Source organism: Bradyrhizobium sp. USDA 336, assembly GCF_044908355.1.
Classification (GTDB): Bacteria; Pseudomonadota; Alphaproteobacteria; order Rhizobiales; family Xanthobacteraceae; genus Bradyrhizobium; species Bradyrhizobium yuanmingense.
This window is the reverse complement of record NZ_JBIYDC010000002.1, coordinates 2,471,398-2,586,740: the sequence shown is the minus strand read 5'-3', so window position 1 is coordinate 2,586,740 and position 115,343 is coordinate 2,471,398. Positions and strand designations below refer to the sequence as shown.

Here is a 115,343-nt window from a genome sequence, read left to right as displayed (position 1 = left end):
CGGCGCGATGACGGAGAGGCCGAAGAACGGTTCGGCGAAACCTGGCCCATAGGGGATCGCGCCATAGGACGGCTTGAAGCCGGCGACCCCGACATGCGCCGGCGGCCTGCGGCTGGAGCCGCCCGCATCGGTACCGATCGCGAGCGGCACCAGGCCGGCCGCAACCGCTGCGGCCGGGCCCCCGGATGAGCCGCCGGGCGTCAAAGCGGGATCGAGCGGATGCCGCGTCGGCCCATATAGCTGCGAGGTCGTCACGCCCTTGCAGGCGAACTCGGAGGTCGCGCCGATGCCGACGACGACGGCGCCGGCCTTGCGCAGCCGCTCGACCGCGACGGCATCGCGCGGCGCGATGAAATCAGCGAACAGGCGCGAGCCCTGCGTCACGCGCCAGCCGCCGACCCAGATGTTGTCCTTAGCGATCACGGGAACACCGGCGAGCGGCATGATCTCGCCCAGACGCAGGCGGTCATCGATCGCCGCCGCATCCGCCAGTGTGCGTGCAGGATCGATCGTGACGACCGCGTTCAAGGCCTTGGCGGCCTCGATGCGGCCGAGCGCGGCTTTCGCGGTCTCGACGGCATTGGTCCGCCGGGCGCTGACCTTGGCAGCGATCTCGCGCGCGCTATTTGTTCGCGTTATCATGGCCTCCCCACATCAATGCCAATGTGCCGCCAAGGGCAAGGCACGCCAGGGCGAAGAAGGCCATGCCGAGGCTGGCCACGCCATCGAGGATCGACACCAGCGCGGGCGCGGCAAGGAGACCGGCATAGGATGCGGTCAGCACCGCGCCGGTGGTCTCGCCGATCCGATCCTGCGGGGCGAGGCGGGCGATCTCGGCGACGAAGACGCCGTTCCAGCCCGACGCCGTCAGGCCGAATAATGCGGCGATGATGAATTGTCCGCTGCGGCCGAGCGAAGCGCCGTTCAGGCCGAGCAGCGCGGCGCAGAAGGCCATGCCGAGGCCGATGACGACGAGGACGGCGCGCGAGGCATCGAGCCGCATGGCGACATAGCCCCAGCCGAGACGGCCGACGAGGCCGCCGGCTTGCGCGCAGGCGAGCGCCATGCCGGCTTCGATATGGCTGAGGCCGAGCTCGCGCGTGCCGAGCGTGACGAAGACCGTGTTGAGCGACACCTGCATCGCGCTGAACGGCATCGAGGCCAGCGCCAGCATCGCGATCCGCCGGTCCGCGATCACCAGCGCCAGTCGCGCGCGGAGATCGAGCTTCGGCGGGGGGGCGACCTTGCCGGCATAGGCCGGCCGCAACCGTTCGAACAGCGCGATCGCCAGTAGCGCCAAGGCAGCAACGGCGGCATAGCACCAGACCGGCCCGAACGCGATGGCGATCGCGGGCAGGGCCAGCGAGCCGCAGACCGCGCCGATCTGGTTACCGGTCTGGCGCACCGAGAACACGAAGGCGCGCCGCTCGGCGGTCACGAGGCGCGCCAGCAGCGCCGCGCTCGCCGGCGTCTCCGGCCCCATGGCCAGGCCGATGCAGAGGCCCGCTGCCAGCAGCGCGGCGCTCGTTCCGAGCGAAGCCAGGGCCATGCCGACGACGATGGCCGCCGCGCACAGGCTCGCGATCCGCAGCGAGCCCAGGCGCGCGATGAAGCCGCCGCCCCAGAACGAGGCGGGGATGCCGACCGCGAACACCGCGGCGGAGAACATCGAGAGCTGCCAGACCTCGATATGGGCGCGCGGGGCGACCACGCCGGGCGCGAACAAGGCCAGCGCGACCAGGGCCTGAAGCCCGGTCATCGCGCCCAGGGCCGGCAACAAGGCCGGCAGCAGCGCGGGCGCTGGCCGAGCGGCCGTGTTTCCGTCTACCATGGCAACGTGCTCATGGGAGGAACATTGTGGCAGGCGGTATTTCCATTCACGCGGTCGATGTAGCGAGCGGGCGCCCGGCGCAGGGGCTGCGCGTCGAGATCTGGCGGATCGATCCGGATTCGCAGTGCATCGCCGACGGGCGGCTCGGCGCCAACGGCGTGCTCGATCATGCCGTCGCGCAAGGTGCCGGTGTGACGGAGGGCGCGTACGAGGTGCTGTTTCATCTCGGCGAATTCTTTGGCGAGCGCGACGGCTTCCTCACCGTGACGCCGTTCCGCTTTCGCATCAAGAACGTTGACGAGCATTTTCATTTGCCGCTGAAATTTACGCGCTGGGGCTATTCGTTGTTCCGCGGCGCCTGATCAGTTGGTCAGCCGCCGCGACAGGCCGGTGACGCGCTCCATGACCGCGACCAGCGCGACGGTGGCGATGATCAGCACGCCCGACAACGCGGCGATGGTGACATCCAGCTTGCCTTCGAGATCCTGCCACATCCGGATCGGCAGCATATCGGTGGCGGCATCGCGCAGGAACAGCGAGACCGGCACGTTGTCGAAGGAGGACATGAAGGCAATGAAGGCGCCCGCGATGATGCCCGGCCGGATCAGCGGCAGCACGATGCGGCGAAAGGTGTAAAGCCGGCTCGCGCCGAGCACGGCCGAGCTTTCGAGCAGGGTCGGCTCGAGCTGGGCCAGGGCTGCGATTGTATTGCGCACGACATAGGGCACGCAGACCACGGTGTGGCCGATCACCAGCGTCAGCGGCGACACCGGCAGGCCCACCAGCGAGAACAGCATCAGGGCGGCGAGGCCGAAGGCGAGCGCCGGCAGCACCAGCGGCGACATGAACAGCGAATCGAGCAGCCGCGCCGACAGCGTCCGTGACCGCGAGATCGCAAGCGCCGCGGCGACGCCGAGCACGACGGACAGGCCGGTCGCCCACATCGCCACGATCAGGCTGTTCTTGGCGGCGAAGTGCAACTGCCAGGCATTCCACAGCTCGACGTACCAGCGCAGCGAATAACCCGGCGGCGGGAATCGCAGCGAGAAGCCGCTGGTGAAGGAGACGATCAGCACCACGAGCGAGGGGGCAATGATGATGAGAAGCGCGATCACCGCGATCACGCCCATGACGAGCTCGAAGCTGATCGCCTCGAGCGTGCGCTTGCGGCCGCTCATCATGCGCCTCCATAGCCGCGCGACATGCGGCCGAGCGTGGTGAAGACCGAGACGACCGCGAGCACGGCGAGCAGGAAGATGATCGAGATCGCGGCCGCAAACGGCCAGTTCTGCAGCGTCGAAGCCTGCTGGTAGAGATACATCGGCATGAACAGCATCTGCCCGCCGCCGATCAGCGACTGGGTGATGAAGGCGGTGATCGCGGCGGCATAGGTCAGCGTGCAGCCGGCGATGACGCCCGGCAGCGAGAGCGGCAGCACGATCCGGAAGAAGGTGCGCCAGCTGCCGGCGCCGAGCGAGCAGGAGGCATCGTCGAGATTGGGATCGATGCGGCTGAGCGCGGTGATCAGCGGCAGCGTCATCAAGGGCATCTGCACCTGTGCCAGCGCGATCACCACGCCGAACTGGGTGTAGAGCAGCTTGAGCGGGGTGTCGATCAGGCCGAGCGATTGCAGCGTCGCGTTGATGATGCCCTGGCGCCCCAGGATGACGATCCAGGCGAAGGTGCGGACCACGACGCTGGTCAGAAGCGGCAGCAGCACGATCAGGATGATGACGGTCTGAAGCTTTGGCCCGACCCGCTGATACAGCCAGGCGATGGGAAAGCCGAGCACGAGGCAGACGGCGGTCACCTCGGCCCCCAGCAGCAGCGTCGAGCCGAGCACGCCGAGGCTGAAGGGATCGGTGAGGAAGTGCAGGTACTGGCCGAGCCCCCAATGGAGCCCGGCCGTGTCGTTGTGCAGCGAGAGCCAGAGCAATTGCAGCAGCGGCGCGACGAAGAAGGCCAGGAAGAACAGCGCCAGCGGCGCTGCCAATCCCATTCCGTAGGACGTCACGTCCCGTGCTGCCGGCGCTGCGCCCATGGCTTGAACCTCGAGGTTTTAGATCTTGATCTCGCGGTTGAAGCGTTCGATCCAGGCCGAGCGCTGCTCGTTGATCTTCTTCCAGTCCTGGAACACGAACTTCTTCTTCAGCTCGGCGGTGTCCTTGGCGAGCACACGTGCGATCTCGCCGCCCATCGTCACCTTGGAGTTGGTCGGCACAATCAGGTAGGGCGGATTCATCAGCGTGGTCTGCACCTCCGGCATCAAGGCCGCCTCGATCAGCTTGAAGGCGAGCTCGCGGTTCGGCGAGTTCTTGACGATGTGGATCGTGGTCTTGAAGGCGATGGCGCCTTCCTTCGGTGCCACGAACTCGACTGGCACGCCACGCGCTTTGAGGATCTGGATGGCGTTGAAATTGCCGGGCGAGATGTCGATCTGGCCCTGCTGGAACAGGGTCGCGAGCGCGCCGGGATTGGCGGCGACCGCGGCGAGGTTCGGCTTGAGCTCCTCCAGCGCCTTGAAGCCCGGATCGACGTTGGCCTCCGAGCCGCCGCGCATCTTGGCGATCTCGACCAGCCAGCCGGTGCCGAGCGTCGAGTTGAGGTTGGTGATGCCGACGCGGCCCTTGAACTCCGGCTTCCAGAGATCGGTCCACGATGTCGGCGGCGTCTTGACCGCTTCCGGATTGTAGGTGAGGCCGACGACCTGGAAGAACGGGGCGGGACCCGTCGGCTCCTGCGCCTCGGCAATCAGGTCCTTGTAATAGGCGCTCTTCTCGACCGGATAGGGCTCGACCAGATCCTGGCCGACGGCGACGAGGGCAGGACCCGGATCGTGCAGCATGACGTCGATCGGCGGATTTGCTTTCGCTGCGTTGACCTTGGCGATCTGGTCGACAGAGAGCATGGGATCGAGCACCATCGCGGCGTCCGCATTGGCTTTGCGGAACGCCGGCACCAGCACGGCCTTGTGCGCTTCCTCCCAGCTGCCGGTAAAGGTCGCAAACACCAGCGGACGCGCCTGGGCGTAGCTCAGGCCTGGAAACGCCTTCGTGGCCCCGAGCGTGAGCGCCGTGGTCAGCAGGCTTCTGCGGTTCATGATCATAACAAACTCCCCTCTGGACAAAGGCTGGATCTAAAGTGTTGCGGGAAAGGCGTTGGCGAGCGATGGGGCGAGCGGCGCGAGGCGCACCGCAGCTCCGTTCTCCAGGGCGCGCGTCTCGCCGATGCGCGCCTGAGAAACTTTGACGCCGGAGCCGTCGGCGGTGGTGACCTCGTGCACGACGGTGGCGCCCAGCGGCAGCGACATGCCGACGACGCCGGCAAAGCCGGTCTCGTCGCCGACGAATTGCAGGTGCTCGGGGCGGATGCAGACGGTGACGCGGCCGCCCTCGCTGAGCGCACCGCCTGCGGGACGCGCGATGATCTCCGCGCCGGCATCGAGGCGCACCTTCGCTGCCGTGCGGTCCGCCGAGACCACGACACCGGGCATGCGATTAGTGGAGCCGACGAAGGTGTTGACGAACAGCGTCTGGGGGCGGTCGTAAACGTCCGACGGCGAGCCGAACTGCTCGAGCTTGCCATGGCTCAGCACCGCGACACGATCGGCCATCGACAGCGCTTCTTCCTGGTCGTGCGTCACGATCAGCGTGGTGATGCCGGAGACGCGCTGCAGCCGCTTGACCTCGATCTGCATGTCCAGCCGCAGATTCTTGTCGAGCGCAGCGAAGGGCTCGTCGAGCAGCAGGATCGACGGCTTGATCGCGAGCGCGCGGGCAAGCGCAACGCGTTGCTGCTGGCCGCCAGAGAGCTGCCGCGGCAGCCGCTCGGCCATGGCAGGCAGCTGCACCAGCTCCAGCAGGCGCTGCGCTTCGCGCTGGCGCGTCGCCTTGTCGATGCCGCGGGCGGCGAGGCCGTAGGCGACGTTCTCGCTGATCGACAGGTGCGGGAACAGCGCGTAGTTCTGGAATACGATGCCGACGGCGCGCTTGTTCGGCGGCAGCGCATCGACGATGTCGTCGCCGATGATGATCCTCCCTTGCGTCTGCGCGATGAAGCCGGCGATGATGCGCAGCAGCGTTGTCTTGCCGCAGCCGGACGGGCCGAGCAGGGCGATGATCTCGCCGCCCTTGATGTCGAGATTGATGTTCTCGACCGCAAGCGCGCCACTCGGATACCGGTGGGTGACCGCGTCGACGACGAGCGATCGGCCGCTTGGCGCATCAACCATGGTGTTGCCTCCCGTTGCCCCAGAGGAGAAAGCAAGTCTTGTGCCCCGCACCTGTCGCTTTTCGGCGAGCGTTTTGGCATGGTGGTCCGATGACATCGGACCGATCGATATGCGAGTTCACCGCGACAGAGCTCGCGCGCGCCATTGCGAGGGGCGAAGTGTCCTCCCGCGAGGCCGTCGAAGCGCATCTTGCGCGGATTGCGAGCCTCGACAGCCAATTGGCGGCATTCGTGACTGTGGATACGGACGGCGCCCGCCGCGCCGCGCAGGTGTGCGATGCCGCCGCTGCGCCGATCGGCCCGCTGCACGGCGTGCCGATCGCGATCAAGGACCTCACCGACACTGCGGGACTGGCGACGACTTACGGATCGGTGCTGTTCCGCGATCACGTGCCGGCCGAGGATGATCTCGTCGTGGCGCGGCTGCGGCGCACCGGCGCGATCATTCTGGGCAAAACCAACACGCCGGAGTTCGGCTTCGGCGCGGTCTGCATCAACAGATTGCGCGGGCCGACACGCAATCCGTTCGATCCGGCGCTGACCTCCGGCGGATCGTCCGGCGGCTCTGCTGTCGCGGTCGCATCCGGCATGGTGCCGCTGGCGCAGGGCACCGATTTCGGTGGCTCGGTGCGCACGCCCGCCAGCTTCTGTGACGTCGCTTCGATCCGGCCGACACCCGGCCGCATCCCGTCGCCGCGCCGGCCGCTCGGCTGGGACATGCTGGCGACCCACGGCTTCCTCGCCCGCAATGTCGATGATCTCGAACTCGCGTTGTCGGTCTGCGCCGGAAGCGATGCGAATGATCCGCTCTCGCTCGGTAATGCCGATGATGACCGCCTCATCGCCGGCCATCCTCGGATTGCCGTCACGCCCGATTTCGGTGTGGCGCCCGTTGCGCGCGAGGCTCGTGCGCGTTTCGCTGCGGCGTGCGAGGCGTTCGCGCCTGTTGCCGATGTCGTGCCGTCCTCGCCCGACTGCGGCGGGGCGATCGAAGCCTTCCGCACGCTCCGTGCCGCGCACATCGCCAACGCTTACGGCGTGTTGCTGAGGACGCGGCGTGCGGAGCTGACGCCGACGGTGATCTGGAATATCGAAGCCGGCGCAAACCTGTCCGCGCAGGACTATCTCGACGCCGAGCGGCGCCGCACCGCACGCGATCTACCGCAGCTTTCGCGAGCTGTTTACCGCTGCCGATTTCCTGGTCGCGCCGGCCGCGTCCGTCTTGCCCTGGCCGAATGAAATCGCCGACTTCACGGCCATCGACGGGGCCGCGCTGGAGACGCCGATCGACTATCTCGCCGTGACCTTTATTGTGTCGCTCGTCGGCTTCCCGGTGCTGACTCTGCCGGTGCCGCGCGGGGAGAATGAGCTGCCCTTCGGCATCCAGATCATTGCGCCGCCCGGACGCGAATCCCGCTTGTTTGCCTTCGGCCGCGTGCTCGAGAACGAACTGGGTTTTTCGCATCGCCGGCCGCCTCTCTGATCAGCTGTCGCGATGCTCGAGCCGGGCGGCGAGCGCATCGGCAAGGCCGGTGGTCGGTTTAGCGGCGGGGCGGCGGAAGGTGCCCGCAATGGCCTTGCGCAAATGCAGCGCATGCAGCGCCTCGGCTTGCTTCACTGACGCTATGACCTGATCGACCACAGGGACGGGGATCCGGTCGGCAACGCGCTCGGCAAGGCCCGAGAGCGGGGCGCCGGCAAAGATCAGCACATCGGCCTCGTCCTCGACGATGGCGCGCCGGGCGAGCTCGACCAGCAGGTCTTCCTTCTCGGTGCCGACCTCGGAGATCGCCTGAAACGGCGTATCCAGCATGCGGATGCCGGCGCAGCGCTCCCACAGCCCGTGGGCGCGGACGCATTCCTCGTACCAGGGCCCCAGCGCTTGCGCGAAGGTGACGATGGCAAAGCGGCGTCCGGCCATGCACGCGGTCAGCATCGCGGCTTCCGCCATGCCGACCACGGGAATGTCGAAGGTCTCGCGCGCGGCGAACAGGCCGGGATCGCCGAAGGCCGCGATGATCGCGGCGTCGACGTGTGTGTGCTGCTCCGCAAGCATCTCCAGCGCGATGGCGCCGCCGATCTGCGCCTCGGTGCGCGTGGCGATATAGGGCACGCCGCGGGTCGCGGTGCAGGGGATCAGCTCGGTGCCTTCTGAGGCGGCGCGCCGCCCGACGCCCAGCATCAGCTGCGTGACCTCGGTGCTGGTGTTTGGGTTGAGCAGGAGCAGCTTCATGATCACGCCGCCGGCCGCTTGGCCTGAGAGGCGGCGAGGACTTCCAGCAGCGCCGTACCGGTGCGGGCGACGTGCGCCCTGAGCAGGCGTCCGGCCGCCTCGCCGTCGCGCGCTTCGAGCGCGGCCAGGATGTCGGCGTGCTCGTCGACCGAATTGCTCCAGCGCCTGTCGGCGCCGAGCGCGAGATAGCGCGCGCGCTCGGCGCGGAAGATCAGCGTCTCGTGCGCCTCGCGGAGCGGCGTGTTGCGGGCCATGCGGACGATGGCGTTGTGGATTTCGCCGTTGATCGCGAAATAATCGTCGAGCTTGCCACTGCGGTGATGACCCTCCATCCGGGTCTGCAGCGTGCGCAGGCGGACGAGATCGCGCTCGGTGGCGCGTTCCGCGGCGAGCTCGGCGGCGAGCCGCTCGATTCCGGCGAGCGCCTCGAACAATTCCGAGATGCCGTCGACCGCGATATCGGCAATGCGCGGGCTGCGGTTGGGACGGAGCTCGATCAACCCTTCCGCCGCGAGCACCTTCATCGCCTCGCGCAAGGGGGTGCGCGACACGCCGAGCTCCTTCGACAGCCTGGTCTCCTGAGTCTGCGAGCCCGGCGGCAGCTCGCCGCGAATGATCATCGTCCGCATCCGCGCGGCGGCGCGCTCATGCAGGCCCATCCGCTTGAGCTTGGACGACTTTCGCGCCGGGTTCGTTTCGGATTTTTGCTGCACGCGAGGCTTCCTGCTTGCAACTCATCCTAGCCACACCGAGCCGAACGCGATGCTCAAATAGGCGACGTATGTGGCGTAAAACAAATGCATATCGAACAAATTGTATGCAGTATGCAAAATGCGGGTTGCGCACGGCGCCGGGGATGCCGATGATCGTTTCGAGGGAGCGTTGATGCTCCCTGCGGCAACGGAGCGACTGTGATCGATGTCAGCCATGCGCAAGCGCCTCGGCATGATCACGCCGTCCTCCAACTCGGTGCTCGAGCCCGTCACCAGCGCCATGCTGGCGGGCACCCCCGGCGTCACCGCGCATTTCTCTCGCTTCCGCGTCACCCAGATCGCGCTCGATGCCGCCGCGCTGAGCCAGTTCGATGCCTCGGTGATGCTACCGGCGGCCGATCTGCTGGCCGATGCCAAGGTCGACGCGATCGCCTGGAATGGCACGTCCGCGAGCTGGCTCGGCATCGGCCGCGACCGCAGCCTGTGCGAGGCGATCGCGGCCCGCACGAATGGGCCGGCGACGACATCGACCCTGGCCTGCATCGATGCCGCCCGTGCGCTCGGCGCGAGGCGCATCGGCCTGGTCTCACCCTATACCGACGACGTGCAGCGGCGCATTGCCGACGTCTGGGCCGAGGAGGGGATCGCCCCGCATGCCGAGCGGCATCTCGGCTTGCGCGACAACTTTTCCTTCGGCAAGGTCGCGCCGGCGACGATCGCTGATATGATCCGCGCCGTAGCGGCGGAGGGTGCCGACGCGATCGTCATTCTCTGCACCAATCTCGATGGCGCAGCGGTTGCGGCCACGCTGGAGCGGGAGCTGGACATCGCCGTGCTTGATTCTGTCGCGGTCACATTGTGGCGGACCCTCGGCCTCGCCGGCGGCGATGTGACGGCCCTTGCCCGATGGGGGCGGATCTTCGAGACAATGCCAGAGATCAAGTGACGGAGACATCAGTGACGCAGCTCGACCTCGCCATCCGCGGCGGCACCATCGTGACGGCCAGCGACGAGTTTCGCGCCGATATCGGCATTCGCGACGGCCGCATCGTCAGCATCGCCGATAGCATCGCGGGCGCAGCGCGCGAGATCGATGCGACGGGCCTATTGGCGCTGCCGGGCGGCATCGACAGCCACGTCCACATCTCGCAGCCCTCGGGCCCCGACGTGGTGATGGCCGACGATTTTGCCTCGGCGACGCGCGCAGCCGCGGCCGGCGGCAACACCATGGTGCTGCCCTTCGCGCTGCAGGAGAAGGGCACCTCGCTGCGCAACTGTGTCGAGAACTATCGCAAGCTCGCCGAAGGTGAGTGCTACATCGACACCGCCTTCCATCTCATCATCTCCGATCCCACTGCCGTGGTGCTCGGGCAGGAGCTGCCGGCCCTGGTCAAGGACGGCTACACCTCGTTCAAGGTGTTCATGACCTATGACGACCTCGTGCTCAGCGACAAGCAGCTGCTCGAAGTGTTCGAGGTTGCGCGCCGCGAGGAGGCGCTGGTCATGGTCCATTGCGAGGGCTACGACGCCATCCGCTTTCTCACCAGCAAGTTGGAGCGCGAAGGTCATATCGCGCCGTATTATCACGGCACCTCACGGCCGCAGGCGGTCGAGCGCGAGGCGACGCACCGGGCCATCAGCCATGCCGAGGTGATCGGCGTTCCCATCATGATCGTGCACGTCTCCGGACGCGAGGCGATGGAGCAGGTACGCTGGGCCCAGCAGCGCGGTCTGCCCGTTCATGCCGAGACCTGCCCGCAATACATCACGCTGACGGCCGACGACATGAAGGGCCTCAACATGGACATCACCGGTGCGAAATACGTCTGCTCGCCGCCGCCACGCGATGTCGAGAGCCAGGAGGCGATCTGGGAAGGCATCACGTCGGGTGTGTTCCAGACCTTCTCGTCCGATCATTGCCCGTTCCGCTACGACGATCCCAAGGGCAAGCTGACGCCGAACGCCCGCACCTCGTTCCGCTGGGTGCCGAACGGCATCCCCGGCGTCGAAACGCGGCTGCCGATTCTGTTCTCCGAAGGCGTCTCGAAGGGCCGCATCACGTTGCAAAAATTCGTCGAGCTGACCGCGACCAATCACGCCCGCATCTACGGCCTCTACCCCCGCAAGGGCTCGATCGGTGTCGGCTTCGATGCCGATATCGTCCTCTGGGATCCCAAGTTGAAGAAGCCGATCCGGCAGGCCGATCTGCATCACGGCGCGGATTACACGCCCTGGGAAGGTTTCGAGGTCACGGGATGGCCGGTGACGACGATCGCCCGGGGACAGGTGGTCTGCAGCCAGGGCCGGATCGTCGGCGCCAAAGGCGCGGGCCAGGTGCTGAGCCGGGGCAAATCGAGCCTGATCTGATCCGGCTCGACACGCCGCCATCACGCTTCAAAGCGGAACGGCTTTGGTTGAATCGATGGAAGCGGCTCGTTCACCTCTCCCGCTTGCGGGAGAGGTCGCGCCGAAGGCGCGGGTGAGGGCTTTCTCCTCTTGGGGATTGTCCCATTGCGGAAGCACCCTCTCCCCAACCCTCTCCCGCAAGCGGGAGAGGGAGTGCACCTCCCTCGTTGCAGCGATCAAGACTAGTCTCATAGCGCTTCAGAAGGTCGCGGCCATTGCAGCGAGCCTTTGATGCGCCCGCTCGCGGGCGGCATCGATCGGCGCTTGCGGTCCCGTGGTTGGACCGATCAGCACGAAGCGGACATTGCTGATCCCGATGAAGCGCAGGATTTCCCGCAAGTAGGGCGTTGCCATATCGATGCGGCCGCGGTTCATGCCGGTGGCAAAATCGCTGCCGCTGGCGATGATGACCAGTGTCGGCCGATCCTGCAGCAGCGGGAGATATCCCTGCGATGGATCGAACCGAAAGGTGAGGCCGGGCTGGACGATGATGTCGAACCACTGCTTGAGCTTGTAGGGAAGGCCGAAGTTCCACATCGGGGTCGAGATCAGCACCCGGTCGGCGAGCGAGAAGCGCAGCGCCATTCGCTCGGCCTCGGCGAAGCTCTGACGTTGCGCCTCGGTGAAGGCTTGAGCCTTCATGCGCGCGTATTTAGCTTCGACGATGGGACCCGCAAACTCCGGCATCCGCTCGCGCCAGATGTCCACGACATCGACGTCCCAATCCGGCCGGGCGTGACGGAAGCCGTCGAGAAAGACCCGCGCGCCGGCCGTCGAGACGGACTCGGCGCGCGGCGAGCAGGACAGGTGCAGGAGCTTTGCCACAGCTCATCCCAGCGCTCTGATCACGGTATCGGCCCTGGTCACGACCGCGACGTTCTGCATCGCGAAGTTGATCGAGGCATTGTGCCAGTCGGCATTCATGGTCGAGCAGCAATCCTCGGGCACGATCATGAAATAACCCTTGTCGGCACCGGTCCGCGCCGTGTGCTCGATCGACATGTTGGTCCAGGCCCCCGTGTTGATGATCATGTCGCGGCCGGTCGCTTTCAGGATCGTCTCCAGCCGCGTGCCTTCCCAGGCGCTCATCCGCATCTTCTCGACGACGAAATCGCCGGGCCGGGGCTCGAGGCCTGAAACCGGGGCAGCGCCCCAGCTCCCGCGTACCATCGCCTTGCTGTCGACGAGACCTTCGAACAGCGGAGCGTTCAGCGTGACGCCAGGTGCGCCGGGCTCGACCACGAACCAGACATGGATGATGGTGACGCCGCGGGCGCGTGCGGTTTCCGCCAGGCGCCGCACATTCTCCACGACATGCTGTTGCTTGGCGTGACCGGGCGCGCCGGAATCGGCGAAGGCGCCGCCGTCCATGATGACGTCGTTCTGGAGATCCTGAATGATCATGGCGCAGCGTTGCGGATCGAGCCGCATCTCGCCCTCGGTCAGAATAGGCGCGGCTGGCGATGAGCTCGGGCTTGTTCCGCCGCCAGCGCGCCTGCCGCTCATATAGGGCTCATGCCGCGGGCCGACCTTGGTCGGGATCGCATACACCGAATGGGTCGAGGTGAGATAGAGCGTGCGGAAATCCGGCCCGCCCCAGGCGAGGTTGGCGACGAGCTCGGGCACGCGGACCTTGCCGAGCAGTTCGCCGCGCGGCGAATAGACCCAGACCCCGCCGGGGGCGGTGACCCAGACATTGCCGTGCTGATCGCACTTCATGCCGTCGGGCAGACCGGGTTCGAGCTCGGATTTGATGCCGCTCGCAAACACGCGCGCATTGGACAGCGAGCCGTCGTTGTTGACTTCGAATACACGGATCAGGGCTTGCACCGTGTCGTTGACATAAAGCAGCTTCTCGTCCGGCGAGAAGGACAGGCCGTTCGGCTGGTCGAACAAATTGCGCTCGGCCACGAGCTTCGGCTCGCCGCCCGGCACGACGCGGTAGACGCCCTGGAAGCCGAGCTGGCGCGGCCGCTCGACGCCGTAGACCGGCATGCGGCCGTACCAGGGATCGGAGAAATAGATCGCGCCGGATGAGTGCACGCAGACGTCGTTCGGGCTGTTGAGCTCCTGTCCGCCGAAATGCGAGGCCAGCACCTCGCGCCGTCCGTCCGGGCGTTCGCGGATCAGCGACGAGGTCGCGTGCTCGCAGACGATCAAATTGAGCTCGGCGTCATAGGTCATGCCGTTGCATTTGTTCGACGGGCGTTTGACCTCGACGACGCCGCGCCGCGCATCCCAGCGCCGCCGCACGTCGGCCGGCATGTCCGAGAACAGCAGATAATGGTCGACCGGATGCCAGATGGGCCCTTCCGTGAAGTCGAAGCCGGTGCCGATCTGTGCGACCGGCGCATAGGGGTCGATCAGGGTCTCGAACTCGCTTCGCAACGTCACATGCGTCATTGGACGATCCTCGACCTCAAGCCGGGAACCAGTTGCGCTGGGGGAGCGACTGCACGATCGGGCCCGGGACCTGATCATGCAGCCGCCCCACGACGTTGCCGCCTTCGATCTTGGCGGGCCGGTCGTGGACCGGGAGCAGGTAGCGCGAATTGCTGAGCAGCTTCTTGATCGCCGCCTTTTCTGCGCGCTTGGTGGTGCCATGGTTGCCGGTGGTGCGCGGCTCCCAATCGTGGATCTCATGGAAAGGCGTGACGATCTGGTCGTTGAAGTCGTAGATCACGTCGCCGCAGATGGTGGCGATGCCATCGGCGGTGTGGACGATGATGTTCATCGAGCCCTCGGTGTGCGCGTTGGCGGCATCGCAATAGACGCCGGGCATCAGCTCGATCGGCCCGGTGATCTCGAGGTCCAGGAAGCGCAGCGCGCTCTTGGTGTGCAGCCTGTCGATCAGGTGCTTGATGTCGGGGGCCGGATATTGCGGATGCATCAGGCCGGAGACGGAATATTCGAGTTCCTTGCGGTTGAGCACGACAGTCGTGTTCATCGGGAACAGATCGTCCTTGCCGGCATGGTCGATGTGCAAATGGGTGTGGCAGACGAAGCGGACGTCGCCCATGCGCACGCCGTGGCGCGCGAGCTGGTTCTCGATCATGTTCTCGTGGTACTGGAGCCCCCGCATGCCCAGCGTCTCCATGATCTGGTTGGAGCGATAGCCGGTGTCGACGACAACAGGATATTTGCCGCCGAGGATCAGGAAGCCGAGAGTGAGGACGCGGCGGGTGCGGCCGCAGTCGCGGCCGAGCACCAGGAAGCTCGATTCCAGCTCGATATCGCCGTAGTCCAGGATCTTGATCTCCAGCGCCATTCGTTTCCCTCCCGTCTCGTTTCTTGTCTGTCAAAGCCGATAGACGCGCGTCGCGGTCGTCCGGAAGATCGCATCCTGCTGCTCCGCACTGAACGGGGCGGCAGCCGCGCGAAAGGCTGCGACGAGCTCGCGATAACTGGTCCATAATTTCTCGATCGGAAAATTGGAGCCGAACAGGCAGCGCTCGGCGCCGAAGATCGCGACGGTATCAGTGAGCACGGCGGCGATATGCGCGGGATCGTTGCGATGGATGAAGGTGCCGAGCCCGGACAGTTTCGAGACGACGTTCGGACAACTCGCGAGCCGGGCCATCCCGGCGCGCCAGGCCGCCCGTCCAGCCGGCGAGAGATCCTCGAGCATGCCGGCATGCTGGAGGATGAAGGTCACGCCGGGACAGGATTCGGCCAGCTGCGCAGCATCCGGCATCTGCGGCGTGAACACCTGCAAATCGAAGCTCCAGCCGTAATCGGAAAGACGTGCGACGTTGCGACGGATCGTCGGGTCGGTGCAGAGATCCGGACGCGCTGCGAAGCGATAGAGCGGGTTCTCGTGCCAATGCAGCTGCATGCGCACCCCGCGCACCAGCGGATAGCGCTTGAGGCGGTCGAGCTGCGGGCGGACGTCGTCGGCCGCGAAATTGGCGTAGGCGACGATGGCGTGCGGCCAGCCGTGTTCGTCGGCCGTGCGCTGCACCCAGGCAGCCTCCTCCTCGAAATGCTCGGGCGCCCAATTGGTCTGCACATAGACGGAACGAATGACGCCGCTGTCCTTGAGATCGTCGAGATATTCCTGGATCGGATAATCGCGCCGGATTGGCTCGTACGGTCCGAAGATGCGGGACTGCATGGGGCCGGTCAGCCAGGGCAGGTCGGCCTGCCGCCAGATGTGATGATGGCCGTCGACAATATTGTTCACGCAGCTCTCCTTCCCAGTGCCAGGACGTGGGCGACGATCGATGCGCTCGACCCGCCGTCCACGAGATCGTCGACGAAGCGTTCGATCGCGACCAGCGCTTCTGTCTGCGGACGGAACGCGGGGCCTGTCGCGAGCGGCGTCAGCCAGCTCAGCCGCCACGCCCGCCGCGATAATTTCGCGACGGCGTCGCGAAGGGCGTCGGGCTCGCCGCGCTCGAGCCCGTCGGAGACGATGATCACAGCGGCGCCGCGGGCGTAGCCGCCGAACCTCGGGACCGCCAGAAACGCCTGCAGCGCGTCGCCGATCCGGGTGCCGCCGTCCCAGTCGCTGACCAGATGCGCCGCGGCGCTGAGCGCCTGCTCGCGCCGTTTCAGCCGCAGCGCGCGGGTGACACGGGTCAGCCGCGTGCCGAAGGTGAAGACCTCGACATTGGGCGCGGCCTGCACCAGCGCATGAGCAAGTTTCATATTCTCCTCGGTGCGGCTTTTCATCGAGCCGGAGACGTCGATCAGCAGCAGGACCTTCCGCGGGCGTCGCCGCCGCTTCATGTGACCGAGCCGCAGGATCTCGCCGTCGCTGCGGACAGAGTCGCGTAAAGTGCGGCGCAGGTCGGCGAAGGGGCCGCGGCGCGCCCGCATGCGGCGGTGGCCGCGCCGCCGCGGCAGGCGCCGCGGGGCCTCGCGTGCCAGCCGTCGGAGCGCATCGGTCGTGGAGAGCTGCGCGAAGCGGCGCTCGACCAGCGCCTCGGTGCGCGATGCAGTCAGGCCGGACTCGTTGGAATCGTCGGAGAGCAGGGGCTCCTCGTCGCCGCGACCTTCCTCCTGAAGGCGTACGGTCTCGTCGTCCTCGCCATTTTCGGCATGCTCGATCGCCTCGCTGCCGCGGAAATGCAAGTCGAACAGCCGATCGAAAGTGGCGCGACGTTCGGGCGGCGGGGCGAGGGTGGCGAGCGCAGATTGCCTGATGTCGTCGAGCTTGCGCGGTCCGAGCAGCGCGATCGCGGCGAGGAACGCAGTGGTCTGCTCCGGTGCAACGGCAAAGCCGTTGGCGCGCAGCAGCGCGACGAAGGAAACAAAGGTGCGGGCAGCGCGCGGGAGCTGTGGCTCGTTGCTCATGCGGTCGCCTCCGCGAGCATGGCGTCGAGCCGGGGCGCGATGAAGTGCAGGTCCTCTTCGTCCTTCAGCGCCACGCCGATCGAGCGCTTGAAGGCATCGGGCCAGCGTGCGCCGCCCTTGTTGAGGAGGGTCGCGGCCTCGGCCCAGTCGACGGCTTCGGCGATGCCGGGGGCCTTGCTCAGCGGTTCACGCCGCAATCTCTCGACGGCCGCGACGACGGCGCGGGCCGTGGTTTCGGCGACGATGGAGGCGCGCATCATGATGATGCGTGCCTCGCGCTCCGCCGTCGGATAATCGATCCAGTGATAGACGCAGCGGCGGCGCAAGGCCTCGTGCAGATCGCGGGTCCGGTTCGAGGTGAGCACGACGACCGGCCGCTCGGCCGCGCGGACCGTGCCACGCTCGGGAATCGAGATCTGGAAGTCGGAGAGGAATTCGAGCAGGAAGGCCTCGAACTCCTGGTCGGCGCGGTCGATTTCGTCGATCAGGAGCACGGTGGAATCAGGTGCGCGCAGCGCCGCCAGCATCGGCCGCTCGATCAGGAACGTCTCGCCATAGATGTCGATGCTCTCGTCGCCGGCCTGACGTATCGCCAGCATCTGACGCGGATAGTTCCACTCATAGAGCGCGGCAGAGGCGTCGATGCCCTCGTAGCATTGCAGGCGGATCAGGCGGCGGCCGAGCACCGCGGCGATAGCTTTGGCAGCCTCCGTCTTGCCGACGCCGGGTGCGCCTTCGAGCAGCAGTGGCTTACCGAGCGCGAGGCCGAGATAGGCGGCGGTCGCAAGGCCCTCGTCGGCGAGGTAATAGGCCGCGCGCAGCGCCTTCTCCAGCGCCTCCGGGCTGTCGATGCCGACGATGTTGCTGCGAACCGCCACGGCCGATCCTTTAGCGCCGCGCCTGCGGCCGCGCGCCGCCCTGCGCCTTGATCGCCCGCAGCACCTTTTCCGGCGTGATCGGCAGGTCGTCGATGCGAACGCCGACCGCGTTGAAGATCGCATTCGCCACTGCGGGCAGCACCGGGTTGGCGCACATTTCGCCAGGGCCTTTTCCCCCGAACGGACCGTCAGGGGCGGGACGCTCCAGCACGGCAATGTCGTGCGGGCAGATGTCGCCGGGACCGGGCATCAAATATTCGACGAAGTCGCGCGGCCCGTGGACGGGATCGGGATAGTATGGCTCAGGCGTCTCGTAGAGTGCATGGCTGACGCCCATCCAGGCGCCGCCGACCAGTTGCTGCTCGACCAGGCGCGGATTGAGCGCACGGCCGAGCTCGTAAGCCGAGTCCATCCGTACCATCGCGACCTCGCCGGTCTCGTCGTCCACCTCGACCTCGGCGACGAGGCAGGCATGGGCATAGCAGGTCGCGGGCGACATCTCGCCCGTTTCAGGGTCGACGTTGGAGAGCGGCACCAGGAAGATGCCGCGGCCCGAGATGGTCTTGCCCTGTTTGAACTGCGCGGCGATGGCGACGTCCTTGGTCGAGATCGAACGGTGCGGCGCGCCTTTGACGTGGATGTTGCCACGGCCGTCGGTCTCGAGATCGGCGGCGTTGACTTCGAGTTCCTCGGCCGCCGCCTCCATCATCACGCCGCGCGCCTCGCGGGCGGCGGCCATCACGGCGTTGCCGACGCGATGGGTGCCGCGCGAAGCGAACGAGCCCATGCAATGCGGGCCGGTGTCGGAGTCCGCCGTGTCGACATAGACGTCCTCGACGGGCACCCCCAGCGTCTCCGCGCAGATCTGCCGCGTCACCGACTTCATGCCCTGGCCGAGGTCGATCGACGACAGCGCCACGGTGAACTTGCCGCTCGGGTTGGAATGCACCAGCGCCTGGCTCGGATCGCCGCCGAGATTCATGCCGATGGGATAATTGATCGACGCCATGCCGCGTCCGCGATGCCGGGTCATCTAGCGCCTCCTGGTGCCGAAGACGGAGGAGAAACGGGTCGCGCCGTGCGAAGGTGCAGCCGGGCGGGGCGGGGGAGGAGGTGGCGCCGGCGGCGGTGGCTCGCGCGGCGGCTCCCGCGTCGCGGTCATCGGCGCGCGGTCATAACTCGTGCGCTGCTGCGCAGGCGCGGCCGGCCGCGCCCGGGAATCCGTCGGTGTTGGCGGGATCACGGCGCGGCTGCCGCCGCCGTCCTTGCGCGAGGAGGCTCGCCTGAACTCGTCGCGGATCGGCCATTTGGCCTTTTCCGCCGCAACCTGGACGCACTCGATCAGTGCCGTGTTCTTGGCCTCGCGCCGATGCGCCTTCATGTCGCCGTCGCGATAGGCGTTCAGAATCCGGAACTCCATCGGGTCCATGCCGACGAGGTTTGCGAGCTTGTCCATCTGGCATTCGATGGCGAAGTCCATCGCGGTGACGCCGAAGCCGCGCATCGCGGTCGCCGGCGTGCGGTTGGTGAAGACGCAATAGACATCGCCATAGACGTTCGGGATGGTGTAGGGGCCCGGCAGGTGCGCGGCGCATTTCACGGCGGCATAGCTCGACAGCCGCGTATAGGCGCCGCTGTCGAAATAGGCGCGGATCTTGCGCGCGACGATGCGGCCGTCGCGCATCACGCCGTCCTTGATGTAGATGCGTTCGGCGCCGCGCGGCGGGCCGTATTGCATCTCCTCCTCGCGGCCGAACACGTAGCGGACGGGGCGCCCTGTCAACATGGCGCCGAGGATCGCGAGCGGCTCGGTCAAGGTGTCGACCTTGCCGCCAAAGCCGCCGCCGACGGTGCCGCCGATGAAGTGGAAGGTGTTGGAGGGCACGTCGAGGATCTTGGCGCAGGTGTCGACCGAGAAGAACAGCGCCTGGGTCGAGGTGTAGACGACGTAGCGGCCGTTCGTGTCGGGCGCGGCGATGGCGCCGTTGGTTTCGGTCGGCGCGTGCTCGATCGGCGACATCTGGTAGCGCTGTTCGAGCACGTGGTCGGCGGTTGCGAGCGCGGCATCAGCGTCGCCGAAGCGCAGGCGCTGGTGGTCGTAGACGTCATGATAGATGAAGGCGTTCTTCGGATAGGTCTCGTTGACGACAGGCGCACCCGGCTTCAGCGCATCCTCGACGTCGAACACGGTCGGCAGCGGCTCGTAGTCGATCCTGACCTTTGCGATCGCCTCGAACGCCTCGCGCTCGCTGTCGGCGACGATAGCGAGGATCGGCTCGCCCTTGTAGCGGACCTTGTCAACCGCCAGCGACGGCTCGTCGTCCTTGCCGAAGTTGATCAGGCTGAGCAGCGTGCTGAGGTTGCGTGGCACGTCCGCGCCGCGGATGATCCGGCGCACGCCTGCCGAGCGCTCGGCCTCGGTGGTATCGATGCGGCGCAGCCTTGCATGGGCCTGGGTCGACCGAACGACCTTCAGGTGCAGCATGCCCTGCAGCTTGTGGTCGTTGAAATAGCTGGACGTGCCCGTGATGTGGCCGAGCATGTCCTGCCGCTGCGTGCCCTTGCCGATTTCCTTCAAATTATCATCACGCTCGTCGGCGAAGATGTCCTTGCGCAGTTCCAGCATGGTCTGACCTCAGGCGCTGGCCCGGCCGCCCGCGGCGGCGAGGATGGCATTGATGATGGGCTCGTAGCCGGTGCAGCGGCAGATGTTGCCGGAGATCGCCTCGATGACGTCGGCCCGGCTCGGGGTCGGATTGCGGTCGAGCAGCGCCTTTGCAGCCATCAGCATGCCCGGCGTGCAATAGCCGCACTGGGCGGCGAAATTGTCGGCAAAGGCGCGCTGCAGCGGATGCAGGTTCGGGCCTTGCTTCATGCCGTCGAGCGTCTCGACCGAGCGGCCCGCGACGGTCTCGGCGAGCGTCAGGCAGGAGAGGTGAAGCTCGCCATCGATCAGCACGCTGCATGTGCCGCAGCCACCCTGGCCGCAGCCGAATTTCGGCGTCATGTCGCCGATCAGCTCGCGCAGCGCGACGAGCAGATTGGTGCCGCCGTCGACGAAGATCGCGACGTCGCGGCCGTTGTGGCGAAACTGCAGGGGGATCTTTGTCATGGCGAGCTATTCCTGTCCCGACAGCAGGCGCCGCAAATGCACGCCGACGATCTCGCGGCGGTACCAGGCGCTGCCGAGCGCGTTGTCTGAGGGCGTTGTTCCTTCTGTAGCCGCCGAAGCAGCAGCTGCGATGGTCGCAGCATCCAACGAGCGGCCCTCCAGCGCGCGCTCGGCGGCGCGAGCGCGGATCTGGGTCGGCGCCATCGAGCCCAGCGCAATCCGCGCACCCGCGATCTGTCCGCCGCTGACCGGCAGATGCGCGGCAAGTGTAATCACCGAGCCGCCCTTCGGCTTGATGCGCGCGATCTTGCGATAACGAAACGCCTCGCTGCTTGCCGGCCGCGTGCAGGACACCGACAGCACCAAAGTTCCGGCCTGGCGCTCGCGCCCCTGCAGAAACTCCTCGATCGGAATATCGCGCGAGCCGAAGCCGCCTTGCACGGCGACAGTGGCATCCAGCGCCAGCAGCGCCACGGTGAAATCGCCGTAAGGGTTCGGCGCGAACAGATTGCCGCCAACCGTACCCATGTTGCGCACGGCGGGACCGCCGATCGAGCGGGCAGGGGCATGCAGGAAGGCGAGGTCGCGCTCGGCGAGCACGCGCGCGAAGGTGATTCCGGCGCCCAGCGTGATGCGTGGACCTGAGGCATCGATCCGGGTCAGCGCCTGGTCCTGCGCCCGGACGATCGTCGAGATCGAGACGTCGCCTTCGTTCAGCGCCCGCATCACCAGCGTGCCGCCGCCGAGATAGCGCGCGCTACGGTCCGACGACAGCGCGCCAGCCGCCTCGCTCGCATTCGTAAAGGTCTTTACCGTCACGGCCATGGCTTAGGCGGCCTCCTTCAGATGGCGGCGGATCGCTTCGAATCCGGCCTGATAGATGTCTTCGGCGACCATGTGGGTGATGCGGTCCTTGTCCTCCGGCTTCGTCGTGAACCGCGATTCCCAGTGCCAGAAGGTGCGGTCGCCGTCGGTGACCGGCAGCAAGCGGACATGGGCGACGTAATTGAACATCGGGACCGGCGTATCGAGCAGGCAATAGCTGAAGGTCTGCTCGAGGTCGGACAGCGCCAGCAATTGTTCTCGCAGCTCCGAGCCGTCCTTCAGCTTGAACCGCCTGACGCAGCCGATCTTGTCGGCGGATTGCGCGCGTTCGATCGCGGAGGTCGCAACCGCCGGATGCCAGCGGTCGTGCCCGTTGAAATCGCGCAGCACGTCCCACACCGCCTCGGTCGGTGCGTCCAGGATCGTGCTTTTGACGATATGCGGCACGGCTAGCCCTCTGTTGTTCTCTTCACCTCGCCCCGCTTGCGGGGAGAGGCATAGGCCGCCTGCGGCGGCCGTTTTGAAGGACGCCGAAGCAAGGCTTCGGCGCTGGCGAAGCGCCGGGTGAGGGGGAGTCTCCGCGAGTCCAACTGCCTCCGTCCCCGGAGAGGCTCCCCCTCACCCCAACCCTCTCCCCGCAAGCGGGGAGAGGGGGCGCAGTGTGCCTTGATCGAAACAGGTCGGATCACGTCAGCCTCCGAACACGCGTTTCAGGGCGTCGAAGCCGCCCTGAAACACGCCGCCGCCGATGTTGTTGACGAGCTCGGTCTCGCGTTCCCGCGCGCAGTCGAATTCGGCGGTCCATTCCATGAACGTCTGGTCGCCGTCGGTGACGGGCGTCAGGCGCAGGGTGGCGACGTAGTTCTCGACGCCCATCGGCGATTCCAGGATCGAGTAGGTGCAGAACATGTCGTAGTCGGAGAGGCCGAGCAGCTTCTCGCGGATGCGGTCGCCGTTGCGGAGGCGGAAATCCCTGACGCAGCCGATCTTGTCGGCGGGCTCGCCGCCCTCGATCCGGCTTTCGGCGATGGCCGGGTGCCAGTTCGGCAGGCCATTGAAATCGCGCACCCGCGCCCAGACGCGGTCGTTGCGGGCGTTGACGACGGTGGAGACGTAGACGCGGGCCATCGCTTAAGACCTCAGCTCTTCTTCCGCGGGCCGCGCTCGGAAGGCTCGCCACCCTCGCTCGCAGGCGGAGCGGCCGCCGGCTTGTCGCCGCCGCCACCACCTCCGCCGCTCTTGCGCGCGGCCTCCTTGATGCCCTGCATGTCGCGGGCCTCGCGGATCAGCCCCGGCATCTTGGCGAGGCTGCCGCCCTCGACGCCGATGTCGGACAGGATCGAGTCGATCAGCGGCGCCTGGACGCGATAGCGCAGCGCCGAGTCGATCACCTCGTCGGTGGCGCTGCGGCCGCCATTGCCGTTGCCGTGACCGTTGCCGTTGAGGCCGTCGACCTGGAGGATGCGGATGCCCTCGATCTTCTCCATCGGCTTGACGCTCTCGCGCACGATGCCCTCGATGCGGTCGAGCAGTTTTCTGCGGAACAGCGAGTAGCGCGCCTGGTCGGTCAGCACGTTCTCGGCCTCGTTCAGCATGCGCTGCGCCTCCGCCTCGACTGCGGCGCGCACACGCTCGGCCTCGGCGGCGATGCGGGTCTCCTCCGCCTGCTTCTCCGCCAGCAGGACCTCGACGGTCTTGCGCCGCTTGGCGATCTCGCTCTCGCGGGCGGTGATGACGCGTTCGGTGGCTTCGGTCGCCCGGATCCGCGCCTCCTCGGCGGCTGCGCGCGCGGCCGACTCCTCCAGCGATTTCTGATGGATGGCGATGGCCTTCTCCATCAGCACCGTCTCGACGTCCTTCTCGCGGTTGACCTCGAGCTTGCGCAGCTCGCGCTCGCGGCCGATGCGGGCCTCGTCGAGGCCGCGATCGGACGCGATGCGGGCGCGCTCGACTTCCTCACGGGAGGCGATCTCGGCTTCCTGCAGGGACTGCACGCGGGCGACCTCGAGCTGCTCGATGGCACGACGACGCTCGATGCGAGCGGCTTCCAGGGCTTGCTCGCGCGAGACGTCGGTGGTCTCGACCTCCTTGCGAGCGACGATCTCGGCCTGCCGGACCTGGCGGTCGGCGTCGATCCGCTCGGACTTTTTGGTCGACAGCGCGATGACGCGGTCCTCGTCCGCGATCTCGATCGCCTTCTTCTGCTCGATATTGAGCACCTCGCGCTTTTTGGAGGCATTGATGCGCTCGGCCTCGAGCGCCAGGTCGACCGTGATGCGCTGCCGCTCGATGGCGTCGCGCCGCTTCAGCTCGGCGGCATCCAGGATCCCGGTCCGCTCGATCTCCAGCGCGCGCGTTTCACGCTCGGCCTGGATGCGCTCGGCCGCAACCGCCTTCTCCTGGGCGATGCGGGCGGCCTCGATCGCCTCGCGCGAGGCGATGTCGGCTTCCTCGACGGCGCGGTTGCGGGCGATCTCCAGCGAGCGCACGCGCTCTTCCTGGGCGATGCGCGAAGCTTCCGTGGTCTCGCGCGCGGCGATGCCGGCGACGTCGAGCGCCTGGTTGCGCTCGATCTCCAGCTGCCGCGTGCTCTGCTCGGCGGCGATGCGCTCGGCAGCGAGCGTCCGCTCCCGCGCAATGCGGGCGGCCTCGACCGCGCGCTGGGCCTCGATTTCGGCCTCCTGGATGGTTCGCACCTGCTGGATCTCCAGTGCGCGGGTCCGCTCATCGGAGGAGATGCGTTCGACATTGACGATCAACGTCTGGGCGATGCGGGCCTTTTCGGTGGCCTCGCGTGCGGCAATCTCGGCCTCGTCGACCGCGCGCGTCCGCTCGATCTCGCGGCGGCGTGTCTCCTCTTCATTGGCGATGCGGGCATCGGTGACGACGCGGTCCTGCTGGATGCGGGCCTTTTCGATGGCCTCGCGGGCGGCGATCTCGGCTTCCTCGACCGTGCGCATCCGCTCGATCTCGCGCTGGCGCACTTCGCGTTCGGACGCGATGCGGGTGGTGTCGATCGAGCGCTGGTTGGCGATCCGGGTCTTCTCGATCTCCTCGCGCGCCAGCAGCTCCTTCTCCTCGATGGTGCGGGTCCGCTCGATCTCCTTCTGGCGGGTCTCGCGCTCGGAGGCGATGCGGGCCTCTGCAATCGCCTGCTCATTGGCGATGCGGGCGCGCTCGATGGCCTCGCGGGCGGAAATCTGCGCCTGCTCGGCCTCGGTCTCGCGCAGGGCCCGCTCGCGCGCGACTTCGGTGCGCTGAAGCGCACGGCGCATCTCGATGTCACGTTCCTGCTCGAGGCGCGCGGTCTCGCTCTCGCGCTCGATCTCCAGCGCCTGCCGTTCGGCCTCGAGGTTGCGGGAGCGGATCTTGATCATCGAATCCTGCTCGATGTCGTTGCGCAGCTTCCGCCTGGCCTCGATGTCCTCCATCAAGCGGGTCAGGCCTTCGGCGTCGAAACGGTTCGAAGGGTTGAAGAACTCGAGGTCTGTCTGGTCAAGATCGGTGATCGCGACCGATTCCAGCTCGAGGCCGTTCTGGGCGAGAGCTTCCGCCGCTTCGGTCTTGACCCGCGCGACGTAGTCGCCGCGACGCTCGTGCATTTCCTCCATGGTCATCTCGGAGGCGACCGAGCGGATCGCGGAGATGAACTTGCCGGCCAGCAGTGCGTGGAGCTGCCCGGGTTCCAGGGTGCGGCGGCCGAGTGTCGCCGCGGCAATCGAGACGGCCTCCCGAGTCGGCTGCACGCGGACGTAGAAGTCGGCCTCGATGTCGACGCGCATGCGGTCGCGGGTGATCACGGCATCCTGCTTCGAGCGCACGATGCCCATCGGCAAGACGTTCATGTTGACAGGCGTGTAGTCGTGGATGAACGGCAGCACGAAGGCGCCGCCATTGATCACCACGCGTTCGCCGAGGAAGCCGGTGCGGACGAACGAGGTCTCCTTGGAGGAGCGGTGGTAGAGCCAGTTCACGATATAGACGCCAACCACGATCACGATGATCGCGACGATCAGCCAGAGGATCAATTCACCGACCAGCATCCCTGACATCTTTCCCTCCCTCGAACCAATCAGGCGCTATCGCGCGCCGATCGCCTTGAATTGCCGCACTTGTTCCGTCAGCGCCCGCTCCACCGGCAGCCGCTCCATCGAGGACGCCCCGTAGAAGCCGTGGCAATGACGGGTATTCTTCATGATAAAGTCCGCGTCGGCGGGATCGGCGATCGGCCCGCCATGCGCCAGCACCAGGATGTCCGGATTGACGCTGAGCGCGGCGGTCGCCCAGGTGTCGATCTGCGCCGGGCAGTCCTTGAGCTTCGGCGCGGTCTGCGCACCGATCGTGCCGCCGGTCGTCAGGCCCATGTGGCAGACGATGATGTCGGCGCCGGCGATCGCCATCGCCGCGGCTTCCTTTTCGCTGAACACGTAGGGCGTCGTCAGCATGTCCTTGTCGTGCGCCTTGGCGATCATGTCGATCTCGAGCGCATAGGACATGCCGGTCTCTTCGAGATTGGCGCGGAAGGTGCCGTCGATCAGGCCGACGGTCGGAAAATTCTGGACACCGGCAAATCCGAGCGCCTTCAGCTGGTCGAGAAAGACGTCCATGTCGCGGAAGGGATCGGTGCCATTGACGCCCGCAAGCACCGGGGTCTGGCCGACCACGGGGAGCACCTCGTTCGCCATTTCCAGCACGATGGCGTTGGCATCGCCATACGCCATCAGGCCCGCCAGCGAACCGCGCCCGGCCATGCGGTAGCGGCCGGAATTGTAGATGACGATGAGGTCGACGCCGCCGGCTTCCTCACATTTGGCTGAGAGCCCGGTGCCGGCCCCGCCGCCGACGATCGGCTCGCCGCGCTTTGCCATGTCGCGAAACCTTTTCAGCAGCGCCGCGCGTTCAAACCTGGCCATCGGTCACCTCGCGAGTCTCCGCCGCACCCCGGTGCGCCCGAACAGGGTTCGGAACGCGCTGACGGTGGCGGCGGCGAAATCGGGATCGTTGATGTTCTTAGGGATGCGAATGAGCTGGCGGTTGCCGGTCTGCCGCACGGTGCGCTCCAGCGTGCGGAACAGCGCGGCATCGGCATCCGGATCCCAGAACGGCTGGCCTCGCGCGTCGAGCGCGGAGACGCCGCCCTCGGGCATGAAGAAACGCACCGGGCCGTCCATCTGGTTGAGCCGCTCGCCGATCCAGCGGCCCATCCGCTCGTTCTCTTCCACCGTCGTCCGCATCAACGTCACCTGTGGATTGTGGACGTGGAATTTGCGGCCGCGATAGCGCTCGGGAATTGTGTCGGGCGCGCCGAAATTGACCATGTCGAGTGCGCCGACCGAGCCGACATAGGGCAGGCGGCTGCGGATGATCGCGCCAAAGCGGTCTTCGGTCGCCGGGAACACGCCGCCCATCAAGAGGTCGCAGATCTCAGTCGTGGTGAGGTCGATCACGCCGGCGAGCTGGCCGGACTCCACGAGTTTCTCCATCGAGCGTCCGCCGACGCCGGTGGCATGAAAGACCAGGCATTCGAAATCGTCCCGCAGGTCGGCGGCGATCTTCTGCACGGCCGGCGTGGTGACGCCGAACATGGTGATGCCGACCGCGGGCAGGCCTGCCTCGCGCGCCGTTGCGGCACGCGCGTCGAGCCGCGCCTTGACCATGCCGGCGAGCGCATTGGCCCCGTTGGCGAGCACTGCGCGCGAGATCGAGTTCAGCCCCTGCACGTCGGTGACCGAGTACATCATCGTGATGTCGGCCGGGCCGACATAGGGCCCGACATCGCCTGATGCGACGGAGGAGATGATCAGCTTGGGCACCCCGACGGGTAGGGCGCGCATGCCCGGGGCGACCAGCGAGGCCGCGCCCGAGCCGCCCGCCGAGATCACGCCGGCGACATTGCCCTGGCGCCGCAGCCAATTCGCAAATGCATCCGCCATTGCTGTCACGGCGGCACCGCGGTCGGTGCCGAACACGGCGGAGCCGCCGCGGCCGTGGTTTAGGGCGATCTCCTGCGCGGAGACATCGCAGGATGAATGCTTGCCGCTGGTCGAGACGTCGACCAGCCGCGTCCGCAGGCCGCTTTCGGCGATGATGTCGCGGATGTAGCGCAGCTCCTGGCCCTTGGTATCGAGCGTGCCGACGACCAGCACCACTGGCGGGCCCGAAGCCTGCGTCGCCACCGGTTCGCGCTTGCGCCGCGCGGTCTCGTCGAGCTGCGCGACTTGCGTCGAGAGCGTCCGCGCGGCGGCCTCGATGCGGGCGATCGGCACCGGTTGCGACCATCGCGTCGGCAGCGTCGGGTTGGAGATGTAGATGCGGACCGGCCCGTCGCGCCGTGGGGCCGGCGCCGGTTTCGCCTCGGCACCCGGCTCGGCGACGTCGAGATCCGGTTCGAGCTCCGCATGAAGCCCGACGCCGAGCAGGCGCTGCTGGAGCTCGCGGTCCGCGGCAAGGCGCGCGGAGTCGATGATGCGGTTGATGCGGCCGTTGACCATGATCGCGACGTTGCGCGAGATCGCGGTGGCGACGCCGATGTTCTGCTCGATCACGAGCACGGACATGTCGCCGTCTTCGCCCAGCCGCAGCAGCATCTCCTCGACCTGCGCGACGATGACGGGCGCGAGGCCTTCGGTCGGCTCGTCCATGATGAGCAAATGCGGGTTGGTGAGCAGCGCGCGCGAGATCGCCAGCATCTGCTGCTCGCCGCCGGAGAGCTGGCCGCCGCCGTGGCCCTTGCGCTCGGCGAGGCGCGGGAATGTGTCGTAGATCCGCTCGACGGTCCAGGCGCCCGAACGCAGGCCGCCGGCGAGCTGCAGATGCTCGTCGACGCTGAGCGAGCGCCAGAGACGGCGTCCCTGCGGCACGTAGCCGACGCCGAGCCGGGCGATCTGGGCCGGCGGCCGCCGCGTGACATCCTCGCCGCGGACGCGAATCGAGCCGCCGCTCACGCCGACCAGTCCCATGATCGCCTTGCACAGCGTGGTCTTGCCCATGCCGTTGCGGCCGACGACGGAGAACACGCCGCTGTCCAATGTGAGATCAACGCCTTGCAGCGCATGCGAGTGGCCGTAGTAGACGTCGAGGCCGCGAACCTCGAGCGCCGGATTGCTGCGGCGGACCTCATTCATGGCCGCCCCCGAGATAGAGCTCCTGCACCTCGGGGTCGGACTGGATCTCCTCCGGCAGGCCTTCCTTGAAGACGCGGCCGTTGTGCATCATCGTAACGCTCTCGACGACGCGCAGCGCAACGTCCATGTCGTGCTCGATGATGATGTAGCCGATATGGGCCGGCAGGGAGGTCAGGATCTCGATCAGCTCGGCTCGCTCCGTGGGCGACAGGCCCGCGGCCGGCTCGTCGAACAGCACGAAGCGCGGGGCGCCCGCGAGCGCCAGCGCGATCTCGAGCTGGCGCTGCTGGCCGTGGGCGAGCTCGGCCACGCGCTGGTCCTTCACGGCGGAGAGATGCACGGCCTGCACCAGGTTGTCAGCCGCATGCATCAGCGCATCGTTCTGCCCCGGACGCAGGAACGAGAAGCGCCCGCGCGAGACGCCGCGGCAGGCGAGATAGACGTTGTCCTGCACAGTGAGGCCGGGGAACAGCGCCGAAATCTGGTAGGTGCGGCGCAGCCCGCGGCGGATGCGCTCATAGGGCGGGAAATGCGTCACGTCCTCGCCGAAGAAGCGGATGGTGCCGGAGGAGGGCGGGAAGTCGCCCGTGATGCAGTTGAACAGCGTGGTCTTGCCGGCACCGTTCGAGCCGAGCACGGCGCGCCGCTCGCCCGGCCGCACGGTGATGGTGACGTCGGTCAACGCGGCGAGCGCGCCGAACAGCCGCGTCACGCCGCGCAGCTCGAGCGCTGCGCCGGCACCGACGGCGGAGAGGCGTTGGGCGACGCTATCCATGGCCGCGCCCTCCACCGGAGCGGCTCGCCTCGCGCCGTTGATGCTGACGCCAGCGCTGCCACAGGCCGATGACGCCGTCCGAGGACCAGAACACGATGGCGAGGAAGCCGAGCCCGATCAGCAGGCGGAAGCGGTTGCCGTCGAGTCCGAGTCGGACCAGGAAGTCGAGCGCGAAGGTGCGCAGCAGCACGAAGATCAGCGCGCCGATGAAGGGCCCGATCGGGCGGGTGATGCCGCCGACGACGGCGATGATCAGCACGTCGATGCACGCGCCGACGCTGACCGAACCCGGCGAGATCTGGCGATAGTTCCAGACCTGGAGCACGCCGGCCAGCGCCGCGACGAAAGACGCGAAGGCATAGGCCGCGACGCGGTGCGCATTGACGTTGAAGCCGAGCGCCGCCATCCGCCGCGGATTGTCGCGCACACCCTGGAGCGCCAGGCCGAACGGCGCGCGCGAGAGGTATTCGACCGCGAAATAGCAGAGCGCGGCGACCGCGAGCACGATGTAATAGAAGGGAATGTCGGCGCGCCAGTTCACGCCCCAGAAGTGTGGCGTAGCCACCGTGTTGATGCCGGTATGACCGTTGAAGATCGCCCAGTTCTGGTTGGTGAAATAGTAGAAGGCCGCTCCGATCGCGAGCGTGATCATGATGGTGTAGATGCCTTCGGTGCGCACCGCGAGCGCTCCGCCGAGCGTGCCGAAGGCGGTCGCCAGCGCCAGCGCCATCGGCACCGCGAGCCACCACGGCCAGCCCAGGCTGATATTGGGGTTGCCGCTGACGCCGAACACCGCGACCATGTAGGCTGAGAAGCCCGCGATGGTGAGCTGCATCAGGCTGACCATGCCGCCATAGCCGGCAAGAAACATCAGGCTCAGCGCCACGGTGCCGAGGATCAGCGTGGTCGCGAAGATCTCGATCAGAAAAAAGCTGCTCGCGATCAGCGGCATGATCAGGAGAATGGCCGCGACGGCCCAGGCAGCGGGGTTGTTGATCTCCGGCCATGTCCGGGCGGGGGGCTGCGCCTTGGTGGCGCGGCCTAGGGCAACTGGGGCATCGTGGGCGAGCGACATCTCAGCGCCTCGCCAATAGGCCTTGCGGCCTGATCGCCAGCACCAGCACCATGATCAGGAAGGTCACGACGATGGCGTAGGTCGGGATGTAGACCGAGCCGAGCTGCTCGGCGAGGCCGATGATCAGCGCGCCGAGCGCGGCGCCCGGGATCGAGCCCATGCCGCCCACGATCACAACCACGAGGGACGCCAGCAGGAAACGGATGTCTTCGCCGGGCGACAATGACTGGAAGGTGCCGCCGACGACGCCGGCGATGCCGGCAAGCCCCGCGCCGAAGGCGAACACGCCGACGAAGACGAGCTGGATGCGCACGCCCGTCGCGGCGAGAATATCGCGGTCGTCCACGCCGGCGCGGATGATCATGCCGATCCGGGTGCGGTTGAGCGCGAGCCACATCGCGACGCCGATCACCACGGAGGCCACGAAGATCACGAGCCTGACGAGTGGATATCTGAGGTAGACCGGATCGCCCGAGGATTTGATCGCAGTCACCAGCGGCAGCTCGATGGGACCGATCAGCCATTTCGGGGTCTGGATCTGGTAGAAGTCGCCCCCGCAGGCCCACAGCATGAGATCGGCAAACACGATCGAGAGCCCGATCGTCACCATGGTTTGCCTGAGATCCTGGCCCTCCATCCGGCGGAACACGATCACCTGCAGCAGCACGCCGACGACAGCGGTCAGGATGAAGGCGACGACGAAGCCGAGGATCCAGGAGCCGGTCGATGAGCTGATGGCGTAGCCGATATAGCCGCCGAACAGATAGAGCGAGCCGTGCGCGAGGTTGACGTTGCGCATCAGGCCGAAGATCAGCGTGAAGCCGCTGGCGACCAGGAAGTAGAGGCCGCCAAGCGTGATGCCATTGAACACCGCGTTGAGGAAGACGCGCTTGCGGCCGATCGCCTCTTCCAGCCCCGGCGGCCAGACCGCGAAGATCAGCCAGAGCCCGACCGCAATCGCGATGATCGTAATCAGCGCCCAGGCCGGATGGCGTTCGACGAAGCGGCTCATGGCTTCACCTCGCCCCGCTTGCGGGGAGAGGTCGGCGCGTAGCGCCGGGCGAGGGAGACTCTCCGCGAGTCAAACTGCCGCCGCACTTGCGGAGACTCCTCCTCACCCAGACCCTCTCCCCGCAAGTGGGGCGAGGGGGCATGCAAGCCGTTGCCGGCTGCTGGCCCTGCCATGAGCGAACGTCCTCCCGTCACGCGCGATCCTCTTTTCCGGGATCGGGTTGCCGGCATCCTAGCCAAGCGGCGAGGGCGACGTTTGATCGTGAGTATCTTTTCGTGGCCTGCGCTCAGGCGCGCAAAACCTTGGCGGCGCGACGATAATCGGTCGGGGCCATCCCGACATTGGCGGCAAAAAAGCGCGTGAAACCGCTCTGCGAGGAGAAGCCGAGATCGAAGCCGATGTCGGCGATCGGTGTCTCGCTCGCCACCAGCGCTTCGAGCGCCTGTTCCATGATCAGCGTGTTGAGGTAGAGGTTTGGCGTGACGCCGGTCTGCACGCGGAACAGGCGGTAAAAATGCGGTCGCGACAGGCCGGATTCGCGCGCGATGGTGTCGAGCTCGATTTCAGCGCCGGGGCTCTCCGACATCATCTTGATGCACTTGCGGACGCGAAAATCGGTGACGCCGCCTGCGCGCGGATCGCGCGCGATCTCGGCCTGCTGCCAGCTTTCGTCGTAGCAGATGTCGATCAGTCGCCTCAGCTCGGAATCGAGACTGGAGAGCGATGGTGCGCCGCACACGAGCGCGGCGGTCCGCCTGATGTGCTTGTCGAGTGCTGGCGTGCGCTTGAACTGGGTGCGGCCGAAGCGCAACCGGTCGGAGCCGGAGGCATCCGGCGCAAACCATTCGGCGTTGACGTAGAGCACGAAGAAGATGGCGCCGCCGTCAAGATCGGTCGGCAGAAAGTTGTGCGGCTCCCAGGGATTGACGGCGACGACCGACGTCTCGGTGAGATCGTAATGCCCGTCGGAGACGTCGATGCATGCCGACATGCCGCCGACATGGAAGATCAGATGACCTTCGCGATGGGCGTGGATATTGAAAGGCCGGTTCAACTGATAAACCGTCGCCCGGCCGAAGCGGCCGTGGAAGACGGCGAGCGCACGGCTCATGCCTTCCCCTCCCGAGCATTCTTGTCTTTTCGGCCAGCCTTCAACAACACCGCCGAGATTGCAAGAGCGGAGAGCGACCGCGTCAGCGAGTCGCTCCCCGGTTGCGTCTGCCTGACGTGATGCGTCAGTATTTCTTACATTCCGGCACGGTGCGGCTCGGCAGCCCGATCTTGGAGAACACGGCCGGGTCGTAGCCGAGCGTCTGGTTCACGTTCGGGATCACCTTCACGACCTTGCTGAACAGCGCGCCCTTGCCGTCGTCGACGACTTCGGTGACGAAGTTGGTGCCGATCGCCTGGCGGTTGGAGTCGAGCTTGATCTTGCCGTTCGGTGCGTCGAGCTCGATCTTCGCCAGCGCTTCCTTGTACTTGGCCTGGTTGTTGGAGAGATCGCCGTTAACCTGACGCAGTGCGAGGATCAGCGCCATGGTCGAATTATAGTAGTTGGTGGCGAGCAGCGACGGGCTCGGGAAGCGCTTGTTGGGCGGGAAGGCGTCCTGATAGGCCTTCACGAACTTCTGCCAGCCCGGATCCTCCCAAGTGTCGGCCTGGCCGCTCGCCGCGATGGTTCCGATCAGCGCGTTCTTGGCGTTGCCCTTCGACGACAGGATGGTCTGGTCGATCATGATAGAACCGCCCATCAGATGCGCCTTGCCGCCGGCCTGCTGATACTGGTTGAGGAAGTTGACGGCGTCGGCGCCGCCAAGCCCGAGATAGATGGCGTCGACGTCGTCGGGCAGGGCAGCGATGACGGAGGCGAAGTCCTTCGTTCCCAGCGGCACCCATTGCCGGTTGGTGACCTGTCCGCCCATGCCGCAGAACTCGAGCACCAACCCGAACACCTGGGTATAGATGAAGGAATAGTCCTCGCCGACGGTCGCGATCTTGCGATACTTCTTCTCTTCATAGGCGTATTTGCCGAGGCCGATCTGCCACTGCGCGCCGTCCATGTTGTAGCGGAAGAAGTTCGGTGCCGGGTCGACATAGGTCGTTTCCTGCGCACCGGATGCGGCATTGATGAATGTCAGCCCGGGATGGCTCTTGGCAAAATTCTTGACCGCGATGCCTTCGTCGCCGGAGAGCGGCGACAGCAGGATCTGCACCTTGTCCTGCTCGATCAGCTTGCGCACGGCGCGCACGGCGGAGTCCGGCGTTGCATCGGTCGAAGCGACGATGAATTCGAGTTCCTTGTCGCCGACCTTCTTGCCGAGCACGTTGAGCGCGGTCTGGTGGCCGCGCATGCCGTCCTCGCCGAGCACCGTGTAGGTGCCCTCGAGCGTTGCGGTCACGCCCACCTTGATCTTTTCCTGGGCGATCGCCGCGCCCGAAAGAAACAGGCTGCTCAACGCGAGCAGTCCGATGCTGCATTTCGACATGTGCTCCTCCCTGTGTCATCGCTTGTTGCCGCGACGAACCGTATGGTGCCCGTGGCGCTCGAAGCCCGCGGCTTTGGAGGAAAGCTAGCCGAAGTCGGATGCGCTGCACCCATCGCAGCCTCGTTCGGCTTGACTGGCAGTCTCATTTTTGAATGTTGCGGCGCGAGTAATTTTCGCGGTGCAGCAGGGCGCCCGCGCTAGCTGTAATCTTCGCCGAGAAACTGGTTGATCGCATCGAACGCCTGCAGACGGTTCTTCTCCAGCAGAACCATGTGCGTGCCTTCGCCGATCTCGACCCATCGCCGGTATGGCGCATGCTTCAGCGAAAGGAACAGGTCCTGCGCCGAAGCGATGGGCACGTCCTGATCCCATTCCGCGTGGACCAGGAGCACGGGCACGCGAATGTCGCCGGCGTCGTAGAGCCTCTTGCCGGCGGCCCAGTATTCGCGGATGTCCAGGATCGGGCCGTTGACCGCACGCATGATGGGAGGCGCTTGCGCGCTGCCTGACGGGTCGGTCGCGAGCGAGATATTGGCCCAGCGCTCGAAGCCGCCCGCCGGGATCAAGCTCGATCGTGCCGCTTCCGGCGCAGCCGAGAGCCAGCGCGTCCTGAAGTCCAGCACCGGAACGTTGCGATAGCCGCCGAGGCGCCCGCCTGCATCGATCGGAGCCGGACCCTGCAGCACCCAAAGCGGCGCGACCAGCGCGAGCTTGACGACCTTGTCGTTGTTGCCTGCGGTGTAAGCGCCGGCCACCGAGCCGCCCCAGGACATGGCAACCAGATTGAGGCGCGCGATCCTGCGTTGCTTGAGGATGTACGCGACGGCGCTGGCGAGGTCACGCACGCCGGCCTCGGTGCGCACGAGCGGTTCGGACTGCTCCGGCGGCGCGTCCATCTCGGACGGGCGGGTCGATTGGCCATAGCCGCGCACGTCGAGCGCGAAGACGTCGTAGCCATGGCCGGCGAGATGATCCATGAACGAGAGGCCGTCGAGTGGCGTATCGAAAAGGCTTCCCGATGAATAGGTCGCGCCGTGCATCATCAGGATGGTTCGCTCGGCGGAGAAGGTCTCGAGCGCCACGGGGCGCTTGTTGCGCAGGTGAAGCGAAATTCCGGCCGTGTCGCTCGGGATCATGAGATCCTCGACCACGATCTCGGGCCTGTCGACGCGCGCGCTGGCGTGCTGGTTCATGATCGCTCTCCGTTCAGACGAGTTGCCAGGTGAAGCGTCCTCCGGTGCGGCTGACGCGGCCGACCGATGACTGTGCGAAATGGGTGGTGAAGATGGTCGCGCCCCGCTCGGCAGCATTCTCCAGCACGAAGGCGCGCGAGCGCAACGCGGCTTCCGGGAATTCGCAGAAGCAGGAATTGAGCGAAGGCTCATAGACCTGGAGCGGGTGGTGCATCACGTCTCCGGCGAACAGCGCCTCCTCGCCGCGCGAGACGAGGCGGATGGAGGCGTGATCGACGCTATGACCGGGTGTCGGAACGAACGAGATGCCTTCGAGTACCTCGCGTCCGTCCACCGCGATGAGCTTGGCAAGTCCGGCCTCGACCACCGGCCGGACGCTGTCGTCATAGACACGGTCGGCCGGCTTGCGCAGCGCCGGACCGAGGGACGGGGCAGGGCGGGCCGTTCCGGTCGGCTCTGTGCCCGTCGCGAGGCTCTCGCCATAGGCCTGCTCGATCGCAGAGAAGACGTAGGTCGCATTCGGGAAGGTCGGGACCCAGCGTCCGTCGACGAGGCGGGTGTTCCAGCCGACGTGATCGCCATGCACGTGGGTGAGCAGCACGTAATCGACCTGCTCCGGCGTGACACCCGCTGCGGCGAGCCGCGCCAGGAACGGCTCGTTGAGCCGGTGAAGCGGCGGAATCTCCGGTCGGTGCTTGTCGTTGCCGGTGGCCGTGTCGATCAGGATCGTGTGGTGCGGCGTCTTGACCAGCCAGCTGTGAATGCTTTGGATGAAGGTGCCTGTCGCAGCATCGAACGAGCCCGCCTCCAGGCGGTCGCGATGGCGCCCCAGCGCCTGCGGCTCGCCTTCCGGATAGAGCGCGTCGAACTTGAATGCGGCAAGCCGCAACTCGTCGATCCGCGTGATGGATGCTTCGCCGATCTGATAGGTCTTGGCCGCGTGAATCATCAAGATGTCCTCCACTGGACCGTGGCGTAGGGCTGGTTGCCCGGGCCGCGGTGACGGTGAGGTACGAAGCGAGCCAGGCCTTGGGGAGAGTCGCGGGCTCGATAGGTCCCATCGACATGGTCGATATCGGAAAGGAAGCTGGCCCAGCTTTTCACGCCGGCGTTTTGGCCCTAACCCTCGTATCGCGGCTCGTCGCGGTCGCGACATGCCCCAGACGGAGGTGCCACCGATGCAGGATGCGGAACACGGCCGGGGTCGGCCGGCCGATGATAACGATCTCGCCGAGATCGATCTTGGTCTGTTGCTGGCTCTGGAGGCTCTTCTGCGCGAGCGGAACGTGACGCGCGCGGCCTCCCGGCTCAATATCGGGCAGCCTGCGCTCTCGGCGCGGCTGAACCGGCTGCGGCAGATCTTTGCCGATCCGCTGTTCGTATCCGCCGCGAGCGGGCGCGGCGTCGTGCCGACGACGCGGGCGGTGGAGTTGCAGACGGCGCTTGCGGACGTGCTCGGCAAGCTTCGTCGCATGGTGGAGGGACCGGCCGTGTTCGACCCCGCCCGCAGCCAGCGCACCTTCGTCGTTGCCATCCACGAGAACCCGGCCGTGACGCTGGCGCCCGGCCTGGTCGCGCGCTTGACCGCGATGGCCGAGCGGGCGCGGCTCGCCCTTGTTCACCCCGCGCGCGATGTCGTGGATCAGCTCGAAAGGGGAGAGATCGACATCCTGGTGACGGGAGCCGACCGCGCACATGGCGAGCTGATGCAGCGACCGCTGTTCGAGGACGGCTTCCTGTCCGCACAGCGCAAGGGTCATCCGCGCGGCAACGGCCCGCTCGATCTCGACAGCTTTTGCGCGCTTGACCATCTGCTGATTTCCGCCGATGGCGGCGGTTTCTCGGGCCTGGTCGACGACGCGCTGGCGGTGCTCGGCCGCTCCCGGCGCGTTGCCGTCTCGATCCAGACCTATGCGCTGGCGCCGGTCATCCTTGCGCACAGCGACTGCATCTGCACCCTTCCGCGGCGCTTCCTGATCCGCTTCGCCCACGAGCTCGATCTCACGCCACCGCCGCTCGATCTGCCGCCCGCTCGCATCGTCGCGCTGTGGCATCCGCGCAATCAGGAGGACAAGGGCCACGCCTGGCTTCGCGAGTGCTTATACCAGGCGGCTGCTGCTTGATCGCGATGGGCCCTCACGTCGGGACGAGCGGGCGCTGCTCAGGCTGTAAGTTCTGATTTCTGAAATGAGGTCGGCCAGCTTGCATTCGTCGGGTCCGGTATGCCGCCTGCCGCCTTCCTGAGCTGCGTGCCGAAATAGGCAGGTGTCTCGAAGTATTGCCGGATCGGCATTATCGCCGGCTTTCGTCCCTGCCCCCGTGCTGGCGATTGACAGCGAATTATTACATGTCTAAAAATATGCAAATTCATATAATCCGTGAGATGCCTGAATGGACGTGCATCCGCTCAAGCTCAAGCTCAAGGTCAGGTCGTATGTCGCGGAGACGCCGTTCATACGGAGCCTTGTGTTTGGTGTGGAGGACGGCGTCGTGCCGCAATGGCAGGCAGGCGCGCATCTCCGCGTCGCGCTCCCGAATGGCGGAGACCGGCCGTACTCGCTGATGGCGTTGCCGGGACTTCCTGAAGATGCGCTGGCGCTTGGTGTCCTGCGCGAGGAGGCCTCGAGCGGCGGCTCGCAGTTCATGCACGCGCTCAAGGTCGGCGACGTCGTGAAGGCGAGCGCGCCGGTCAACAATTTTCGCCTGCACGAGGGAGCAGCGCCGGCGCTGCTGTTCGCCGGTGGCATCGGCATCACGCCCGTTCTGTCGATGGCGGCGGAGCTGGCGGCGCGGGGAAGCTCATATCGCCTGCACTATGCGGGGCGCACGCAAGGATTGCTGGCGTTCCTGCCGCAATTGCAGGAGATCTGCGCCGGAGGGCTGTCTGTCCACTACGACAGCGATGAATCCCGCCTCGACATTGCCGCGGCGCTCGGCGGTGCCGCAGCAAACGCCCACGTCTATGTCTGTGGCCCTTCGGGCATGATCGAGGCGGTGAAGGCGGCTGCGGCCGCCGCGGGTGTGTCAGCCGACCGCGTTCACTACGAGCTCTTCAAATCCGAGCAGCCGTCGTCGCCTGACCGGCCGTTCGAGGTCGAGATCAAGTCGACCGGGCAGGTCGTCGGCGTTGCGGCGGGGCAGACCATCATCGAGGCACTGGAGGCGGCCGGCTTCGACGTGCTCTACGATTGCCGGCGCGGCGATTGCGGCATCTGCCAGTGCGGCGTGATCGCGGGAGTCCCCGATCATCGCGACGTCATCCTCAGCGACGAGGAGAGAGCGTCCAACAAGGTCATGCAGATCTGCGTGTCACGTGCGAAGTCGGAACGTCTGGTGCTGGATCTCTAGGGGAGGCGAGGAACGCCATGAAAAGATACGGCGGGAATGCCCGCGCGATTGCGGCGCTGGTGCGCGAGGCCGAGGTGCATCGCGACGTCTATGTCGCCCCCGAGATCTTCGAGCTCGAGATGGAGCACCTGTTTCCCAACAGCTGGGTCTATGTCGGCCACGCGAGTCAACTTGCAAAACCCGGCGATTTCATCACGGCCAATATCGGCCGACAGCCGGTCATGGCCAGCCGCCATACCGACGGCTCCATCCATGTGTTCTACAATCGCTGCCCGCACAAAGGCGTGAAGATCGCGTCCGAACCCTGCGGCAACACCGGAAAGTTCTTCCGCTGCCCTTATCACGCCTGGTCTTTCAAGACTGACGGCTCCCTGCTCGCGATCCCGCTGAAGAAGGGCTACGAGGGCACCGGCTTCGGCGACACCCAGGCGAATGAAGGGTTGTCGAAGGTCAGGAACGTCGTCATTTACCGCGATTTCATCTTCGCTCGCTTGAGCGATGACGGCGTCTCCTTTGAGGATTATTTCGGCGAAAGTCTTTCGACCATTGACAACATGATCGACCGCTCGCCGGAGGGCAAGCTCGCGGTCCAGGCGACGCCGATCCGCTACATGCACACGTGCAATTGGAAGATGCTGGTCGAGAACCAGACCGACACTTGCCATCCGATGGTGGCGCATGAGAGCTCGGCCGGCACCGCGGTCAAGGTCTGGAAGCGCGAGCAGGGCGATTCCACGGAAACGCCGATGGCGGTGCAGCTCTACGGCCCCTTCATGAGCCCGTACGAGTTCTACGAGCAGAGCGGCATCCGGATCTGGCCGAACGGCCACGGCCACACCGGCGTCGCCAACTCCATCCATTCGAACTATTCGGATATCCCCGGCTATCTCGACCAGATGGTCGCGGCCTATGGCGAGCAGCGCGCGCATGAGATCCTTGGCGAAGTCAGGCACAACACCGTCTACTTCCCGAACATCATGGTGAAGGGCGCTGTCCAGATCCTGCGCAATTTCATCCCGATCGCGGTCGACAAGACGCTGGTCGAGAGCTGGGTCTATCGCCTGGTCGGCGCGCCCGACAAGCTCTACGAGCGCGCATTGATGTACAACCGCTTCATCAACGCGCCGACCTCGATCGTCGGCCACGACGACCTCGAGATGTACGAGCGGGCGCAGGAGGGACTGAAGTCCAACGGCAATCAATGGGTCAATCTGCGGCGGCTCTACGACGGCCACGAAGAGCAGGACGTCACGGCGGTGATCAACGGCACGTCCGAGCGGCAGATGCGGAACCAGTTTCACGCCTGGGCGAAATTCATCACCATGGGCATGGACGAGCGCATCGAGGCTGCGGAATGATCGGCGAGAAGACCATCACGGACTTCATCTATCGCGAGGCCGAGCTGCTCGACACGATGGAGTGGCAGGCCTGGCTCGATCTGTTTCACCCCGAAGGGCGTTACTGGATGCCGCTGGAATGGCAGCAGCAGGATCCGGTGCTGCAGCCGTCCCTGATGTACGAGGACCTGCTGCTCCTGAAGGTGCGGGTCGAGCGGCTCGCCGGCGAGCGCACCTTCAGCCAGAAGCCGAAGAGCCGTTGCCATCATCTGCTCCAGGCACCGCAGATCGTCGCGTGCGATCCTGCTGCCGGAATGTTCAAGGCACGGACTTCCTACATCTACACCGAGACGCGCGGCGATATGCTGGAACGCTATTCGGGATGGGCCTCGCACGAGCTCGTGCAGGTCGGCGATGCCCTGAAGATCAAGCTCAAGCGGGTCGATCTCGTCAATTTCGATGCGCCGTTCGGCAACATCCAGCTTTTCATGTGAGACTGCCTTGACCGCTGCGACCACTGTCCATGCCCGTTTTCAAGAGACCGCGCTCCGCCGTGGCGAGGCGGGCTTCCTCAACGTGCTGCCGGAGACCGCAGGCATCTACGGCATCGCGGCGGGCGAGATTTCCTACCGCGCGATGCTCGACCGGGTCGAGCGCCGGCGCGTAGCGTTTGCGAGCCGCGGCTACGGCGAAGGCCACCGGGTCGGGCTGCTGCTCCAGAACAGGCCTGTCTTCATCGAGCTGTGGTTCGCGCTCAATGCGCTCGGCGTCTCGGTGGTGCCGATCAATCCGGACCTCCGTCTCAGCGAGCTCGAATACATCATCGGGCATTCCGAGATGAATGCTGCGTTCGTCCTCACCGAACGGCGCGAGGAGGTGGAGCTGGCCGCGCGTCAGGCCGGCCGGCCGATCCCTGTCGTGGACGATCAGGACGACGTTCCCGCGCCCTTCGGCGGTGCGCGGCCCTTGACCGCGGCAAGCGAGAGAAGCGAATGCGCGCTGCTCTATACGTCGGGGACGACGGGCCAGCCCAAGGGCTGCGTCCTCACCAACACCTATTTCCTGCATTGCGGAAACTGGTATCGCGACGTCGGCGGGCTGATCGACCTCAAGCCAGACGGCGAGCGTATGATCACTCCGTTGCCGCTGTTCCACATGAACGCGATGGCGGTGTCGCTGATGGCGATGCTGTCGGTCGGCGGCTGCTTGACCATGCTCGATCGCTTCCACCCGCGCAGCTGGTGGGCCTCGGTGCGCGACAGCCGTGCCACCTGCCTGCATTATCTCGGCGTGATGCCCTCGATGCTGATGAGCGCGCCGCCGTCGGAGCTGGACCGCGCGCACAGCGTGCGCTTCGGCTTCGGCGCCGGCGTCGACAAGCTACTGCACGCCACGTTCGAGCAGCGCTTCGGCTTCCCGCTGCTGGAGGCCTGGGCGATGACCGAGACCGGCAGCGGCGGCGTCATCGCCGCCAATGTCGAGCCGCGCAAGATCGGCACCAGCTGTTTTGGTCGCCCGGCCCCCGAGATCGAGGTTCGGATCGTCGATGACGGCGGCAATGATGCCCCGCTCGATGTGCCCGGCGAGCTGTTGGTGCGGCGCGCCGGCGCTGATCCGCGCTACGGCTTCTTCCGCGAATATCTCAAGAACGAGGCTGCCACCATCGAGGCGTGGGCCGGCGGCTGGCTGCACACTGGCGATATCGTGTCGCGCGATGCGGACGGCGACCTGCACTTCGTCGATCGCAAGAAAAACGTGATCCGTCGCTCCGGCGAGAACATCGCCGCGGTCGAGGTCGAATCCGTTCTCAACCGCCATCCCGCGATCCGGCAGGCCGCGGTTGCGGCGACGCCGGATCAGGTGCGCGGCGACGAGGTTGCGGCGGTCATCATCGCTGAGAAGGCCGGCGCGGACCGCGCGCTCGCCGAAGAGATCGTGCGCTGGAGCCTTGAGCAGATGGCCTATTACAAGGCGCCGGGCTGGATCTGCTTCGCCGACAGCCTGCCGTTGACCGCGACCGAGAAGATCCAGCGCGGCGGGTTGAAGGATTTTGTCGGGAAGCTGATGCGCGAAGGCGCGTTCTTCGACCTGCGCGACCTCAAGAAGCGGCAAGTCTGATCAAGAAGGTCTGATCAAAGAAGGGTCTGATCATGAGCGAGATCCGCACCACCCTCATCACCGGCGGCAATTCGGGGATCGGCGAGGCCCTGGCGAAGAAGCTCGTCGCGCGCGGGCAGCGCGTGGTCTCGATCGGGCTGGAGCAGCCCGGCTGGACCCATGATCTGCTCGCGGCCTATCGCGCCGACCTCACCGATATCGAACAGACGCGTGCGATCGCGCAGGAGATCTGCCGCGATCACGCCGTCGACAGCCTGGTCCACAATGCCGGGGTCATCCTGCCGAACCTGCTGCCCGACGCCAAGCCGGAAGACATATTGATGCTCGCGCAGTTGCATCTGGGCGCGCCGATGCTCCTGACCCAGGCGGCGCTGGAAGGGATGCGTGCGCGCCGCTTCGGGCGCATCGTGTTCGTCTCTTCGCGCGCCGCGATGGGGGCAGTGACGCGCTCGGCCTATTCGGCCACCAAGGCCGGCGTGCACGGCATGGCAAGGACCTGGGCGCTGGAGCTTGCCGCGAGCGGCATCACCGTGAATGTCGTCGCGCCGGGGCCGATCCTGACCGATAATTTCTGGGGCATCATCCCGAAGGGCTCCGAGCAGCAGGAGCGGATGGCGCGCAACGTTCCGGTCGGGCGGCTCGGCTCGCGCGAGGATGTCGCACACGCAATCTCGTTCTTCCTCGACGAGCACTCCGATTTCGTCACCGGCCAGGTGCTCTATGTCTGCGGCGGCACCAGCCTCGTCGGCCTCGGGCCTTGACGCGCGCGCTCTAGATCTGGTTCTGGCGGATATTCTCGACCATCTTGGCCAGCACCCGTGCGCAGACCTCGATGTCGTCGGGCTCGATGCCCGCGACCAGCTTGTCGTAATTGTTCGCCATGATCGGCCAGATCTTGCGCAGCAGCGCTTCGCCCTCCGGCGTCAGGCCGACGACGCGGCGGCGCTGGTCCTCCTCGGCGATCTCGCGCTTGACGAGGCCCGACGACACCATGGACTCGACCATGCGGCTCGCCGTCGACTGCTCGGTCACCGCGAGAACGGCGACCTCGTTGACGGTAAGGGTCTTGTAGATGAACAGCACCGACAGCGTCCGGAACACGACGTTGTTGATGCCGTGCTCGCTCAAATCGCGGTTCTGATCCAGGTTCCAGCGATTGGCGAGCCGGTTGAACAGATACGGAATGTAGGTTTGCAGCTGGTCCCTCGTCCTCGGCGGACCCGACTTCCATCTGCTCTTGGATTCTCTGGCCATTATCTCTTGCGACTTTGCTTCTTGCTCTCGGTGTGAAGTTTCGAGGACAGCGATTTCAGCACGGACAACGCGGCGTCCAGCTCCCGGGCCGAGACGTTCTCGAGCCGTTTGGCGAGATGCTTCTTGTGGATTTCGGCCGCCTTCCGGAACAGCGCTTCGCCTTTCGGCGTCAGGCGCACGATGAAGGACCGCCGGTCCTCGCTCGACATCTCCCTGCTGATGAGGTCGTCGGCGAGAAGACGTTGTACCAGCCCCGAGACATTGCCGCCGGTCACCTTCAGATTTTGCGACAATTGCCCGAGCGCCAGGCCATCCTGGTAACGATCGAGCTGGGCCAGCACGTCGAATTTTGCCAGCGACAGGCCGAACTCCGAATTCAGCATCGAATTGAGCGAGGCGAACAGCTCACCGTGCAGCGACAGCAATTGGAGCCAGAGCCGGGTTTCGATCTGCCCAGGGACGGGAACAATGTTCTCCTTGAGTGCTGCCGGCATCGCATGACCATCGAGTACAGAATGTCTCGTCGAGTGAAGGGAATTACCGCGGGTCGTTCGCTCCGATTAACAACCTGAGAATCGTAGTCAAGCCGTCCGATCCTGACCTCCTGCGGGGCGAACGGCAATCCAAGCCTGTGTCCGGCGCCCGTGGAATCATGCGAAAGTCTTGATGGTCTGGATCACGCCGTCGAGCGCCGTTCCTGCGCTGTCCTTCAGCGCGGCCTCCCGCAGGCGGCGCGCCCAGTCGGCGGCATCCTCGCGGCGCTCCACCAGCTTGATCGCCGCGAGCGTCCTGTCGAATTTCGACAGCCCCCGGCTGTGAGTGTCTGAATAGCCTTTGACGAGGCGTCGGCATTGCAGGATCTCGACACCGAGCTGGTAATTGGTGCCGACAGCCTCGGTCGCGGCCTTGAGCCATGAATCCCGATGCGCCGTCTCGACGGCGTGACGCAGCGAGCGGCGGCGCAGGCCGCGCATCCCGCCGACGACATAGAGGGCCAGGAACCAGGGCAGCGAGTAGGTTCGCACCCGGCGTCCCCGGTTGACGCGGCGATCGAGCCAGCCGAGCAGGCGCGGTCGCGCGCCGAGCCAGCGGCCGAAGCCTGCCGGCAGCATGCCCATCACTTCCTCCATGCGGGGATGCATGAACTCGGTGGTCTGGAGCACCTGTCCGTTCGACATCTCGAGCTCGCTCTCGATGCGCGCGCGGCGGCCGGCGCGCGTCTTGAGGTCGGCGACGCGGATGACGTCGTCATAGGTCATGGCGTTGGCGAGGTACTTTGCCGCGGCTTCCGTGAAGGCATAGGCATGTGCCCCACCGCCGGCGTTTCGGTCGGCTGCGTGCAACCTCTTGAGGATGTCGAGATATTCGCCGCCATAGGCGATGTCCTGGAAGTCGATGACCTTCCGCAAGCCTGCACGAGCCATGCCGAGTGCAGGCTCGGACAACTCCTGATTCAATCTTGCGACAAGCTCACCGAGCTGCGGATCGGGCCTCGCCAAAGAGGGGGTATCGTCGGCTGGTTTGGTTGGCGCGGGCACCGCAACTTCGGTCGGGCCGGTCTTGACCCGCTCGAAGGCGGCCTCGAAAGTCTCGACGCTGGCCTTCGCACCTTTGCCGCCGGTGCGGATGACGTCGAGATAGCTTTCGCGGCTGAACGGCAGCACGCCTGCGCCTGCGAGCGCGCCGAACATCGCGGCCGAGATGACGCTGCCATGCGCGATCGCCAGCGCGTTCAGATCGAAGATGATCTCGGTCTTCGCCGCAATTCCGATGGCGCCGGTCACGGCGCCGCCGTCGGCGATGCCGTTGCCCGGTGCGATCTTCTCGCCGATCGCAAACGACCGGTGGTTGGACGCGATCAGCGTGGTGCGATCCGGCGTCACGAGGCCGCGCAGGATCGATCGCCCGGCCTCCATGAATTCCGCCGCCATCACCACGTCGACGTCGCCCGGGGTCGGCATCAGCGACAGGATCGGCTTGCGGCCGTCGAGCGGCGGCATCGCCTCGATATAGTAGATGGTGGCACCGGTGCGCTGGGCGACGCCGGGCACCGAGGTGGACTGCGCGACCCAGCCATGGTTCTCGGCGAGCTGAACGATCCAGTCGGTCAGGACGCCGCCGCCCTGACCGCCCATCGCGACAATCGCGATTGAGATCGGCCGCTCGGTCGCTTCGCCTGCGGCGGGGAGGGCCAGCCGGACCGTCTCGTCCCTCATGCCAGTGCCTCGAGCGCCGGCCGCCGGCGGTCGCGCCGACGCTGCAGCCAGCCGATCACGCTCATGGCGAGCTTGGATTTGAACATGTCCCAGCGAGTCGGATTATGGATGACGTCGGCTCGATAGAACGAGGGGCAGAGCACGGCGGCCTCGGCGACTTCGCCGCAATTGCCGCAGCCGACGCAGGAATTGTCGATCGCCGCGACCGGATCGTCGCGCAGGGGGTCGTCGAGCTGCTTCACCGACAGTGACGGGCAGCCGGAGAGGCGGATGCAGGCATGGTCGCCGGTGCAGACGTCTTCGTCGACGCCAAAGCGCTCCTTGACGATGCGCGTCCCGTCCTTGATCGCCTTGTTGATCTGCGGCTTCACGCGCCGCTGCTTGTTCAGCATGCATTCGGAGGACGCGACGATGACCTTCGGGCCTTCCTCTTTCGTCGTCAGCGCTTCCTTCAGCGTGTCGCGCATCTTGCCGACGTCGTAGGTGCGGTCGAGCTGGCGCACCCACTGGCCGCCGATGCCCTTCACCGCCTGCACGATGGAATTGTTGGTCTTGCGGCGCTTGTTGACCGCGCGTGACGACAGGATGTCCTGACCGCCCGTCGCCGAGGTGTAGTAATTGTCGACGATGACGAACACGCCGTCATGCTTGTTGAACACGGCATTGCCGATGCCGCTGGTCAGTCCGTTGTGCCAGAAGCCGCCGTCGCCCATCACCGCGATCGAGCGCTTGTCGGCCTTGACGTTGAAGGCCGAGGTCGAGGCCGGGCCGAGGCCGAAGCCCATCGTGGTCGCGCCGATGTTGAACGGCGGAAGGATCGAGAACAGATGGCAGCCGATGTCCGCGGAGACGTGGTGCTGGCCGAGCTCTTCCTCGACCAGCTTCATGGCGGCGAAGATCGGCCGTTCCGGGCAGCCGGTGCAAAGCCCGGGCGGGCGCGCCGGCACCACCTGCTTGAGCTTCTCGACCGCGGGGTGATTGAGCACGGGCGCTGCGTCCGGCGCCGGCGGCCGGTTGCCGAGCAGCCGCGGCTCGGTCTTCTCCAGGAATTCCCTGACGCCGCCGAGCAGCACCTGCGCGGTGTAGTCGCCGCCCATCGGCAGCACGTCCTTGCCGTGAACGCGCGCCTGGATGTCTTTGCGGCGCAAGACCGTATTGATCGCCTGCTCCAGATATTCCGGCTGGCCTTCCTCGACGATGAGCACGGCGTCCTTGTCGACGCAGAATTCCGCAACCTCGGCGTCGATCACGGGGTAGGTGACGTTCATGATGTAGAGCGGGATCTGCGTGTTGCCATAGGCATCCGACAGCCCGAGATATTGCAGCGCGCGGATGACGTTGTTGTACATGCCGCCCTGCATGATGATGCCGACCTTGCCGTGCTTCGGCCCCATCCACTCATTCAGCTTGTTGTCCTGAATGAATCCGATGGCAGCGGGCATCCGCGTCTTGATCTTCTCCTGCTCGTGCTCATAGGCCGCCGGCGGCAGCACGATGCGGTTGACGTCACGCTTGGGATTGTTGAGCGCGTCCCTGATGGTGTGCGCCGGCCTGACATTGTCCTTGCAGGCGAAGCTGCCGTGCATGTGGCAGGCGCGCACGCGCACCTCCAGCATGACCGGCGTGTTGGAGACCTCGGAGAGCTCGAAGCCCTTCTCGATCAGATTGACGATGCATTCATGCTCGGGGCGGGGATCGAGCAGCCACATCTGCGACTTCATCGCGAAGGCGTGGGTACGCTCCTGCATGATGGAGGAGCCTTCGCCATAGTCCTCGCCGACGATGATCATGGTGCCGCCGGTGACACCGCCCGAGGCGAGGTTGGCAAGAGCGTCGGAGGCGACGTTGGTACCGACGGTCGACTTCCACGCAACCGCGCCGCGCAAGGGATACATCACCGATGCGGACAGCATCGCCGCGGCGGCGGCTTCATTGGCCGAGCTCTGGAATACGACGCCGAGATCGTCGAGCACATCCTTGGCGTCGGCCAGCACGTCCATCAGATGCGAGATCGGCGAGCCCTGGTAGCCGCCGACATAGGCGACGCCCGATTGCAGCAGCGCCTTGGTGATGGCGAGGATGCCTTCGCCGCGGAACGTGTCGCCATCGCCGAGCCTGAGATCCTCGACCTCGCGAGCAAAAGACCGTTCAGCCATTGCACCCTCCAGAAATATGCGATAGCATACGTTTACATGTGAAGTAAGTCAACGCCGCGCCATGCTATCACGCTTGCGGATGCTCCCTCCGACAAGGCGGTGATGAGCCAGCGACAGGGTAGGGCTGATGCTGAAGCTGCCTCGCTTTAAAGCCGCCGCCGTCCAGGCTTCACCAGTCTATCTCAACGCGAGCGCGACCGCGGAGAAGGCGGCTTCACTGGTCCGTGAGGCCGCAGCCAATGGGGCGAAGCTCGTCGCGTTCCCCGAAGTGTTCGTTCCCGGCTATCCCTATTGGAACTGGATCACGGATCCCGTCACCGGCAGTGCATGGTTCGAGAAGCTCGCCAAGGCGTCGGTGCTGGTGCCGGGGCCGGAAGTCGACGTGGTCCGAAAGGCCGCGCGCGATACGGGATGCCACGTCGTGCTCGGCGTGAACGAGCGCAGCCCGATCTCGCTCGGCGCGATCTACAATACGCTGGTTTTCATCGGCCCTGACGGCGCCTTGCTCGGCAAGCATCGCAAGCTGGTGCCGACCTGGGCAGAGAAGCTGACCTGGACCGGCGGTGACGGGTCGAGCCTGCGCGTCTATGATACAGAGATCGGGCGTCTCGGAGGCCTGGCCTGCGGCGAGAACACCAACACGCTCGCGCGCTTTGCGCTGCTCGGGCAGGGCGAGCTCGTGCACGTCGCCAGCTACATCTCGCTTCCCGTCGCGCCCCCCGACTATGATATGGCGGAGGCGATCAAATTGCGCGCGATTGCCCACTCCTTCGAAGGCAAGATCTTTACGATCGTCTCCTGCTCGACCGTGTCGGAGGAGATCATCGCGGCGATGGAGGCCATCGTTCCCGACGCACGCGCACGTCTGCAACGGAAGTCGAGCGCATTCTCGGGTATCATCGGGCCGGACGGACGCGTGGTCGGCGATCCCTTGATCGACGACGAAGGCATCGTCTATGCCGACATCGACCTCGAGCGCTGCATCCAGCCGAAGCAGATGCACGACATCGTCGGGCACTATAACCGGTTCGACATTTTCGATCTGCGAGTCAACCGGCGTCCCCTGACGCCGCTGGGCCTCGCGGACAGCGAGGGCGATGCCGCGGAGCAGGGTTTTGTGCCGATCCCGCTGAGATCGGAATGATGATGAGATTGGGCCCGGCTGCCAACCGCAAAGAAGGTGCGCTCCCTCCCCCGCTTGCGGGGGAGGGTTGGGGAGAGGGTGTCTCCGCGTCGGGGTTGTCGAGGATTGCGGAGGATGTCCCTGCGCGGCGAGAGCCCTCACCCGCCGCGCTCTGCGAGCGCGTCGGCCTCTCCCGCAAGCGGGAGAGGCGAAGCACTCCCGCGGCCCGATCAACTCGACCCAGATTCATCATGCGCTAGGCGACGCCACGACACAGGACTTGGAGGATAGGATGCGCGAGAACGTGATCGGCCGGGCCAATGTCGAGGACACCCCGGAGCTCGAGGCCTATTACAAGGATCTCGAAAGGTACGAAGCCGGAGCGCTCTGGACCGTCGCCAACAAGATCGAGCCGTGGGCGCCGCAATCGGCCTCGGTTCCCGTGCTCTGGCGTTACAAGGATCTGCGCGAGCACGTGCTGCGCTCGGTCGAGCTGGTCTCGCCCGAGAAAGCCGGCCGGCGGGTGATCTATCTCAACAATCCCGGGCGGCGCGACGTGTCGGCCGCGGTCGGCTGGCTCTATTCCGGATTGCAGGTGATGCATCCCGGCGAGGTCGCCACGGCCCACGCCCACTCGGCCTCGGCGCTGCGCTTCATCATGGAGGGCGCGGGCGCCTACACCATCGTCGACGGTCACAAGATGACGCTGGGCGCGCGGGATTTCGTGCTGACGCCGAACGGCACCTGGCACGAGCATGGTGTCGAAGGCAACGGCTCGGTCTGCATCTGGCAGGACGGCTTGGACATCCCGCTCGTCAACGCGCTGGAAGCCAATTTCTTCGTCGTGCATCCCAAGATCCAGCAGGAGCCGTCCGGCTACCCCGTGGACGACATGACCCGGACCTGGGGCAATCCCGGCCTTCGGCCGGCGGACTCGCGCTGGTCGAAGGGCTATTCGCCGATGTTCAAATATGAGTGGGAGCCGACCTACGAATCCTTGCAGAAATATGCGGCCGCGACCGATGGCTCGCCCTATGACGGCATCCTCATGAACTACGTCAACCCGATCACCGGCGGGCACGTGATGCAGACGATCGGTGCCAGCATGCAGCTGCTGCGCCCCGGCGAGAAGACCAAGTCGCACCGGCACACCGGCAGCTTCATCTACCAGGTCGCCAAGGGGCGCGGCTATTCGATCATCGGCGGCAAGCGGCTCGAATGGGAAGAGCGCGACATCTTCTGCGTTCCCTCCTGGGCCTGGCACGAGCACGGCAATGCCTCGGCGAGCGAGGATGCCTGCCTGTTCTGCTTCAACGATCTGCCCGTCATCGAAGGCCTCGGGCTCTATCGGGAAGAGGCCTATGGCGACAATGGCGGTTACCAGTCGGTTGCCGCCTGACATGCTCTTGCAGAATTCAACCAGAACAGCCGGATAGAAGCTTTCATGCGTCTCGTCACCTACACCTTGGGCTCCAGCGGTGCCCGTCTTGGAGCCCTCGTCAATGGATTGGTCGTCGATGTTGAGCACCTTGGTGCGTCCAGCGGCGTGACATGGCCGAGTGAAATGCTGTCGTTCATCGACAACAGCGTGACGCTGCTGCCTGCGCTTAAGGAGGCACTGGCGGACGCCGATGGCCGCTTCCCGGCCGGCTCGGCGGTTGCGGTCGAAGACGTCAAGCTCCAGGCGCCGATCCCGCGGCCCCGGAAAAACATCTTCGGCATCGGGCTGAACTACCGGGCGCATGTGGCGGAATCGGCCAAGAGCCTGGATACGGACAAGGACCTGCCGAAGCAGCCGGTCGTCTTCTCCAAGCCGCCGACCTCGGTGATCGGCCCGGGCGCGGCGATCCAGCATAATGCGAAGATGACGCAGCAGCTCGACTGGGAGGTCGAGCTCGCCGTCATCATCGGCAAGACCGCAACGCGCATCGCGACCGACAAGGCGATGGACCACGTCTTCGGCTATTCGGTGATGATCGACATTTCCGCGCGCGACAATCGCCGCGCCGGACAGTGGATCTTCTCCAAGGGCATGGACACTTATGCGCCGTTCGGCCCCTGCATCGTGACAGCGGACGAGATTGCCGATCCACACGATCTGCGGCTGTGGCTGACCAAGAACGGTGTCATGAAGCAGGATTCCAACACCAAATACATGATCTTCGACATTCCGGTGCTGATATCGGACATTTCGTCGGGCATGACGCTCGAGCCGGGCGACATCATCGCCACGGGAACACCTGAAGGCGTCGGCGCCGGCATGAGCCCGCAGGAATGGCTTTGGCCGGGCGACGTGGTCGAGGCCGGCGTCGACGGCGTCGGTGTCATCCGCCACCCCGTCGTCGCGATCTGATGACGAATTTTTCGTTCGAGCGCGAGCTCAGGTTCGGAGACTGCGATCCCTCGGGGATCGCGTACTTCCCGTCTTATTTAAACATTCTCAACGGCGTCGTCGAAGATTTCTGGGCTGGAATCGGTTTTCCATGGCCGGAGCTGATCACGGTCCGGAAGATCGGAACGCCCACGGTGCACCTCAATTGCGATTTCTCCCGGCCGTCGATGTTCGGCGATCTCCTGACATTCAACCTGCGCATCATCAGGGTCGGTGGGTCATCTCTCCATCTCGCGCATGTCATCTCCGGCGCGAATGGCCCGCGCTGGCGCGCGCGCCAAGTCCTTGCTGCGACTTCGCTGGTCGATCATCATGCCATCCCATGGCCCGATGACATTCGCTTCGCACTGCTGGCGCATGTGAGTGTGGGCGAGGGGACCGAGGCAACGCGCGCATGATCTCGCTGTTCATGACATTTTCCGATTCCACAGGAGAACGGCGAGTTCGTCCTGACGAGGTCGGCACTGTGGCGGAGCTCGTCGGATCGATCCCCGACATGACCGAGGCCCTTTTGTTCACGCCGCTCGAACAGTCGGTCGACCATCCTTACAAGGCCGACGGCGCCGGCCCCGCCTTTGCGCTGCAACTCCGGTTTTCCGACCTGTTCGCCTGCGAGGCCGCGATGGACCGCGGCGGCGTCCTTGCCAGCCTCGCAACAGGGGCCGGGCTATCCGGCTTCACCGGACTCGATGTCACACACCAGGTGATGCTGACGCGCGCGTTTCCCGTCGATGTCGCGGAGCATCCGGCGGGAACGACGACCCCGTGCAGTTACCTCGTGCACTATCCCGGCCCGGCCGAGGATATGAACGCCTGGAACCTGCATTATCTGGAGCACCACCCGTCGATCATGCGGACCTTCCCGAACGTCCGCCAGATCGAGATCTACACCCGCATCGACTGGGTCGACCGGCTGCCGTCGCGGCGCGTCGAGCACATGCAACGCAACAAGCTGGTGTTCGACAGCCCGCAAGCCCTCGCGCACGCACTCGGCTCCGACGTGATCAAGCACATGCGTGCCGACTTCATGAAATTCCCGCCATTCGCAGGCGGCAACAAGCATTTTCCGATGCTGACCAGGGTGGTGGCGGCGAGGTCCTAGGCCGTGTACCCATAACCCGGCGGCGTGATGCGGTCAAAAGCAGCGTCTGCTTTGCTCCTATAGCGACCGAGTTCGTGCGGCGGCGCAGTATGTCGCGATGGGCCCAAAGCGCATAGCGCGGTCGGTGTTTGTTTTTTCGCGCGCTGGAATTGGAGGCATCGACCATTTGGGGCCGGATGCGCAGCCGACAAAATGGGCGAGGGCGTCGAACCGGGTTCGTCGGCTCGCGAATGGCATAAGAGGGCTGGCAACACGCGACAATTATAGTAGCGTTGTTGCAAGAAGAAGCGCACGGCGGCTGAAACCGGGCGCAACAATAGAACAGGGAGGATTTTCAATGCAGTTTCTCAAGGCTGCGGTTGCGGCCGGGCTTGTAGTTGCGGCCTTTACGGGCACCTCGCTTGCGCAGAACAAGCCGTCGGAGCTCAAAATCGGCATCACGACGTTCCTGTCGGGCCCTGCGTCAGTCTTTGGTGTGCCGGCGAAGGCCGCGGCGGAGATGATCGCGGAGGACCTCAACAAGAAGGGCGGCATCGGCGGCGTGCCGGTCAAGCTCTCCTTCATCGACGAAGGCGCGGGAGGCGAAGCGCTCGTCTCGAACTACCGACGCGTGGTGCAGGACGAAAAGGTCGATGCCACGTTTGCTTCGATCTCGTCGGGCAGCTGCACCCAGTTGGTGCCCGTCGCCGAAGACCTCAAAGTCATGAATTTCATGTGGGACTGCGGTGCGGCCTCCATCCTCGAAACCAAGAAGTACCGGTACAATTTCCGGACTCAGGCGAATGGCACGCCGGAAATGCTGGCCGTGCTCCTTTACCTGCTCAAGACCAAGCCCGACTTTAAGACCATCGCGGTGGTCAATCAGGATTATGCATGGGGTCGGGAGAGCTGGGAGATCTTTTCGACCGCGCTCAAGGCGATGAAGCCGGACGTGCAAGTCGTCGCGGAGCTCTTCCCGAAGTTCGGCGCACCGGACTACTCCACTGAAGTCTCCCGTCTGTTGGCGCTGCGGCCGGATGTGGTTCTGACCACGTCTTGGGGCGGAGATCTCGACACGCTGGTCCGCCAGGCCGGTCAACGCGGCCTGTTGCAGCAGTCGACCTTCGTGCTCGGGATCGGCGAATCATCGATCCAGCGGCTGGGCAAGGACTTGCCCGAAGGCCTGATCGTCGGCGCGCGCGGAGACCACTGGTTCCTGCATCCCGAGAAGAAGAACGACGCGGCCTTCAAGGCGTTCAATGAAGCCTTCAAGGCGAAGACCGGTGCATGGCCGATCTATCCGGTCTATCACATGGCGCAGGCATTCAAGGCTCTGCAGACCGCCTACGACAAGGCGATCAAGTCCAACGGCGGCAACTGGCCCACGCGCGAACAGGTCGTCGACGCGACGGCGGGTATTGAGTTCGCCACCGGCTTCGGCCGTCCGATTACGCTGCGGCCCGAGGACAACCAGGGTCTCGAAGCTCAGCTGGTCGGCGTCACCAAGTCCGTTCCGGGGTACGACTTCAAGCTGCTCGACAACATGATGATCTTCGATCCGAAGATGATCACCAACCCGGCGGGCGTACGGTCGGTTGAGTGGCTCAAGACGCTCAAGCCGGACTTCGTCAAGATGGACGTGCCGACCTTCAAAGCTCAGTAACGGCACGCTCGACTTTTGATTCCCGTCCTCCGAGCCGCGTCCCGGAGGACGGACCTTTTTTCGAAGGCCATCATGAACTCGACACTTGCTATCTTGGCGATCCTCGATGGGATCAGCTACGCCGCACTGGTGTTCTTGGTCTCTGTCGGGCTCAGCCTGATTTTCGGCGTGCTGCGCGTGGTCAACGTCGCGCACGGTTCGCTGTACGCGTTCGGCGCCTACCTGGCTGCGACGTTCAGCCTTGCAATCGCCCCGATCTCGCCTTGGCTCACCTATCCCGCGCTGCTGGCCGCCTCCATCGTGATCGGCGTCGTGTGCGGCGGTTTCATCGAACGGTTTCTGCTGCGACCGCTCTCTGGACAGGAGGACGTCCTCCAGCTTCTGATCACTTTCGCCGCCTTCATGATCATGGACAACCTGCAGCGTCTGATCTGGGGCGTGCAGCCCATCTTCGCCGCGGAGCCGTTGAGACTACTTCCCAACATCGCCGTGTTCGGCGTCAGCTACACGTCATACCAGGTCATTCTGCTGCCCGGCGTCGCATTGGCGACGCTGTTCGGGCTCCGCTACTTCCTGCGCAGGACCCTGTCGGGAGCGGTGATCCTTGCGGTCACGGAGGACCGCGAAGCTTCGACGGCCATTGGGATTGACGCAAAACGCGTATATTTCGTCACTTTCGTCATCGGAGCGAGTCTGGCCGCGTTGGGAGGAGCGCTGGCCTCGCCGACCACCTCGCTGGTCCCCGGTATGGGCGCCGATATGATCGTGCTTTCCTTTGCCGTCGCTGCGACCGCTGGTCTCGGCCAGATCGAGGGCACCGCGCTCACCGCGCTGATGATCGGCCTGACCCGTGCCTTCGTGATCTATCTCCAGCCGGAATTCGAAGTTCTCGTTCCCTATCTGCTGATGGTGCTGGTGCTTCTGGTGCGTCCGTTCGGCCTGTTCGGCGCCGTGCAGGTAAGGAAAATATGATGAGCGGTCGCATCAAGCCGGTCACCACGATCGCGACTATCTTCTTTCTGGCCAGCGCCGTCGCGCCCCTTTTTGTAGCGAGCTGGGCAACCTTGTTCGCGTTGATCCTAGCGAAGGGCATCGTCGTTCTCGGTATCATTCTTCTGCTGCAGGCGGGACAGGTGTCGTTCGGACATGCAATGTTCTTCGCTACCGGGGCATATACCGCGGCGTTCTGGGGCAAGTACGTCGGTGGCGGCGACATCGTGCTCTTCATCGCGCTGGGCGGCATAACCTCCGCCGTCTTCGGCCTCATCGTCGGGCTCTTCGTCGTGCGCTACCGGGAGATCTTTTTTGGAATGCTGAATCTGGCGTTTTCGATGGTGCTGTGGTCGCTGCTGGAGAAGATGTTTCATTACACCAACGGCGCCGACGGCATCCGGGTCCCTCGTCCGGCCCTGTTGGGGCTGTCGTTTACGCCCGAAACCTTCCAGTACGTCATTCTTTACGTGAGCCTCTTGATCGCGGTCGTCGCCTTCTACGGCGTGCAACGCTATCTCGATAGCCCGCTCGGACACATGCTGCGTGCCGTCAAATCGAACGAGACCCGGCTCGAGTATCTCGGGACGTCCGCACGGCGCGTGCTTCTGATAGGTTACGTAATCTCGGCTTTTCTCGGCGGCATCGGCGGCACGCTGGTGGCGATCATCCAGCAGATCGCCACGCCCGAGTTCGGGTTCTGGACGAAGTCGGGCGAGTTCGTCTTTATCGCGATCCTCGGCGGCAGCGCCCACGCCTTCGGAGCGTTCGCCGGCGCGGCGATGTTCGAGTGCGTGCGCTTCTATGCGGCGGCCCACCTGGCCGACACCTGGCAGCTGATCCTCGGCGCGGTCTTGATCGTCATCATTCTCTATGCGCCTAACGGACTGATAGGTCTCAGGCAGCGCTACGGCCAGGCGAAGCAAGGAGGACATTGATGGCCAACGTCCTCCTTTCCGCGAAGGGCATCAAGATCCGGTTCGGTGGTGTCGTCGCCGCCGACGGTATCGATCTGGATGTGCTCCAAGGCGAGAACCTCGCGATCATCGGACCGAATGGCGCGGGAAAGACCACTTTCCTCAACATCTCGACGGGTTATCTGCGGCCGCAGGCCGGAACCATCACCTTCCTTGGCCAGGAAATCACCGCGCAGCTCCCGCGCACGATCACCAAGCTTGGCATCGCGCGGGCCTTTCAGATACCGCAGCTCTTTCTTGATCAGACTGTGATGGAGAACATGCTGATCGCCGCGGCCTCGCGGCTGGGAAGCCCTTCCGGCTTCACGGCTCTTTCCGCCTTGCCTGAGCTGCCTGAAATGGAGCGCCTTCTGGATCTCGTCGGCGTCAAGTCGTACGCGTCTCGCAAGGCAAGGGAGCTTCCCGAGGGACAACGCAAGCTGGTCGACATCGCTCTGGCGCTCGCGCTAAAGCCCAGACTGCTGCTGATGGACGAGCCCACCTCGGGCGTTGCCTCCGCAGAGAAGCTGGAGATCATGGACATCCTGACGTCCGCGCTCGCCAAGGAGAAGGTGACCTCGGTCTTCGTCGAGCACGACATGGACATGGTGGAGCGCTATGCCCACCGAGTCGCGGTGTGGAACGTCGGGAAGATCCAAAAGGTCGGCACGCCCGCGGAGGTTCTGGCCGATCCCAAGGTCCGCGAACAGGTGATCGGCATATGACGGCGATGCTGGACTTCGAGAACGTCAACGTCGCGATCGCCGATGCGCCGGTGCTGCGCAACGTCAGCTTCTCGCTGCCGCCGGGCGCGACCGCCGCGCTCATCGGGCGAAACGGCGCCGGCAAGACCACGACGGTACGGACCATCATGGGCTTCACGAAGGCGAGCGGCATCGTGCGCCTGGGCGGTCAGGACCTGGGGCATGTTCCTCCGCATCGCCGGCCCTTCTTAGGCATCGGCTACGCCCCCGAGGACCGTCGTCTCTTCTCGGCTTTTACGGTGGAAGAAAACATTCTTCTGCCCGGTCGCGTCGCTAAACTTAGCGCGGACGAGGCGCGCCGGCGGCTGGAGCGAACCTACTCCGTCCTGCCGGAACTCAAGGAACTGGCGAGTCGCCCGGCGGGATCCGTCTCGGGCGGCCAAGGCAAGATGGTCGCCCTCGGGCGCGCCCTGATGCTAGGCACCCGCCTCGTCATTCTGGACGAGCCGTTCCAGGGACTCGCCCCTGTGCTGGCGCAGAGGTACGCCGAAGCGCTGCGTCGGCTTCGTTCGCAGGACCGGGACATTACCCTGCTGATCACCGAGTCGAACCCAAAGCTGCTCGAGACCTTCGCCGACGTGACGCTGACGATCGAGCGCGGCGAAATCGAAAGCCGGGTCCTTGCGTAGCGCTCGCCCGGTTCGGCGCGCGAAACAGACGGTCAAGCCAAGCTCCACGAGCTGCTCAACTCGCACCAACTGGAATTGGGGCGATGATGGCATTATGCCCCTGTTTTGCCCGACGGAACAACGTGTTTTCGTAAAATCCGCAAGGCTCGCCGCCAAGTCATTGAAATCGCTGTCACCGGCTACTGTGCATGGGGTTGTTTTCGGCGTTTTGTGTTTTCAGCGAGCGGGGCCTGATCCAGGCCGGCGCTAGTGTCCGCCGAGATAGGCCGTGATCAGCCGGGGATCGTGGATGAGATCCTTGGCGGGGCCCGACTGCACGATCTCGCCGGTCTCGAGCACATAGCCGTAATCGGCCGTCTCCAGCGCGGCGCGGGCGTTCTGCTCGACCAGCAAGATCGAGACGCCGAGATCGCGCAGCGAGGCGATGGTGCGGAAGATCTCGCGCACGATCAGCGGTGCGAGGCCGAGGCTCGGCTCGTCGAGCATGAGCAGCTTCGGCTTGGCCATCAGCGCGCGCCCGAGCGCCAACATCTGGCGCTCGCCGCCGGAGAGGGTGCCAGCGGCCTGACGCTGCCGCTCCTTCAGGCGCGGAAAGCGATCATAGACCTCGTCCAGCGTCTTCTGGACGCCCGAGCGGTCGCGCAGGCTGTAGGAGCCGAGCAGGAGATTGTCGGCGACCGACATGTCGGAGAACAGCTCGCGCTTCTCCGGCACGAGGCACAGCCGGCGCTCGACGCGGTCCTCGACGGACATCCTGCCGATGTCGTTGCCTTGAAAGACGAGGCGGCCGCGGGAGGCGAGCAATCCGATAGCGGCCATCAGCAGCGTGGTCTTGCCGGCGCCGTTCGGGCCGATCACGGTGACGATCTGGCCTTCCTCGACCGACAGCGAGACGTTGCGGACCGCTTCGACATTGTCGTAGCAGACGGTCACATCCGTCATGGAAAACATCTCGCTCACGCGACGCCTCCGAGATAGGCCTCTTGAACCCGTTCGTCGCTCCGGATCGCGGCAGGCGCGCCCTCGCAGAGCTTGGAGCCGAAGTCGAGCACGACGATGCGGTCGACCAGCGACATCACGAACTCCATGTCATGTTCGACGATCAGGATGGTCAGATGATCCGACCGCAGCGAGCGGAGCAGCTCCGCAAGCCTGAGCTTCTCCTGGCGACGCAGGCCCGCGGCGGGCTCGTCCAGCACCAGCAGCGCCGGGTCTGCGGCGAGCGCGCGCGCGATCTCCAGGATGCGCTGGTTGCCGAGCGGCAGATTGCCCGCGAGCTCGAACGGCTTGTCGCCGAGCCCGACGCGCTCGAGCTGCTTCAAGGCCTCGTGCCGGGTGCTGGCTTCCTCGCGCTGGTTGAGGCGGAGGGCGCCGGCGAACAGGCCCGTGCTGGTGCGCGCGTAGGTGCCGAGCATGACGTTCTCGAGCAGGCTCATGCGCGGCCGCAGCTTCACATGCTGGAAGGTCCTGGCGATTCCGTCCCTCGCGATGCGGGATTGTGGATCGCGCGTGATGTCGCGTCCGGCAAAGACGATCTCGCCCTTGTTGACCCTGAGCGCGCCCGTCAGGCAGTTGAACATCGTGCTCTTGCCGGCGCCGTTTGGGCCGATGACGGCGAGGATCTCGCCGGAGCGGACTTCGAAGCTGACATTGTTGACCGCGACGAGACCGCCGAACCGCCGTTCGGCGCCGTCGACCTTCAGAAGCAGTTCGCCCGGTTTCGGCTGGGGACGGCGGGGCAGTGGCGGGGCGGCTGGCGGCCGTTCGCGCTTGATCTTCGGCAAGTAGCGCGCGACGAACGGCACGATGCCCTGCCGCGCCCATTGCAGGAACAGGATGAACAGCGCGGAGAAGGCGACGATCTCGAGCTGGCCGGACGCGCCCTTGGCGATCAGCGGCAGATAGTCCTGCACGCTGTTCTTGAGCAGGGTGACGATAGCGGCGCCCACGACGCCGCCGAGCAAGCTGCCGGCGCCGCCGACCATCGACATCATCAGATATTCGATGCCCATGCCGGCCTCGAACGGGCCCGGGCTGATGAAGCGGCTCATATGGGCGTAGAGCCAGCCGGAGAGCGAGGCGAGGAAGGCCGCGATCACGAAGGTCACGAGCTTGATCCGGAACGCGTTGATGCCGAGGCTTTCGACCAGGATATTGCCGCCGCGCAGCGCGCGCATGGCACGGCCGACCCGGGAGTCCAGGAGATTGTAGCCGAGGAAAAGCACCACGACGACGATGCCCCAGATCAGGAAATAGATTTGGGCGCTCGAGACGAGCGCGAACGATCCGATACTGATCGGCGGGATCGACGAGATGCCGTTGAAGCGCCCGAGTCCCTCGACATTGCCGAACAGGAAGCCGATGGCGAGCCCCCAGGCGACGGTCGAGAGCGACAGGAAATGGCCCTGGAGCCGCAAGGTGACGACGCCGAGGACGGTCGCGACACCGCAGGTCAGCGCCACCCCGAACACGAGGCCGAGCCACGGCGAATATCCGTTCAGAGCAGAGACCCAGGCCGTGGCATAGGCCGCGACGCCGACGAAGGCGGCCTGTCCGAAGGACACGATGCCGCCGACGCCGGTGAGCAAGGCAAGGCCGATCGCGACCAGCGAATAGATGCCGATATAGTTCATCAGCGTGATGCTGAAGGGGTTGAGGACGAATGGCGCGAGCGCGAGGCACGCTACCGCCGCCACCGCCGCGAGCTGAACGTGAAGGCGCGTCATTCCTCGATCTCCTCCTCGGAATGCAGCGAGGCGAGGGATCGCCAGATCAGGATGGGGATCAGAAGCGAGAACACGATGACATCCTTCAGCGCGCTGCTCTCGAAGGATGCGAAGCTTTCGAGGATACCGACGCCGACCGCGCCGATGGCCGCGCCGGGATAGCTGGTCATGCCGCCGACGATGGCGCCGACGAAGGCCTTGAGGCCGAGCAGGAAGCCGGAATCGTAGAATATGGTGTTGACGGGCGCGATCAGGATTCCGGAGACGCCGGCCATCAGCGAGCCCAGGAGATAGGCGATGGTGCCGGCGCGGGCGGGACGTATGCCCATCAGGCGGGAGCCGGTCCGGTTCACGGCCGTGGCGCGGAGCGATTTACCGACCAGCGTGAAGTCGAAGAAGAGATAGAGCAGGCCAGAGAAGACGAGGGCTGCGATCACGATCAGCATGGTCTGGCCCGAGATCAGCACGCCCGCAAGCTCGGTCGACAATGACGTCAGCGGCTCGGTCCTGACACCCTCGGGACCGAAGAAGAGCAGCCCAAGGCCGACCAGCGCGAAGTGCAGGGCGACGGAGACGGTCAGGAGCAGCAGCACCGTTCCGTCCGCAATGGGACGGAAGACGATCCGGTCCAGCAGCGGGGAGATGGGGGTGATCAGCATCAAGGCCAGCACGAGCCTGATGGCGAGCGGCGGATCGGCGCGCATGGTCAGCCAGGCGAGACCAACAACGGCCAGCGGCAATGCGAGATAGAAGAAGAGAGCGCGCGGAAGCAGCTGACGCTCGCCATTGCGCAGCAGCGAGACGATTTCGATCAGGGTTGCGAGGCACGCAAGGATGACGACCAGCGCGCCCGTGCCCGGAAAGCGCTTAGCGTCGAGCGCCGCCAGCGTCAGCGCAGTGAAGGCTGCGATGTCGCCAAAGGGAATGAAGATGACCCGTGTCACCGTGAAGATGAGGACGGTCCCGATCGCCACCAGCGCGTAGACTGCGCCGGTGGCGATCCCGTCGATCGCAAGAATGGCTGCGATGTCGCTCGTCATTGAGAACGCCGTCCCCCTTGTTCTGGTGGCCTGCCCTGTCCGACTACGGCGCGTATTTCCAGGCGCCGCCCGTCAGGCGCACCACGACCAGCGCGCGCTCATCGACGCCGGTCACGGCGCCGGGCTTGAAGTTGTAGATGGCGTGCACGCCGGGCAGCTCCTTGGTGCTGAGGATCGCGTCCCGCAGGGCGGCGCGGAATTCCGCCGTGCCGGGTTTGGCCGTCTTGAGCGCGCGCTCCGCTGCATTGGCGAAGATCAGCCAGGCGTCGAACGAGTACGCGGAGAAGCCATCGGTGGTGGGGATGTTATGGACCTTTTGGTAGACGCTGCGGAAATCCAACGCGATCTTCTTGGCGAAGTGTTCGTCGGGCAGCTGCTCGGCCACGATGACCGGGCCGGCGGAGACCTGGATGCCTTCGGCCGCCTTGCCGCCGACGTTCACGAAGTCCGGATTGACGAGCGCCACCGTGCCGTAGGTGTTTCCCTTGAAGCCGCGCTCCGCGAGGCTGAGGAGCGGCAGCGCACCTTGGGTCCCCGAGCCACCATCCAGGACGGCGTCCGGCCGCGCCGCAAGCACTTTGAGGATCTGCGCGGTGACCGAAGTGTCGGTGCGCGCATAGCGCTCGTTGGTCTGGATCTTGACGTCGCCGGCGGCCTCCGCCGCCTTGGCGCCGTTGTAGACGAGGTCCCCCCAGGCGTCGGAGAAGCCGATATAGCCGATGTTCTTCATGCCATCGCGCTTCATGCGATCGGCGATGATCTTGACGAGGAGGGATGCAGGCTGCGGCACCGACACCACCCACTGCTCGGGTGTTTCCGGCAGTTTGCCGATCGGCGAAACCGCGATCATCGGCACTTTCAATTCGCTCGCCACTGCCGCCATGGCGATGGTCGAGGGCGCCGTCGCCGTGCCGATCAGGAGGTCGACCTTCTCTTCTTCCACCAGCTTGCGGGCGTTGCGGGTCGCGGCCGACGGGTCGGAGCCGTCGTCGAGCTGGATCAGGCGGATGGTCTCGCCGTTAACGGTCTTCTTGTATTCATAGGCCGCGTTGATGCCGCGCCCGTAGGGGATGCCGATCGACGAGCCGTTGCCGCTGAGCGAGGTGACGAAGCCGATGGTGATATCGGCCCGCGCGGCGGGGGCTGTGACGATGCCGGCAGCAAGTGCAAGTAAACTCAGAGCCTTGCGCATATGCGTTCTCCTCCGTTGATGCTGGATAGGAATGCTTCGATGCTGCCGCGCGGGGTCACCGAACGACGAACCGACCGATTGAAAACATTGCTGCGGCGCCAAATACCGGGCGCGACCGAAGAGAGTGTGCTGGCCCGGCGCTCAGCAGCCATGATGTTGCGTGCCGCGCGAACGATAGGCCCACCGGCACATGCAAGCGGGCCTTTTCCGGGGCGATGAAAGGTCGTCGATGCCGCCGCGATGCGCGACCGGCGATGCTGCTGCTAAGGCCGGCTGTTCGAGCACGGCGACTGTCCACACGATCGAGTCTCTCAAAATCGGTGCCCTGCAACATCATTGTCATGGCCACCGGTCCTTCACCGGCGAGAAATTACTTAAAGCCTAAAGTAACTCCGGTGGCGCCGTCAACACGTGTCACGGGGCTGTCAGAAAAAAATGTTGTTGCATACAATTTCGTCAGTGTGCGGCGCTTCTGCGCTATTCGATCGATCGAAAACGCCGTGCTCGCCTTGACCCCGACGGCACTGGTCGCCGTCGCGGCCGCGCGCATTTGACGCGTGAATTAGTTTATGATTGAAATATATTCATCGGCAGCCGACGACTGATCCTCCGATCACCGCTTGAGGAGAAGGACGATGCGCATCTTCTGGCAGAGCTTTGTTGATGCGAGCGTGAATGCGCCCTACATGGCGCGGCTGTCGGAATACCTGAACGACATCGCTGCGCCAGGCACGACGGTCCACGTCCAGGGCATCAGTCCGCCGGACCGCGAGTTCGGACGGCTCGCGGAATTGCGCTGTGCAGTCCAGGCAATCGACAACGGCATCGCAGCGGAGGAGGGTGGTTTCGACGCCTTCGTCATGGGGCATTTTCAGGATCCCGGACTCTACGAGCTGCGCTCGGCGCTCGACATTCCCGTGATCGGGGCTGGCGAGGCGACGTTGCTGGCGGCCTCTCAACTCGGGCGGCGGCTAGGTCTTGTGACGCTCGATCCCGTATTCGAGGTCTTGCACTATGAGCAGGCTGAGCGTTACGGCCTCGGCGATCGCGTCGTCCATGTGACCGGCCTTGGCTGCAGGCCGGATGATTTCGCCGATGCGTTCGCCGGAAACGCTGCCGCGCAAGCCCGCATGATCAAGGACTTCGTCGCCTGCGCTCTCCCGCTGGTGGAACGCGGCGCGGATGTCGTGATCCCGGCCGGCGTGTTGCCAGGCCTCTTGATCGGGCGAGAGCATGGCCTGAAGGTCGGCCACGCTCCGGTGGTCAACTGCGCGGCCGTGGCGCTCAAGAGTGCCGAGATGTGGGTACAACTCCGCAAGCTCAATGGCACCGAGCCCAGCCGCGGACCGAGCTTCAGGCGGGCCAGCGCTCAGGCCCGCGATGACTTCCGCGCGCTACTTGCCCGTAACAGTCGCTAGTCGTCGAAACACCGTTTCTGGAGAACAAATCATGATGACCCCCGAAAAGATCCTGTACGAGACCGAGGTGACGGCGACCGGAGGTCGGGATGGCAAGGCGGCCAGCGCTGACGGTCTGCTCTCGGTGTCCCTGTCCTTGCCGAAATCGATGGGTGGTCCCGGTGGCGAAGGCACCAATCCCGAGCAGCTCTTTGCGGCCGGCTATGCCGCTTGCTTTCTCGGCGCGGTCAAGCTCGTCGCGCGCACGCGGAAGGTGGTGCCCTCTGCCGAGCCGTCCGTGACTGCGAAGGTTGCGATGGGGCCGGTGCCCGTCGGATATGCGCTCGCTGTCGAGCTGAAGGTCAACCTGCCCGGTGTCGAGAAGGCCATGGCCGAAGAGGTCGTTGCCGGTGCGCATGAGCGTTGCCCCTATTCGAACGCAACCCGCGGCAACATTGACGTGAAACTGACGGTGGTCTGAGGCGGATGAACGAGGGCGGTCGGTGACCAACACCTTGCGCGCACCATATGACGGCGTGGTGATCGCGGCTCCCGTCACGATTCCCTATGTGCGCTACTCCATCGAGAGCGCGCAGTGGTGGATCGGGCGGGCGCTGAGCGCACTCGTTGCGCAGGCCGGCATCAAGGCCTCCGATATCGACGGCCTGTGCGTCTCCAGTTTCACCATGGGCACGGACAGTGGCGTCGGGTTGACGCAGCATTTCGGGCTCTGCGTCCGGTGGTTGGACACGATCCCGCTCGGCGGCGCCAGCGCCATCGCGGCGCTCCGCAAGGCCGCGCGCGCGGTTCAGGCGCGCGATGCCGACGTCGTGGCGTGCGTCGCTGGCGACACCAATCACGTCGATTCGTTCAGGCTGACGCTGGAGAATTTCTCGCGGTTCAATCAGGACGCCGTCTATCCTTACGGCGCGGGCGGCGCCAATGCCAGCTTTGCGCTGATTGCGCGCAACTATATGCGAATGTTCGGCGTCGCGCGCGAGGACGTCGGCAAGATCGCTGTCGCCCAGCGCGCCAATGCCCTGCGCAACCCGCATGCGCTCATGAAGGCGCCGCTCACGCTCGAGCGATACCTGGCGGCCCGGCCGATCTCCGATCCGATCCACCTGTTTGATTGCGTGATGCCCTGTGCGGGCGCGGAAGCTTTCCTCGTCATGCGCGATGAGACGGCTTCATCGCTGAAGCTGCCCGCCGCGCGACTCCTTTCGACGATCGAGCGGCACAATGCCTTTGCCGACGATCCGATGCAGGTGCGCGGCGGCTGGGCGATGGACGTCGGCGAGCTCTATGCAATGGCCGGCGTGAAGCCTGACGATCTCGATGTCGTGCAGACCTATGACGACTATCCCGTCATCACGATGATGCAGTTCGAGGATCTCGGCTTCTGCGGGAAGGGCGAGGGCGCTGAGTTCGTGCGGCAACACGATCTCACCATCGACGGCGACTTCCCGCACAATACCTCGGGCGGACAGCTCTCGGTCGGGCAGGCCGGCGCCGCCGGCGCCTATCTCGGTCTCGTTGAAGGGCTGCGGCAGGTTCTGGGCAGTGCCGGTCCCACGCAGGTCAGGAATGCGAGCCTCGCTCTGGCCTCCGGGTTCGGTATGATCAACTATGATCGTGGTCTCGCCTCGGGCGCCGCGATCCTTGCTGGACCTTCGCGATGACAGAGCCGATCAAGCCGCCCCGGCGGAAGAACCCGCTGCTGCGGACGCGGCTACCGGCCTCGCCCCCGCGACCGCGCAGCAGGATGTCGCACGGGTTCACGCGCGCGGCCGCCGAAGGCCGCTTTATGCTGCAGCGCTGCGAGGCTTGCGGCGCCTTTGCCTATCCGGCGCGCGAAGCCTGCCCATCTTGTCTTTCGGCCGGCCTCGCTTTCGTCGATGCGCCGCGGCGAGGTGTACTGCTTGCCGAGACAACGGCACGGGTGCCGAGCGACGTCTATTTCCGCGAACGGGCGCCGTGGCGGATCGGCCTCGTCAAGATGGATTGCGGTCCGACGATCGTCGCACATCTTCATGCCGACTGCGCAGAGGGTGCGGCTGTCAGGATGTCGTTGCAACTCGACAAGAGCGGCCAGGCGGTGGCCTTTGCCCACCCCGAAGCGGAGACTCCCCACATGGCGGACGACAAGCAGTGGCGGGAGATGACGGCCGATCCGAAATTTCGTCGCGCGCTCGTCACCAACGGCCGCAGCGTCATCGGTCAGGAAGCCGTCGCCGCCTTGACGGCGGCGGGCGCCAAGACGGTGTTCGTCGGCGTTGCCGAACCATGGCGGCCGTTCGCCGGCGAGGAGCGGCTGCGCGGTCAGGACAGGATCGAAATCGTGACTCTCGATGCGGCTGACGAAAAATCGGCTACCGATCTTGCGGCCGACATCGGCGGCAAGGTCGATATTCTCGTCAACACGACGGAATATGTCCGGCCGGGCGGCCTGCTCGACCGCAGGGGCACGAGCATCGCACGGGACGAGATCGATCAGGCCTATCTCGGCTTCATCAATCTGGCTCAAGCCTTTGGCCCCGCCATGCGGATGCGCGGTGCCGACGGTATCAACAGCAGTGCCGCATGGGTCAATATTCTCTCGGTCTATGCACTGGCGAACTGGCCCGCCTTCGGCGCCTACTCGGCTTCGCAAGCGGCGTGCCTGTCGTTGTCGCATTGCTTGCGCGCGGAGCTGCGGCCCGGCGGCGTCCGGGTGATGAACCTGTTCACCGGCCCTGTCGACACCGAATGGTTCCAGACCGTGCCGCCGCCGAAGGTCGCGCCGCGCGTGATCGCGCAGGCGATCGTGTCGGGCCTCAAGAACGGGCTCGAAGAGATGTATGTCGGAGATGTCGCCGAGGAGATCCGGCAACGTCTCGCGGCCAATCCGAAAGCGCTCGAGCGCGAGCTCGACCGATAAGAAGCGGGATTTCAACCGAGCTGGAGGACGTGACGATGCAAAGCAATCTCCTGGAGCTGGCGAGTGCGATTTCTTCCGGCGCGGTGCGCGTCGTCGATCTGACCTTCACACTCAGTCCGGACTTTCCGGTCATCGTCCTCCCGCCGGAGTTCGGTCAGGCCGCGCCTGTCCGCATCCAGGAGATATCGCGATACGATGGTCGCGGGCCGGCCTGGTACTGGAACAACGTTACGTTCGGCGAACACACCGGCACGCATTTCGACGCGCCGATTCACTGGTTCACCGGCAAGAACCTGCCGAACAATGCCGTCGACACGATGCCGGCCAAGGACATGATCGCACCGGCCTGTGTCATCGACTGCTCGGCGCAGGCGGCGCAGGATCCCGATTTCCTGCTGACCGTCCCGATTGTCGAAGCCTGGGAAGCCAGGCACGGCCGGATCCCCGAGCGAAATTGGGTCTTGCTCAGGACCGACTGGTCGAAGAAAGGCTGGCGCGATTACTCCAATCTCGGGGACGACGGCGCGCATACGCCGGGCCCGAACCCGGCGGTGATGAAGTGGCTGGTGGAGGAGCGCGGTGTCATCGGTTTCGGCACCGAAACCATCGGCACGGATGCGGGGCAGGCCGGGCACTTCGAGCCGCCTTATCCCGCGCATCACTTTCTGCACGGCGCGGGCCGCTACGGCCTGCAATGCCTGTGTAACCTGGATCAGCTTCCGGCCACCGGCGCCGTCATCGTGGCCTCGCCACTGAAGATCCAGAACGGTTCCGGCAGCCCGCTTCGAGTCATCGCTCTGGCGTCGTCGACCTGAGCCCAATCCATGGCGCTCGCCAATCAGACCAAGAAATTCTCACGTAAGACAGGTGCCATGAACTTGATCAAGAGCCTGGTGGCTTTCACTGCATTGCTGCTTGCCGTTCCGCAATTCGCGCAGGCCGAGATCCTCGTCGGATTCGTCACCGGCCTCAGCGGGCCGGTATCATCGATTGGTATTCCCAACGCGAAGGGGATCGCGGCAGGTCAGGTCTATATCGGCGAAATCGGCGGCGAGAAGCTGCGGGTCATCCAGCTCGACGACGGCTCCGATCCGACCGCGTCGGCACGCAATGCGCGCAAGCTGGTGGAACAGGAGAAGGTCGATATCCTGATCGGCACGTCCGGCGCTCCCCAGACGCTCGCGATGGCGACCGCGGCCATCGAGATGAAGATTCCGATGATCGCGGTGTCGCCGATCGCACCGGTGCCGTCAGGCGACGGCGGTCCCTGGGTCGTGCAGACGCCGCAGCCGACGCCGCTTCTGGTGCGAGGAATCGTCGACCACATGAAGGCCAAGGGCCTGATGACCGTCGCCTTCATCGGTTTCTCCGACGCGTTCGGCGATCTCATGTACAATTCGCTCGAGCAGAGTGCGAAGGCCGCTGGCATCAAGGTCGTCGCCAACGAACGCTATGCCCGGTCGGACTCCTCGGTGACGGCTCAGGTGCTGCGCGCACTCGCCGCGCGTCCCGACGCCATCATGCTCGGCGGCACCGGCACGCCAGGCGCGCTGCCGGTCATCGCTCTGTCCGAGCGTGGATATAAGGGACCGCTCTATGGCAATCACGGGCTGATCAGCGCCGATTTCCTTCGTCTGGCCGGCAAAGCCGCCAACGGCATCATGTGCCCGACCGGACCTGTGACCGCGGCGGAGCAGCTTGCGGCCAGCAATCCGATAAAGAAGGTCGCCCTGGATTTCCGCGCGGCCTTCGAAAAGGCCAACGGCGAGGCGCCGACGGATTCATTCTCGTCCTATTCCTTCGACGGCTGGCTGATCTTCGCCGACGCCGCCAAGCGTGCGCTGGAAACCGGTGCCAAACCAGGCTCACCTGAGTTCCGTACCGCGATTCGCCAGGCGCTGTTCACCACCAAAGAGGTGGTCGGGACGCAGGGCGTCTACACCTACACGCCGGCGGACCGGCATGGGGTCGACGATCGCTCGCGCATCATGGTTCAGATCGAGGACGGCAAGTACAAGCTGTTGCCTTGAGGTGCGAGCATGGTCGCAATGGAGAAAGATGCGCTGGCGAACATCAGCGAGGTGGTCGGCGGTGAGGACGTGACGCCTGCCTGGGCGCGCGCGATGGCGTCGTTTCCGCCGTCTGAGCGCATCCTCTCGACGATGCTCACGCGGCAGGCGGAGCGTTACGGCGACCGCCTTCTGCTCGTGGCCGGGGAGACGCGTTGGACCTTTGCGCAGGCTGCGGCGATTGCGGCTGCGTCGGCCCAGACGCTGGTCGATGCCGGGATCAAGCCGGGCGACCGGGTCGCGCTGATGTGCTCGAACCGTCCGGAGTTCTTGCAGGTCTATCTCGGCTGTGCGTGGCTGGGGGCGATCGCCGTCCCGATCAATACCGCGTTGCGCGGCTTCCAGCTGTCACACATTTTCCGCAACTCGCAACCCGCGCTTCTCGTCGTCGAGGCTCAGTTCGCCAGCGCGGTCGATAGTGTCGAGGCGGATGTCGAGCTGCCGCCTCGGACCTGGATCATCGGAGCTGGCGCCGACGCGGTCGGTGCCAGGATTTCCGCGGTCCCGCTGCCGCCTCTTGGCGCCGCAGCCCCGGCGGGCGCCGTCCGTCCCGGTGACACCGTTGCGATCCTCTATACGTCGGGCACCACGGGGCCTGCGAAGGGTGTGTGCTGTCCGCAGGCGCAGCTGTTCTGGTGGGGCATCTATTCGGCGCGCGCGCTCGGAATCCGCGAGGGCGATGTGCTGTTCACGACGCTGCCGCTGTTCCACACCAACGCGCTGAATGCGTTCTATCAGGCGCTGCTGAACGGATGCACGTACGTGCTCGAGTCGAAGTTCTCTGCTTCCGGCTTTTGGGCTGCCGCGCGACACCACAATGCGACGGTCGGCTATCTGCTCGGTGCGATGGCGTCGATGCTCCTGGCGCAGCCGAAGAGCGCAGACGAGTCAATGCATCGTCTTCGTGTCGCGCTTGGCGGCGGCGTGCCGCCGCAAATCCACGGCCCGTTCCGCGAGCGCTTCGGCGTACCGCTGGTCGACGGCTACGGGTCGACCGAGACGAATTTTGTGTTCGCCGGCACGATCCCGTCGGATCGGGCGGGGACTATGGGGTACCTGGCCGATGGCATCGAGGCGCGGATCGTCGACGAGAATGATTCCGCGCTGCCTGATGGAGAGGCCGGCGAGCTCGTGCTTCGCGCGAGAGAACCCTTTGCGTTCGCGTCCGGCTATTTCGGCATGCCGGAGAAGACCGTGGAGGCCTGGCGAAATCTCTGGTTCCACTCCGGCGATCGGGTCGTTCGCGATTCCGACGGGCATTATCGCTTCGTCGATCGCATGAAGGATTCCATCCGCAGGCGTGGCGAGAACGTGTCCTCGTGGGAGGTCGAGCAGGCCATCCAGGCGCATCCCGCGGTCGCTGCCTGCGCGATCTACCCGCTGCCATCGGAGTTGGGTGAGGATGAAGTTGCTGCTGCGATTCTGCTGGAACCGGGCCACTTGCTACAGCCCGTCGACATCGTCAGGCATTGCGAAGGGCGGATCGCCTATTTCGCTATTCCGCGTTATGTGCGAATCCTCAGTCAGATGCCGCTGACGGAGAACGGCAAGATCAAGAAGGGCGTGCTGCGCGATGCCGGCGTCACGACGGATACATGGGATCGCGAAGCGGCCGGAGTGAAGATACGACGCTGACGTTGTATTCGCTCAAGGTTTTTGCAGGGCGTCCCTGACGGCGGCCTTGAGTTCGTCGAGCTCGCCGATCAATCCATCGAACCGGTCTGCCGGGAAATCCGCCAGCAGCTCGGCAAGCCATGCGCCGTGGCTCTTGGCCATTCGCCTGAAGATCTTGCGGCCTTCGACCGTCATACAGACGATCTGCACGCGCCGGTCGAGGTTCGACGCCGTGCGGGTGATGTATCCATCTGCGACCAGGCGGTCGACGATTGGCGTGAGGTTCCCGGCCGAGACCATCAGGCGCTTGGGCAGCTCTCCCAGCACAAGTCCGCTTGGTTCGCGGTCGAGCTGGGCGAGAACGTCGAAGCGGGGCATCGTGAAGTCGAACTCTTCGCGAAACCGGCGCCGCAACTCGCCTTCGATGAGGGACGTGCAGGCGAGCAGTCGGAGCCAAAGGCGTGTCTGAGCCCTGTACTCGGCCTCCTGATCCGTCTCATTCCTGGCCGAAACAGGCGTGGACTCCTTCGCGAGTGCCAATCGAATCTCCCGGGCTTCGTGGCTCATGAAAGCTGGCGCAGCTCTCGTGGACGTCGGCAAGATAGTTCGTGCCAAAAGTAAATTCAAGGCTGCCTCCGAAGGATCCGGAATCGGCGCCGCCGTGCATCCGATCTACACTAAATTTCATGATCGGTGCTGCGGTGAGGGGCTTGCCTCCAACGTCTTTGCAGAACCGTCTTGACAATGCACGCATCGAGGAAATATTTTATACTTAAAATAATTGGGTGAGAGCTCGGCGCAACGCGCGAAAGCGAGGGATCATGCGCATAGTCTGTATCGGCGGCGGGCCGGCCGGCCTCTATCTGGGCCTCCTGATGAAGCGTCGACATCCGGAGCATGTCATCACGGTCGTCGAGCGCAACAAGCCCTACGATACGTTTGGCTGGGGGGTGGTGTTCTCCGATGCCATGATGTCTGCGATGCGCCTTGCCGACCCCGAGAGCGCGGCCGAGATCGAGAACGCCTTCAATCATTGGGACGACATCGAGCTCGTCTTCAAGGGGACGCGCCAGCGTACGACCGGCCACGGCTTCATCGGCATTGGTCGCAAGCATCTGCTCAACATTCTCCAGAGGCGCTGCGAGGCTCTGGGTGTCGAGCTCGCCTTCGAGCGCGAGGTGGAGTCCGATCTCGAATTTCCCGACGCCGACCTGATCGTCGCCTGCGACGGGGTCAACTCCAGGATTCGTGCCCGCTATGCCGAACAGTTCCAGCCGGATATGGTGATCCGGCCGAACCGCTACATCTGGCTCGGCACCAAGAAGGCGTTCGACGCCTTCACGTTCGATTTCCAGAGGACCGAGCACGGCTGGTTCCAGGCACATATCTACAAGTTCGATGCGGAGACCTCGACCTTCATCGTCGAGACCACGGAAGAAGCCTACAATGCTCACGGGCTGGGCGAGCTCGATCAGCAGGAGTCGATCGACTTCTGCGAGAAGATCTTTGCGGAGACGCTCGACGGTGCGAAGCTTTTGACCAACGCCCGCCATCTGCGCGGCTCGGCCTGGCTCAATTTCAGCCGCCTGATCTGCGGCAAATGGAACGTGTTCAACGGCCGCTCCCACGTCGTGCTGATGGGCGACGCCGCGCACACCGCGCATTTCGCCATCGGGTCGGGCACCAAGCTCGCGCTCGACGACGCCATCGAGCTCGCCAACCAGTTCGATCGCCATGGTCACGGACGCGAGGGCATCCCGACCGTGCTGGAGGCCTACGAGGAAGTGCGTCGCGTCGACGTGGCGCGCATCCAGAACGCCGCGCGCAATGCCATGGAATGGTTCGAAGTAGTCGGCCGGCGCTATGCTGATACGCTCGAACCGCCGCAATTCTTTTATTCGATGCTGACGCGTTCGCAGCGCATCAGCCATGAAAACCTGCGCCTGCGCGACCGTGCCTGGTTGGAAGGATTCGAGCGATGGTTTGCCGCGCGCTCGGGCATCGTCGTCAAGGACGGCGAACGGGTACCGCCGCCGATGCTGACGCCGCACCGCGTGCGCGGCCTCACGCTGGCGAACCGCATCATGGTTTCACCGATGGCGATGTATTCGGCGAAGGACGGGCTCATCAACGACTTCCACATCGCCCACCTCGGAGCGCGCGCCATGGGCGGCGCCGCGTTGATCTTTGCCGAGATGACCTGCGTCTCGCCGGATGCCAGGATCACGCCGGGCTGTCTCGGGCTCTGGAATGATGAGCAAGCGGCACAATGGCGCCGGCTGGTCGATTTGATCCATAGCGTCGGACACGCCAAGGTCGGCATCCAGCTCGGCCATGCCGGGCGGAAGGGATCGACCCGGCTCGCCTGGGAGGGGATTGACCAGCCGCTGGCTTCGGGCAATTGGCCGCTGATCTCGGCTTCCGCGCTGCCCTATCTGCCGCACAGCCAGTTGCCGCGGGAGATGAACCGCAGCGACATGGACCGCGTCCGCGACAATTTCGTCGCCGCAACGCACCGTGCTGCCGACGCCAAGGTCGATTGGCTCGAGCTTCATTGCGCCCATGGCTATTTGCTGTCGAGCTTCCTCTCGCCGCTGACCAACCGGCGGACCGACGAATATGGCGGCAGCCACGAAGCTCGTGCGCGCTTTCCGCTGGAGGTGTTCAGGGCGATGCGCGCGGCATGGCCATCCGATCGGCCGATGTCGGTGCGGCTGTCCTGCCATGACTGGACCGAAGGCGGCAACACGCCGGCGGACGCCGCGATCTTCGCTGCGATGTTCAAGGAGGCGGGAGCAGACGTGATCGATTGCTCCTCGGGACAGGTCTGGAAGGAGGAACGGCCGATCTACGGCCGCCTGTTCCAGACGCCATTCGCCGATCTGATCCGCAACGAAGTCGGCATCGAGACGATTGCAGTCGGTGCGATCTCCGAGGCCGATCACGCCAACTCGATTCTCGCGGCTGGCCGCGCGGATCTCTGCGCGATTGCGCGGCCGCATCTCGCCGACCCGGCCTGGACGCTGCACGAAGCCGCGCGCATCGGCATCACAGCGGTCAACTGGCCGAAGCAGTATCTGTCCGCCAAGGGACAATACGAAGCCAATCTGGCGCGTGCTGCTGCCGTGGCCGCGCAGTGAGCGAAGGAGGGGATCGGATGAACTCCGTGGTAAAGATGATCCGGCGCGAATGGCTGGACTGGCCGTTCTTCGAGTCCCCCCATCTTGCGATCGGCGAGGCGCTCGATCGCTTCGTGCAGTCGGGAGCCCTTCACAAGATCGATCACAATGATGTGGATGGTGCCTGTCGCAAGCTTGTGCGTGCGATGGGCGAGGCGGGGTTGCTCGATTGCGCGGTCGCGGCGCCCGATGGCGATGCGACGTCGATCGATTCCCGCTCGATCTGCCTGTCGCGCGAGTCGCTGGCCTATGCCGATGGCCTCGCGGATTTTGCTTTCGCCATGCAGGGGCTTGGCTCCGGAGCGATTGCTCTGGGTGGCTCGGCGGAGCTGCGCAAGGCCGTGCTGCCGAAGGTGCGTTCCGGCGAATGGCTCGCGGCCTTCGCGCTCTCCGAGAAGGAGGCGGGGTCGGACGTCGCGGCGATGTCATGCACGGCGCGGGCCGACGGCAACAACTACGTCATCGACGGCGAGAAGACCTGGATCTCGAACGGCGGTATTGCCGACGTCTATACGCTGTTCGCTCGAACGGGCGAGGCGCCGGGCGCCCGCGGCATTTCGGCCTTCGTCGTCTTTCCGGATGATCCCGGTTTCAGCATTGCCGAGCGCATCGACGTCATCGCGCCGCACCCGCTGGCGACGTTGCGCTTCACCAATTGCCGGATTCCCGCGAGCCGTAGGCTCGGCGCGCCCGGGGGTGGGTTCAAGCTCGCGATGCAGACGCTGGATATTTTCCGCGCATCGGTCGCCGCCGCAGCCCTCGGCTTTGCCCGTCGCGCGCTCGACGAGGCATTGTCGCATGCCCGCAGCCGAAACATGTTCGGTGCGACGCTGGGGGATCTTCAACTGACCCAGGCCGCGCTCGGCGACATGGCGACCGACACCGACGCGGCGGCGCTGCTGACCTACCGCGCGGCCTGGCGCCGCGATGTCCAGAAGCTTCCGACGACGCGCGAAGCCGCCATGGCGAAGCTGACCGCCACCGAGACCGCGCAGCGCGTCATCGACCGTGCCGTCCAGATGTTCGGCGGCCGCGGCGTGCGCAAGGGAGAGGTCGTCGAAGGTCTCTACCGCGAAATCCGCGCGCTGCGCATCTACGAGGGCGCGACCGAGGTCCAGAAATTGATTGTCGCCCGCGAGCTGTTGAAGCCGCGCTGAGAGGATTGAGAACTACGCATGAGCACGATCAGCAAGCCGGAAGCCCCCGTTGCGCGTGGTCTGCAACTGCTTCAGCCCAGCGGCTGGCCGCAGCCGAAGGGGTATGCGAACGGTGTCATGGCTGAAGGACGACTCATCGTGACGGGTGGTGTGGTCGGTTGGGACGCCGCCGGGCGATTTGCCGACGGACTCGTTGCGCAGGTCCGCCAGACGCTCGAAAACATCGTCGCGATCCTGGCAGAGGGCGGCGCGCGGCCGGACCATCTCGTGCGCCTGACCTGGTACGTCGTGGATATGGACGAATATGTGTCGAACCTGAAGGCGCTCGGCAAAGTCTATCGCGAGGTCATTGGCGCCCATTACCCCAGCATGGCGCTGGTGCAGATCGTGCGTCTCGTCGAGCCATCCTCGCGTGTCGAGATCGAGGCGACGGCCGTCGTCCCGCGCTGACGAAGGCGTCGGCCGCAGGCCCGAGGCGAGACCGCGACGATGGAAAGCTCTCCACGGCGCCCGTGATGGATTGGAGCGAGAGCTCGATATTTTCAACGCTAAGGGGCGGCGTGTGCACGATGTGTGCACCGGGAGATGCACAAAAATCTATCGACTGCAAATCTGAGCAGACGGTCTGAGGCGTGATACTGAGCTCGGCTTCCGCGCGATCGAATTGACGAGAGCAGTGCAGCGACTACAACAGGCGTTTCGCCGCCGGTCATGAGTGAGAAAGAAGCCCAATGTTCCTGACCGAGAACGATCCGAATGAATTGGTGGCATGGCGACGCCATCTTCACGCCGTGCCGGAACTGTCGGGACAAGAGGCAAAAACCGCGGAAGCCGTGCGGGCCCGTCTTCAGGCGGCGGGTGCCGACAGGATCGTTTCGGGCCTCGGTGGTCACGGCGTGCTTGGAATCTACGATGGACGTGAGTCTGGCCCGACGATTATGCTTCGGGCCGAACTGGATGCACTGCCGATTCAGGAAAAATCAGAACTCAAGCATCGATCACCGGTAGCAGGAAGTGCCCATCTCTGCGGTCATGATGGTCATATGGCAATTCTGGCGGCCGTAGCGCAAAATCTGAGCCAGCAACGTCCAAGCCGAGGTCGCGTAGCGCTCCTGTTTCAGCCGGCCGAGGAGGACGGGTCCGGTGCGGCCGCCGTTCTGGCTGATGCGAAGTTTGAGCAGGTGCGGCCCGACTTTGTCTTCGCGCTGCATAACCTTCCCGGGCTCGGTCTTGGACAGGTCTCCCTTGCCGAGGGCTTGGTGAATTGCGCCTCGCAAGGAATGCAGATCAGATTATCAGGACGAACCACGCACGCGTCGAATCCGGAGCTCGGTATCTCCCCGAAAGACGCACTCGCCAGGCTCCTGCTGGAGATTCCCGCACTTGGGCACGGTACGGAGCTGGACGACGACTTCTCAATGCTGACGGTCACCCATGCAAGACTTGGGGAGCCTGCGTTCGGTATCGCGCCGGGCTTCGGCGAGTTGTGGGCGACACTGAGAACATGCACCGACGTGATGATGGAACGGCTCCGCCTGGAGGCGGAAGACTTGGTTCGACGCGTGACGGCCGGTGAGGGGCTGAGCACGGAAATCGCTTATCGCGACGTCTTCAATCATTGCGCAAACCACGTCGATGCTGTTGCCCATCTTAGAAATGCGCTGGACGCAGAGGGGGTGCGACATTCGGCGGAGGGCCTCCCACTGCGCGGCTCCGAGGACTTCGGACGTTTTGGCTTCCGTTCGAGGTCGGCGATGTTCTTCCTGGGAGCCGGCAAAGAGCATCCCGGGTTGCATGAGTCGAACTACGACTTTCCGGATCAGTTGATAGAAATTGGTGCAAGAATATTCATTCGCACCATACGCAACCTACTTGGCTAAATCGAGAATTCCGGACGGAATGACAGCGGATCGCCTGCGTGTCACACGTTGGATCGGCGATTAGAACGATTTGAAACTAGAAGCATTCGAAAATTTGCAGTGAAGTTCGAAACAGGAAATCGCTTCTCCGATCACGACGGTTTTTGTCGTGCAACCTTAGATAATTTCTAGGTCTCAATTTCTTCTCGCAGCACAGTCGTATGTTAGGAAGCGACGGGGACGTGCTTGCAAGTGGAATTGGGGCGCAGGAATGACGCGTGAACTCTCGGCCAGGAAAATCGTGCGTACACTATCGTTGGGCGCGGTGAGTTATCTCGCGCTGTCGATGGAATCTTCGGGTGACCTTCAGCGTGCGGTTGCGCAATCCAATCTGCCGCCCGTGACCGTGGATGCCCCCAAGCCGAGAGTTCGTCAGCCGGTCCAGAGATCACAGCCGACGCGCGCCTCGCGTGGACAGCGATCCGTCGCCGCGGCGGCTCCGCGCCAGGCTGCACCCGTTCCCTATGTGGTGCCTTCGACCGGTACGGTCGGCACGGTGCCGCCCGCTTACGCAGGCGGCCAAGTCGCAACCGGCGGAAGCCTCGGTCTGCTCGGCAATCGCGGTGTGATGAACACGCCATTCAACCAGACGAGCTATACGGCGGAGTTGATACAGAACCAGCAAGCGCGCACAGTAGGGGACGTTCTGTTCAACGATCCCTCGGTCCGAACGAAGACGCCCGCTGGCAACGGCATTGATGGTGTGTACATCCGGGGCTTTTGGCACGACAGTGGCGACTATTCGATGAATGGTCTCTACGGAATGGCACCGTTCTACTCAACGTCCGCCAATTTCCTTGAACGTGTTGAGGTTCTGAAGGGGCCGAGCGTGCTTCTCGGAGGGATGCCGCCCGCAGGGGCCAATGGTGGCAGCATCAATCTGGTAACGAAGCGAGCTCCCGACTTCGACATCACTCAGCTCACCGCATTGTATATCTCAAAGTCTCAATTCGGACTGCAAACCGATATTAGCCGACGATACGGCGAGCATAAGGAATGGGGAGTCCGCTTCAACGGCATGGGACGGGGTGGATCGACAGCGTATGACCGACAAACCGACCAGTTTGGAAACGCGGTGCTCAATCTGGACTACCGCGGCGAGCGTGTCCGCTTTTCCACCGATCTGGGCTATCAGGCCGAGAATCTCAAGCCGCCCTTGCGATTTCTAACGTTCACCACCAGCCCTCCCTTTGCGACCACAATTCCGGTGCCCGCACTTCCAAAGCCCGGAGCGAACTACATGCCGGACTGGGCAACTTGGAAGCCGCGAGATTCCTTCGCACTGACCCGGGGCGAAGTCGACCTAACGGAGTCCGTGACTGTCTATGGTGCGGTCGGATATCACAAGAGCGAGATTGACTACATTTACCCTTCGCCACGTATCACGAACGCAAACGGTAACTGGTCGGCCGTTCCTTTCAGTGGAAGTGATGTCTATGACAACTATACGGGCGAGGCGGGGCTGCGCGCCTCGGTCGATACCGGCCCCATCAATCATCTGTTGACGGTCAACTACTCTGCTTTCGAGCGGGACTACAGCTCGTTCGGCAGGGCCGGTACTGCTATCAGTTCAAACCTGTACAATCCGCTCCCGATTCCTTTTCCAAACTTTGTTACTGTCGCCCAAAATCTGCAGACGCAGACGAAGCTTACCAGCGTCGGTATCGCTGACACGATGTCGATGCTCGACAACAGGCTGCAGCTCGTAATCGGCGCAAGGCGGCAGACAGCAGCTGTAGACAGCTTGAACCTGCTGACCTCAGCCAAGTCGAGTGTCGAGGTGCCGACTTGGAGCCCCGGCTATGCGGTCATTGTCAAGCCGGTGGAGAACATCTCCCTCTACGCAAATTACATCGAAGGTCTAAAGGCGCCGGAAGTTGTTGTCGGAGCCCAGGTGTATTCGAACGTGGGCGACATTGTTCCTCCCGCTCAAACCAAGCAGAAGGAAGTCGGCCTGAAGGTTGATATGGGTCGGATCGGCTTCACGGCGAGCGCATTTGACATCACCAGTCCGAACATCATCTCCGTCGCGGTGCCGGGGCAGGCGCTCCCTGCGAGGCGACTTTCCGGCGAGCAGCGCAACCGCGGCATCGAGCTGATGACCTTCGGAGAAGTGACGCCGACGTTCCGAGTGCTCGGTGGCTTGAGCTTCATCGACGGTGAGGTCGTCAGACAGGCAGTGTCCGCGGGAACGATCATTTTCAACTACAATGGAAAGGTTCCGGTGGGCGTGTCAGCGTTTAACGTCAACATGGGTGCCGAGTGGGATACCCCATTCTTGCCTGGGCTGACTATGACCGGCCGTGTAATCTATACCAGCGAGAGCTACGCCAACGATGCTAACACCCAGGAGCTTCCTGCGTGGACGCGGGTCGACCTTGGCGCGCGCTACACCTTCCTGTCGCCTTGGAACGGCAAGCCGATAGTCATTCGCGCAAGCGTTGAGAACGTGTTCAACGAGGCGTATTGGAACTCCTATCGCACCGTGAGTAGCGCTGTGTCACTCGGTGCCCCGCGCACCTACCTCCTATCGACGACGTTCAATTTTTGAAAGCTAGTCCTTAGTGCTCTGCTGCGTGCCGCCGCGGATCTCGTCCGCGGCGGTTTTTCGTTGGGTCAATGACTAACAAGTTGCACGTCTTGGGTTTGATGACAGCACAACTAAGCGCCGCACGCGACAAGATGTGAGATCAAGCAGTGTCGAGAAAGTTCCTCCTTGCGCGGTTAGAATTGCAGCAATCTGCGGCGCCTCCTGAAATCCCAATGTTTTCCCGCGTGTTGGCGCGCAAGCGCGGAGGTTGCATTGTGTTCGTGTGTCGCCAGTTTTGAGGTCTTAAAAAAAGACGCGTCGATATTGCTTTGACCCTCGTCTCCTTCTGACCTAGTCAAACGTCTCTGCTTTCGCTTTCCGAAAAGGGGATCGCGCCATGATGGTGTTCGACAGAGACGACGTCACCTTCACCGTCGTCGTCAATCACGAAGAGCAATACTCCATCTGGCCGACGTTCAAGGAGATTCCGGCCGGCTGGAAGGCAGTGGGCAAGTCGGGCAGCAAGAAGGAATGTCTCGACCACATCGAGCAGGTGTGGACCGACATGCGCCCGCTCAGCTTGCGCAAGTTCATGGACGGCGCGTCGCCTCAGCAGACGACGTAGTCAGCGAAGTCTGGTCGTCCGATGCGGCTTCTTTGTCTGCCTTATTCCGGCGGCAGTGCCATGTTCTATGCGCGGTGGCGCAGGCTGCTGCCGTCGTGGATCGACGTTCGGCCGGTCGAATGGCCCGGGCGTGGTGCGCGCATGGACGAGCCGCTGGCGGCCGATCCAGGCGTGCTGGCGGCGCAGCTGGCTGGTGAACTCGCGGCACAGCTCGACGGGCCCTACGCGTTGTTCGGGCACAGCCTCGGCGCCGTGATCGCGTTCGAGCTCGCACATAGCCTGCTCGATCGCGGAGCACCTGCGCCGGCCATTCTCTTCGCCTCGGGTGCGGAAGCGCCGGCGGTTCGGGACGGCAGCAAGTGGCGCCATCCCCTGAGCGACGAAGCGCTGATGCAGGAGTTGCGTAATCTTCAGGGCACGCCCGACGAGGCGCTGTCGAATGCCGAGCTAATGCGATCCGCGTTGCCGGTGCTGCGCGCTGACTTTTTGATGTGCGGGGCCTATGCCTACCGGGCGCGGCGTCCATTGCCGTGCCCGGTGCACGTCTTTGGCGGAGCGTACGACGAGACCAGCCGCGAAGCACTCGAGGCTTGGCGGCAGGAGACCTCGGCGGCATTCACGCTCGATATTCTGCCCGGGCATCACTTCTTCATTCACACAGAGCAGGCCGAGCTGATCGACCGGATCGGCTGGGCGCTGGCCCGGCAATCGGGGCGATCGATTGCTTCGCATCGGAGCGAGGATCATGAGCGCGTTCTCCGTCCAGCCACTCATTGACGGCAAGACTCTTCCCATGCTGCTTAGGGCAGGTGAGGCCGGGCAGCCGCTCGGCGAAGCCCTTCCCGTGCTGCGTGCGACGATCGACCGGTACCTGACCGACAGCGGCGGCATCGTGTTTCGCGATTTCTCGCTCGGTGGTCCCGATGCGTTTCGAGCCTTCGCGGCCGGTTTCGGTCATCGGCTGCTGACCTACGAGTTCGGGTCGACGCCGCGTTCGCAGGTGACCTCGGGTGTCTACACGTCCACGGAGTATCCGCCGCACCAGCATATCCCGCTGCATAACGAGCAGGCCTATACCCGCGATTGGCCGATGAAGATCTGGTTCTACTGCATGCAGCCGGCGCTGGAAGGCGGCGAGACGCCGATCGCCGACAGCCGCGCCATCTATCGCGACATGCCGCCGGCCATTCGCGAGCGGTTCGCCGAGAAGGGCGTGATGTATGTGCGGAACTACGGCAACGGGCTCGACGTCGACTGGCAGCAGGTGTTCGGCACCGACTCCAGATCGGAGGTGGAGGCTTACTGCGCTCGCCAAGACATCGAATGCGAGTGGAAGGAAGACGGCGAGCTCCGCACGCGCCAGATCTGTCAGGGCACGGCGCAGCACCCGATCACCGGTGACTGGGTCTGGTTCAACCAGGCGCATTTGTTCCACGTCTCCAATCTCGAGCCGGAGGTGCGCGAGAGTCTGCTCGACGTGGTCGAGGACGAAGCCGATCTGCCGCGCAACGTGTTCTACGGCGACGGTTCGACGATCGAGGATGAGACGCTGTCAACGGTCCGGACCGTTCTCGAGAAGCACAAGATCAGCTTTCCCTGGCAGGCCGGCGACGTCGTGATGCTCGACAACATGCTGACCGCGCACGCGCGGGCCCCGTTCAAGGGGCCGCGCAAGGTGATCGTCGCTATGGCCGAAGCTCATCGGCAAGGGTGATCGGCGGCAGGTCTCATTCGGCGGCGGGTATTTCCGGCACGCGGCCGGACAGGAATTCGAGAACATGGACAGATCCAACCTCGTCGAACGCTTGCGCGAGCACGCTGCCTTGCGACCGGAGCAGGTGGCGTTGCGGTTCCTCGAAGGCGACGACGTCGCCGGCGAGCTGACGTTCGCTGCGCTCGACGCTCGGATCAGGGCACTTGCGGCGTGGTTTCAGCAGGTGGGCGGGGCGGGCGAACGGGCGGTGATTCTGCTTCCGAGCGGAATCAACTATGCCGTCGCATTCTATGCCTGCCTGTATTCGGGCGTGATCGCCGTGCCGGCGTATCCGCCGGAGGGCGGCCCCGAGCGCTATGCAGGACGACTCAACGGTATCCTGCAGGATGCCGCGCCTCGCTTCATCCTGGTGGAGGAGGGCCTGCGCGGTCTCATCGAGGCGGCACTGCCCAAGCTCGCCGACGTGCAGATCATTGCGGTGGACACGATCTCGCTCGACCTCGCGGCGGACTGGAGCGAGACGAGGCCCGCGGCCGATGCGATCGCGTTCCTCCAGTACACATCCGGCTCGACCTCGCAGCCGAAGGGCGTTTGCGTCTCTCATGGAAATCTGGCGGCCAACGAGCGCGCCATTGAAGCGGCCGCTGGCGGAACGCTGGACGATGTCTTCGTGAGCTGGCTGCCGCTCTATCACGACATGGGACTGATCGGCGGGCTCCTGAATCCGTTGTTCACGGGCTTTACCGGCGTCCTGATGTCGCCGCGGAATTTCCTCGAGGGGCCACGACGTTGGCTCGAGGCCATCGACCGCCACGGCGGCACGATGAGCGGGGGTCCCGACTTCGCGTACTCGCTCTGCGCCGACCGCATTTCGGATGAGACCATCAGTCGGCTGGATCTAAGCCGGTGGAAGTTTGCGTTCTCGGGCTCGGAGTTTGTCCGCCGGACGACCCTCGAGAAGTTCGGCAATCGGTTTGCGCGGGCCGGGTTCGATCGACGGGCGTTGACGGCTTGCTATGGCCTTGCGGAGGCGACGCTGCTGGTCACGGCCGGCGACATTAACGCCGAGACCGTCAGCTATACGCTCGACACCGCGGAACTCGCTGCCGGCCGCATCGCGAGCGCCAGCGAAGGCACGGACCTCGTGGCATGCGGTCGAACTGCCGCTGGTCACGCCGTGCGCATCATGCGTATCGACGGCTCCGCCGAGGCCGAGGCGAATGAGGTCGGCGAGATCTGGGCCGCGGGTCCCAGCGTCGCGCATGGATATTGGAACAATGCCCAGGCCACACATCAAGCCTTCGTGGAGCGAGATGGCGCGCGTTGGCTTCGGACCGGAGACATCGGTTTCATTCGCGACGGTGCGCTCGTGGTGGCCGGTCGTCTCAAGGACCTGCTGATCGTTCGCGGGCAGAACGTCTATCCGACGGACGTGGAGCAGGCGGTCGAAGCCGAGGTCGAATCCGTCCGCAGCGGACGGGTTGCCGCCTTTCCCGTCGAGGTCGATGGGCGTGAGGCCATCGGAGTAGCGGCGGAGTTCAGCCGCGCCGTGCTCAAGCGCAGCAACCCGGAAGCGCTCGCACATGCGATCGGCGAAGCCGTCCTCCGGCAGGCTCAGGAATATCCGGCGGTGATCGTTCTGCTGAACCCGCAAGCGATGCCGCTGACCACGAGCGGCAAGCTGCAGCGGTCGGCCTGCGCAACGCGTCTCGCCGACAACACGCTCGACAGCTTCGCGGTGTTCGAGAGAGGGCGTCGCCGCGGCACTGCATCCCTGGCGGTGCCGGCGACTGATACCGAGCGCGCCGTCGCCTCGATCTGGTGCGACGCACTTGGCGTCGCGGCGGTGCATCGCGAGGACGATTTCTTTGTGCTGGGCGGAAACTCGATCGCGGCTGGCCAAGTCGCCGCGGCGATCCGCGACCGTCTAGACGTGGAAGTAGAGCTGCGCACCTTCTTCGACGCGCCGGCGCTTGCGGCCTTCGCTGGCCGGATCGATGTTTTGGCGGGCACCGGGGCTGGCCGGGCGCTCCCGCCGATCCCATGGGCCGTCGCGGCCGATCGCGCGATGCTGTCGCACGCGCAGGAGCGGCTCTGGTTCCTCTGGAACATGGACCCTGCTGGGACAGCCTATACCGTTGCGAGCACAATCGGTCTGAAGGGACGGCTCGATCATGCCGTACTATCGCGCGCTCTCGGCGAGATCGTCCGTCGTCACGAGATTTTGCGGACCACATTCATCGCCAGGGACGGTCGCGGAACGCAGCTGATCCACGATGTCATGAGCATCGGCGTCCGGCACGAGGATCTCCGCTCCTATTCTGTGCGGGAGCGCTCCGAGCGCGCGGAGACGATCAGGCGATCCGAGCTCGGGAAGCCGTTCGACCTCGTGAACGGGCCATTGTTGCGCGCCGTGCTGCTTCAATTCGCGGACGATGCGTATGAATTGCTGCTGCTGGCCCATCACATCATCGTCGATGGCAGGTCGCTTGATGTGTTGCTCGAAGAGCTGGCCGCTCTCTATCGAGCCGGTACTGGTCAAGGCGCAGGCGTGCCGCCGGTTCCGTCAATTCAATATGCTGATTTCGCAGCCTGGCAGCGAAGCTGGCTTGCGGGCGGCGAGGGCGATCGGCAGCTCGCCTATTGGCGCGCCAAGCTCGGCGATGCTCACCCGGTGCTGGCGCTGCCGCATGATCGGCGGCGCCCGACGATCCAGAGCCATGCCGGCGATACGATCGGTCTGGCCATCGACGCCGTGCTTGCGTCCCGGCTCCGGGAGATCGCCGGCAAGCAGCGCGTCAGCGTCTTCATGCTACTGCTCGGCGCATATTACGCGCTGCTCCATCGCTACACCGGGCAGAGTGATTTGCGTGTCGGCGTGCCGGTCGCCGGGCGCCGGCATACGCAGCTCGAACGACTGATCGGATGTTTCGTCAACACGCTGGTGCTGCGGGCCGAGATGACCGCCGAAGCGAGCTTCACGAGCCTGTTGCGTCAGGTCAGGGAGTCGGTGGTCGAGGCGCTGGCGCACCAGGATCTTCCGTTCGAAATGCTGGTCGACGGCCTCAAGCCCGAACGCAGCGGTGGGCAAAATCCCCTGTTCCAGGCGAAGTTCAACTACATGACGGCGCCGGGCGGTTTCTCCGGTGTAGAGGGGCTCGCTGCCGACATCGACATTGTCGATCTCGCTGGTTCGCATTTCGATCTCGCCCTCGACGTCATCGATGGCGTCGGCATGAAGGTCACGTTCAACTACGCCACCGATCTGTTCGATCGTCCGACTATCGCGCGATTGGCGACGCAATTCAGTTCGATGCTGCGCCAGATTGCCGACAATGCCGAGCGGCGGATATCGGACTTCGTCATCGACGACGGACACCGGCAGACCGTGCCTCGTGAGGCTGCGGCGTTCGGCTTTGCCGATGTGATGAGCCTTCATCGCGCGGCGACCGCGGATCGACAGACCGCCATCGCCATTCGATGCGGCCGGGAGCAATTGACCTTTGCGGCGCTCGAGCAGCGGTCAAACGGTATCGCGCACGCCCTCATCGCCAAGGGCGTGGCACGCGAGACACCGGTTGCGCTGTGGATCGAGCGCTCTCCGGCCTTTGTCGTCGCCTTGCTCGGTGTGCTGAAGGCGGGCGGCTCTTATGTCCCGCTCGATCCGAAATGGCCGTTGGAGCGCGTCCGCCGTATCCTGACCGACGGCGGCATCGACATCATGCTTGCGGCGGGCGACAAATTGGCGGATGCGCGCGAGCTGGGCTGCCTGGTGCTCGACGCGGAGGCGGAAGCGGCGCGCGCCGAGGTGTCGAGCCTGCCGCTCGACACGACCATTCATCCAACGCAGACCGCTTACGTCATCTATACCTCCGGATCGACCGGCGCGCCTAAGGGCGTCAGCGTCTCGCACGGGGCCTTGGCCAATTACGTGCAAGCTCTGTTGCAGCGCCTGAAGCCGCGGCCGTCGGCGAGCATGGCGATGGTTTCGACGGTGGCGGCCGACCTCGGCCACACTGTCCTGTTCGGTGCGCTCGCATCCGGCGGCACGTTGCATCTGCTGTCACCGGAGGCCGTGTTCGATGCGGATGCGTTTGCGCAAGCGATGCGCGAGGGCGAGGTCGACATTCTCAAGATCGTGCCGAGCCATCTGCGAGGGCTGCTTCAGGCCTCGCGCTCGGCCGATCTGCTCCCCCGCGACGCGCTCGTATTGGGCGGCGAGGCGTGCGATGGCGCGCTGCTGGACGACGTCCGGCGCTTGCGGCCGGAGTGCCGGATCCTGAATCATTACGGGCCCACGGAAACGACCGTCGGTGCGGTGACGCATGAGTGCGCGGCAGGCCGCGGGGACGGTAAGGTTCCGATCGGTCTGCCTCTTGCCAATCTGCGCGTCCATGTCCTCGATGACGCCTTGAACGAGGTGCCGATCGGTGTCGTTGGCGAGCTCTATGTCGGCGGCGCCGGCCTGGCGCGGGGCTATCGCGGCGCGGCGGGCCTGACCGCGGAACGCTTCGTGCCGGATCCGTTCGGCGCCGCGGGCGAGCGCCTCTACCGAACCGGGGATCGTGTCCGCTGCGACCGGGAGGGCCGGCTGATATTCCTGGGTCGTTCTGATGACCAGATCAAGTTGCGCGGCTATCGCATCGAGCTGGGCGAGGTCGCGCGCGTCATTAAGGCGCTGCAGGGAATCGGTGACGCGGTGGTCGTTTCACGCGCCATCGGTGCAAGTGAGCGCCAGGAGCTGATCGCCTATTGCGTGCCCGGGAGCGGCGTCGGTCCGCAGGCCGATACGATCAAGCAACAGCTGGCCGCAATCGTGCCGGACTATATGGTTCCGTCACACATCGTCATGTTGGCGCGACTACCGCTGACGCCCAATGGAAAGATTGATCGTCGCGCCTTGCCCGAACCGGCCGAACAGGGGGCGCCGGCCGGCTATGTCGCGCCTGCGGGGGATATTGAAGTTGCGATCGCGGCGGTCTGGTGCGAGGTGCTCGTTCGCGAGCGCGTCGGCCGCAATGACAATTTCTTCGAACTCGGCGGCGATTCGATTCTGAGCCTGCAGATCATCGCCCGCTTGCGCAAGCGCGGCATCCGGCTCACTCCGAAGCAGATCTTCAGCCAGCAGACGGTTGCCGGGTTGGCGATGGTTGCCGTGATATCGGCGGGGACGACCAAGAAGGAGAGACCGGCGGCGAAGGCGTCAGTCGGCGACACCGCATCTGGCATGCCCCGTCTGATGCCGATTCAGACGCGCTTCTTCGCCGAGGACATTGCCAACCGGGATCACTGGAACCAGGCGGTTCTGCTGCTGCCCCGGATGCAGGTCGATTGGGAGACGCTGCGGCGCGCGCTTGCGGCCATCCTGGACCATCACGATGCGTTGCGTTTGCGGTTCAAGCAGGTGGATGGCGCCTGGCGGGCGGAGGAGGGTCCGGCACCGGGGTCATCCGAACTGTTATGGATTCACGCGGGCGTCGGCGGCGCGACAGAGGTCACGGCGCTCGCCGGTGCCGCGCAGGAAAGCCTCTCACTGTCTTCCGGACCGCTGCTGCGCGCGGTCGGCATGGACCTGACGGACGGTAGCCAACGCTTGCTGCTTGCGATTCATCATCTCGTCGTCGATGGCGTGTCCTGGCGTATCCTGCTGGAAGACCTGGCGTTGGCCTATGACCAGCTGCAGCGTGGCAGTCCCGTCGCGCTGCCGCCGAAGAGCGACTCCTTTGCCTCGTGGAGCGAGCGGCTGCATGCTTATGCGGGAACGGCGGAGATCGCGGCCGAATTGCCGTATTGGCTGGATCGTGGTGCCGGAGCGCGCCTGCCATGCAACGACGACCATGGCGATGTCGATCGCGTCGGTGATGGCGGCGAGGTGTCCTTGGTGTTGGATGCCGACCTGACGTCACAGCTGCTCGAACAGGCGCCGGCTGCCTATCGGACCCAGGTCAACGATCTCCTGCTCGCCGGTCTCGTGCGTGCGGTGTCACGCTGGAGCCAGCACGACGAGATCACCGTGGAGCTCGAAGGCCACGGCCGCGAGGAGATCTTCCCGGATGCAGATGTGTCCCGCACCGTCGGCTGGTTCACGACGGCCTTTCCGGTCCGGCTGAAAGATGCAGGCGACGAGGCGTCGCTGATCAAGGCGGTGAAGGAGACGCTTCGCGCGATTCCGAACCGCGGGATCGGCTATGGCGTGCTGCGCCATCTCGGCTCCGAGCAGCAGCGCCATGCTCTGGCGCAATTGGCGGAGCCGCAGATCGTCTTCAACTATCTAGGCCGCTTCGACGCCAACATAGGGATAAACCAACACTTCTCCTTCGCAGCGGAGAGTGCTGGTCCCTCGCGTAGCGCCACGGCACCCATGCGCGGCTGGCTGAACATCACTGGCCTCGTGCGTGAAGGCCGATTGGAATTATCTCTCGGATACGGACGCAAGCGCTACCGGCACGCGACGGTCGAGCGGCTCGCCGCACATTACAAAGACGCACTGCGCGAACTGATCGCCCATTGCTGCAATGGAGCGTTCGGCCTCACGCCATCGGATGTCCCGCTGTCTGGGCTCGGTCAAGCCGACCTCGATCAGTTGGCTGCGAACTTGGATCTTCGCGGCATTGAGGACATCTATCCGCTCTCGCCGATGCAGCAGGGCATGCTGTTTCATGCGTTGCGCGATGGTGCCAACGATGCCTATGTGAATCAGGTCGGGCTCGAGCTGTTCAGCGTCGATGCCGGCAAGCTGAAGGCCGCGTGGCAGATGGTCAGCGACCGGCATGCGGCCCTGCGGACGGGGTTTGTCTGGCAGAACCTGTCGGGCGCAGCGCAGCAGATGGTGCATCGTCATGTGACGGTGCCGTTCGTCGAGGAGGATTGGCGCGGCAGCGCGCCTGCGGATCTGCAAGCCGCGCTGGCGGAGATATCCCGGAGTGAGCGCGAGATGGGCTTCGATGTTTCGCAGCCGCCGCTTCAGCGTATCCGTCTGATCCGTCTCGGCGACGACAGGCACTGGCTGATCTGGACCCATCATCACATCTTCGTCGATGGTTGGAGCTCGGCCCGGCTGGTGGCGGAGGTGTTGCAGCAGGTGAGCGGCCGCCCGCTGCCGGCCGTGCAGGGCGGCTATCGCGACTACATTGCATGGTTGCAGGATCGCGATCGCGAAAGCGCCGAGCGGTTCTGGCGGGAGGCTTTGGCAGGGCTCGAGGTGCCCACATTGCTCGCAAACACATTGGCGCCCCCCAAGACATCCCTGGCCGAAGGCCATGCCAGCGTCGGGCTTGCGGTGGACGCAGCGCTGACCGAGCGGCTGAAGTCCTTTGCAAAGCGCGAACGGGTGACGCTCAATACGCTCATCCAGGGCGCGTGGGCACAGCTGCTGCGGCGTCATTCAGGGCAGTCGGCGGTCTCTTTCGGCGTGACGATCTCGGGTCGTCCGGCCGAATTGCCCGGCGCGGAGGAGATGGTGGGCCTCTTCATCAACACGCTTCCCATCGTCGACGCGACCAGCCCACAAACTATCGTGGGCGATTGGCTGCGCCAGTTGCAGGAAAAGAATTTGTCGCTGCGTGAGCATGGCTGGACGCCGCTCTACGACATTCAGCGCCTCGCCGGCCGTGCCGGGCAGCCGCTGTTCGACAGTATCCTGGTGTTCGAAAACTATCCGATCGACGAGCGGGTGCTGCGAGACGGGGAAGGTGGTCCGCGGCTGGGACGTGTGGCGCATGTGACGCCGACGAACTATGCGCTGGCGGTGGCGGTGTTCGCTGCAGGTGATCGGCTGAACATTGAATTCAACTATGACCGGAGCCGGTACGACGAAGCAGCGATCCTGCGCCTTCGCGACATTCTCCACGGCCTGCTGGAACGGATCGCGGCGAATGCGGAACGTGCGCTCGGTGCTCTCTCTGCGGCAGTCGAGCAGGACGCGCGACGAGCTCTCGAATGGAGTGGCGCAGCGCGGCTGACCTCCGCATCATCCTGCGCCGACGTCGTGATGCATATCGAAGCGCAGGCCGCGCAGGCGCGGTCTGCCATTGCCATCGTCTGCGGCGACCAGCGCATCTCCTATGGCGAGTTGAACGCGCGTGCGAACGCGCTCGCACGACGCCTTCGCCTCTGGAATGTCGGTCCGGATCGGCTGGTCGGCATTGCCTTGAGCCGAAGCCTGGACATGATCATCGCGCTGCTCGCAGTTTTGAAGGCCGGCGGCGCCTATCTGCCGCTCGATCCGGATTATCCGGCCGAGCGGCTTGCCTACATGCTGCGTGACGGCGGCGCGGCGCTGGTCCTGACGCAAGGCGCGCTGCTCGAGTCGCTTGCACCGGTGTTGCGCGAAGCCGGGGTCGAGGCGCTCTGCATCGAGGAACCATCGCCGTGCGCCGGCGAGGACGGCGGGAACCTCGACATCGAAATCCATCCGGACAGCCTGGCCTATGTCATCTACACGTCCGGGTCGACCGGCGCGCCGAAAGGCGTGGCGGTCGCGCGCGGACCGCTGGCGATGCATTGCGAAGCCATCGGCCGGCTGTACCGCATGACCTCGCGTGACCGCGAGTTCCAGACGGCATCGATCAATTTCGACATCGCCCACGAGCGATGGCTGGTGCCGCTGATGACGGGCGGTTCGCTCGTCCTGCCTTCGAAGCCCGGTCTTCTGATTGACGATCTCGTCAGCGAGATGACCCGCAATGCGGTGACCTCGATCTTCCTGCCGCCGGCCTATGCGGATCAATTGAGCGCGGCATTGCGGCAGGGCGGGCGCAGGCTGGCGATCAGGGCCTGTATCGTCGGCGGCGAAGCCTGGTCCGATACTGGGGTCAGGGCATTTCGCGAGGCCGTCGATATCGATCTTCTGGTCAATGCCTACGGCCCGACAGAGACGGTGATCGCACCGACGGCATGGATCGTCGACGCCGCGTTGACACCTCACCAGCCCGCACCGATCGGGCGGCCCGTCGGTGCGAGGTCGGCGCACATTCTCGATCCCGACCTCAATATCGTTCCCATCGGTGTCACCGGCGAGCTCTTCATCGGTGGTGTTGGCCAGGCCCGCGGCTATCTGAACCGGGCTGCACTGACCGCGGAGCGGTTCGTCCCCGATCCGTTCAGCGACGATGGCACGCGCCTCTATCGCACCGGCGATCTCGCGCGCTGGCGCGACGACGGCGTGATTGAGTATGTCGGCCGCGCCGACCAGCAGGTGAAGATCCGCGGCTTTCGCATCGAGCTCGGAGAGATCGAGGCGCGTCTGCTCGAGCAGCGTAGCGTGCGTGCGGCGGCCGTTGTGGCAGGCGAAGGCCGGACCGGGCGCCAGTTGTTCGCCTATGCGAGTGGCGGGCCGTCGCTCGACGGCCGCGCCTTGCGCGATGCACTGTCCGCCGTTCTGCCTGACTACATGGTGCCGTCGTCGGTGACGGTGCTGGAGCAGTTGCCGCTCACCCCCAACGGGAAGATCGATCGGCGTGCACTGCCGGCGCCGGGCGAGGATGCTTTGGCGGGTCGCACCTACGAGGCACCCGAGGACGAGATCGAGCTGGCGCTGGCTGGGATCTGGGCGGAGCTGCTCGACGTCGATCAGGTCGGACGCAACGATCACTTCTTCGAGCTCGGCGGACATTCCTTGCTCGCCGTGCGGGTGCTGAGCCGGGTGTCGCAGGAGATTGGCGTCTCGATCGCGGTCTCGGATCTGTTCGCTCATCCCGATCTTGCGTCATTTGCCCGGGTCGTGTCGATCAGGCTGATCGAGCAAGAATTCGATGCCGAAGAGCTCCAGGAACTGGTGGGAACGGAGCAGTGAGCATGGCTGACACGGCAAAGCCGAGCCTACGCGATCTGGATCCCCAGCAGATGAGAAAGCTCGTCGCGCTGGCCAGGAATCGCGGCCGGAGTGACGCTGGCGCTATTCCGGTGGTGGCGCGGAGCGGATCGTTGGAAATGTCCTTTGCGCAGCAGCGGCTCTGGCTGCTGGCGCAGCTCGATGGTACGAATTCCAGCTATCACATTCGCGGAGCATTGCGGCTTACGGGCGAGCTCGATCTCGAAGCCTTGCGTTGCAGCATCGACCGTGTGTTCGCGCGCCACGAAGCCCTGCGCAGCGTCTTTCGCGTAGTGGACGAACGGCCGCGCGTGGTGCTGCTGCCCAGGGATGCGCGTGTGCCGCTGCTCGAACATGATCTGAGTAGCCGGGACGATCGCGAGCAGGAGCTGGCGCGCCTCTGCCGCGAGGAGGCCGCGACGCCGTTTGATCTCGCCGCAGGACCGTTGGTCCGCGGTCGCCTGATCCGGATGGCGGAGGGAGAGCATCTCTTCTTGCTTACCCAGCATCACATCGTCTCCGATGGCTGGTCGATCGGCGTGCTCATGCGCGAGCTCGGCGCTCTCTACCGGGCATTCGCCGCCGGCAAGGACGATCCTCTGCCGCCATTGGCAATTCAGTATCCAGACTATGCCGCCTGGCAGCGACAATGGCTGTCGGGCGAACGCTTGCAGCGGCAGTTCGACTATTGGCGAGAAGCGCTCGCGGATGCTCCTGCAATGCTCGAATTGCCGACAGACCGGCCGCGTCCGCCAATCAGGTCGATCGCCGGCGCGTCCCTGCCGATCGAAATCGATACGGAGCTCGCATCCGGCATCAAGCGACTGAGCCAGTCGAATGGTGCCAGCGTTTTCATGACGCTGCTGGCGGCCTGGGCAGCGGTGCTGTCGAGACTCTCCGGGCAGACGGAGGTCGTGATCGGGACGCCGACGGCGAACCGAAACAGGCCGGAGATCGAGGGCCTGATCGGATTCTTCGTCAACATGCTGGCTCTCCGCGTCGATCTCGCGGCCGAGCCGAGCGTCGCCGAGCTACTCCGCCGTGTGCGCGCGGCGGCGCTCGCGGCGCAGGATCATCAGGATCTGCCGTTCGAGCAGGTCGTCGAGATCGTTCAACCGCTGCGACGGTTGGAGCAGACGCCGGTCTTTCAGGTCGTGTTCGCCTGGCAAGGCAGCGACATGGGACCCCTCGAGTTGCCTGGCCTGAAGGCCGAGGTCGCTGATATTCCGCTGCAACAGGTCAAGTTCGATCTCGAGCTCAACCTCGGCGAGATGGACGGGCGCATTGTCGGCTCCCTGAATTATGCGACGTCGCTGTTCGACGAAGCGACGATCACGCGCTATCGGGGCTATCTGTTGACCGTGCTGCGGGCCATGATCTCCGATGCGAATCAGGTGGTCGACCGGATCGATATCATTGGTGTCGATGAGCGCAGGCGCGTTCTCGACGCGTGGAACGAGACGGCCACGCCGTTTCCCTCCGAAAGCTGCATTCACGATCTATTTGCGGAGCAGGTGAGAAGGGCGCCGGACGCCATTGCGCTGGCATACGAGGACGTTCGTCTGAGCTATAGCGAGCTCGATGCGCGAGCGAACAGGCTTGCGCGGCACTTGATCACCTTGGGAGTGGTGCCGGATCAGCCCGTTGCGATCTGCCTGCCGCGGGGCATCGCAATGGTGGTGAGCCTGCTGGCCGTGCTGAAGGCGGGCGGCGCCTATCTGCCGCTCGATCCCGCTTATCCTGCGGAGCGGCTACGTCGGATTGTCGATGATGCGAGGCCGCGCCTGTTGATCGCAGACGGCACAGGACGCGCGATCATTCCGGATGGGACTTGCGAGATCGTCGATCCCGATGCAGGCGCGGGGCAGGCGGCGTCGGATCCGGGTGCTCTCCTCAAAGGACTGACTGCGCGAAGCCTTGCCTACATCATCTACACGTCCGGCTCGACTGGCCGGCCGAAGGGGGTGATGGTCGAGCACCGCGGCCTGGTGAATCTGGCGTTGGCGCAGCGGGCGTTGTTCAACGTCAATTCGAGCAGTCGCGTCGTGCAGTTTGCCTCGCTCAGCTTCGATGCCAGCATCTGGGAAATCGTCATGGCGCTGTGCTCGGGCGCCGCGCTGTTTCTGACCGGCACGCGCGAGCATCAGGACACCGCGGCATTGTTCGGCTATCTCGCGGACAACGCGATCACGCATGCGACGTTGCCGCCGGCGATGCTGCACGGGCGGACCGATCTCGAACGGCTCGCCTCGTTGCGGGTTCTCGTTCTTGCCGGTGAATTGCCCAACGCCGAGCTGGCCAAGGGATTGCCTCCTGGTATTGCCGTCTTCAACGGTTATGGGCCGACGGAGGCAACGGTTTGCGCCACGAGCTGGTTGCGGCATCAGGGTTTTGACGGCGGCGCCACCCCGATCGGTCGACCGCTGCCGAATGCGCGAATCTATCTCCTGGACCGGTTCGGTGCGCCCGTTCCGCTCGGTGCCGTCGGCGAAATCTACATCGGCGGAGTCGGAGTCGCGCGCGGTTATCTCGATCGCGCCGATCTGACGGCAGAGCGCTTCGTGCGCGATCCCTTCTGCGGCGGTGCGGATGCGCGCATGTATCGCACCGGCGATCTCGGCCGCTATCTCCCGGACGGCAATATTGCGTTTCTCGGCCGCAACGACCACCAGGTCAAGATCCGTGGCTTTCGCATCGAGCTCGGCGAGATCGAGTTTCGGCTCAACGAGCATGCCGACGTTGCCGATTCAATCGTACTGGTGCAGCGGGATCACGGTGGTGACGCGCGGCTTGTCGCCTATGTCGCCGTACGTCGCCGCAATGGCGCGGGGCTCGATGCCAATGAATTGGTCAGCGCGTTGCGCGATCATCTGCGTGCCTGTCTGCCGGACTACATGGTGCCGTCGGCGTTCGTGAGTCTCGATGCACTCCCGCTCACGCCGAATGGCAAGGTCGACCGCAAGGCGCTGCCGGCGCCGGAGAACGATGCATATGCGCGACGCCGTTTCGAGCCGCCGCGAGGCGAGGTCGAACAGGTCGTCGCAAATATCTGGGCCGAGCTCTTGGGCATCGATCGGATCGGACGCAGTGACCACTTCTTCGAGCTCGGCGGCCACTCGCTGCTCGCAGTGCGCATGCTGGAGCGATTGCAGCGGCATGCGCTGAGGGCGGATGCGCGCATGCTGTTCGCGAAGCCGGTGCTGGCGGACTTTGCCGCCAGCCTCGATGGCGGCGTAGAAGCCGACGTTCCGGTTAATCGGATCACCCGGCAGACGACGGCGATCACACCGGATTTGTTGCCGCTGATCGCGCTAACGCAATCCGATATCGACAGCATTGTGGCCGGCGTTTCCGGCGGCGTCGCCAACATCCAGGACGTCTACGGCCTGTCGCCGCTTCAGGATGGCATCCTCTTCCATCACCTGCTGGCGAAGGAGGGCGATCCCTATCTGCTGATTGGCCGGATGGCCTTTGCCGACCGCGACCTGCTCGATCGCTATCTCGATGCGGTCCGGCAGGTGATCGCCCGTCACGACATTCTGCGAACGTCCCTCGTGTGGAACGGACTGTCCACGCCGGCTCAGGTGGTTTGGCGGCAGGCGCCCTTGGCCGTCAGCGAGGTCGTGCTGGACGGCGAAGGTCCGGCGGATGAGCAGCTGGCCCGCCGTTTCGATCCGCGATTCCATCGGATCGATCTCGGACAGCCGCCGCTGCTGCGCTTTGCACTCGCCGCCGATCCAGAAGGCGGGCGCTGGCTGCTCCTGGTTCTGTTGCATCACCTCATCGGCGACCATTCCACGCTTGAGGTGATGCACGACGAGGTCGTGAAGATCCTGTCCGGGCGAAGTCACGAATTGCCGCCGCCCTATCCGTTCCGGAATCTGGTGGCACAGGCGCGCGAATCGGCGGCGACCGCGGAGCATGAGCGCTTCTTCCGCGGCATGCTCGCCGACATCGACGAGCCGACCACGCCGTTTGGGCTGGACCGGGTGCACGGCGACGGTGCCGGCGTGGCCGAAGCTCGGCTGATGCTGCCCGAGAGCTTGAATGCAAGGCTTCGTTTGCAGGCGCGGCGGCTGGGCGTCAGCCTCGCCAGCCTTTGCCACCTCGCTTGGGGACAGGTGGTGGCGCGAACCAGTGGGTGCGAGCATGTGGTGTTCGGGACTGTTTTGTTCGGTCGCATGCAGGCCGGCGCGGGCGGCGATCGCACCATGGGCCTGTTCATCAACACCTTGCCGCTGCGGCTCGATTTCGACGACACCGCGGTCGAGGACAGCGTTCGTGATGCGCATCGTCGGCTGACCGAGCTGATGGCACACGAGCACGCCTCGCTGGCGCTCGCGCAGCGATGCAGCGGCGTCGCGGCACCCGCGCCTCTGTTCAGCGCGATCCTGAACTATCGGCACAATGCAACGCCGGCGGATCTGGCTGCCAACAGGGAGCACTCCGGGATCGAATGGCTCGGTGGCGAGGAGCGCACCAATTATCCCCTGATGCTGGCCGTCGAGGATTATGGTCAAGCGCTTGGTCTGACCGCTCAGATCGTCGATCCGTTCTCGGCTGATCGCATCTGCGCCCTGATGCAGCAAGCGCTGGACCAGCTGGCCGATGCGCTGGAGCATGCGCCGCGTGCGCCGGTCCGCCAGCTCGACATTGTGCCTCGCGAGGAGCGTCAGCTTTTGCTGGAGGTGTGGAATCGGGCGCAGGCGCATGATCCGCAAGTCCGATCATTCGTCACGCAGTTCGAGGCACAGGTCCGGAAGTCGCCGCAGGCGATCGCGCTGGCGTTCGGCGAGGCGGAGCTGAGCTATGCAACGCTGAATGCACGTGCCAACCGGCTGGCGCGGCGATTGCGAGATCACGGCGTCGGGACCGACGTCGTGGTCGGGCTGGCGCTCGACCGCGGCGTCGAGATGCTGGTCGCGCTGCTGGCGGTGCTGAAGGCCGGCGGGGCCTATTTGCCGCTCGATCCGGATTACCCGCCGGAGCGGCTGGCGCACATGCTGCGCGACAGCGGCGCGGCGCTGGTGCTGACGCAAGAGAGATTGCACGATCAGTTCGCAGCCATACTGGCGGAGACCGGCGCGGAGGCCTGGCTCGTTGATGGACAGGACGGCGAGGGCGGCGATGCAGGCAATCTCGATGTCGCCGTTCACGGCGAGAGCCTCGCCTATATGATCTACACTTCGGGCTCGACCGGTCTGCCCAAGGGCGTGATGGTTCGCCACGACGCCGTGACCAATTTCCTGGCGACCATGGCGGAGCAGCCCGGCATGACGGCCGGCGACCGGGTGCTGGGGCTGACCTCGCTGTCCTTCGACATCGCGGTGCTGGAGCTGTGGCTGCCGCTGACGATCGGCGCCTGCGTCGTGCTGGCGGATCGCGCGGCCGCGCATGATCCTGCCAAGCTCAAGGCGATCGTGCAGCGGCATGGCGTGTCCCTGATCCAGGCCACGCCGTCGACCTGGCGGATGCTGCTCGATCATGACGGTCCTGCGCTGCCGGCGAGCTGCCGGGTGCTGTGCGGCGGCGAGGCGCTGCCGCCGGATCTGGCGCGGCGGCTGGTGGCCCAGGCCGGCGAGGTCTGGAACCTGTACGGCCCGACCGAGACCACGGTGTGGTCGGCGCGCCATCGGCTCGATGCGATGGACGATCGTCCGCTGCTGGGCCGCCCGATCGGCAACACCACGCTTTACGTTCTCGACGGTGACCTCAACCTCGCGCCGGTCGGCGTCGCCGGCGAGCTCTATATCGGTGGGAGCGGGCTCGCGCGGGGCTATTGGCAGCGCGGCGGCCTGACGGCGGAGCGCTTCATCCCCGATCCCTTCGGTCCGCCGGGGGCGCGACTGTACCGCACCGGCGACGTGGCGCGGTGGCGATCCGAAGGCGTGCTCGATTACGTCGGCCGTGCCGATTACCAGGTGAAGATCCGCGGCTTCCGCATTGAGCTCGGCGAGATCGAGGCGCGGCTACAGGCGCAGGATGGTGTCCGCGCGGCTGTCGTCGTGGCGCGCGAGGCCGGCGCCGGCCGCCAGCTGGTCGGCTATGTCAGTGGCGAAGCGCTGGATGGCGCGGTGCTCAAAACGGTGCTGTCCTCGGTGCTGCCGGACTACATGGTTCCGGCACGGATCGTGGTGCTGGAGCGTCTGCCGCTGACGCCGAACGGCAAGATCGACCGCAAGGCCTTGCCGGCGCCGGATCAGCTTGTGGCGTCCGCCCAGCATGTGGCGCCGCGCACACCGGCGGAGGTCGCATTGGCCGCGATCTGGGCCGATCTGCTGCGCCAGCCCAACATCGGCGTCACCGACAACTTCCTCGAGCTCGGTGGTGATTCCTTGATTGCGGTCCAGCTCGTTAGCCGCATCAAGCGCGATCTCGGCCACGACCTGCCGCTCAATCGTCTGTTTGAATTGACGACCGTTGAAACCATGGCTGCTGCGCTGGGCCTGGAGAGCGAGACCGACAAGCGAAGCGACGACATCGTAGCGATGCTCGACCTGTTGAAGGAAGTCGAACTGTCCCATGAGTGACACGGCAACCACGCAAAAGCAGCAGCTGCGCGACATTTCACGGCGCTTGATGCGTCTCGATTCCGGCAAGCAGCACGCGTTCCTGTCGCAGCTCGCGGCGAAGGGCGTCAACCTCGCCATGCTGCCGATCGTGCGCCAGGAGCGAAAGCGGGCGCCGCTGTCCTTTGCGCAAGCGCGCCTCTGGTTCCTGTGGCGGATGGATCCGTCCAGCGCGGCCTACAACATATCGGCGACGGTGCGCGTGCGCGGCCAGCTGCAACCACGCGCATTGCAACAGGCGTTCGATATGCTCGTCGCCCGCCACAGCACGCTTCGCACTGTGTTTCGGCAGGAAGGGGAGCAGGCCGAACAAATCGTCCACGATCCGCAGCCGGCCGTATTGCGGCACGTGATCCTCGCTGGCGACGACCGCGAACGGCAGGCGCGTTCGTTGGCACGGCAGGAGGCCTCGCTGCCGTTCGATCTCGAGGCGGGCCCGCTCATGCGTGCGGCGCTGCTGACGCTGGACGAGAGCGACCATATCCTCGTCGTCAGCCTGCACCATATCGTGGCCGACGGCTGGTCGATGGGCGTGCTGGTTGACGAGTTCTGGAAACTGTACGCGGCATTCGCTTGCGGTGAAGAACCGGCCCTGCCGGAGCCGGAGATTGACTATGCCGACTACGCCGAATGGCAGCGGCTCTGGATGAGTGCGGTCGATGGCGAACGGCAGGTCGGCTACTGGACTAGGCGTCTCGCCAATCCGGCCGTGCTCCAGCTGCCGATCGACCGGCCGCGCCCGGCGGTTCCGGACCTGGCGGGATCGGCACATCGCATCCCGCTCGAACCGGCGCTAGCCAATGGCTTGCGCGCGCTCGCGCGGCGGCATCGCACGACCCTGTTCGCCGTCCTGCTGGCGAGCTTCAAGCTGCTGCTCTATCGCTACACCGGGCAGTCCGACATCAACATCGGCGTGCCCGTCGCCAACAGGCATCGCGGCGAAGCGCGCGGCGTGATCGGTCTGTTCGTCAATACCCAGGTGCTTCGCACGCAGATCGACGGCCGCGCGGCGATCGCGGACTTCATTGCGGCGGTTCATGCGGCCACTGTCGAGGCACAGGAAAACCAGGACCTTCCGTTCGAACGTCTGCTCGAAATCCTTCAGCCCACGCGCAGCCTGAGTCAGAATCCACTGTTCCAGGTCCTCTACAATCACCAGCGCCGTCGGGCGTCGGCTAGTCCATCGGATCGGACCGGTCTCCAGATCGAGACGATCGATACGGAGGTCGATGCCGTCAAGTTCGACCTCGCGCTCGATACCGAGGAGGGGCTGTCAGGCGAGATCCGTGCCATCTTCACCTATGCAACGGCGCTGTTCGAGACGGCGACGATCGAGCGCCTCGCCGCGCATTGGACCACCCTCCTGAAGGCCATGGTTGCCGACGACGCGCAAGGGATCGCCGATGTGGCGTTGCTGTCCGAACAGGAATTGGGGCTGTTGCGGCAATGGAATTGCGCCGACGACGAAACGGCAAGCTCATCGTTCACACCGGTGCATCGGACGGTTGCACGGCTGGCCGCCGAAACGCCCGACGCGCCGGCGCTGGTCTTCGGTGACGATGAAATCAGCTATGCCGAGCTCAACCGCCGCGCCAATCGGCTCGCGCACCACCTGATCCGCCTCGGTGTCGGGCGCGACGATCTTGTCGGCGTCTCGGCACGGCGTTCGCCAGGCCTCATTACGGCGCTGCTCGCCATCTTGAAGACGGGTGCAGCCTATCTGCCGCTCGATCCCGAGCATCCGGTCAGACGACAGGTCGGCACCCTGCGCGATGCCGGCGCGCGTGTCGTGCTGGTCGACGCAGATAGTTCGGCGTTGACGCCGCCGCCAGCTGGCGTCGTGGTCGTTCCGCTCGGTGCGATCAATCTCGCCACGGAGAGCGAAAGCGATCCCGAGATCGCGGTGGTGCCAACCAGCCTTGCCTATGTGATCTATACCTCCGGCTCCACCGGCATCCCCAAGGGCGTCGCGGTCGAACACGGTCCGTTCGCCATGCACTGCGAGGTGACGGCCGGGCTCTACGACATGGATCGGCACTCGCGCGAGCTGCACTTCCTGTCCTTCACCTTCGATGGCGCCCATGAGCGGCTCTGGACCGCACTGACCTGCGGCGCGGCGCTCGTGATGCGGGATGCGGACCTGTGGTCGGCCGAACAGACCATCGAAGTTCTGCGCCGGCAGCGCGTCACCAATGCCGGGTTCCCGCCGGCCTACCTGCAACAGCTCGCCGATTTCGCGATGTGGCGTGGCAATCCGCCGCCAGTCGAGCTGTACTCGTTCGGCGGCGAGGCGATGCCCAAGGCTGGCTTCGACAAGGTCAAGCGCGCGCTCAAGCCGCGGGCATTGATCAACGGCTACGGGCCGACCGAAACCGTGGTCACGCCGCTGGTATGGAAGGTCGATGCGAGCGAGGAGATCGACGGCAACTATGCCCCGATCGGTCGCCCGGTGGGCCGCCGCTCGGCGTACATCCTGGACAATGATCTCAACGTCGTTCCGATTGGCGTAACTGGCGAGCTGTTCATCGGCGGTGAGGGGCTGGCGCGCGGTTACCGGCAGCGAGCCGAGCTGACGGCGGAGCGCTTCGTCCCTGATCCGTTTGGCGCACCGGGCGCGCGTCTGTATCGCACCGGCGATCTGGCACGCTGGCGTGCCGATGGCGTCATCGAGTATGTGGGCCGGTCCGATCATCAGGTGAAGATCCGCGGCTTCCGGATCGAGCTCGGCGAGATCGAGGCATGGCTGATGCGGCAGGCCGGCGTGCGGTCGGCCGTGGTCGTTGCCCGTGAAGCCGGCGTCAGCCGTCAGCTGGTCGGCTATGTCGCCGGCGATGGACCGTTCGACGAAGCGGCGATGCGCGCGGCGCTCTCGGAGGAGCTGCCCGACTACATGGTGCCGGCCCGCATCGTGCGATTGGACCGGCTGCCGCTCACCGCGCACGGCAAGGTCGATCGCGACGCCCTGCCGGCACCGGAGATGCCGGCCGCAATCACCGCGCATGTCGCGCCGCGCTCCGCAGCCGAGACGGTGCTCGCTGCGATCTGGGCCGAGCTGCTCGGCCAGCCCGTCATCGGCGTCACCGACAATTTCTTCGAGCTCGGCGGCGATTCCATCATCTCGCTGCAACTGGTCGGTCGGGCGCGCCAGGCGGGCCTGCTGATCGAGCCGCGTGACGTCTTCCGACATCAGACCTTGCAGGATCTGGCGCGCGTGGCGCGGAGTGAAGACAAGGCGGAGATCGTCGCCGCTGAGCTCGATCTCGACGGCCGCGAGCACCTGCTGCTGCCGATCCAGTTGCGGTTTCTCGGTGAGGATGCAGGGGACCGTCATCACTGGAATCAGGCCGTCCTGCTGATGCCGAAGTCGCGGCTCGACTGGAGGCTCGTCGAGCTCACGCTTGCCGCTCTCGTCGCGCATCATGAGGCCCTGCGCTTGCGCTTCGAGGAGATTGATGGCGGTTGGCGCGCAATTTATGGCTCGCCGCCGGCGATCTCGGAGCTGCTCTGGATTCGCAGCGACGTTCGCGATGCCGCCGAGGTCACGGGAGTTGCCGCGTCGGCTCAGGCCAGCCTGTCGCTGGCCGGGCCGCTGCTGCGTGTGGTCGGCATGGATCTCGCGGATGGCAGCCAGCGGCTTCTGGTGGTGGTGCATCATCTGGTCATCGACGGCGTGTCATGGCGGGTGCTGCTCGAAGACTTTGCGGCGGCGTACGATCAGCTCCGCCAGGGCGCGGCTTCAGTCGCGCTGGCGAGGAGCGACTCTTATGCATCCTGGGGCGCGCGATTACAGGCCTATGCTGCGACCGACGAGCTGGCAGCCGAGCTCGACTATTGGCTGGAGCGGGGATCGCATGCCGCGTTTCCCTGCGATGACGATCATGGCGGGGTCGACCGGGTTGCAGACGGCGAGGAAGTCCTGCTGGCGTTCGACGCCGGATTGACCACGCGGCTGCTGAAGGAAGCCCCGACCGCTTACCGCACCCAGGTCAATGATCTCCTGCTGGCGGCACTTGCGCGAGCCGTGTCGCGCTGGGGCGGGGTTGAGGATGTCGTCGTCGAGCTCGAAGGCCATGGCCGCGAGGACGTCTTCGACGGTGCGGACGTGTCCCGCACCATCGGCTGGTTCACCACGGCATTTCCGATGCGCCTGCCGGGCGGCTCGAGCGAGGACGCCTCTCTGATCAAATCGATCAAGGAGGAGCTTCGGGCGGTTCCCAACCGCGGCCTGGGGTACGGCGTCCTGCGTCATCTCGGCACCGAGTCGCAGCGGAGCGCCCTGGCGGCACGTCCCGAGCCGCGCATCGTCTTCAACTATCTCGGCCAGTTCGATTCCAGCATGGGAGAGAGTGCCCCGTTTCGCCTCGCGCCCGAGAGCTCGGGGCCGATGCGCAGCGAAAGCGCGCCGCTTGGCCGCTGGGTCAGCATCAACGGTCAGGTCGGGGAAGGACAGTTGCGCCTGTCGTTCAGCTATGGCCGCAGGCGTTACCGGCGCGCAACCATCGAACGTCTCGTCGAGCATTACGCGGCGGCCCTGCGCGAACTCGTCGCGCATTGCACGGGCGGCGCCCGCGGCATCACGCCGTCGGACTTCGCCTTGTCGAACCTCAAGCAGGCTGATCTCGACGCGCTGGTCGCAGCGATCGACTGCCGCGAGATCGAGGACATCTATCCGCTGTCGCCCATGCAGCAGGGCATGCTGTTCCATGCCCTGCGTGATGGCGAGAGCGGCAATTACGTCAACCAGATCGGCCTCGAGATCCGTGGTCTCGAGGCCGGCAGGCTGCGCGCAGCCTGGCACGAGATCAGTTCGCGCCACGCCGTGTTGCGAACCGGATTTGCGTGGCGCGAGCTGTCGGGGGCCGCGCAGCAGGTGGTCTATCGCTCTGCGCCTTTGCCATTCGAGGAAGAAGACTGGCGCTCGCGGGCGGCCGCCATGGAAGAGGAGGAGGTGCGGGCTGCGCTCGCAGGTATTGCGCAAGCCGAACGTACCAGGGCATTCGATCTGTCTCAGGCGCCATTGCAGCGGGTCCGGCTGATCCGGCTCGACGACGCGCGCCACTGGCTGATCTGGACCCACCACCATATCCTGCTGGACGGCTGGAGCGCCGCGCGTCTGATGGCCGAGATCCTGCAGCACGAGCGCGGCGCACGCTTGCCAGCAGTGAAGGGCCGCTATCGCGACTACATCGCGTGGCTGCAAGGGCAGGACCGCGAGGCGTCGACCTCGTTCTGGCGATCGGCCTTGGCCGAATTGGACGAGCCCAGCTTCCTAGCGGACACGCTGGGAGAACCTGCGGCCAACGGTGCTTCCGGCCATGGCTCGTCTGACCTGCTGCTCACGGCCGACCTGACGGCAAACCTGCAAGCCTTTGCGCGGCGCGAGCGCGTCACGCTGAACACGCTGGTGCAAGGCGCTTGGGCGCAGCTGTTGCGCCGCCACACCGGCCAGCGCGCGGTCTGTTTCGGTGCAACGGTCTCGGGCCGGCCGGCGGAGATCAGCGGGGCCGAGGAGATGGTCGGCCTGTTCATCAACACGCTGCCCGTCGTCGATCAGGCAAGCCCGCAAACCGAGATCGGAGCGTGGCTGCGCGATCTCCAGGCGCGCAACACGGATCTGCGCGATCACGGCTGGATGCCGCTGTACGAAATCCAGCGTCTTGCCGGCCGTTCCGGACGCGCGCTGTTCGACAACATCCTCGTGTTCGAGAACTATCCGATCGATCAGGCGCTGCGGGGCGAGAGCGAAAGCGGACGCCGGTTCGGCCGGGTCGAGCAGGTCTCGATCACCAACTATGCGCTGACGGTGGCGGTCTTCGCCAAGCCCGACGGCATCAATCTGGGCTTTCGCTACGATCGCAGCCGCCTCGACGACGATCATATCAGATATCTGCAGGCCTCGCTGTCGCAACTGCTGGCCAGGATCGTGGCGGACGCCTCGCGGCCGCTGGGCGCGCTGGACAGCCTCGATGCCGATGAGGAGCAGAGATTGCTCGGCTGGGGCGGCAGCGCCGAGCGGGCACCGAAGTTTGGCGACACTATCGTCGCGCAGATCGAAGCCCGGGCCGCGGCTTCGCCATCGTCGATCGCGTTGATCTTCGGTGAACGGCAGGTCAGCTATGGCGAGCTGAACGCGCGTGCCAATCGCCTGGCCTGGCGGCTGCGGGAGCACGGGATCGGTCGCGACCGGCTGGTCGGCGTAGCGCTCGAACGCAGCGTCGAACTGATCGTTGGCGTCCTGGCTGTGTTGAAAGCCGGCGGCGCCTATCTGCCGCTCGATCCCGACTATCCCTCCGAACGCCTGCTTCATATGCTGCGCGACAGCGGAACGGCACTGGTGCTGACTCAGGAGCTGCTGCTCTCGCATCTCGCGCCGGTGATCATGGATGCTGGCGCCGAAGCCTGGACGATCGACAAGGAGGGCGAAGCTAACATCGAAGCGCCTGCCGGCAATCCCGATGCGGCGCTTCAGCCGGACAACCTGGCTTATGTGATGTACACATCAGGTTCGACCGGCGTGCCCAAGGGCGTGGCCTGTTCGCATCGCGCGCTGGCGGCGCGGCTTGGCTGGATGCAGGGGGAGTATCGTCTCGATCCTGCCGAGACCTTGCTGCACAAGACCCCGTTCAGCTTCGACGTCTCGGTTTGGGAGATGTTGTGGCCGCTCGCAACCGGCGCGCGGCTGGCGATCGCGCCTCCAGGCGCGCATCGCGAGCCGCGACTCCTGGTAAACGCCGTCATCGCCCACGACGTGACGACGCTGCACTTCGTGCCGCAGATGCTCGAGCATTTCGTGACCGAGCCCGGCGCGCCGCGCTGCACCTCGCTCAAGCGCCTGTTTGCCGGCGGCGAGGCGCTGTCGCTTGATCTCATGACGCGTGTGCGTGCGGCGTTCCCCAATGTACGGTTCGACAATCGCTACGGTCCGACCGAGGCTCTCATCAACGCCACCTACTGGACCTGTCGCGACGAAGGGGCGACGCGCGTGCCGATCGGACGACCCATTCCCGGCGTGACGATCCGCATCCTCGACGCCGATCTGAACATGGTTCCGGCAGGCGTGACCGGCGAGTTGTTCATCGGCGGGGCCGGTTTGGCGCGAGGCTATTGGCGGCGCGAGAAGCTGACGGCGGAGCGCTTCATTCCCGATCGATTCGGCGAGGAAGGCGAGCGGCTTTATCGGTCAGGAGATCTGGCGCGCTGGCGCGCCGATGGCGCGATCGACTATGTCGGACGCGCGGATCACCAGGTCAAGATCCGCGGCTTCCGCATCGAACCCGGCGAGATCGAGGCGCGGCTGCTCGATCAGCCCGGCGTTCGCTCCGCCGTCGTGGTGGCGCGCGATGTCGGCATGGGCCGTCAGCTCGTCGGCTATGTCAGCGGCAGCGGCCAATTGACGGAGGCAGGCTTGCGGACCGCGCTGTCGGCCGTGTTGCCCGACTATATGGTACCGTCGAGAATTGCGGTCCTGGAGCGGTTACCCTTGATGCCGAGTGGCAAGGTCGATCGCCACGCGCTGCCGGCGCCCGACATGGCCCATGGCCATCCGGAGCATCAGGCGCCGCGCACGCCGGCCGAGATCGCTTTTGCGGAGATCTGGGCGGAGCTGCTCGGTCGTCCGTCCGTCGGCCTCACCGACAATTTCTTCGAACTCGGCGGCGATTCCATCATCTCGCTCCAGATGGTCAGCCGCGCCCGGCGCGCCGGATACCTGATCGAGCCCCGCGACGTATTCCAGCATCAGACGCTCGAAGCTCTGGCGCGCGCGGCGCGGACCGAGCAGCGCACGGGGACGCTCGCCGATCAGGGGCAGGTCACCGGCCCGCATCCGCTCTTGCCGATTCAGTCCCGCTTCTTTGCGGAGGACATGGAGAACCGGGATCATTGGAACCAGGCGGTGCTGTTGCAGCCGAGAGAGCGTCTCGACTGGAACGTGATGCGGCGCGCACTCACCGCTGTGGTCGATCATCATGACGCACTGCGCCTCCGCTTCGCGCAGAGGCAGGGGAACTGGTGTGCCGAGCACGGCGCTGCTCCGGCAGCGGATGCGCTGCTCTGGGTGCGGCAGGCGATCGACCGGGCCGCCGTGACGGCGCTGGCATCGTCGGCGCAAGCAAGCCTGTCGATCGCCGGCGGAATGCTGTTGCGGGCCGTCGGAATCGATGTCGCCGATGGCAGCCAGCGTTTTCTGATCGTGATCCACCATCTCGTGGTCGACGGGGTGTCATGGAGGATCCTGCTGGAGGACATCGCGTCCGCTTACACGCAGCTTGCGAAGGGGGACGCAGCGATCGCGCTTCCGCCCAAGACCCATGGTTACGCGTTGTGGGGGCAGCGCTTGCGGGCTTACGCGACCTCGCCAGAACTGGCGACGGAGTTACCCTACTGGACCAGCCGCTGTGCAAATGCGGACGTTCTGTGCGACGACGACCACGCGGGCAACGATCGCATCGCCGATGCCGATGAGGTCCTGCTGTCATTCGAAAGTGAATGGACGCGGTGCCTGCTGGCGGAGGCGCCATCGGCTTATCGTACGCAGATCAACGATCTCCTTCTTGCCGGCCTTGCACGCGCCGTCTGGCAGTGGAGTGGGCAGGACGACGTTCTCGTCGAGCTGGAGGGGCATGGCCGCGAGCCTCTCGCTGGCGATCTCGACCTCTCGCGCACGGTCGGCTGGTTTACGACGGCCTTTCCGGTGCGATTGGCCGGTGGCTCGCAAGATCCTTCGTCATTGATCAAGACCGTGAAGGAGGAGCTTCGCGGCATTCCCGGCCGCGGACTGGGCTACGGCGTATTGCGTTATCTTGGCTCCGAAGAACAACGTTTGGCGCTATCGCACGCCGGCGAGCCGAAGATTGCGTTCAATTATCTCGGCCAGATCGACGGAGGCGACGAGGCGGCGCTGTTCAGGATGGCAGCGGAAAGCGCCGGCCCATCGCGGGATGCATCGAGCCCGCTGCGACGCTGGCTGATCGTGAACGGCACGGTGCGCGATGGTCGGTTGCTTCTATCGTTCGGCTTCGGCCGCAAGCGCTATCGGCGCGAGACGGTCGAGCGGCTGGCCGCGTTGTACGAGGCTGCGTTGCGTGAGCTGGTCGATCACTGCACCAGCGGCGCGTGCGGCCTGACACCATCGGATGTGGCATTGTCGGGGCTGGGTCAGACCGAGCTCGACAGGCTTGCGCTCGATTGGCGCGAGATCGAGGACATCTATCCATTGTCGCCGATGCAGCAGGGCATGTTGTTCCATGCGATGCATGACGGCGAGAGCGGACTCTACGTCAATCAGGTCGCGGCGGAAATCCGAGGACTCGATGCCGAAAAGCTGCGCCGCGCCTGGCAGGCGGCCAGCGATCGTCACGCGGTGCTGCGGACGGGATTTATTTGGCGTGACCTGTCCGGCGCGCCGCAACAGGTCGTCTATCGACGGGCCGAAGTGCCCTTTGTCGAGGACGACTGGCGAGCACGGAGCGCGACGTGGGACCAGGCGCAACTGGATGCGGCGCTGGCCGACGTTTCGCGGCAGGAGCAGGCCGCCGGGTTCGACTTGTCGCGACCACCCTTGCAGCGGGTTCGGTTGATCCGGCTCGGCGACGACAGGCATTGGCTGATCTGGACGCATCATCACATCCTGCTCGACGGGTGGAGCTCGGCGCGGCTGATCGCCGAGGTGATGCAGCATAACGGCGAGGGACGCCTGCCGGCATTGCACCACCGCTATCGCGACTACATCGCGTGGCTGAAGGCCCGTGACAGCGAGGCGTCGGCGGCCTTCTGGCGCAATGCGACGGCAGAGCTGGACCAGCCGAGCTTCCTGGCAGGCAGCCTCGTCGAACCGACGGGCTCCCAATTGTTTGGCCACGGCACGCTCGCGCTGGAGCTGGCTTCTGTACTGACCGGACGCTTGCAGGAATTCGCGGCGCGCGAGCGGATCACGATGAACACGCTGGTGCAGGCGGCATGGGCACAGTTGCTGCGACAGCATACCGGGCAGGGCACCGTCTGCTTCGGTGTCACCGTGTCGGGCAGGCCGCCGGAACTCGCCGGCGCCGAAGAGATGGTCGGCCTGTTCATCAACACGTTGCCGGTCATCGACGGTGTCGGCCCACAGCAGGCCGTTGGATCATGGCTGCGCGAGTTGCAGGATCGCAATCTGGCCTTGCGCGAATTCGGCGCGACGCCGCTCTATGAGATCCAGCGGCTGGCAGGGCGCCCCGGAAGGTCGCTGTTCGACAGCATCCTGGTGTTCGAGAATTACCCGGTCGACCGCGCGCTGATCGGACAGAACCGGCAGATCCAGGTCGGCGAGACTCGGATCGTCGAGACCAGCAATTATCCCTTGTTCGCCAGCATCGGCGTCGATGAGCGCCTGCGCCTCGTCTTCAACTATCAGCGCAAATATTTCGACGAGGCCCAGATCGCACGGCTGCAGCGAACCTTTGTGCGGCTGATCGAGGCACTGAGCATGGATGCCGATCGACCGGTCGGGATGATCGCGGCCCGCGATCCCGCGGATGACGTCCTGCTCGCACGGGCGAACGATACGCGCCGGGATGAACCGCGCGAGGGGATCATTGCGCAGTTCGAGGCACAGGTCCGGAAGTCGCCGCAGGCGATCGCGCTGGTGTTCGGCGAGGCGGAGCTGAGCTATGCCGCGCTGAATGCACGCGCCAACCGGCTGGCGCAGCGATTGCGGGGTCATGGCGTCGGGACCGAAATCGTGGTCGGGTTGGCGCTCGACCGCGGCGTCGGGATGCTGGTCGCACTGTTGGCGGTGCTGAAAGCCGGCGGTGCCTATCTGCCGCTCGATCCGGATTACCCGCCGGAGCGGCTGGCGCACATGCTGCGCGACAGCGGCGCGGCGCTGGTGCTGACGCAAGAGGGATTGCGCGATCAGTTCGCAGCCATCCTGGCGGAGACCGGCGCGGAGGCCTGGTTCGTTGATGGACAGGACGGCGAGGGCGGCGATGCCGGCAATCTCGATGTCGCCGTTCACGGCGAGAGCCTTGCCTACGTGATCTACACTTCGGGCTCGACCGGTCTGCCCAAGGGCGTGATGGTTCGCCATGATGCCGTGACCAATTTCCTGGCGACCATGGCGGAGCAGCCCAGCATGACGGCCGCCGACCGCGTGCTCGGGCTGACCTCGTTGTCCTTCGACATCGCGGTGCTGGAGCTGTGGCTGCCGCTGACGATCGGCGCCTGCGTCGTGCTGGCGGATCGCGCGGCCGCGCATGATCCTGCCAAGCTCAAGGCGATCGTGCAGCGGCATGGCGTGTCCCTGGTCCAGGCAACGCCGTCGACCTGGCGGATGCTGCTCGATCATGACGGCCCTGCGCTGCCGGCGAGCTGCCGGGTGCTGTGCGGCGGCGAGGCGCTGCCGCCGGATCTGGCGCGGCGGCTGGTGGCCCAGGCCGGCGAGGTCTGGAACCTGTACGGCCCGACCGAGACCACGGTGTGGTCGGCGCGCCATCGGCTCGATGCGATGGACGATCGTCCGCTGCTGGGCCGCCCGATCGGCAACACCACGCTTTACGTTCTCGACGGTGACCTCAACCTCGCGCCGGTCGGCGTCGCCGGCGAGCTCTATATCGGTGGGAGCGGGCTCGCGCGGGGCTATTGGCGGCGCGGCGCCCTGACGGCGGAGCGCTTCATCCCCGATCCGTTCGGTCCGCCGGGGGCGCGGCTGTACCGCACCGGCGATGTGGCGCGGTGGCGGTCCGACGGCGTGCTCGACTATGTCGGCCGTGCCGACCACCAGGTGAAGATCCGCGGCTTCCGCATCGAGCTCGGCGAGATCGAGGCGCGGCTGCAGGCGCAGGATGGTGTTCGCGCGGCCGTGGTGGTAGCGCGCGAGGCCGGCGCCGGCCGCCAGCTGGTCGGCTATGTCAGCGGCGAAGCACTGGATGGCGCGGCGCTCAAAACGGCGCTGTCCTCGGTGCTGCCCGACTACATGGTCCCGGCGCGGATCGTGGTGCTGGAGCGTCTGCCGCTGACGCCGAACGGCAAGCTCGACCGCAAAGCCTTGTCGGCGCCGGATCAGCTTGTGGCGTCCGCCCGGCATGTGGCGCCGCGCACGCCGGCGGAGGTCGCATTGGCCGGGATCTGGGCCGATCTGCTGCGCCAGCCCAACATCGGCGTCACCGACAATTTCTTCGAGCTCGGTGGCGATTCCATCATCTCGCTGCAGATGGTGAGCCGCGCGCGGCGCGAAGGCGTGCTCATCGAGCCGCGCGATGTGTTCCGGTATCAAACCATCGAGGCGCTGATTGCGGCATCCCGAGATGTCGAGCCAGATAAGGAAGACCCCGCATCGGAGCGCGGCTCGCTGGCGGGACTCTCCAGTGAGCAGCTCGGACGGCTCGGTCTGGACTGGAGCCGCGTCGAGGACGTCTATCCGTTGTCGCCGATGCAGCAGGGCATGCTGTTTCACAGCCTGCGCGATGCCGGCAGCGGCGTTTATGTCAACCAGGTCAGTGTTGAGATCCAGGGACTCGACCCGGAACGGCTCGGCACAGCGTGGCGCGAGGTGAGCGCGCGTCATCAGATGCTGCGGACCGGCTTCCTCTGGCGTGAGCTCTCCGGCTCTCCGCTGCAAGCCGTCTATCGCGACGCCATCGTGCCGTTCGCACAGGAGGACTGGCGAGGGCAGGCGATCAGTGATGAAAGAATTGCGGCGGCCCTTGCCGATGAGCGCGCCGCCGAGTTCGATCTCCAAAGGCCGCCGCTCCAGCGGGTGCGGCTTCTGCGGCTCCAGAACGACCTTTATCGGCTGATCTGGACCTATCATCACATCCTGATGGACGGCTGGAGCTCGGCAAGGTTCGTCGGAGAAGTCCTCGAGTGCTATTACGGCGCCAGGCCTGCCGCGAATGCGACACGCTATCGCGACTACATCGCCTGGCTGCAGGCGCAGGACGCCAAGGCTGCCGAAGCGTTCTGGCGCGAACAACTCAGGAGCTTCGATCAGCCGACGCAGCTCGCCGACGCCTTCGGCGCGCGCCGCCATCAGGCGTCCGGCCACGAACGCTGTTACACGCGTCTCGGAGAGGCCGCGACCGCGGAGCTGAAGGCGTTCGCGCGGCGCGAACGGATCACGCTGAACACGATCGTCCAAGGCGTGTGGGCGCTGCTGCTGCAACGCTATACGGGTCAGAACACGGTGACCTTCGGCGTGACGGTAGCCGGTCGTCCGGCCGGTCTCGACGGATCGCAGCAGATGCTTGGCCTCTTCATCAACACGCTGCCCGTGATCGAAACGCTTCCGCCCGAAAGCCCGATCGGAGAATGGCTTCGCGCGCTGCAGGACCGCAATTCGGCGATCCGGGACTACGAGCACACGCCGCTCTATGACGTCCAGGGCTGGGCCGGCCGTGCCGGTCAGACCATGTTCGACAGCATTATCGTGTTCGAAAACTATCCGATCGAACGCAGCATGCACCGCGGCGCAGGCGCGTTGCAGTTCAGCGGCCTGAAGAATGTCGACGTGACGAACTATCCGATGGACCTGTCGGTGCTGGTCGAAGACACGCTCCAGGTCGAATACACCTATATGCCGAGCCATTTCACCGCGGTGCAGGCGACCCAGATCAAGGTGCAGTTCGAGCACTTGCTGGCGGAGCTGACGCGGGATGCCGCGGCCTTGCTTGGTAGCATCGATCCCGTCACGGAGCTCGATGCCGCTCTTGCAGATCGTTGCAATCGGCACGCGACGTCAAGCGCTCCCCTGGCGCTGGTGCATGAGGCGATCAGCAGCCATGCGCGGCGTTATCCGGAGCGGACGGCGCTGACCATTGGCGGCTCGGTGCTCTCGTTCGGAGACCTCGAGCGCAGGGCCAACCGCCTGGCTCATCACCTGATCGCCCGGGGGCTTAAGCCCGAGCAGCGCGTGGGCGTTGTGGTGGAGCGAACTGCTGCCACGATGATTGCGCTGCTGGCCGTGCTCAAGGCGGGTGGGGCCTACGTTCCACTCGATCCCGAGCTACCCTCGGAGCGGCGCGCGTTCGTCATGCGCGATGCCGCAATCGCGTTCCTGTTAACGGGTCCGCTCGAAATCGAGGGCAGCCCGGACGGCATGGAGCGAATTTCCTTGTCTTCGTTCGAGTTCGACGCGGGACCGGACCATCCGCCGCAGCCCGAACTGCATCCGGAAAACCTAGCCTATTTGATCTACACCTCGGGCTCGACGGGGACGCCAAAGGGCGTGGCCGTCGCCCACGGTCCGCTGGCGATGCACTGTCGCGTCACGGGCAGCCTCTACGAGATCGACGAAAGCTCCTGCGAGCTGCATTTCCTATCGCTGGCCTTCGACGGCGCCCATGAGCGCTGGCTCACGGTTCTGTCGCATGGCGCACGGCTGTTGATGCGTGACGCCGAATTGTGGACGCCGGAACAGACAGTCGAGAACCTGCACGCCCATCGCGTCAGCCATATCGGATTGCCGCCGGCCTACCTCCAGCAGGTCGCCGATTGCGTCGAGCAGAGCGGCAATCCACCGCCGGTCAAGCTCTACTCGTTCGGCGGCGAGGCGATGCCGAAGGCGGGCTTCGACAAGGTCAGGCGCGTTCTCAAGCCACGCATTCTGATCAACGGTTATGGCCCGACGGAAACCGTCGTCACGCCGCTGGTCTGGAAAGTCGATGGCGCGTCCGAGTGCGACACGCCCTACGCGCCGATCGGCCTGCCGGTCGGAGACCGCCGCGCCTACATTCTGGATGCCGCAATCGACATCATTCCCGCCGGGGTCGCCGGCGAGCTTTATCTCGGCGGCTTCGGCCTGGCGCGCTGCTATCACGGCAAGGCCGCCATGACCGCAGAGCGCTTCGTCCCTGACCCATTCTCGTCGACCCCGGGAGCGCGGCTGTACCGCACCGGCGATCTGGCGCGGTGGCGCGAGGATGGCACCGTCGAATATCTCGGCCGCAGCGATGACCAGGTCAAGGTCAACGGCTTCCGGATCGAGCTCGGGGAGATCCAGACCTCGCTGCTCCGTCATGAGGCGATTGCGCAGGCGGCGGTGGTGGCAGTGCCGAGCGCAGCCGGAAATCAGCTCATTGCCTATGTCGCACCGAAGGCGGCAGATGACGCCGCGCCCGAGGCGGCCGAGAGGCTGGTCGAGCGCTTGACCGGTTTCCTGAAGCTGATCCTGCCGGCCTATATGGTGCCGGCGCGGATCATGGTGCTGGAGCGGTTGCCGACTTTGTCGAGCGGCAAGATCGACCGGCGTGCATTGCCGGCTCCCGATGCGTCGATGCGGAGCTTCGTCCCTCCGCAAGGCCTGGCGGAGACCGCGATGGCGCGCCTGTGGTCCGAGATCCTGGACGTGCCGCAGGTCGGGGTCACCGACAATTTCTTCGAGCTCGGCGGTAATTCGATCCTGTGTCTCAAGGTCGTGGCGCGGGTTCGTCAGGACAAGACGTATGGGATCGAGATCAAGCTGCGCGATCTGCTCCAGAAGCCCACGATCCGCGCCTTGCTCGCCGGCAGCGCGACCGCGGCGTCCGCCGTCGCACCCGCCCCATCGGCGCTGCTGCCGCTGAATGCCGCGGTTCGCGGCGTGAACCCGGTATTCGCCGTGCATGGCGGCTTTGGCACCGTCTTCGACTATGGGCCGCTGGCACGCCGCCTCGAAGGGCACCGGCAGGTGATCGGGCTGCAATCGAGAATGCTGGTCGATTCCTCGTGGACCGACGCCTCCCTCGAAGCCATGGCCGTGGACTACGCGGCCGAGATCCGGCGGATGCAGCCGCGCGGTCCCTACAGCCTGGTCGGCTGGTCCTTGGGAGGACTGCTGGTCGGTCTCGTCGCGGCCGAACTCGAACGCGGCGGTGAGCGCGTCGATCGTCTCGCGCTGGTCGACAGCTTCGTGCCGCGGCGGCCGGACGGACCGAGCCCGCAGGAGGCGATTGCCCACTGGGCCGACGATCTCGCCGGATTGCTCTCGGCGGTCCTCCCGAACGCTGCGGCCTCTCGCATCAAGGCGCAGGTCGAGGCATGGAAACGTGCTGATCTGCCGGAGACGCCGGGGCACATTCGCGACCTCGTTGCTTCTGTTGTGGAGCAGGGCAGGAGCGTGAGAGCGGACGATGCATCGCTCGGCGCGGATGATTTGTCCGCTGCATTCGCAGTCGGACGGCACCTCAACAGGCTGGCGCAGAACGCCGCGCTGCCGCGGGGCCTCGAAGCCACGCCGCTCTGCTGGTGGACCTCGACCCGTCTGGCGCAGCGTGATCGGCTGGAATTGCAGTTGCCGAAGGCGGTCGATCGCGGCTTCGTCGGCGACAACCATTTCACGATCCTGAGGGATGCCGGCCTGCTCGATGAGATCTGCGGTCTGCTCGTGCCGGCGGCGGCGTCGACGATCGCGCAGGATACGGTCCCGGAGCCGGCGGAGTAAGCCTTTGAGTCTTGATCCAGATATCGCGGCATTGCTCGAGATGGTGCAGGCCGGCACCGAAAGCGGCGCGCGCGTTCCGTTTCCGCAATTGACTGCTGCGCAGGCGCGGGCCGATTTCGATGCGTCCTCGCCGCTGCTCGATGTCGATCCGCCGGCGCTTGCCTACGAGCGGCGTTTGTCGCTGCCGGTGCGGGATGGCATGACGATCGAGGCGCGGCTCTATGCGAGCGCGCAGCCGAGCGAACGCACTCCCATTCCGGTTCTTCTTTACCTGCACGGCGGCGGCTTCGTCGTCGGCAGCCTCGATTCGCATCAGCCATTGTGCCGCGGCCTCGCCAAGGACAGCGGTGCGGCCGTGCTCTCGGTCGGCTACAGGCTCGCACCGGAGCACAAGTTTCCGACCGCCTTCGAGGATGCCGTCGATGCGCTGGCCTGGATCGGCCTCGAGGGCCGCGCGATCGGGCTCGATCCGCGCCGGGTCGCCGTCGGCGGCGACAGCGCCGGCGGAACGCTTGCCGCCGCGCTCGCGATCGAAGCAAGGACAAACACGGGCCTTCCGCAGCCGGTGCTTCAGGTTCTCGCTTATCCCGGCCTCAGCTCCCGACAAACCTCCGCATCCTACGAGCGCTACGGTACCGGCCATCTCCTGGAGCGCAGCACTGTCGATTGGTTCTTCCGGCAATATCTCCGCGACGAGTCGGATCGCGACGATTGGCGTTTTGCGCCGCTCGCAGCGGATGATTTGTCGGGCCTAGCTCCCGCATGCATCGTCCTCGCCGAGTTCGATCCTCTGGTGGACGAGGGGCGCGATTATGCAGCCCGCTTGGCGGCGGCCGGCGTTCCGGTCGATCTGCACGTTTATCCCGGCATGATCCATGAATTCCTGCGCATGGGGAATGTCGTAGCCGATGCCTTGCAGGCGAGGGCGACGATCGGGCGGGCGCTGGCCAAGGCCTTTCTCGCCGCTGGCGAAAAGGCGGCCTGATATGGCAATGCAGCGTGAACGAGAGTATGTCATGATCATCATCTCTCGCGCTTCTGTGCGAGAGGCGCATGAACGGATCCCATGAGCACGTCTAATCCAGACCATAGGCTGTCCCGCCGTGCGCTCCTCGGCGCGGGCGCAGCGATCGGAGGCACGGCCATTGCGGACCCATGGCCAATGGCATTTGCCCAAACCAGTGGACCGCAATCTGGGCTCCGAATTGCCGCGCTCGGCTGGGCCTGTGCCCAGACGATCCTGGCGCTCGGCGTTGTGCCGCTGGTGATT

At 65.2% G+C, this 115,343-nt stretch carries 80 protein-coding genes (2 of these 80 only partly in view); 41 read left to right on the top strand and 39 right to left on the bottom strand.

What is annotated here, in order from left to right:
• Window positions 1-642, bottom strand: the start of a protein-coding gene (locus ABIA45_RS13085; protein ID WP_404652300.1) for an amidase. It extends 729 nt beyond the left edge of the window; the window shows 642 of its 1,371 coding nt (coding positions 1-642); the start codon lies at window positions 640-642; its stop codon lies off the left edge, out of view.
• Window positions 623-1,831: an MFS transporter gene (locus tag ABIA45_RS13080; RefSeq protein ID WP_271540994.1), complete on the bottom strand. Its 1,209-nt coding sequence runs from the start codon at window positions 1,829-1,831 to the stop codon at window positions 623-625. The genes ABIA45_RS13085 and ABIA45_RS13080 overlap by 20 nt, the downstream gene beginning before the upstream one ends.
• Window positions 1,832-1,857: 26 nt before the next feature.
• On the opposite strand from ABIA45_RS13080, the gene ABIA45_RS13075 reads away from it, so the two are divergent.
• A complete protein-coding gene (locus ABIA45_RS13075) occupies window positions 1,858-2,193 on the top strand; it encodes a hydroxyisourate hydrolase (protein ID WP_271540991.1) in 336 nt (111 codons plus the stop codon).
• Here ABIA45_RS13075 and ABIA45_RS13070 read toward each other — a convergent pair whose 3' ends face one another.
• The 4 genes from ABIA45_RS13070 to ABIA45_RS13055 are packed head-to-tail and all read right to left on the bottom strand — an operon-like array spanning window position 2,194 to window position 6,062.
• On the bottom strand, window positions 2,194-3,009 hold the full coding sequence (locus tag ABIA45_RS13070; protein ID WP_271540989.1) for an ABC transporter permease: 816 nt from the start codon (window positions 3,007-3,009) through the stop codon (window positions 2,194-2,196). It abuts the gene before it with no gap.
• A complete protein-coding gene (locus ABIA45_RS13065; protein ID WP_271540987.1) occupies window positions 3,009-3,872 on the bottom strand; it encodes an ABC transporter permease in 864 nt (287 codons plus the stop codon). Before ABIA45_RS13065 ends, ABIA45_RS13070 begins: the two co-directional genes overlap by 1 nt.
• Window positions 3,873-3,890: 18 nt before the next feature.
• Window positions 3,891-4,937, bottom strand: coding sequence for an ABC transporter substrate-binding protein (locus ABIA45_RS13060; protein ID WP_271540985.1), 1,047 nt, complete (start codon window positions 4,935-4,937; stop codon window positions 3,891-3,893).
• Window positions 4,938-4,967: 30 nt separating this feature from the next.
• Window positions 4,968-6,062, bottom strand: a complete 1,095-nt coding sequence (locus ABIA45_RS13055) for an ABC transporter ATP-binding protein (RefSeq protein WP_271511739.1) — start codon at window positions 6,060-6,062, stop codon at window positions 4,968-4,970.
• Between the two features lie 89 nt (window positions 6,063-6,151).
• Between ABIA45_RS13055 and ABIA45_RS13050 the strand changes: the two genes are divergently transcribed.
• Together ABIA45_RS13050 and ABIA45_RS13045 are read left to right on the top strand one after the other, a co-directional pair.
• Complete coding sequence (locus tag ABIA45_RS13050) at window positions 6,152-7,300, top strand: amidase (protein WP_404652298.1); 1,149 nt, start codon at window positions 6,152-6,154, stop codon at window positions 7,298-7,300.
• Window positions 7,185-7,544, top strand: coding sequence for an amidase family protein (locus tag ABIA45_RS13045; protein WP_404655665.1), 360 nt, complete (start codon window positions 7,185-7,187; stop codon window positions 7,542-7,544). Before ABIA45_RS13050 ends, ABIA45_RS13045 begins: the two co-directional genes overlap by 116 nt.
• Here the strand turns inward: ABIA45_RS13045 and ABIA45_RS13040 are convergent, their stop codons facing one another.
• Together ABIA45_RS13040 and ABIA45_RS13035 are read right to left on the bottom strand one after the other, a co-directional pair.
• Window positions 7,545-8,294 (bottom strand): aspartate/glutamate racemase family protein, encoded by a 750-nt coding sequence (locus tag ABIA45_RS13040; protein WP_271540981.1) that lies wholly within the window; start codon window positions 8,292-8,294, stop codon window positions 7,545-7,547.
• A 2-nt stretch (window positions 8,295-8,296) separates the two neighbouring features.
• The gene (locus ABIA45_RS13035) at window positions 8,297-9,007 is read right to left on the bottom strand and encodes a GntR family transcriptional regulator (protein ID WP_271540979.1); all 711 of its coding nucleotides are present in this window, start codon (window positions 9,005-9,007) and stop codon (window positions 8,297-8,299) included.
• Between the two features lie 205 nt (window positions 9,008-9,212).
• Between ABIA45_RS13035 and ABIA45_RS13030 the strand changes: the two genes are divergently transcribed.
• Window positions 9,213-9,953, top strand: coding sequence for an aspartate/glutamate racemase family protein (locus tag ABIA45_RS13030; RefSeq protein WP_404652296.1), 741 nt, complete (start codon window positions 9,213-9,215; stop codon window positions 9,951-9,953).
• Window positions 9,914-11,374, top strand: a complete 1,461-nt coding sequence (hydA, locus tag ABIA45_RS13025) for a dihydropyrimidinase (protein ID WP_404652294.1) — start codon at window positions 9,914-9,916, stop codon at window positions 11,372-11,374. The genes ABIA45_RS13030 and hydA overlap by 40 nt, the downstream gene beginning before the upstream one ends.
• 237 nt (window positions 11,375-11,611) lie before the next feature.
• On the opposite strand, the gene ABIA45_RS13020 is transcribed toward hydA, so the two are convergent.
• The 22 genes from ABIA45_RS13020 to ABIA45_RS12915 all read right to left on the bottom strand — a co-directional run bounded on the left by ABIA45_RS13020 (window position 11,612) and on the right by ABIA45_RS12915 (window position 36,140).
• A complete protein-coding gene (locus ABIA45_RS13020; RefSeq protein WP_271540972.1) occupies window positions 11,612-12,238 on the bottom strand; it encodes an FMN-dependent NADH-azoreductase in 627 nt (208 codons plus the stop codon).
• A gap of 3 nt (window positions 12,239-12,241) precedes the next feature.
• The gene (locus ABIA45_RS13015) at window positions 12,242-13,816 is read right to left on the bottom strand and encodes an isochorismatase family protein (protein WP_404652292.1); all 1,575 of its coding nucleotides are present in this window, start codon (window positions 13,814-13,816) and stop codon (window positions 12,242-12,244) included.
• A 16-nt stretch (window positions 13,817-13,832) separates the two neighbouring features.
• On the bottom strand, window positions 13,833-14,681 hold the full coding sequence (locus tag ABIA45_RS13010; protein ID WP_157282405.1) for an MBL fold metallo-hydrolase: 849 nt from the start codon (window positions 14,679-14,681) through the stop codon (window positions 13,833-13,835).
• 30 nt (window positions 14,682-14,711) lie between these two features.
• Window positions 14,712-15,596 (bottom strand): amidohydrolase family protein, encoded by an 885-nt coding sequence (locus tag ABIA45_RS13005; RefSeq protein ID WP_404652290.1) that lies wholly within the window; start codon window positions 15,594-15,596, stop codon window positions 14,712-14,714.
• Window positions 15,593-16,711, bottom strand: a complete 1,119-nt coding sequence (locus ABIA45_RS13000; protein WP_404541932.1) for a VWA domain-containing protein — start codon at window positions 16,709-16,711, stop codon at window positions 15,593-15,595. The genes ABIA45_RS13005 and ABIA45_RS13000 overlap by 4 nt, the downstream gene beginning before the upstream one ends.
• A complete protein-coding gene (locus tag ABIA45_RS12995) occupies window positions 16,708-17,589 on the bottom strand; it encodes a MoxR family ATPase (RefSeq protein WP_128262372.1) in 882 nt (293 codons plus the stop codon). The genes ABIA45_RS13000 and ABIA45_RS12995 overlap by 4 nt, the downstream gene beginning before the upstream one ends.
• Before the next feature lie 10 nt (window positions 17,590-17,599).
• Window positions 17,600-18,622: a xanthine dehydrogenase family protein molybdopterin-binding subunit gene (locus ABIA45_RS12990; protein WP_036013333.1), complete on the bottom strand. Its 1,023-nt coding sequence runs from the start codon at window positions 18,620-18,622 to the stop codon at window positions 17,600-17,602.
• Window positions 18,623-20,215, bottom strand: a complete 1,593-nt coding sequence (locus ABIA45_RS12985) for a xanthine dehydrogenase family protein molybdopterin-binding subunit (RefSeq protein WP_404652288.1) — start codon at window positions 20,213-20,215, stop codon at window positions 18,623-18,625.
• A gap of 9 nt (window positions 20,216-20,224) precedes the next feature.
• Window positions 20,225-20,701 carry a (2Fe-2S)-binding protein gene (locus ABIA45_RS12980; RefSeq protein WP_225155774.1) on the bottom strand — a complete coding sequence of 159 codons (477 nt, stop codon included), beginning with the start codon at window positions 20,699-20,701 and terminating at the stop codon, window positions 20,225-20,227.
• Between the two features lie 6 nt (window positions 20,702-20,707).
• The gene (locus tag ABIA45_RS12975; RefSeq protein WP_404652286.1) at window positions 20,708-21,526 is read right to left on the bottom strand and encodes an FAD binding domain-containing protein; all 819 of its coding nucleotides are present in this window, start codon (window positions 21,524-21,526) and stop codon (window positions 20,708-20,710) included.
• Between the two features lie 3 nt (window positions 21,527-21,529).
• Window positions 21,530-21,973, bottom strand: a complete 444-nt coding sequence (locus ABIA45_RS12970; protein ID WP_275509376.1) for an SRPBCC family protein — start codon at window positions 21,971-21,973, stop codon at window positions 21,530-21,532.
• 243 nt (window positions 21,974-22,216) lie between these two features.
• Window positions 22,217-22,654: an SRPBCC family protein gene (locus tag ABIA45_RS12965; protein ID WP_404652284.1), complete on the bottom strand. Its 438-nt coding sequence runs from the start codon at window positions 22,652-22,654 to the stop codon at window positions 22,217-22,219.
• Window positions 22,655-22,665: 11 nt separating this feature from the next.
• A complete protein-coding gene (locus ABIA45_RS12960; protein ID WP_271540780.1) occupies window positions 22,666-25,578 on the bottom strand; it encodes a flotillin family protein in 2,913 nt (970 codons plus the stop codon).
• A 27-nt stretch (window positions 25,579-25,605) separates the two neighbouring features.
• Window positions 25,606-26,439, bottom strand: coding sequence for a phosphoenolpyruvate hydrolase family protein (locus tag ABIA45_RS12955; RefSeq protein WP_271540779.1), 834 nt, complete (start codon window positions 26,437-26,439; stop codon window positions 25,606-25,608).
• Between the two features lie 3 nt (window positions 26,440-26,442).
• On the bottom strand, window positions 26,443-28,650 hold the full coding sequence (locus tag ABIA45_RS12950) for an ABC transporter permease (RefSeq protein WP_271540778.1): 2,208 nt from the start codon (window positions 28,648-28,650) through the stop codon (window positions 26,443-26,445).
• Entirely contained in the window at window positions 28,643-29,425 is a 783-nt protein-coding gene (locus ABIA45_RS12945; RefSeq protein WP_036023786.1) for an ABC transporter ATP-binding protein, read from the bottom strand. Before ABIA45_RS12945 ends, ABIA45_RS12950 begins: the two co-directional genes overlap by 8 nt.
• Entirely contained in the window at window positions 29,418-30,500 is a 1,083-nt protein-coding gene (locus ABIA45_RS12940) for a branched-chain amino acid ABC transporter permease (protein ID WP_271540777.1), read from the bottom strand. The genes ABIA45_RS12945 and ABIA45_RS12940 overlap by 8 nt, the downstream gene beginning before the upstream one ends.
• 1 nt (window position 30,501) lies before the next feature.
• Window positions 30,502-31,512 carry a branched-chain amino acid ABC transporter permease gene (locus ABIA45_RS12935; RefSeq protein ID WP_157282396.1) on the bottom strand — a complete coding sequence of 337 codons (1,011 nt, stop codon included), beginning with the start codon at window positions 31,510-31,512 and terminating at the stop codon, window positions 30,502-30,504.
• Window positions 31,513-31,798: 286 nt separating this feature from the next.
• Window positions 31,799-32,623, bottom strand: coding sequence for an AraC family transcriptional regulator (locus ABIA45_RS12930; protein ID WP_157282395.1), 825 nt, complete (start codon window positions 32,621-32,623; stop codon window positions 31,799-31,801).
• Between the two features lie 124 nt (window positions 32,624-32,747).
• A complete protein-coding gene (locus ABIA45_RS12925; protein ID WP_036013367.1) occupies window positions 32,748-33,998 on the bottom strand; it encodes an ABC transporter substrate-binding protein in 1,251 nt (416 codons plus the stop codon).
• A 197-nt stretch (window positions 33,999-34,195) separates the two neighbouring features.
• Window positions 34,196-35,191, bottom strand: coding sequence for an alpha/beta hydrolase (locus tag ABIA45_RS12920; protein ID WP_271540775.1), 996 nt, complete (start codon window positions 35,189-35,191; stop codon window positions 34,196-34,198).
• Window positions 35,192-35,204: 13 nt separating this feature from the next.
• Entirely contained in the window at window positions 35,205-36,140 is a 936-nt protein-coding gene (locus tag ABIA45_RS12915; RefSeq protein WP_271540789.1) for an MBL fold metallo-hydrolase, read from the bottom strand.
• A gap of 229 nt (window positions 36,141-36,369) precedes the next feature.
• On the opposite strand from ABIA45_RS12915, the gene ABIA45_RS12910 reads away from it, so the two are divergent.
• The 6 genes from ABIA45_RS12910 to ABIA45_RS12885 all read left to right on the top strand — a co-directional run bounded on the left by ABIA45_RS12910 (window position 36,370) and on the right by ABIA45_RS12885 (window position 42,755).
• Complete coding sequence (locus ABIA45_RS12910) at window positions 36,370-37,314, top strand: LysR family transcriptional regulator (protein ID WP_271540774.1); 945 nt, start codon at window positions 36,370-36,372, stop codon at window positions 37,312-37,314.
• A 268-nt stretch (window positions 37,315-37,582) separates the two neighbouring features.
• The gene (locus ABIA45_RS12905) at window positions 37,583-38,539 is read left to right on the top strand and encodes a PDR/VanB family oxidoreductase (protein WP_271540773.1); all 957 of its coding nucleotides are present in this window, start codon (window positions 37,583-37,585) and stop codon (window positions 38,537-38,539) included.
• 17 nt (window positions 38,540-38,556) lie between these two features.
• Entirely contained in the window at window positions 38,557-39,897 is a 1,341-nt protein-coding gene (locus tag ABIA45_RS12900; protein WP_404652280.1) for a Rieske 2Fe-2S domain-containing protein, read from the top strand.
• The gene (locus tag ABIA45_RS12895; RefSeq protein ID WP_157282390.1) at window positions 39,894-40,370 is read left to right on the top strand and encodes an aromatic-ring-hydroxylating dioxygenase subunit beta; all 477 of its coding nucleotides are present in this window, start codon (window positions 39,894-39,896) and stop codon (window positions 40,368-40,370) included. The genes ABIA45_RS12900 and ABIA45_RS12895 overlap by 4 nt, the downstream gene beginning before the upstream one ends.
• Before the next feature lie 7 nt (window positions 40,371-40,377).
• Entirely contained in the window at window positions 40,378-41,994 is a 1,617-nt protein-coding gene (locus ABIA45_RS12890) for an ATP-dependent acyl-CoA ligase (RefSeq protein ID WP_404652277.1), read from the top strand.
• A 32-nt stretch (window positions 41,995-42,026) separates the two neighbouring features.
• A complete protein-coding gene (locus ABIA45_RS12885; protein ID WP_271540769.1) occupies window positions 42,027-42,755 on the top strand; it encodes an SDR family NAD(P)-dependent oxidoreductase in 729 nt (242 codons plus the stop codon).
• A 10-nt stretch (window positions 42,756-42,765) separates the two neighbouring features.
• Here the strand turns inward: ABIA45_RS12885 and ABIA45_RS12880 are convergent, their stop codons facing one another.
• From ABIA45_RS12880 to ABIA45_RS12865, 4 genes are all read right to left on the bottom strand, one after another.
• Window positions 42,766-43,248 (bottom strand): MarR family winged helix-turn-helix transcriptional regulator, encoded by a 483-nt coding sequence (locus ABIA45_RS12880; RefSeq protein WP_036013385.1) that lies wholly within the window; start codon window positions 43,246-43,248, stop codon window positions 42,766-42,768.
• Entirely contained in the window at window positions 43,248-43,742 is a 495-nt protein-coding gene (locus ABIA45_RS12875) for a MarR family winged helix-turn-helix transcriptional regulator (protein WP_404652274.1), read from the bottom strand. Before ABIA45_RS12875 ends, ABIA45_RS12880 begins: the two co-directional genes overlap by 1 nt.
• A 156-nt stretch (window positions 43,743-43,898) precedes the next feature.
• The gene (locus ABIA45_RS12870) at window positions 43,899-45,464 is read right to left on the bottom strand and encodes an indolepyruvate oxidoreductase subunit beta family protein (RefSeq protein WP_404652272.1); all 1,566 of its coding nucleotides are present in this window, start codon (window positions 45,462-45,464) and stop codon (window positions 43,899-43,901) included.
• Complete coding sequence (locus tag ABIA45_RS12865) at window positions 45,461-47,620, bottom strand: thiamine pyrophosphate-dependent enzyme (protein ID WP_404652270.1); 2,160 nt, start codon at window positions 47,618-47,620, stop codon at window positions 45,461-45,463. The genes ABIA45_RS12870 and ABIA45_RS12865 overlap by 4 nt, the downstream gene beginning before the upstream one ends.
• A 127-nt stretch (window positions 47,621-47,747) precedes the next feature.
• Here ABIA45_RS12865 and ABIA45_RS12860 point away from each other — a divergent pair, with 127 nt between their 5' ends.
• The 10 genes from ABIA45_RS12860 to ABIA45_RS12815 all read left to right on the top strand — a co-directional run bounded on the left by ABIA45_RS12860 (window position 47,748) and on the right by ABIA45_RS12815 (window position 57,218).
• The gene (locus ABIA45_RS12860) at window positions 47,748-48,764 is read left to right on the top strand and encodes a carbon-nitrogen hydrolase family protein (protein WP_404652269.1); all 1,017 of its coding nucleotides are present in this window, start codon (window positions 47,748-47,750) and stop codon (window positions 48,762-48,764) included.
• A gap of 271 nt (window positions 48,765-49,035) precedes the next feature.
• A complete protein-coding gene (locus tag ABIA45_RS12855) occupies window positions 49,036-50,142 on the top strand; it encodes a cupin domain-containing protein (protein ID WP_271540764.1) in 1,107 nt (368 codons plus the stop codon).
• A 45-nt stretch (window positions 50,143-50,187) separates the two neighbouring features.
• A complete protein-coding gene (locus tag ABIA45_RS12850; protein WP_271540763.1) occupies window positions 50,188-51,096 on the top strand; it encodes a fumarylacetoacetate hydrolase family protein in 909 nt (302 codons plus the stop codon).
• A complete protein-coding gene (locus tag ABIA45_RS12845) occupies window positions 51,096-51,533 on the top strand; it encodes an acyl-CoA thioesterase (RefSeq protein ID WP_404652267.1) in 438 nt (145 codons plus the stop codon). The genes ABIA45_RS12850 and ABIA45_RS12845 overlap by 1 nt, the downstream gene beginning before the upstream one ends.
• Window positions 51,530-52,237: a hypothetical protein gene (locus ABIA45_RS12840; protein WP_404652266.1), complete on the top strand. Its 708-nt coding sequence runs from the start codon at window positions 51,530-51,532 to the stop codon at window positions 52,235-52,237. The genes ABIA45_RS12845 and ABIA45_RS12840 overlap by 4 nt, the downstream gene beginning before the upstream one ends.
• 124 nt (window positions 52,238-52,361) lie before the next feature.
• Window positions 52,362-53,879: an ABC transporter substrate-binding protein gene (locus ABIA45_RS12835; protein WP_271540760.1), complete on the top strand. Its 1,518-nt coding sequence runs from the start codon at window positions 52,362-52,364 to the stop codon at window positions 53,877-53,879.
• Between the two features lie 72 nt (window positions 53,880-53,951).
• On the top strand, window positions 53,952-54,851 hold the full coding sequence (locus tag ABIA45_RS12830; RefSeq protein WP_036013410.1) for a branched-chain amino acid ABC transporter permease: 900 nt from the start codon (window positions 53,952-53,954) through the stop codon (window positions 54,849-54,851).
• Window positions 54,851-55,807 (top strand): branched-chain amino acid ABC transporter permease, encoded by a 957-nt coding sequence (locus tag ABIA45_RS12825; RefSeq protein ID WP_225131369.1) that lies wholly within the window; start codon window positions 54,851-54,853, stop codon window positions 55,805-55,807. Before ABIA45_RS12830 ends, ABIA45_RS12825 begins: the two co-directional genes overlap by 1 nt.
• Window positions 55,807-56,550, top strand: coding sequence for an ABC transporter ATP-binding protein (locus ABIA45_RS12820; protein ID WP_128262344.1), 744 nt, complete (start codon window positions 55,807-55,809; stop codon window positions 56,548-56,550). Before ABIA45_RS12825 ends, ABIA45_RS12820 begins: the two co-directional genes overlap by 1 nt.
• Window positions 56,547-57,218, top strand: coding sequence for an ABC transporter ATP-binding protein (locus ABIA45_RS12815; RefSeq protein WP_404652264.1), 672 nt, complete (start codon window positions 56,547-56,549; stop codon window positions 57,216-57,218). Before ABIA45_RS12820 ends, ABIA45_RS12815 begins: the two co-directional genes overlap by 4 nt.
• Window positions 57,219-57,464: 246 nt before the next feature.
• Here ABIA45_RS12815 and ABIA45_RS12810 read toward each other — a convergent pair whose 3' ends face one another.
• From ABIA45_RS12810 to ABIA45_RS12795, 4 genes are read right to left on the bottom strand one after another with little or no spacing between them, the layout of a single operon-like run.
• A complete protein-coding gene (locus ABIA45_RS12810) occupies window positions 57,465-58,178 on the bottom strand; it encodes an ABC transporter ATP-binding protein (protein WP_109144179.1) in 714 nt (237 codons plus the stop codon).
• Window positions 58,175-59,944, bottom strand: coding sequence for an ATP-binding cassette domain-containing protein (locus ABIA45_RS12805; protein ID WP_404652261.1), 1,770 nt, complete (start codon window positions 59,942-59,944; stop codon window positions 58,175-58,177). Before ABIA45_RS12805 ends, ABIA45_RS12810 begins: the two co-directional genes overlap by 4 nt.
• Window positions 59,941-60,984: a branched-chain amino acid ABC transporter permease gene (locus ABIA45_RS12800; protein ID WP_157282377.1), complete on the bottom strand. Its 1,044-nt coding sequence runs from the start codon at window positions 60,982-60,984 to the stop codon at window positions 59,941-59,943. The genes ABIA45_RS12805 and ABIA45_RS12800 overlap by 4 nt, the downstream gene beginning before the upstream one ends.
• 43 nt (window positions 60,985-61,027) lie before the next feature.
• Complete coding sequence (locus tag ABIA45_RS12795; RefSeq protein ID WP_036013421.1) at window positions 61,028-62,176, bottom strand: ABC transporter substrate-binding protein; 1,149 nt, start codon at window positions 62,174-62,176, stop codon at window positions 61,028-61,030.
• A 635-nt stretch (window positions 62,177-62,811) separates the two neighbouring features.
• Here ABIA45_RS12795 and ABIA45_RS12790 point away from each other — a divergent pair.
• From ABIA45_RS12790 to ABIA45_RS12760, 7 genes are read left to right on the top strand one after another with little or no spacing between them, the layout of a single operon-like run.
• Window positions 62,812-63,594: an aspartate/glutamate racemase family protein gene (locus tag ABIA45_RS12790; RefSeq protein ID WP_404652259.1), complete on the top strand. Its 783-nt coding sequence runs from the start codon at window positions 62,812-62,814 to the stop codon at window positions 63,592-63,594.
• 31 nt (window positions 63,595-63,625) lie between these two features.
• Window positions 63,626-64,054, top strand: coding sequence for an organic hydroperoxide resistance protein (locus ABIA45_RS12785; protein ID WP_338025305.1), 429 nt, complete (start codon window positions 63,626-63,628; stop codon window positions 64,052-64,054).
• Window positions 64,055-64,076: 22 nt separating this feature from the next.
• Window positions 64,077-65,255 carry a thiolase family protein gene (locus ABIA45_RS12780; RefSeq protein WP_404652257.1) on the top strand — a complete coding sequence of 393 codons (1,179 nt, stop codon included), beginning with the start codon at window positions 64,077-64,079 and terminating at the stop codon, window positions 65,253-65,255.
• The gene (locus ABIA45_RS12775) at window positions 65,252-66,493 is read left to right on the top strand and encodes an SDR family NAD(P)-dependent oxidoreductase (protein WP_404652255.1); all 1,242 of its coding nucleotides are present in this window, start codon (window positions 65,252-65,254) and stop codon (window positions 66,491-66,493) included. Before ABIA45_RS12780 ends, ABIA45_RS12775 begins: the two co-directional genes overlap by 4 nt.
• 35 nt (window positions 66,494-66,528) lie before the next feature.
• A complete protein-coding gene (locus ABIA45_RS12770) occupies window positions 66,529-67,308 on the top strand; it encodes a cyclase family protein (protein WP_404652254.1) in 780 nt (259 codons plus the stop codon).
• A gap of 57 nt (window positions 67,309-67,365) precedes the next feature.
• The gene (locus tag ABIA45_RS12765; protein WP_404541875.1) at window positions 67,366-68,523 is read left to right on the top strand and encodes an ABC transporter substrate-binding protein; all 1,158 of its coding nucleotides are present in this window, start codon (window positions 67,366-67,368) and stop codon (window positions 68,521-68,523) included.
• A gap of 18 nt (window positions 68,524-68,541) precedes the next feature.
• Window positions 68,542-70,197, top strand: coding sequence for an ATP-dependent acyl-CoA ligase (locus ABIA45_RS12760; RefSeq protein ID WP_404655664.1), 1,656 nt, complete (start codon window positions 68,542-68,544; stop codon window positions 70,195-70,197).
• A 12-nt stretch (window positions 70,198-70,209) separates the two neighbouring features.
• Here the strand turns inward: ABIA45_RS12760 and ABIA45_RS12755 are convergent, their stop codons facing one another.
• Window positions 70,210-70,716 carry a MarR family winged helix-turn-helix transcriptional regulator gene (locus tag ABIA45_RS12755; RefSeq protein WP_128262334.1) on the bottom strand — a complete coding sequence of 169 codons (507 nt, stop codon included), beginning with the start codon at window positions 70,714-70,716 and terminating at the stop codon, window positions 70,210-70,212.
• Window positions 70,717-70,997: 281 nt separating this feature from the next.
• Here ABIA45_RS12755 and ABIA45_RS12750 point away from each other — a divergent pair, with 281 nt between their 5' ends.
• From ABIA45_RS12750 to ABIA45_RS12690, 13 genes are all read left to right on the top strand, one after another.
• Window positions 70,998-73,316 carry a bifunctional salicylyl-CoA 5-hydroxylase/oxidoreductase gene (locus tag ABIA45_RS12750; RefSeq protein WP_271540751.1) on the top strand — a complete coding sequence of 773 codons (2,319 nt, stop codon included), beginning with the start codon at window positions 70,998-71,000 and terminating at the stop codon, window positions 73,314-73,316.
• A gap of 17 nt (window positions 73,317-73,333) precedes the next feature.
• Complete coding sequence (locus tag ABIA45_RS12745; RefSeq protein WP_404652252.1) at window positions 73,334-74,512, top strand: acyl-CoA dehydrogenase family protein; 1,179 nt, start codon at window positions 73,334-73,336, stop codon at window positions 74,510-74,512.
• Window positions 74,513-74,530: 18 nt separating this feature from the next.
• Complete coding sequence (locus tag ABIA45_RS12740; protein ID WP_157282368.1) at window positions 74,531-74,962, top strand: RidA family protein; 432 nt, start codon at window positions 74,531-74,533, stop codon at window positions 74,960-74,962.
• Between the two features lie 281 nt (window positions 74,963-75,243).
• The gene (locus tag ABIA45_RS12735) at window positions 75,244-76,392 is read left to right on the top strand and encodes an amidohydrolase (protein WP_404652250.1); all 1,149 of its coding nucleotides are present in this window, start codon (window positions 75,244-75,246) and stop codon (window positions 76,390-76,392) included.
• A gap of 250 nt (window positions 76,393-76,642) precedes the next feature.
• Window positions 76,643-78,982 (top strand): TonB-dependent receptor, encoded by a 2,340-nt coding sequence (locus tag ABIA45_RS12730; protein ID WP_404541866.1) that lies wholly within the window; start codon window positions 76,643-76,645, stop codon window positions 78,980-78,982.
• Window positions 78,983-79,358: 376 nt separating this feature from the next.
• Window positions 79,359-79,586, top strand: a complete 228-nt coding sequence (locus tag ABIA45_RS12725; RefSeq protein WP_036013449.1) for an MbtH family protein — start codon at window positions 79,359-79,361, stop codon at window positions 79,584-79,586.
• A gap of 21 nt (window positions 79,587-79,607) precedes the next feature.
• The gene (locus ABIA45_RS12720) at window positions 79,608-80,363 is read left to right on the top strand and encodes a thioesterase II family protein (RefSeq protein ID WP_404652248.1); all 756 of its coding nucleotides are present in this window, start codon (window positions 79,608-79,610) and stop codon (window positions 80,361-80,363) included.
• Window positions 80,332-81,300 (top strand): TauD/TfdA family dioxygenase, encoded by a 969-nt coding sequence (locus ABIA45_RS12715; protein WP_404652246.1) that lies wholly within the window; start codon window positions 80,332-80,334, stop codon window positions 81,298-81,300. Before ABIA45_RS12720 ends, ABIA45_RS12715 begins: the two co-directional genes overlap by 32 nt.
• Window positions 81,301-81,364: 64 nt before the next feature.
• Window positions 81,365-91,093, top strand: coding sequence for an amino acid adenylation domain-containing protein (locus ABIA45_RS12710; RefSeq protein ID WP_404652244.1), 9,729 nt, complete (start codon window positions 81,365-81,367; stop codon window positions 91,091-91,093).
• Window positions 91,094-91,095: 2 nt separating this feature from the next.
• A complete protein-coding gene (locus ABIA45_RS12705) occupies window positions 91,096-97,641 on the top strand; it encodes an amino acid adenylation domain-containing protein (RefSeq protein ID WP_404652242.1) in 6,546 nt (2,181 codons plus the stop codon).
• The gene (locus ABIA45_RS12700; RefSeq protein WP_404652240.1) at window positions 97,634-114,073 is read left to right on the top strand and encodes a non-ribosomal peptide synthase/polyketide synthase; all 16,440 of its coding nucleotides are present in this window, start codon (window positions 97,634-97,636) and stop codon (window positions 114,071-114,073) included. The genes ABIA45_RS12705 and ABIA45_RS12700 overlap by 8 nt, the downstream gene beginning before the upstream one ends.
• Before the next feature lie 4 nt (window positions 114,074-114,077).
• Entirely contained in the window at window positions 114,078-115,058 is a 981-nt protein-coding gene (locus ABIA45_RS12695; protein ID WP_404652238.1) for an alpha/beta hydrolase, read from the top strand.
• Window positions 115,059-115,235: 177 nt separating this feature from the next.
• Window positions 115,236-115,343: the beginning of an ABC transporter substrate-binding protein gene (locus ABIA45_RS12690; RefSeq protein WP_404652236.1), read on the top strand. 729 nt of this gene lie beyond the right edge of the window; the window shows 108 of its 837 coding nt (coding positions 1-108); it begins with the start codon at window positions 115,236-115,238; its stop codon lies off the right edge, out of view.

Bases quoted from the DNA above. Each gene is read 5' to 3' on its own strand.
- ABIA45_RS13080 (WP_271540994.1), bottom strand. From the start codon at position 1,831: ATGGTAGACGGAAACACGGCCGCTCGGCCAGCGCCCGCGCTGCTGCCG.
- ABIA45_RS13070 (WP_271540989.1), bottom strand. From the start codon at position 3,009: ATGAGCGGCCGCAAGCGCACGCTCGAGGCGATCAGCTTCGAGCTCGTC.
- ABIA45_RS13065 (WP_271540987.1), bottom strand. From the start codon at position 3,872: ATGGGCGCAGCGCCGGCAGCACGGGACGTGACGTCCTACGGAATGGGA.
- ABIA45_RS13060 (WP_271540985.1), bottom strand. From the start codon at position 4,937: ATGATCATGAACCGCAGAAGCCTGCTGACCACGGCGCTCACGCTCGGG.
- ABIA45_RS13055 (WP_271511739.1), bottom strand. From the start codon at position 6,062: ATGGTTGATGCGCCAAGCGGCCGATCGCTCGTCGTCGACGCGGTCACC.
- ABIA45_RS13050 (WP_404652298.1), top strand. From the start codon at position 6,152: ATGACATCGGACCGATCGATATGCGAGTTCACCGCGACAGAGCTCGCG.
- ABIA45_RS13040 (WP_271540981.1), bottom strand. From the start codon at position 8,294: ATGAAGCTGCTCCTGCTCAACCCAAACACCAGCACCGAGGTCACGCAG.
- ABIA45_RS13030 (WP_404652296.1), top strand. From the start codon at position 9,213: ATGTCAGCCATGCGCAAGCGCCTCGGCATGATCACGCCGTCCTCCAAC.
- hydA (WP_404652294.1), top strand. From the start codon at position 9,914: ATGGGGGCGGATCTTCGAGACAATGCCAGAGATCAAGTGACGGAGACA.
- ABIA45_RS13015 (WP_404652292.1), bottom strand. From the start codon at position 13,816: ATGACGCATGTGACGTTGCGAAGCGAGTTCGAGACCCTGATCGACCCC.
- ABIA45_RS13010 (WP_157282405.1), bottom strand. From the start codon at position 14,681: ATGGCGCTGGAGATCAAGATCCTGGACTACGGCGATATCGAGCTGGAA.
- ABIA45_RS13000 (WP_404541932.1), bottom strand. From the start codon at position 16,711: ATGAGCAACGAGCCACAGCTCCCGCGCGCTGCCCGCACCTTTGTTTCC.
- ABIA45_RS12990 (WP_036013333.1), bottom strand. From the start codon at position 18,622: ATGACCCGGCATCGCGGACGCGGCATGGCGTCGATCAATTATCCCATC.
- ABIA45_RS12985 (WP_404652288.1), bottom strand. From the start codon at position 20,215: ATGCTGGAACTGCGCAAGGACATCTTCGCCGACGAGCGTGATGATAAT.
- ABIA45_RS12980 (WP_225155774.1), bottom strand. From the start codon at position 20,701: ATGACAAAGATCCCCCTGCAGTTTCGCCACAACGGCCGCGACGTCGCG.
- ABIA45_RS12975 (WP_404652286.1), bottom strand. From the start codon at position 21,526: ATGGCCGTGACGGTAAAGACCTTTACGAATGCGAGCGAGGCGGCTGGC.
- ABIA45_RS12965 (WP_404652284.1), bottom strand. From the start codon at position 22,654: ATGGCCCGCGTCTACGTCTCCACCGTCGTCAACGCCCGCAACGACCGC.
- ABIA45_RS12960 (WP_271540780.1), bottom strand. From the start codon at position 25,578: ATGTCAGGGATGCTGGTCGGTGAATTGATCCTCTGGCTGATCGTCGCG.
- ABIA45_RS12955 (WP_271540779.1), bottom strand. From the start codon at position 26,439: ATGGCCAGGTTTGAACGCGCGGCGCTGCTGAAAAGGTTTCGCGACATG.
- ABIA45_RS12950 (WP_271540778.1), bottom strand. From the start codon at position 28,650: ATGAATGAGGTCCGCCGCAGCAATCCGGCGCTCGAGGTTCGCGGCCTC.
- ABIA45_RS12945 (WP_036023786.1), bottom strand. From the start codon at position 29,425: ATGGATAGCGTCGCCCAACGCCTCTCCGCCGTCGGTGCCGGCGCAGCG.
- ABIA45_RS12940 (WP_271540777.1), bottom strand. From the start codon at position 30,500: ATGTCGCTCGCCCACGATGCCCCAGTTGCCCTAGGCCGCGCCACCAAG.
- ABIA45_RS12935 (WP_157282396.1), bottom strand. From the start codon at position 31,512: ATGAGCCGCTTCGTCGAACGCCATCCGGCCTGGGCGCTGATTACGATC.
- ABIA45_RS12930 (WP_157282395.1), bottom strand. From the start codon at position 32,623: ATGAGCCGTGCGCTCGCCGTCTTCCACGGCCGCTTCGGCCGGGCGACG.
- ABIA45_RS12925 (WP_036013367.1), bottom strand. From the start codon at position 33,998: ATGTCGAAATGCAGCATCGGACTGCTCGCGTTGAGCAGCCTGTTTCTT.
- ABIA45_RS12920 (WP_271540775.1), bottom strand. From the start codon at position 35,191: ATGAACCAGCACGCCAGCGCGCGCGTCGACAGGCCCGAGATCGTGGTC.
- ABIA45_RS12915 (WP_271540789.1), bottom strand. From the start codon at position 36,140: ATGATTCACGCGGCCAAGACCTATCAGATCGGCGAAGCATCCATCACG.
- ABIA45_RS12910 (WP_271540774.1), top strand. From the start codon at position 36,370: ATGCAGGATGCGGAACACGGCCGGGGTCGGCCGGCCGATGATAACGAT.
- ABIA45_RS12905 (WP_271540773.1), top strand. From the start codon at position 37,583: ATGGACGTGCATCCGCTCAAGCTCAAGCTCAAGGTCAGGTCGTATGTC.
- ABIA45_RS12900 (WP_404652280.1), top strand. From the start codon at position 38,557: ATGAAAAGATACGGCGGGAATGCCCGCGCGATTGCGGCGCTGGTGCGC.
- ABIA45_RS12895 (WP_157282390.1), top strand. From the start codon at position 39,894: ATGATCGGCGAGAAGACCATCACGGACTTCATCTATCGCGAGGCCGAG.
- ABIA45_RS12885 (WP_271540769.1), top strand. From the start codon at position 42,027: ATGAGCGAGATCCGCACCACCCTCATCACCGGCGGCAATTCGGGGATC.
- ABIA45_RS12880 (WP_036013385.1), bottom strand. From the start codon at position 43,248: ATGGCCAGAGAATCCAAGAGCAGATGGAAGTCGGGTCCGCCGAGGACG.
- ABIA45_RS12875 (WP_404652274.1), bottom strand. From the start codon at position 43,742: ATGCCGGCAGCACTCAAGGAGAACATTGTTCCCGTCCCTGGGCAGATC.
- ABIA45_RS12870 (WP_404652272.1), bottom strand. From the start codon at position 45,464: ATGAGGGACGAGACGGTCCGGCTGGCCCTCCCCGCCGCAGGCGAAGCG.
- ABIA45_RS12865 (WP_404652270.1), bottom strand. From the start codon at position 47,620: ATGGCTGAACGGTCTTTTGCTCGCGAGGTCGAGGATCTCAGGCTCGGC.
- ABIA45_RS12860 (WP_404652269.1), top strand. From the start codon at position 47,748: ATGCTGAAGCTGCCTCGCTTTAAAGCCGCCGCCGTCCAGGCTTCACCA.
- ABIA45_RS12855 (WP_271540764.1), top strand. From the start codon at position 49,036: ATGCGCGAGAACGTGATCGGCCGGGCCAATGTCGAGGACACCCCGGAG.
- ABIA45_RS12850 (WP_271540763.1), top strand. From the start codon at position 50,188: ATGCGTCTCGTCACCTACACCTTGGGCTCCAGCGGTGCCCGTCTTGGA.
- ABIA45_RS12845 (WP_404652267.1), top strand. From the start codon at position 51,096: ATGACGAATTTTTCGTTCGAGCGCGAGCTCAGGTTCGGAGACTGCGAT.
- ABIA45_RS12840 (WP_404652266.1), top strand. From the start codon at position 51,530: ATGATCTCGCTGTTCATGACATTTTCCGATTCCACAGGAGAACGGCGA.
- ABIA45_RS12830 (WP_036013410.1), top strand. From the start codon at position 53,952: ATGAACTCGACACTTGCTATCTTGGCGATCCTCGATGGGATCAGCTAC.
- ABIA45_RS12825 (WP_225131369.1), top strand. From the start codon at position 54,851: ATGAGCGGTCGCATCAAGCCGGTCACCACGATCGCGACTATCTTCTTT.
- ABIA45_RS12820 (WP_128262344.1), top strand. From the start codon at position 55,807: ATGGCCAACGTCCTCCTTTCCGCGAAGGGCATCAAGATCCGGTTCGGT.
- ABIA45_RS12815 (WP_404652264.1), top strand. From the start codon at position 56,547: ATGACGGCGATGCTGGACTTCGAGAACGTCAACGTCGCGATCGCCGAT.
- ABIA45_RS12805 (WP_404652261.1), bottom strand. From the start codon at position 59,944: ATGACGCGCCTTCACGTTCAGCTCGCGGCGGTGGCGGCGGTAGCGTGC.
- ABIA45_RS12800 (WP_157282377.1), bottom strand. From the start codon at position 60,984: ATGACGAGCGACATCGCAGCCATTCTTGCGATCGACGGGATCGCCACC.
- ABIA45_RS12795 (WP_036013421.1), bottom strand. From the start codon at position 62,176: ATGCGCAAGGCTCTGAGTTTACTTGCACTTGCTGCCGGCATCGTCACA.
- ABIA45_RS12790 (WP_404652259.1), top strand. From the start codon at position 62,812: ATGCGCATCTTCTGGCAGAGCTTTGTTGATGCGAGCGTGAATGCGCCC.
- ABIA45_RS12785 (WP_338025305.1), top strand. From the start codon at position 63,626: ATGATGACCCCCGAAAAGATCCTGTACGAGACCGAGGTGACGGCGACC.
- ABIA45_RS12775 (WP_404652255.1), top strand. From the start codon at position 65,252: ATGACAGAGCCGATCAAGCCGCCCCGGCGGAAGAACCCGCTGCTGCGG.
- ABIA45_RS12770 (WP_404652254.1), top strand. From the start codon at position 66,529: ATGCAAAGCAATCTCCTGGAGCTGGCGAGTGCGATTTCTTCCGGCGCG.
- ABIA45_RS12765 (WP_404541875.1), top strand. From the start codon at position 67,366: ATGAACTTGATCAAGAGCCTGGTGGCTTTCACTGCATTGCTGCTTGCC.
- ABIA45_RS12760 (WP_404655664.1), top strand. From the start codon at position 68,542: ATGGAGAAAGATGCGCTGGCGAACATCAGCGAGGTGGTCGGCGGTGAG.
- ABIA45_RS12750 (WP_271540751.1), top strand. From the start codon at position 70,998: ATGCGCATAGTCTGTATCGGCGGCGGGCCGGCCGGCCTCTATCTGGGC.
- ABIA45_RS12745 (WP_404652252.1), top strand. From the start codon at position 73,334: ATGAACTCCGTGGTAAAGATGATCCGGCGCGAATGGCTGGACTGGCCG.
- ABIA45_RS12740 (WP_157282368.1), top strand. From the start codon at position 74,531: ATGAGCACGATCAGCAAGCCGGAAGCCCCCGTTGCGCGTGGTCTGCAA.
- ABIA45_RS12735 (WP_404652250.1), top strand. From the start codon at position 75,244: ATGTTCCTGACCGAGAACGATCCGAATGAATTGGTGGCATGGCGACGC.
- ABIA45_RS12730 (WP_404541866.1), top strand. From the start codon at position 76,643: ATGACGCGTGAACTCTCGGCCAGGAAAATCGTGCGTACACTATCGTTG.
- ABIA45_RS12725 (WP_036013449.1), top strand. From the start codon at position 79,359: ATGATGGTGTTCGACAGAGACGACGTCACCTTCACCGTCGTCGTCAAT.
- ABIA45_RS12720 (WP_404652248.1), top strand. From the start codon at position 79,608: ATGCGGCTTCTTTGTCTGCCTTATTCCGGCGGCAGTGCCATGTTCTAT.
- ABIA45_RS12715 (WP_404652246.1), top strand. From the start codon at position 80,332: ATGAGCGCGTTCTCCGTCCAGCCACTCATTGACGGCAAGACTCTTCCC.
- ABIA45_RS12710 (WP_404652244.1), top strand. From the start codon at position 81,365: ATGGACAGATCCAACCTCGTCGAACGCTTGCGCGAGCACGCTGCCTTG.
- ABIA45_RS12705 (WP_404652242.1), top strand. From the start codon at position 91,096: ATGGCTGACACGGCAAAGCCGAGCCTACGCGATCTGGATCCCCAGCAG.
- ABIA45_RS12700 (WP_404652240.1), top strand. From the start codon at position 97,634: ATGAGTGACACGGCAACCACGCAAAAGCAGCAGCTGCGCGACATTTCA.